Genomic DNA, 114,748 nt, shown 5'->3' with positions numbered 1-114,748 from the left:
CCTGCCCGAGCTGGCCGTGGCGCGAACGGTCGCGGCCTACGTCTCCATCGGCTCCGAGCCCGGCACCCGCGAACTGCTCGACGCGCTGCGGGCCGCCGGGAAGGACGTGCTGCTGCCCGTCCTGCTGCCCGACAACGACCTCGACTGGGCGGCGTACGGGGGCCCGGACACCCTGGCCGGGGTGGCCCACCCGGGGAAGATGCGGCTCCTGGAGCCCGCCGGTCCGCGGCTGGGCCCGGACGCGGTGACCGGCGCCGACGCCGTACTGCTGCCAGGACTCGCGGTGGACCGGCGCGGGATGCGGCTCGGCCGGGGCGGGGGCTCGTACGACCGGGTGCTGGAGCGGCTGGAGCGCGCCGGGGCGCATCCCGCGCTCGTCGTGCTCCTCTACGACGACGAGGTGGTCGCGCGGGTCCCGGAGGAGCCGCACGACCACCCCGTGCGGGCGGTGGCCACCCCGTCGGGGGTGGTGCGCTTCAGCTCATGAACCCTCGGGCTTGAGGGTCAGGGTGTCGACCGTGGCCTTGTCCACGGCGTCCTTGCCGAAGGGCCAGTCCAGCAGTTCGCCCTTGGCCCACATCGTCGTCTGGTCCGTGTAGTGGTCGTGGTACGCGTGCCCCGAGGCGCCCGTCAGGTTGATCCAGCGGGACTTGTCGAGGTCGTTGAGGTTCACGACCATCCGCATCGACGGCACCCAGGTGACCTCGTACCCGCTGGAGGCGTTCCAGCCGGTCGCGTTGACGGTGGCCTCGCCGCCGCCCAGGTTCCACGGGCCGCGGTTGAGGAGCCACTGCAGGTAGCCCGGGCCCTCGGTGCCGATCGTCTGGTTCTTCAGGATCAGCTGGTGCAGCCGGCCCCAGCTCCAGGTCGACTGGTCCTTGCCGAGCTTGGCGGTCAGCTCCCAGCGCGCGTCCTTCATGGCCCGCGCGAAGAGCTGGTCGCGGGTGGTGGTGGCAGCCTCTCCGCGGCGGGCGGCGGGCGCCTGCCACCATGCGGACTTCTCGTCCTTGACCAGGCGGCGGACCACCTCGAACCAGCGGTCGCCGCCGTCGGGCTGCGCCGAGTCGGAACCGCGCGTACCGCACTCGCGGACCATCTTGGCGAGGTCGTCGGCCGGTCCGGTCGTCTGCTCGGGGACGTTCATGCAGCTGCCCTCGACGCGCAGCTCCTTGGGCATCTTGTCGCCGAAGGCCAGCTTGAGGATGTTGCGCCAGACCGCGTTGAAGTAGGCGGCGGCGGCCGAGTCGGGCTCCTGGGTGTAGTTCCAGCCCTCCAGCAGCTTCTGCGCGGCGCGCACGTCCGGGTCCGAGACCTCGATCTTGGCCAGCATCGGGGTCAGCAGCGCGGCGATCTCGCTGCTGTTGTCCATCTGCATGGTGCGCATGTCGTCGGTGGAGATCTTCCCGCTGTCCTTGATCTTCGCCTCGATGAGGTCGTTGATCCGCTGGCTGCGGGCGCCGTAGCCCCAGTCGGTGGTCAGCAGGTACGGGTACTTGCCGGTGTTGGTGCCGGTGCCGCTCTCGGTCACGGCCTGGTTCGCGGTCACGATGAAGCCGCGGGCCGGGTTGAGCTCGTACGGCATCTCGTCCTGCGGGACGTAGCCCGCGGTGCCGTCCTTGCCGCCCTTCCAGGCGTACTTCGAGTCCCAGCCGGGGGCCGGCATGCGGCCGTCGCCGGTGGTGCGGATCGGGATCCGGCCCGGGGCCTGGTAGCCGATGTTGCCGTTCGCGCCCTTGTTGTCGGCGTAGATCAGGTTCTGCGAGGGGACCTCGAAGTCGCGGGCCGCGGCGCGGAACTCGGTGAAGTTCTTGGCCCGGTCCAGCTTGAAGACGGCGTCCATCGACTTGCCGGGGTCCAGCGCGGTCCAGCGCAGGGAGACTCCGTAGCCGTTGCCGCGGTCGGGCGCGGAGCTGGCGACGGGGGCGCGGGCGCCGACGGCCGTGATCTCGCTGCTGCGGTCGGAGATCAGCGGGCCGTTGTTGGTGCTCCGGACCGTGATCTTCTTCTCACCGCCGCCGGCGATCTTGATGACCTCTTCGCGGGTGGTGAAGGGGAGCACCTTGTTGTCGTAGACGTAGCCCTCGGGCCTGACCTGCTCCAGGTAGAGGTCGGTGACGTCGGCGCCGAGGTTGGTCATGCCCCAGGCGATGTCGGCGTTGTGGCCGATGACCACGCCCGGCATGCCGGAGAAGGTGAAGCCGGCCACGTCGTACTGGCACGCGGCCGAGGCCGCCCGGCAGTGCAGGCCCATCTGGTACCAGACCGAGGGCAGCTGCGGGGCGAGGTGCGGGTCGTTCGCGAGCAGCGGCTTGCCGGTGGTCGTGTACTGGCCCGAGACGACCCAGGAGTTCGAGCCGATGCCGCTGCCGGCGGGGCCGAGGATCGCGGGGATCTCGTCGAGGGTGTCGGCCAGCGCGCTGAGCTGCGTGCGCAGGCCCACGGTGGCGCCCTGGGCGGTGGCGTTCCCGGCCAGCCCGGTCTGGGTGTCGGCCGCGCCACCGGTCTGCGCGGAGACCTGGGAGCCGGTGGTGCTGCCCTGGCCCCCGGGGCCCACGGCGCTGCCGGAGCCGGGACCGGCGGCGGGGGTGTACTTCCCGCCCTTGACGGAGCCGGCGTCGACGATCGGCCGGTTCCGGTCGAAGGGGTACGGCGGGTAGAGGTCGTCGATCTGCGCCTGCGAGAGCTTGCCCGTCATCAGCGCGCGGTCGATCTCTTCCTGCATGTTGCCGCGCAGGTCCCACGCCATCGCCTTGAGCCAGGCCACCGAGTCGACCGGGGTCCACTGCTCGGGCCGGTAGTCGTCGCTGAGCTTGAGGGCGGCGTGCTCGACGGAGAGGTCCTTGCCGGACTTCCCCTTCAGGTACGCGTTGACCCCGTCGGCGTAGGCCTGCAGGTACTTCTTGGTGTCCGGCGACAGCTTGGTGTCGTACTCCTGCTGCGCGACCTGGCGCCAGCCGAGCGTGCGCAGGAACGCGTCGGTCTCGACCTGGCCGGCGCCGAACATCTCGGAGAGCCGCCCGGAGGTCATGTGCCGGCGTACGTCCATCTCCCAGAACCGATCCTGCGCGTGCACGAAGCCCTGGGCGCGGAAGAGGTCCTCGTCGGTGTCGGCGTACAGCTGGGGAATGCCGTTGGCATCGCGCTTGACGTCCACGGGCGCGGAGAGGCCGGGCACCTTCAGGGAGCCCGTGGCCTGCGGGAAGGAGCCCCGCACGCTGTCCAGGCTCCAGTACGCCCCGTACCCGAGGCCAGCGAAGAGCGCCAGTACCAGGACGAGCACGATCAGACGGGCGCGTCGTCCCTTCTTCTTGACGGAAGGGGCGGTTTCGTTGGCGGGCATCGCTGTCCTTAGAGGGGCAGGGTGGTCCTGGGAGTGCTGGGAGCAACCATAGGCGCAGGACCGGGTTCGTTGATCCGCCAGGGGTCGGGCTCGTGACGACAGGTCATGAGGACAGAGCCCCGCAGGCGTTTCACAATGTGGTTGTCGAGTAAAGGGCGCGTCAAAGATTAGGTAAGGTAACGAAGTACTTGCCGTCCGTGCCCGCGCCGGAACGATCCGTCAGTCCGACGAGGACCGTTCCGTCATCGCCAGGCACGTCGAGGAAAGGGCCGCCCGCTGACTGTCCACACGCTCAATGAGCTCCTGCTGGTCTGCTCGCTCGTGCTGCTCGTCGCCGTCGCGGCGGTACGCGTCTCCTCACGCAGCGGTCTCCCCAGCCTGCTCATCTACCTCGGCATAGGCATCGCGATAGGCCAGGACGGCATCGGCAACGTCGTCTTCGACAACGCCGAGCTGACGCAGGTCATCGGCTATGCCGCGCTCGTCGTGATCCTCGCCGAGGGCGGTCTGGGCACCAAGTGGAAAGAGATCAAGCCGGCCCTGCCGGCCGCGATCGTGCTCTCGCTGGTCGGCGTCGCCGTCAGCGTGGGCGTGACCGCCGCCGGAGCGCACTACCTGGTCGGCCTCGAATGGCGCCAGGCCCTGCTGATCGGGGCGGTCGTCTCCTCGACCGACGCGGCGGCCGTCTTCTCCGTGCTGCGCAAGGTCCCGCTGCCCTCCCGGGTGACGGGCGTGCTGGAGGCCGAGTCCGGCTTCAACGACGCCCCCGTGGTCATCCTGGTGGTGGCCTTCGCGACGGTGGGCCCGGTCGACGAGTGGTACGTCCTCATAGGCAAGATCGCCCTGGAGCTGACGATCGGCGCCGCCATCGGACTGGCGGTGGGCTTCCTGGGCTCGTACGGACTGCGGCACGTGGCGCTGCCCGCCTCCGGCCTCTACCCGATCGCCGTGATGGCCATCGCCATCACCGCGTACGCGGCCGGCGCGATGGCGCACGGCTCCGGCTTCCTCGCCGTGTACCTGGCGGCGATGGTGCTCGGGAACGCGAAGCTCCCCCACTGGCCCGCCACCCGGGGGTTCGCGGACGGGCTCGGCTGGATCGCCCAGATCGGCATGTTCGTACTGCTCGGCCTGCTGGTGACCCCGCACGAGCTGGGGCACGACTTCTGGCCGGCCGTCATCATCGGGCTGGTGCTGACGATGGTGGCGCGGCCCCTGGAGGTCTTCGTCTCGCTGCTGCCGTTCCGGCTGCCCTGGCAGGAGCAGGCCCTGATGTCGTGGGCCGGCCTGCGCGGCGCCGTGCCCATCATCCTGGCGACCATCCCGATGGTGTCCGGGATCGAGGGCAGCGAGCGGGTCTTCAACATCGTCTTCGTCCTGGTCGTCGTCTACACCCTGGTGCAGGGCCCGACCCTGCCCTGGCTCGCGCGCCAGCTGAAGCTCCGCGACAACGACGAGGCGGCCTCCGACCTGGGGATCGAGTCGGCTCCGCTGGAGAAGCTGCGCGGTCACCTGCTGTCCTTCGCGATCCCGCCCGCCTCGCGGATGCACGGCGTCGAGGTGAGCGAGCTGCGGCTGCCGCCGGGGGCGTCCGTCACGCTGGTCGTGCGGGACGCGAAGAGCTTCGTACCGGCGCCGTCGACCGTGCTGCGGCGCGGGGACGAGCTGCTGGTGGTGGCCACGGATCCGGTGCGCGACGCGGCGGAGGCGCGGCTGCGGGCGGTGGCCCGGGGCGGCAAGCTGGCGGGGTGGCTCGGGACGGGCGGCCCGGAGCGGCGGGGCTAGGCGGCCGGGGCCGCAGCGGCAGGGTTAGAGCGGCAGGGTTAGAGCGGCGCTCTAATTCGACATTTTCAAGGGTCTATGCCCGTATTCACCCGGGTTTGGGTGGTACCTGAATGCGAAGTTCCAGTTAATCGCAGGTGAAGACACGCCTTGTAGCCCTAATCACAGGGCGTATCGGGCGATCTGCCTGTACGATAAAGGAACAACACATCGAACCAACTCTGCCTGACGCAGAGCTGGCGCGACCGCAAAGCGGCCGTGGCTCCCTCCCGCAGTGGGTGCCCAGGTATCACTCGGTTCGGCGCAAGAGGACAGCTCTCGGGGCTCCCACATGTACGGGTGCGACTGCTCACAAGGCGGCGCATCGTCCGCAGACGGGGAGTTCTACCAGGCAGCGGAAAGGCCAGGCCGTGACATCCGCGGTCACGACCGACAAGTCCGCCCGCCCCGGTTACGGGCAGCTCCTGCGCACGCCCGGCGCCCTCGGCTTCGTTCTCCCGGGATTCGCCGCGCGACTCCCCTTCGGCATGCTGACCATCAGCATCCTGCTGCTCGTCCAGCACACCACCGGTTCCTACGGCAGCGCCGGCATCGTCGCCGCCTTCACCGGCATTTCCATGGCCGTGTTCGCCCCGGTCATGGGCAAGCTCATCGACCGCCACGGCCAGAGTGCCGTGCTGGTCCCGGTGGCCCTCGCGCACGCCACCGCCGTCAGCTCCCTGGTGGCGTTCGCGCTGCTGGGCGCGCCCGTCTGGGCGCTCGCACTGGCGGCCGTCCCCGCCGGTGCATCCGTCCCGCAGGTCGGGCCCATGGTCCGGTCCCGCTGGGCGGCCAAGCTCGAGGGCTCCCCGCTGCTGCCCACCGCCGCCGCGTTCGAGTCCGTCACCGACGAGTTCACCTTCGTCGTCGGCCCGGTGCTCGCCACCGCGCTGTGCACCGGCATCAACCCGGCGGCCGGTCTGGTCACCGAGGCCGCGCTGACCCTGATCGGCGGCCTGCTCTTCGCCGCGCAGCGCGCCACGCAGCCCAAGCCCGTCGCCCGTCCGGCCCACGGTGAGAAGCACGCCCCGGCCCTGTCGTTCCACGGCCTGCGCGTCCTGATCGTCGCCTTCATCGGCATCGGCGCCGTCTTCGGCGGCATGCAGGTCTCGCTGGCGGCCTTCTCCGAGGAGATCGGCAACCCCGGCGCCAACGGTCTGCTCTACGGCGTCTTCGCCGCGGGCAACATGATCGCCGGCATCGCCTGCGGCGCCATCGCCTGGAAGATCGGCCCGCGCCGCCGCCTGCTCCTCGGCTACATCGGCCTGACCGCCGCCGCCTCGGTCCTGTGGGCCGCGGACTCGATGATCCTGCTCGGCGCGCTCGGCCTGGTCGTCGGTCTGTGCATCGCCCCCGCGCTGATCACCGGCTACACCATGATCGAGCAGCTGATCCCGGCCGCCTCGCGCACCGAGGCCTTCACCTGGCTCACCGGAGCGGTCGCCTTCGGGCAGGCCGGCGCCGTGACCCTGGCCGGCCGTCTGACGGACGCGCACGGGTCCTCGTACGGCTTCCTCGTGCCGCTGGTGGCCACCGCCCTCGCGCTGGCCATCCTCCTGGCGCTGCGTGCGAAGCTGGCTCCGAAGGCCCCGAGCCGGATCGTCAGCTCGTCCAAGCCGGCCACCTCGGCCACCTCCGCGGCGCCCGCCGCGGGTGTGAACGAGCGTGGTCTGGGTCACCGCGTGCCGGTGACGGTGGACTGATCCGCCGGAATACGTCACCATGGAGCGTCGTTAGCACTCATTGAGTGAGAGTGCCAGGAGGAAATTCGTGCCGACCTACCAGTACCAGTGCACCGAGTGCGGTGAGGGCCTTGAGGCCGTGCAGAAGTTCACCGATGACGCGCTGACCGTGTGCCCGAGCTGTGACGGACGCCTGAAGAAGGTGTTCTCCGCGGTCGGCATCGTCTTCAAGGGATCCGGTTTCTACCGGAACGACAGCCGCGGCGCTTCGTCGAGCAGCACCCCTGCCTCGAAGCCGGCGTCGACGCCCGCCGCCACCCCGGCCGCGTCGTCCTCGTCGACGGCTTCGTCTTCGACCTCGACCTCCTCGTCGTCGTCGAGCTCCTCGGCCGCCTGACCCGCTCCGCGGCTCCACCCGATCCACCCGAGGCCCTGCCCGTCCGTACGGACAGCGGGGCCTTCGGCATGCCCCGTTAGGGTGGGACGCATGGCGAATGCAGAGATCGGTGTCATCGGCGGATCGGGCTTCTACTCCTTCCTGGAGAACGTCTCCGAGGTCCAGGTGGAGACTCCCTACGGGCCCCCCAGCGACTCCCTGTACCTGGGCGAGCTCGCGGGCCGGACGGTGGCGTTCCTCCCCCGGCACGGCCGCAGCCACACCGTCCCCCCGCACAAGATCAACTACCGGGCCAACCTGTGGGCGCTGCGCTCCGTCGGCGTCCGCCAGGTGCTGGGCCCCTGCGCGGTCGGCGGTCTGCGCTCCGAGTACGGCCCGGGCACCCTGCTCGTCCCCGACCAGCTGGTCGACCGTACGAAGTCCCGCGCGCAGACCTTCTTCGACGGCGAGCCCCTCCCGGACGGCTCGGTCCCGAACGTCGTGCACACCACCTTCGCCGACCCGTACTGCCCGGTGGGCCGGTCGGTGGCCCTGGCGGCCGCGCGCGGCCGGGAGTGGGAGCCGGTGGACGGCGGCACCATGGTCGTCATCGAGGGCCCGCGCTTCTCCACGCGCGCCGAATCGCGGTGGCACGCGGCGGCCGGCTGGTCGGTGGTCGGCATGACGGGCCACCCCGAGGCGGTCCTCGCGCGCGAGCTGGGGCTCTGCTACACCTCGATGGCCCTGGTCACGGACCTGGACGCGGGCGCCGAGACGGGTGAGGGCGTGTCCCACACCGAGGTCCTGAAGGTCTTCGGGGAGAACGTCGGACGTCTGCGCGAGGTCCTCTTCGACGCCGTGGCCGCCCTGCCCCCGACGGAATCCCGCGCCTGCCTCTGCACCCACGCCCACGACGGCTGGGACCTGGGCATCGAGCTGCCGTAGACGTCCTCGGACGCCGTACGAGACCTCCCGCCCCGTCCGGCGCCTTCGCGGTGCCGGACGGGGCGGGGGTCGTTCGGGGGTCGTTCGGGGTCGGGTTCGGAGGTCGCTCCGGGGGCTACCTCACGGTGAAGCCCATCTGGATCACCTTGCCGTTCGCCAGCACCTCGGAGGCCATGATCGAGGTCGTGGCCGGATCCTTCACGGTGAAGTTCAGCGCGAACGTCCCGTCCAGCCCGATCACCCGCGTGACGCAGGAGTCGGAGGTCTTCGTGCCGTCCGCCCTCCGCCCGGTCACGGCCACCGTCGCCACCGGGGCGAAGCTGCGCCCGGTGACCTGGACCACCGTCCCCACGGGGCCGCGGTCGGGAGAGAGCGCGTACGTGGGCGCGGGCGGCGGCGGGGTGCCGCCGACGGTGAAGCGGGCCACGGCGGTCTTCCCGTTCACGAGCCACTCGTGCGCCTGCAGGGCCACGGTCGCCGGATCGTTGACGGTGAAGGTCTGCGAGAAGCTGCCGTCGAGGCCGACCACCTTGGTCTTGTAACCGTCCGAGCCCTTCGAGCCGTTCGCCCTCAGCCCGTCGATCTGGACGGTGCTCACCGGGGCGAACCCCTGGCCCACGACGGTGACCTTGGTGCCGGCCGGGCCGGTGGACGGGGAGAGCGTGATGAAGGTCTTCGCCACCGTGAGCGGGGCGGTGACGTGCAGACCGCCCGCGGTGACCTGGACCTGGTAGGCCGCTTCGGTCGCCGAGGAGGCGAGGGTGACCGTGCCGGACAGCACCCCGGCGGCGTTGACGGTCAGGTTCGTCGCGGAGAGCCTGGCGAGGGCGCAGCCGGTGCCGTCGGCCGCGCACAGGGCGGCGGTCAGGGCGGCGTTGCCGGGCCAGCCGGTGCCGGAGAGGGAGACCGTCGCGCCCGGTTTCACCGTGGCCGCGCCCGTGGCGAGGGTGACGGGGTTGGTGGTGACGGTGAAGGGGGTGTTGGTCTCGGTGCCCTCCACGGCGCCCTCGTCGGTGTGGATGAAGGCGATGGCCGGGTCACTGATGGTGAACTCGGTGCTGAAGGTGCCGTCCGTGGTGGTGTTCGGGTAGACGGCGGTGTCGTCGAGCGTGTTGCCCGCGGCGTCCAGGGCCACCACGTTGAGCTGCTGGTCCTGGTGGTAGTTCCTGCCGGAGACCGTGATCACCGTGCCCACCGGGCCGTGATCGGGGCCGGCCGTCAACTCGTACGGGCCCGCCGGGACGTACGCCTTCACCTCCAGCGGAGCCTTCGCCTGCTTCGTGCCGTCGCTGACCTGGACGGAGTACGAACCGTCCGCGAGCGTCCAGGAACTGGCGAGGGTGATGCTGCCGCTCAGGCCGCCCGAGGCGTCGATGGCCAGCGTGCTCGACGCGATCTTCGCCGCGTCGCAGTTGCCGCCCGCCGCGTCGCAGAGGGTCGGGGTCGCCGTGGCGCCCGGGGTCCAGCCGCCGCCGGCCAGGGCTACGGACGTGCTCGGCTTCACCGAGCCGGTCGGCGCGGTCACCGAGGCCTCCGTGCTCCCGCCGCCCTGCGCGGTCACCGTCGCCACGGTCCCGCCGCCGGCGGTGACATCGCAGGGGGTCTGGTAGGTGCCGCCGAAGACCACGGTGGTGGTCCGGGTCCGCAGGGGGGTCAGGTTGACCGCGCCGGAGGCGGTGGCCGGGAGGAAGAAGTCGCCTTCGAAGGGCGGCAGGACGACGGCCTGGCCGCTGGTGTAGTCGAGGTTGACCGTCGGCCCCTGGATGGTGACGGTGCCGGTGGCCCCGCCGGACAGGGCCAGGTCGATGGCCGGGGTGGTCGGGATGTTGCTGAGGTTGGTGGTGCTCTTCGCCGGGCTGACGCCGAGGGTGATCTTGGCGTGGACCTTGCCTCCCGGCGGAGCGCTCGTGGTGGTCAGGTCGACCGTCATGCTCTGCGGACCGGTGGCCTCGCCCTGCCCGGCGGGCAGGGAGCAGTGCACGGTGGGGGTGACGGTGCCGGCCTGGGCCGCGGGTGCCAGGGCGAGGGCGCCGGCGGCCAGGATCAGGGCGAGGCCGCCCGAGGCCAGCGGCGTGCGCCGGGGCAGCAGTCTTCGGTACGAGAGCATCCGGTCTCCCTTTGTCGGTGGAGGGGGGGTGGGTGGGTGTTGGTTGCACGGGGGTTGGGCTGGGCTGGCTTGGGTTGGAGCGGGCCGGGGCGGGCCGGGGTCCTTGCGCGGTTCGCGCGGGGCCCCGGCCCGGTGGTGCGGGTTCCTGGTGCGGTGCGGGTTCCTGGTGCGGTTACTGGCGTGGTGCGGCCACTGCTCCGGTGTGGATCAGGACAGCGAGAGCGTGAGCGTCGCCGCGTAGTTCCCGCCGGGGATGACCGCCGGGGTGTGCAGGTTCAGCCCGGCGGAGGCGTCGAAGACTCCGCCGACCACCTGGCCGCCGCCGGACGGGAGCTCGCACAGCCCCGCCGGGGTCGCGCCGAGTGCTCCGGGCGCTCCCGCGTTCGGAGTTCCGACGGCGTCGGCGTGCGCCGAGCAGGACGGGGTCCAGCTCACGGCCCCGGCCGGGATCACTCCGGCGGCGCCGCCCGCCGCGGTGAAGTCGCTGAGCGTGCCGGTCAGGGACCAGCCGGCGGCGGAGCCCCGGGCGTCCGAGACCTGGATCGGGTTGAGGGTGCCGGGGACGTCGTGGCTCGTGCCGTCGAGCTGGACGGTCCCGAAGTTCACTTCCGCGCCGGACTGGCTCATCGACAGCGGGCCGGGGGTCACGGAGACGGTGAACTTCTGGGTGCCGGTGCCGCCCCCGCCGGTGGTGACGGTGAAGGGGACCTTCGTCTCGGTCCCCTCCAGGCCTCCCTCGTCGGTGTGGATGAAGGCGATGGCCGGGTCACTGATGGTGAACTCGGTGCTGAAGGTGCCGTCCGTGGTGGTGTTCGGGTAGACGGCGGTGTCGTCGAGCGTGTTGCCCGCGGCGTCCAGGGCCACCACGTTGAGCTGCTGGTCCTGGTGGTAGTTCTTGCCGGAGACCGTGATCACCGTGCCCACCGCGGCCCTGTTCGGGCTGGCCGTCAGCTCATACGGGCCCGCCGGCACGTACGCCTTCACCTCCAGCGGAGCCTTCGCCTGCTTCGTGCCGTCGCTGACCTGGACGGAATACGAACCATCGGCGACGGTCCAGGAGTTGGCCAGCGTCACGCTCCCAATGAGTGCGCCCGAGGCATCGATGACCAGCGAACTGGCGGTCAGCTTCGTCGCGTCGCACCCGGCGCCGCCCGCGTCGCACAGGCTCGCCGTCGCCGCGGCGCCGGCGGTCCAGCCGCCTCCGGCCAGGGGTACGGAGGTGCTCGGCTTGACCGGACCGGTCGGCGCCGACACCGTCGCCTCCGCGCCGCCGCCGCCCTGCGCGGTGACCGTACCGACCACTCCGCCGCCGCTGACGACGTCGCAGGGGGTGTTGTAGTTGCCGCCGAAGACCACGGTGGCCGTGTTCATCTTGACGGGGGTGAACTGGATCGGCCCGGAGGCGCTGGCCGGGACGAAGAAGTCCCCCTCGTAGGGCGGGATCACGATCGGCGCCGGCTGCATGGGGACGTCCACCGGGACCGTCGGCCCCTGCACGGTCACCTTGCCCGTGGCGCCCCCCGACATCACGAGGTCGATGGAGGGGGTGGACGGCACGTCGTCGAGCTTCATCGGGCTGACCGCCGGGCCGGGGCCGAGGGTGATCTTGGCGTGCACCTTGCCGCCGGGCGCCACCGTGGCCGGGGACAGCTCGACCGTGACGTCCTGCGGGCCGGAGGGATCGCCCTGACCGGCCGGCAGTACGCAGTGCACGGTGGGGCGGATCGTTCCCGCTTGCGCCACGGGCGCCAGCACCGCGCCCGCCAGGGCGAGTGCGGCGGTCAGCCCTCCCCCCACCATCACCGATCTCCGGGCGACCGGACTTCGCTGGAAGAACACCTGATCTCCTCATTCGAGAGTAGGAGTTCCGGCCCGCTCGTGGGTGAGTCGGCGCCGGCGGTTCGAGCGACCGACTGCGGACGGATTCCCTTTCGGTCAATTTCTGTACCCATCGCGCCGAATGCCCACGACGCATCGAAATGGACAGAAGAATCGCCTGCGACAAGCGCACTCGGCTCGCGACTCTGTAACGCCCGACCTCTCTTTGATACATCCGCCCGACTGCCGCTCTGACCTGATCAAACGCATACAACCCGGAGTGGGCGGATTGACCCTCCGCACCACCCGGAGCGCACAGCGTGGCGCAGCCGGGTACAGAAGGGAATAGCCAAGTTGACGGTACGTCAGACGCCCTTTACGACCCCGCCTACAAAGTCAACCGAGGGGCTCCGGGCCTCCTTCGCTTTACACTGCCGACTCACCTCCGTAATCGAAAAGAATTACCGGGAAAGACTTGACTCCCACCCGAAAGCGCGGCTTCACTGCAATTCGGGATACTGGATCCAGCCACACCTGGGCCCCGACGAAACGGGCACAGCCGAGCCCCCGGAGGTCCGGCCCGGGAATTCCCGTCACCACGCGGCGCACTGCCGGTACGGCAAGCCCGCGGCTCCTGCGACACCCCTCATGTCCGCAAGGTTCTCGAAGGGAGCACCACCATGTCCCGCCTCAAGATCGCCACCATCGCAGCCGCAGGCGCGGCCGCGATAACGGCCTCGATCGCACTGTCGACCAGTGCCTACGCGGTCGCCCCGGCCACCACGACCGCGAGCTTCAACTGCGGTACCTGGGGAAGCGGCAGCGTGACCCTCACGGCCACCGACTCGGGCGGCGTCAAGAAGCTCAAGCTCGCGTCGACCGCGATCAAGGTCCCCGCGGGCACGGCCCCGATCGGGGCCAACACCATCGCGACCGTCATCAAGGTCACGAAGAACGGCGTCGCCGGAACCACGCAGTTCTCCGGGACCATCAACCCGCCGATGGTCGCGGGCGGTTCGGTCACGGTCGGCCCGCTCCCGCTCACCACGGGCACGCTGGCCACGGGCGACACGACCAACGTCGCGGCACTGGCCGGGGCTCCGGGCGCGGCCAACTTCACGGTGTCGATCACCCCGCCGGGGGTCGCCAGCATCTACTGCACCGCGACCAGCGCACAGGCGTCGAACTTCACCTGGTAGCACGGGGGCAGCGGCCGGCGGCCCCGCCTCCCGCTGCCCAACACCACCGATAACACCGGCAACACGAGCACACGAGCACACGAGCACCACAGGCGCACCACATGCACCACCCCGGCTGCAAGGGCCAGAGGGTGGCTGGTCGGGCCACCGACCCGCCACCTGCCCGCGCGGCCACTCGGGCTTGCCCGCTTCCGGGCTCCCGCCGGACCCCGGGCGAGCAGCCGCCCCGGAGACTGGTGGGGTGAACAACGCTGCCGATCACCGGACCATCGTGGCCCTCGACTTCGCCGACCGCACCGAGGCCGAGGCCCTCGTGGCGCGCCTGGGCGACGCCTGCGGCTCCTACAAGATCGGCCTGGAACTCCTCACCGCCGCCGGACCCGGCCTCGTACGCGAGCTCGTGGGGCAGGGCCGCGAGGTCTTCCTAGACCTCAAGCTCTTCGAGATCCCGAACTCCGTGGCCGGCGCCGTCCGCGCCGCCGGAGCCCTGGGCGCGTCCATGGTGACCGTGCACTCCATGGGCGGTACGGGGATCATGGCGGCGGCGGTCGGGGCGGCGCGGGAGTTCCCCCGGCTGAAGGTGCTCGCGCTGACCGTGGTCACGAGCATGACCGGCGGCGACCTCGCCGACATCGGCATCGCCGCGAGCACCGACGAGCAGGTGCTGCGGCTGGCCCGGCTCGCGGCGGAGGCCGGATGCGACGGGGTCACCGCCGCTCCCGGGGAAGCGGGGGCGCTACGGGCCCTGCTGGGGCCGGAGCGGCTGATCGTCACGCCGGGGGTGACGCTGCCGGGCGGGGAGAGCGGCGGCCATGCCCGGGCCGGCACCCCGTGGGCCGCGTTCGCGGCGGGGGCCTCGCACGTCGTGGTGGGCCGGTCGGTGACGCGGGCCGCGGATCCGGTGGCCGCGCTGCGGCGGATCGCGGCCGGTGGGTAACGCGCGCGGGTAACTCACGCGGGTGACGGGGCTGTCCACAGGCTGGGGATGGTCCACAGGGCCCGGCGGGATCCGGCGGGGCGGTGGATCGTGAGGGGTGTCCGGACGTCGGGTCCGGGCACCGGATCTCACTCCGTCAGGTGGTGGCCGTCATGACCGCGAAGTCCCGCGTCTCCTCTTCCTCTCGCCCTTCCACTTCTGCTCCCTCCCCTGCCGTCTCCCCCTCCCCGTTCTCCCTGACCTCCCCGTCCTCGTCGCCCTCCCACGTCCACACCCCCGCGCGCCCCGTTCCCTCCTTCCCCCCGCTCCGCGTGGGGCGGGCCGGGGACCGCCTGCGCAGGGCCGTGCGCCGCCGGCGGCGCAGCGCCGCGGCCGGGCTGGCAGTGGTGGCGGCCGCGCTGGTGGTGGGCGGCACCGAGGCCGAGGCCTCGCGGGGGGCCGCGCCGCCCGAACCGAAGCCGCCGCCGGCGGTCGTGCGGATGGTGTCGGCGCCCGTGCGCATCGCGGACGCGGCGACGGTGCGTCTGCTGCGGCCCGGTGACCGGGTGGACGTGGTCGCGGCGGAGCGCGGCGGCTCTCCCCGGGTGGTGGCGGCCGGGGCCAGAGTCGCCGAAGTGCCCCTTCCCGAGGAGGAGGTTGGGGACGACGGGGCACTGGTGGTCCTGTCCGTCCCCCGGGAAACCGCGCGGGCTCTCGTGGGGGCGGGCACCCTGTCCCGGCTGGCGGTGACACTGTGTTGAATCGAACAAGCGCACAGTCAAGTCACCGTGAGATGGGCGCCGATTGGACACGCCGGGCCCGGACTGCCGTAGCTTTCGGAACCGTTGGCTCCATGTTCAGCAGATGCGAAGAAAGGCTCATTGGTGAGCGAGAAGAAGAAGGTGAGCGTGCTGGCAGGCTTCAAGGCCTTCCTGATGCGCGGCAACGTGGTCGACCTGGCGGTGGCCGTGGTCATCGGTGCCGCGTTCACGAACATCGTGAACTCGGTCGTGAAGGGCCTGATCAGCCCGGTGATCGGCCTCGTCGGCACCCAGAGTCTGGATGCCTACAAGAGCTGCATCAAGGACACCTGCGGGGTCGGCCCGGACGGCAAGGCGACGGGTGTGGAGCTCCTCTGGGGCTCGGTGCTCAACGCCGCGCTGACCTTCCTGATCACCGCCGCGGTCGTGTACTTCCTCATGGTTCTGCCGATGTCGAAGTACCTCGCCCGGCAGGAGGCGCGCCGCAAGGCCAAGGAAGGCGTGCAGGAGACCATGGAGATCACCGAGTTGGAGGTCCTCAAGGAGATCCGGGACGCACTGGTCGCCCAGCGGGGCGCGAACGGCGGGGGCGGCCTGGCGCCGGGTTCGCGCGACGGCTTCTGACCGCCCCGGCGGCTCAGACGTGGTGCGGCGGCTTCTCGTCGAGGAAGCGGGCCAGGTCGGCCGCACTTCCCCCGGCGGGCGGCCGCTCGCCCCAGCCCCGGTCGGTGTCGTCCGCGGACTGCTGGTCGAGCGGGTCGTCGAAGACCAGCCGCGGCTTCGGCCCGGGCTTCGCCGCGGGCGCGGTCTTCCCGGGAACCGGCTCGGAGACCTCGGCGGTCTGCGGGTCCTGCGGGTCGGTGGCGGAGGCGTTGCTCATGCCTCCAGGGTACGGCCGCCCCCGCCACCGGCCCCGCTCAGCTGGGAGCCTCGGCGCCCTTGCGGGCGTAGAACCACCAGCACACCACCAGGCACGTGGCATAGAAGCCGATGAAGATCCACAGTGCGTTGGTGACGGCCATCGCCGCGAACATCGCGGGGATGAAGAAGAAGCCGTAGGCGGCGATGGCGGAGGAGAAGCCGGTGACGGCTCCCGACTCCATCTCCGACTGCTTCAGCGCGGCGGCCTGCGCCTCGGGACCCTTGCCCGCGGCCTCCCTCATGTGCTGGTCGCGGAAGATCACCGGGATCTGCCTGAAGGTCGAGCCGTTGCCCAGGCCGGAGAAGGCGAAGGCCACCAGGAAGCCGATGTAGAAGGGCCAGAAGTCGCCCTCCTGCCCTCCGGACGGCAGCGCGAAGATGACCACGACCAGCGCCGCGGCCATGCCCACGAAGGACAGGATGGTGACCCTGGCTCCGCCGATCTTGTCCGAGAGCCAGCCGCCGCCCCAGCGCGTGAGCGCCCCGATGAACGGGCCGATCCAGGCGTAGGTGGTGGCCTGGTAGCCCTGGGCCTCGAAGTTGTTCTTGATCAGCAGGGGCAGGCCGGCGGCGAAGCCGATGAACGACCCGAAGGTGCCGACGTAGAGCCAGGTCATCAGCCAGTTGTGCTTGCGCTTGAAGATGATCTTCTGCTGGCTGAAGGGGGCCGCGGCCACCTTGAGGTCGTTCATCAGGAACCAGGCGGCCAGCGCCATGATGACCAGCAGCGGCACCCAGAGGAAGGCACCGTTCTGCAGCCAGATGTCGGTGTTCTTCTTCCCGTCGTGCTGGGGTCCACCCGCCGGGGCGCCCAGGACGGCCGCGGTGACCACCAGCGGGGCGACCAGCTGGACCACGCTCACGCCGAGGTTGCCGAGACCGCCGTTGAGACCGTTGGCGCTGCCCTTCTCCCGCTTGGGGAAGAAGAAGCCGATGTTCGCCATCGAGGAGGCGAAGTTCGCGCCGCCGATACCGCAGACGGCCGCGATCAGCGCCAGCTCCCAGTAGGGGGTGCCGGAGTCCTGGAGCGCGAAGCCCAGCCACAGCATCGGCGCCACCAGGATGAGCGTGCTGAAGGCGGTGAACTTCCGCTCACCGAACATCGGCCCGATGAAGGTGTACAGGATCCGGAAGGTGCCTCCGGTGACGCCGGGGATGGCGGTCAGCCAGAACAGCTGCGATTTGGAGAAGCCGAAGCCGACGTCGTTCAGCTTGACCACGGTCACCGACCAGACCTGCCAGACCACGAAGCCGAGCATCAGGGCGGGGATCGAGACCCAGAGGTTGCGCTGGGCGACCCGGTGGCCGGTGGACTGCCAGAAGCCTTCGTCCTCGGGCCTCCAGTCGGCGATCGTGGCCCCCGGCTTGTAGCTCTCCACCCGGTGGCTGTGGGGCACCGACGGGGTTGGCGTGGGTATCGACATGGTCATCGGTCCTTCGGGTCGAGGAGCCACAGTCCGATCACGACGAGGAAGGACAGGATCAGGAACCCCGCCCCCCACCAGGCCGTGCCGGTGTTTCCCTTCATCCACTCGTTGACGGTCACGGTGAGCGCCCAGAGCTGCCCGATCACGACCGTGAGGGCCAGTGCCAGACGCGCGTTGAGCTTCGAGGAGCGTTCGGGCTCCTGCTCGGAGCCGGCGCCCGGGCCAGGGCCCGTGTGCCGGACCCGGGGGTCCCCGTACCCGCTGGTGGAGCGGATCTGGGGGTACCGCTCGCGCACCGGCCGGTTGAGCCTGGGATCGGCGCTGCCCGGGTGGTACTCCGGGCGGGGAGGCAGCGGGGTCTCGCTCACGTGGGCCTCCTCTCGGTGGTGGCCGCCCGGGCCGTCCCGGGGCAGCCCAGGCGGGCGGACTCCACCGGGTGGGAATCACCGAACTGCCGGCAGAGCGCTTCCTTGGCCGGCTCTTCCGACCGGGCGACGGCGACGGCCCAGACGCTGCCGTCGGTCTGCTCGATCAGGAAGACCTTCGGCAGGGGGCGGGGCGGCGGACCGGCCGTGACCGCGCCGGTGCGCGCGTCGAAGACGCCCTCGTGGCACGGGCAGTACAGCTCGCCGTCGGGACCCCGCTCCTTGCGCCACAGCACCCCGCAGGCCAGGTGGGTGCAGACGGCGGAGTAGCCCACGAGGGAGCCGTCCGCCAGCCGCACGGCCAGTGCCCGGTCCTCCTCGCCGGGGAAGCGGAAGGCCACGGACTTCCCGGGGGCGAGATGGTCACTGACCTTCTTGGGCGCGGGCAGGCCCTCGCTGTCGCCGTGCCGGTGCAGGATGCCGGCGGCGACGCCGACACCCCCGATGGCCAGGCCGCCCGAGACCGTGGCGACGATCCGCAGGTAGTCGCGGCGGGTGGTCAGGGAGTCGGCGCTGATCCGGTCGCGCAGCTGCTCGATCGCGGCGTCGGCGGCCGCGCCGTCGTCCGGGGCCGGCCCCGGGTGCGGAGGGGGCTGTTCGGTGACGCTCATCGCACGTCCACTCCGTTCACCTCTACGACGGGCAGGCCGCCGGGGACGGGCCACTGGACCTTCTCGGCGGGGACGACCATGGCCACGCCGGTCTGGACGACGACGTCGCCGAAGACGAAGGAATCGGCGACCTGGACCCCGGGACGCTCCGCCTGGAGCTCTTCGAGGGTTCCGTAGAAGAGGGCGCCGGTCGGGCAGACGGTCGCGCACATGGGGGCGAGGCCGTATGCGGTGCGGTCGTAGCAGAGGTTGCACTTCATCTGCAGCTTCGCCTGGAGGTCGATCTTCGGAATGCCGAAGGGGCAGGCGTTGACGCAGTTGGAGCAGCCGATGCAGCGGGTGGTGTCGGCCTGCTGGACCACGCCGTCGGCGGTCACCAGGATCGCGTCGGCGGGACAGACCTCGGCGCAGGGTGCGACCGGGTCCTCGCAGTGCATGCAGACGCTCGGGAGGGAGGCGACGGACATGCCGGGTTCGGTGTAGTCCAGGTGGATCATCGATTTGCCGCGGTGCGAATCGCACTCACGGCAAGCCGATACGCAGGCCTGGCAGCCGATGCAGCGGCCCGGGTCGATGAAGATCGTGCGGCCCATCATGGCGGGTCAGCTCCTCTCGGCCGTGCCACGGCCCTGCGGGGACGTGGGGGGCAGCGGGTCGGTACGGGAGACCTGGGCCTCCGGATACGCCTCGTGGCCCGGTGCGGTGGGCGGCGCGGGCACCTCGTCGACCCGCTCCGCGGCCTCGATCCGGGCGGCGCAGACCTTGTACTCGGGGATCTTCGAGCGGGGGTCCAGGGCGTCGATGGTCAGGGCGTTCGCAGCCGTCGGGACGGGCCAGTGGTAGGGGATGAAGACGGTGTCGGGGCGGATGGCCTCGGTGACCAGCGCCGGGAACACCTCGCTGCCCCGGCGGGTGATCACCCGTACCGGGTCGCCGTTGCGGAAGCCGTGCGAGGGGTGGACCTCCACCCAGGGGCGGGGGGTCTGCTCGACGAGGGCGCCCAGGCGGCGGGTCTGGTTGCCGGAGAGGAAGTGCGCGACGGTGCGGCCGGTGGTGAGGGAGAGGGGGAACTCCTCGGTGTAGGCGTCCATGGGCGGATGCCATTCCACGACCTGCATGTGGATCTTGCCGTCGGCGTGGTAGGTCCGGCCGTCCTCGAACAGCCGGGGGGTGCCGGGGTGCTCGGTGGAGGGGCAGGGCCAGACGATCCCGCCGGTCTCGTCGAGGCGCTCGTAGGTGATGCCGTAGTAGTCGTTGACCGTGCCCGCGGAGGCGACGCGCAGCTCCTCGAAGACCTCGCGGGAGCCCGGGAAGTCGAAGTGCTTGCCGGCACCGAGCCGCCTGGCGAGCTCGCAGATGACCCAGGTGTCGGTGCGCACCCCGGCGGGGGGTTCCTGGGCCTTGTTGTGCTTGACGACGCGGGCCTCGGCGTTGGCCATCACGCCCTCGTCCTCGGCCCAGGTGGTGACGGGGAAGACGACGTGGGCGTTGGACGCGGTCTCGGAGAGGAAGAAGTCGAACTGGGCGTGGAACTCGGCGGTGTCGTAGCCGTCCTTGACCACCGCGTAGTTGGGGAGGGAGACGAAGGGGTTGTTGCAGATCCCGATGAGACCGCGGATCTCCTTGCGCTGCATCTGCCAGACCATCTCCATCATGGAGGTGCCCGCGCCGGGGAGTTCGGATTCCTCGATGCCCCAGATCCGGCAGATCTGCTTGCGGTGCTCCGGGTTGGTGATGGAGCGGCCGCCGGGCAGGAGGTCGGACTTCTGGCCGTGTTCGCGGCCGCCCTGGCCGTTGCCCTGACCGGTGATGGTGCCGTAGCCGGCTCCGGGCTTGCCGATGTGTCCGGTGGCCACGCACAGGTTGATGACGGACAGGCAGTTCTCGACGCCCTGGGAGTGGTGCTCGATGCCCCGTGCGTGCCAGGCCATGGCCTTGTCCGCACCGGCGAAGACGCGCGCCACCTGGACGATCTGCGAGGCCGGGACCCCGCAGATCTCCGCGGACCGGGAGGGCGGGTACTCGGCGACGGTCTTCTTGACCTCGTCCCAGCCGGTGGTGTTCGCGGCGATGTAGGCCTCGTCGGTGAGCCCCTCGGCGATGACCACGTTCAGCACGGCGTTGAAGAAGGCGGAGTCGGTGCCGGGCTTGAGCGCGACGTGGATGTCGGCGGTGCGGGCGATGGCCGTCTCGCGCGGGTCGATCACGATCAGCGAGGCACCGCGGTCCCGCGCGCCCCACAGGTACTGGGTCATCACGGGGAAGCACTCCCCCACGTTCGACCCGGCGATGAGCAGGCAGTCGGTGAGGAGGATGTCGGAGAAGGGGTTGCCGGCCCGGTCGATGCCGAAGGCGAGCTTGTTGGCCCCGGCGGCGCTGACCATGCACAGCCGACCGTTGTAGTCCACGTGCTTGGTCTTCAGTGCGACTCGGGCGAACTTGCCGACCAGGTAGGTCTTCTCGGAGAACAGGCTGGCTCCGCCGAGCAGCCCGAAGGCGTCGTTGCCGTGCGCCTCCTGGATGCGGCGGACCTCGGCGACGGTGTGGTCGAGGGCCTCGTCCCAGGAGACCTCCTTGAACTCCTCGTCCCGTGAGCGCCGCATCAGCGGCGCGGTCAGCCGGTCGGGGTGGTTGACCTGCTGGTAGGCGTTGATGCCCTTGGGGCACAGCCGCATCCGGTTGATGTCGTGGTTGCGGGGCTCGACGCCGAAGACCTTGCCGCCCTTGTCGACGCGCAGGTACATCCCGCACTGCACGCCGCAGAAGCAGCAGTGGGTGGGGACGAGGGTCTCGCCGTTCTGGTCGGCGTGCCACTTGTCGGCGGGGATGCCTCCGGCGTCGCGGAAGTTGCGGGTGCCGGGTGGGGCGATGGAGGGGTCGATGGAGACGGGTACGGGCCGGGACGCGGCCTTGATGGGGTCCGTCGCGGTCACTTGAAACCCTTCTTGACTTGGGTCAGGTAGGCGTTGCCGCGCAGGACCCGCTTGCAGCGCGGGCAGTACTCGGCCCAGGCGTCGAAGTCGAGCTTCAGGTCCTTCATCGTGCCGCGCAGGTTCTCCACGTACGGGGCGGTGTCGATGGGCTCCTCGCAGCGCTTGCACAGGAAGATCTGCTCGTCCTGGCGGGCCGTGTACTTGAAGAGCTGCATGCCGACGGCGGCCGGGCGCTGGACGATGTGGAAGAACTTCCCGAACGGGATGTAGATGAGGGTGAACACCACCGACACCATGTGCAGGATCGCGAGGAACTCGTATCCGCCGCCGTGCAGGAAGATCGACGAGAAGGTCAGCAGCAGACCGGTCACGGAGATCACGATCAGGCAGATCAGCGGCAGCAGGTCGTAGGCGAAGCGCTGGCCGGTCATGGCCCCGCGGTCCTTCATCCGCCGGTACAGGAAGTACGAGGCTCCGGGGATGACGAGGACGGCGGCGATGTCCAGGCCGTGGAACATCAGCCAGCCCAGGATGTTCAGGGAGTTGAAGCCGAGGACCTTGATGCCCCAGATCCGCATCTCGTATCCGGGGCCCGTCGCGCTGTCCCCGGTGAAGGTGAACCAGCCCCAGGTCAGCGGGAAGGTGATCGCCGCGGCGAGCAGGCAGCCCCAGAACATGAGCTGGTGGGCGATCCAGCGGCCCCGGGAGCGGGCGCCGAGGAACTTCTGGAAGCCGAGGTAGGTCGCGATCATCTTCGGCAGGGCGGTGGGCGCCTTGCGGAAGTTCGCGGCCGAGAAGAAGCTGCCGAAGCCCTTCTTGAAGAGGCGGCGGGCGCCGGGGGCCGAGACCCAGACCGTGTACCGGTAGGCCACGCCGAAGGCCAGGAAGACGGTGGCGACGGCGTACGGCAGCAGGGCCGAGTCGAAGTCCCGCAGCAGCCGGCTGCCGAGCACGATCGCGACGATGAGCAGGAGCGAGACGACGGCGCCGGCCAGGGTGGCCCGTGCGGTGACGGACCGCCCGGCCGGCGGCGGGGTCTCGGGCACCGGTGGAGGCGGCGCGGCGTCGATGACATCTGAGGGCTCGGACACAGCACTACGCTAGGTGGTCTGTACCGATTCAGCCCGTTATGCGGAGTCTGTGGGTAGGCCGTACGGGTGACGCTCTCGGAGGCTGGGACCGCGGCGGATCGCCTTCGGGCCGACTTCGGGCCACCTTCGGATCGCCTTCGGACGGCGTTGAGATCGCCGTCAGATCGCGTTCAGACCCCGCGCGGCGAAGATCGCCTTCGCCTCGGTGACCTGCCCGACCGTCGGCGACGGTGTGTCGTGGAGGGTGAACTTCAAGTCGAGCGCCTCCCATTTGCTCTCGCCGAGCTTGTGGAAGGGCAGTACGTCGACCCGCGAGACGTTCCCCAGGGTGCCGGCGAAGGCGGCGACGCCCTCGATGTTCTCCCGGGCGTCGGTCAGCCCCGGCACCAGCACGAACCGCAGGTGCACCTCCTTGCCGAGGTCGGCGAGGCGGCGGGCGAAGTCCAGGGTCGGCTCCAGGGGGCGGCCGGTGACCCGCTTGTACGTCTCCCGGTCCCAGGACTTGATGTCCAGCAGGACCAGGTCCACGTCGCGCAGCAGCGCGTCCGTGGCGCGGGCGCCGAGGAAGCCCGAGGTGTCCAGGGCCGTGTGCAGCCCGAGGTCGTTCTTCATCCGGTGCAGCAGCTCGCCGGCGAAGACGGGCTGGAGCAGCGGCTCGCCGCCGGAGATGGTGGCGCCGCCGCCGCCGGAGGCCGAGATGAACTTGGTGTACTTGCGGGCCTCGGCGATGACGTCGTCGGCCGAGGTGCGCTTGCCGTTGCGCATCCGCATGGTGTCGGGGTTGTGGCAGTACAGACAGGTCAGCGGGCAGCCGGACAGGAAGGTCACGAACCGGGTCCCGGGTCCGTCGACCCCGGTGGACAGGTCCCAGGAGTGCACCGTGCCCTCGCTCGGCCGCTGGGTCGCGGCGGCGGCGGGCGTCTGGCCGGCGCTCACGCTGATCGCGTTGGCGTGGCCGACGGGAAGGCTCGTACCGAAGAGGACGGTCATGGCAGGTGCTCCAGCTTCCAGATTCCGTGGGCTGATCTGGTGACGCGCGGTCCCGGGGCCGGGTGAGGGCCGGCCCCGGGCCGCGCGGTTCGTGGGTCTCCCGTGGGGGTCAGAGAGAGCCGTGGAAGGTGCGGTTCAGCACGTCGAGCTGCTGAGCGCGCGTGAGGCGGACGAAGTTCACCGCGTAACCGCTGACGCGGATGGTCAGCTGCGGGTAGTTCTCCGGGTGCTCCATGGCGTCCATGAGCGTGTCGCGGTTGAGCACGTTCACGTTCATGTGGAAGCCGTCGACCGCCATGTAGCCGTCGAGGACGCCCGCCAGGTTCTTGATCCGCTCCTCGGGGGTGCGGCCCAGGCCGTCGGGGGTGACGGTGTTGGTCAGCGAGATGCCGTCCTCGGCGTCCTCGTAGGGCAGCTTCGCGACCGACAGCGCCGAGGTGACGTAGCCGTGGGTGTCGCGGCCGTTCATCGGGTTGGCGCCCGGGGAGAACGGCTCGCCGGCGCGGCGTCCGTCCGGCGTGTTGCCGGTCTTCTTGCCGTAGACGACGTTCGAGGTGATGGTCAGCACGGACTGCGTGTGCTCGGCGTCGCGGTAGGTCGGGTGCTTGCGCACCTTCTTCATGAACTCCTCGACGAGCCAGACGGCGATCGAGTCGACGCGGTCGTCGTTGTTGCCGTACGCCGGGTAGTCGCCCTCGATGGTGTAGTCGGTGGCGAGGCCGGTCTCGTCGCGCAGGGCGGTGACCTTGGCGAACTTGATGGCGGCCAGCGAGTCGGCGGCGACCGAGAGGCCCGCGATGCCGCAGGCCATGGTGCGGCGCACGTCGCGGTCGTGGAGCGCCATCTCGATGCGCTCGTACGCGTACTTGTCGTGCATGTAGTGGATGACGTTCAGGGCGTGGACGTAGGTGTCGGCGAGCCACTCCATCTGCTCGTCGAACTTCGCCATGACCTCGTCGTAGTCCAGTACCTCGGAGGTGAGCGCGCCGGTGGACGGACCGACCTGGGCGCCGGACTTCTCGTCACGGCCGCCGTTGATCGCGTAGAGCAGGGTCTTGGCGAGGTTCACGCGGGCGCCGAAGAACTGCATCTGCTTGCCGACCGGCATGGCCGAGACGCAGCAGGCGATGGCGGTGTCGTCGCCGAACCGCGGGCGCATCAGCTCGTCGGACTCGTACTGCACCGAGGAGGTGTCGATGGAGACCCGGGCGCAGAACTCCTTGAAGCCCTGCGGCAGCTGGGGCGACCAGAAGACCGTCATGTTCGGCTCGGGGGCCGGGCCGAGGTTGTAGAGGGTGTGGAGGTAGCGGAACGAGGTCTTGGTGACCAGCGGACGGCCGTCCTCACCCATGCCCCCGATCGACTCGGTGACCCAGGTGGGGTCGCCCGAGAAGAGCTCGTCGTACTCCGGGGTGCGCAGGAAGCGGACGATGCGGAGCTTGATGATGAAGTCGTCGACCAGCTCCTGGGCCTGCTCCTCGGTGAGGAGACCGGCCTCGATGTCGCGCTGGAGGTAGACGTCGATGAAGGTGGAGGTGCGGCCGAGCGACATGGCCGCGCCGTTCTGCTCCTTCACGGCGGCCAGGTAGGCGAAGTACAGCCACTGGATGGCCTCGCGGCCGGTCTCGGCCGGGCCGGAGATGTCATACCCGTAGGAGGCGGCCATCGCCTTGAGCTCGGCGAGGGCGCGGACCTGCTCGGAGAGCTCCTCGCGCAGGCGGATCGTCTCCTCCAGCGAACGGTTGCCCGCGGGGAGGGAGTTGATCTCCTCCTTCTCCTCCTTCTTGAAGGAGATGAGGCGGTCGACGCCGTAGAGGGCCACGCGGCGGTAGTCGCCGATGATGCGGCCTCGGCCGTACGCGTCCGGCAGGCCTGTCACGATGCCGGCCTTGCGGGCGGCGCGGATGTCGGGGGTGTACGCGTCGAAGACACCGGCGTTGTGGGTCTTGCGGTACTCCGTGAAGACCTTCTCCAGGTCGTCGGAGACGGGGTAGCCGTAGGTCTCCAGCGCGCCGGCCACCATGCGCCAGCCGCCGTAGGGCATGATCGCGCGCTTGAGCGGGGCGTCCGTCTGGAGGCCGACGATCAGGTCCTTGTCGCGGTCGATGTAACCGGGGGCGTGCGCGGTGATCGTCGACGGGATGTCGTGCGCGACGTCGTAGACGCCCTTCTCGCGCTCCTCGGGGAACTTGTCCGTGATCGCCTTCCACACGGCGGTGGTGCGCTCGGTGGGGCCGGCGAGGAAGGTGTCGTCGCCCTCGTACGGCGTGTAGTTCTGCTGGATGAAGTCGCGGACGTCGATGGCGTCACGCCACAGACCGCCCTTGAAGCCCTCCCAGGCCTCGCCGTTCTTCGTGGTTTCCGCAGGGGTGGCAGTCATCGCCCGCACCTTCCGAGTCGCCTCATTGCTTGTATCCATTGCACGCCTTTTGATCGATCATTTGGCGCCGCGTTGGTCCTGAGCTGGGGCCCGAAAGTCCCCTGATCCCCGCCACCAAGGGTCTCCCATCCCCGCTGACCTGGCACTTTGAGCAGGTCAAAGGTCCATCGTGCGCTTGTGAAAACTTTCACAAGATTCCCGAAAAGGCTGCCTCGGAGGCTTGACCGGTCAGACAATCTGAACCAGGGCGAAGCCTGTGGATACCGCGACGCACGTCGTGATCAGGCCCGGCAACATGAAGGAGTGGTTGACGACGAAGCGGCCGACACGGGTGGTGCCGGTCCTGTCGAAGTTGATCGCCGCGATGAAGGTGCCGTAGGTGGGGAGGAGGAAGTAGCCGTTCACGGCGGGCCACATCGCGATGAGGAGGGGGGCCGGGATACCGAGGGCGAGCCCGAGGGGCATCAGCGCCTTGGTGGTCGTGGCCTGACTGAACAGCAGCGCGGAGAGGAGCAGCAGCATGATGGCGAAGAACCAGGGGTGGTCCTGCGCGACCCCGCCGAGCGCACCGGTGATCCGGGCCTCGTTGGCACCGATGAAGGACAGTCCCAGCCACGACAGCCCGAAGACGCCGATGACGGCGACGAGCCCGGACTTGGCCACGTCCGTGCCCGGTATCCGCTTGGCGTCGACCTTGCACAGCAGGAGGATCAGCGCGGCCACGGCCATCATCAGGATCTCGATGGTGGCGGGCATCGAGAGCGGCCCCTTGGCCGTCTCGGGGCGCAGCGCCGGGAAGAGGCCGCTGAGGACGACGGCGACGGTCCCGCCGAGGAAGAGGTACGCCGACCAGCGCGCCCGCGGCCGCAGTGGCGGGGCGGCCTCGGCCGGGGCGGGGGTCTCGATCTCTCCGGCGGCCAGCCGGCGCAGGTACTCGGCGTCCTGCCCGAGCTCCTTGCCGATCCGGGACTGCACGGTGGCCGCGACGAGCACGCCGAGCAGGGTGGCCGGCACGGCGACGGCCATGATCCGGGGCAGGTTCCAGCCGTCCCCGTCGAACATCACGATCATGGCGGCCATGGCGGCGGAGACGGGGGACGCGGTGATACCGAAGGTGGCCGCGATGGAGGAGACGGCGATGGGCCGCTCCGGGCGGACACCGCCTTCACGGGCCACATCGTGGATCACCGGGAGCAGGGGGTAGAAGACGTGGGCGGTGCCGGCGCCCAGGGTGAAGGCCCATGAGACGAGGGGTGCCACGTAGACGACGCGGCTGGGCTTGCGCCGGATCGCCTTCTCGGCGAGCCCCACGAGGAAGTCGATGCCCCCGGCGGCCTCCATCGCCGCGGCAGCCATGATCACCGCGAGGATGATCAGCATGACGTCGACGATGCCCGAGGTGTCGGCTGGGGTGACCCCGAAGAACGTGGCGAGCACGAACACCCCGACGGCCCCCCAGAGCCCCATGGCCACCCCGCCCTTCCGGGACCCGAGTGCGATGGCCGCCACCATGACGGCGAGCTGCAGGAACATGCCGAGCACTGGCGTGGCCTTTCAGTCTGTGGGGTGCCCGACGCCGGGCAATTCCAGCCCCTCCGGCGTTTGAGGAGCGGCGGTCCGGGGGCGCTGGCCCCCGGGAACGGCGCCGCAGGAGGGGACGGCCGGCGCCCAAATCCAGCCCCTCCGGCGTTTGAGGAGCGGGGGTCCGGGGGCTGGCCCCCGGCAACGGCGCCGCGGGCGGGCACGGCCGGCGCCCACGGCCGGGTCTGGGGCGCAGCCCCGGGGAGCCCGGGCGGGTGCGGGTTCCGCTCGCGCAGCGGCCCCGCATCCACCCGGGCCGGCAAGGCCACGACTCCCGACTAGCTGGGAGCCTCCGCACCCTTGCGGGCGTAGAACCACCAGGCCACCACGACACAGCTGGCGTAGAACGCGACGAAGCCCCACATCGCGCTGGTCACGGCGAAGTTGGCGAACATCGCCGGGATGAAGAAGAAGCCGTAGGCGGCGATGGCCGCGGTGAACCCGGTCACCGCGCCCGACTCGATCTCGGCCTGCTTGAGCGCCTTCGCGTACTGCGGGGTGCCCTCCGTCAGGCCCGCGAGGTGCTGGCCGCGGAAGATGACCGGGATCTGGCGGAAGGTCGAGCCGTTGCCGATGCCGGAGAAGAAGAACGCCGACAGGAAGCAGAAGAAGAAGCCGTAGAAGGAGCCGGTGTCGGAGCCCGCCGGCAGGAAGGTGATCACGCCGATGATCGACGCGCCCATGCCCACGAAGGACAGGATCGTCACCCGCGCGCCGCCGAACTTGTCGGCGATCCAGCCGCCGGCCCAGCGGGCCAGCGCGCCGAGCGCCGGGCCCATCCAGGCGTAGGTGGCCACGGAGTACGCCGGGAAGGTGGTCTTGATGAGCAGCGGGAGCGCCGCCGCGAAACCGATGAAGGAGCCGAAGGTGCCGACGTAGAGCCAGGTCATCAGCCAGTTGTGCTTGCGCTTGAAGATGATCTTCTGCTGATTGAAGGGGGTGGAGGCGACCTTCAGGTCGTTCTGGCCGAACCAGGCGATGGCCGCGAGGACGATCAGGACCGGGACCCAGACGAACGCGGCGTTCTGGAGGTAGATCTCCGAGCCGTTCGCCTTCTTCTGGCCCGCGCCGATCGCCAGGACCGAGGAGGTGATCAGGATCGGGGTGAGCAGCTGGACCACGGAGACGCCCAGGTTGCCCAGGCCGCCGTTGATGCCGGTCGCGTTGCCCTTCTCCTGCTTCGGGTAGAAGAAGCCGATGTTGGCCAGCGAGGAGGAGAAGTTGGCGCCGCCGATGCCGCAGAGCGCGGCGATGGCGACCATCGTGCCGTAGGACGTGTCGGGGTTCTGCACCGCGAAGCCCAGCCACAGCAGCGGCACGATCAGCACGACGGTGGAGACCGCCGTGAAGCGGCGCTGGCCGATCATCGGGCCGATGAAGGTGTAGAGGATGCGGGCGGTACCGCCCGTGATGCCGGGGACGGCCGTCAGCCAGAACAGCTGCGACTGGGAGAAGCCGAAGCCGACGTCCTTGAGGTTGGTCGCCGTGATGCTCCAGACCTGCCAGACCACGAAGGCCACCAGCAGGGCCGGCACCGCGATCCACAGGTTGCGCGTGGCGACCTTCTTGCCGGTGGACTGCCAGAAGGACGGATCCTCCGGCGTCCAGTCCGTGATCGTGCGACCGGGGCGGTACTGCGCCGGATCGGGCGCAGTGACTCGGCTGGTTGCCGACCGCACGTCCTGCTTGGCGGAACTCATGGCATGTCCTGAACGTTCGGAGGAGTTGAGAAGATGAAAAGAGGAGTCCTGACCTTCTTAGGGTCCGACGCCGGGGGCGCCCAGCGTCAGGGGAGAACGTCGTGTGGGCGACAGGACAAGGTCCCATCGCCCACAGTGCGTTGGTACGGCGCCCGCAGAGCCTTAGGGCTTGAGGTCCACCAGCGGCAGGGACACTTCGGGGTCGTCCAGGCAGACGCCGGTCCGCAGGTCGAAGACCTGCTTGTGCATCGGCGAGGCCACGACGGGCACCCCGTCGCGCGAGCCCATGATGCCGTTGGCGATCACGTCGGCGCCCGAGAAGGGGTCCCGGTTGCCCACCGCGTAGACCTCGCCCGCACGGTCCTTGAACACCGCGGCCTCCGTGCCGTCCGGCAGTACCGCCGTGCGGCCGCGGCCCGGCTCCAGGGACTCAGCCGCCGACGCGCCCGCGGCCGCCCCGAAGTCCACGCTCCCGAAGCGCTCCAGCGCCGCGGGGTCCTCCAGGACCGAGGACCACTCGTCCTCGTACGCGCTCACGTGGCGCTCCATCTGCGCCTCCAGCTCCGCGCAGATGCCCAGCGAGTCCTCGATCAGGACGGCCTTGAGGTGGTCCAGGCCCACCGTGCTGCCGCCGAGCCGCTCGATCCAGGCGGCCGTCCGCTCCAGTCGCTCGCCGGTGCGGATGTAGTACATGAGGAACCGGTCGATCAGCGCGAAGAGTTCGGCGGTGTCCAGGTCCGAGGCCAGCAGGTCGGCGTGGCGCGGGGTCGCTCCGCCGTTCCCGCTGACGTACAGGTTCCAGCCGTTGGCGGTGGCGATGACGCCGATGTCCTTGCCCCGCGCCTCCGCGCACTCGCGCAGGCAGCCCGAGACGCCGCCCTTGAACTTGTGCGGGGTGCGCAGACCGCGGTAGCGCAGCTCCAGGTCGATCGCGAGCTGGATGGAGTCGCCCTGCCCGAAGCGGCAGAAGCGCGCGCCCACGCACGACTTGACCGCGCGCAGGGACTTCCCGTAGGCCTGCCCGGACTCGAAGCCGGCGCCGCCGAGCCGCCGCCAGATGTCGGGCAGCTGCTCCTTGCGGACGCCGAAGAGGCCGATCCGCTGGGCGCCGGTGATCTTCGTGTAGAGGCCGTAGTCCCGGGCCACCTCGCCCAGGGCGATGACCTGCTCGGCCGTGATCTCGCCGCCGGCGACGCGCGGGACGACCGAGTAGGTGCCGTCCTTCTGGAGGTTGGCGAGGAAGAGGTCGTTGGAGTCCTGCAGGGCCGCCTGCTCGCCCGCCAGGATGTGCCCGATGCCCAGGTCGGGGGCGAGGGTGCCGAGCACGTTCGCGACGACCGGCTTGCAGACGGCGCAGCCCTCGCCGCCCTCGCCACAGGTCTCCAGCAACTCGCTGAAGCTGCGGATGCGCTCGGTGCGGATCTTCTCGTAGATCTCCGCCCGGGTCAGGGTGAAGTGCTCGCACAGGCCTCGGGGCTTCTCTATGCCCGCCGCTTCCAGTTCGGCGTCCAGGACCGCCTGCAGCGTGCCGATGCAGCCGCCGCAGCCAGTGCCCGCCTTGGTGCACTTCTTGATGCCGCCGATGTCGGTGAGGGACTCCGTGACCACCGCCTCGCGCACCCGCCCCTTGGTGATGTTGTGGCAGCTGCACACCACCGCGTCATCGGGCAGCGCGTCCGCGCCGGGCAGTGCCACGCCCTCGGTCGACGGCAGGATGAAGGCCTCCGCCGGGGCCGGCAGCTGCCGGCCGGCGTGCGGCTTCAGCGAGCCGTAGGCCTCCGCGTCGCCGACCAGGATGCCGCCGAGCAGCGCCCCGTCGGGGCCGAGCAGCAGCTTCTTGTAGACGCCCTCGCGGGCGTCGGAGAAGACCACCGAGACGGCGCCGTCGCGGCCCTCGCGGGCGAAGGGGTCACCGAAGGAGGCGACGTCGGCGCCCATCAGCTTGAGCTTGGTGGAGGTGTCGGCCCCGGTGAAGGTCAGCTCGCCGGCGCCCGCGAGGGCCTCGGCGACGGTCTCGGCCATCTGGTAGCCGGGCGCGACCAGCCCGTACACCTTGCCGTCGACGGTCTGCGCGCACTCGCCGACCGCGTAGACGTACGGGTCGCTGGTGCGGCAGTGGGCGTCCACGACGACCCCGCCGCGGTCGCCGACGGCCAGGCCGCACTCGCGGGCCAGCCGGTCGCGCGGGCGCACACCGGCCGAGAAGACGACGATGTCGGAGCCGATCTCCTCGCCGCTGGTCAGCCGCAGCGCCTGCGCCCGCCCGTCTGGGTGGATCTGCACCCCGGCCGCGCCGACGCCCGTGTGCACGGCGACGCCCATGGATTCGATGGTGGCCCGCAGGGCGGCCGCGCCGCCGTCGTCCACCTGCAGCGGCATCAGCCGGGGTGCGAACTCCACGACGTGCGTGGCCAGTCCGAGCGTGCGCAGCGCGCCGGCCGCCTCCAGACCGAGGAGCCCGCCGCCGATGACGACACCGGTACGGACTTCGGCGTCCGCGGCGTACGCCGACATCGCCGCGACGTCGTCGAGCGTGCGGTACGTGAAGCAGCCCTCGGCGTCGGCGCCGGCGATCGGCGGGACGAAGGGGTAGGAGCCGGTCGCCAGTACCAGGGCGTCGTAACCGAGCACCTCGCCGGAGCGGGCGGTGACCGTACGGGCGGTGGTGTCGATCAGTTCGGCCGGGTCACCGAGGCGCAGGTCGATGCCGTGCTTCTCCAGGAAGCCGGGCTCGACCAGGGACAGCTCCTCGCCGGTGGAGCCGGTGAAGGCCGCGGACAGGTGCACGCGGTCGTAGGCCGGGCGCTGCTCCTCCGCGAGGACGGTGACCTGCCAGCCGCCGCGCTCGGGGCGGGTCGGGTCGGCGAGCGCGTCGCGCTCGGCGAGCGCCTCCAGCAGGCGGTGCCCCACCATGCCGTGGCCGATGACAACCAGCGTCTGCCCCATGGATCTCACTCCGTGTGTCCCTGTGCCGCCCGGTCCGGGGGCGGTGGAGACAGCCGGGCCAAAACGTCACGCGTGCATGTATTCCGACCCTTCGACGGTAGGTCTGCCCACCGGCCCGCGACGACCGAAAAGGGCCCCTGGGGGCGGGGAGACGGACCCTTTCCACACAGGACCTCCGGCCTGCGGAGAAGGCCCTTGGCCGGGCTCCCGCGGGTCCCCGCCGGGCCTAGCGTGGAAGGGGGACGCGGGGGCGGATCAGGGAAGCAGGCCACATGCTCGTCATCGCCGTCCACGGCAGCGCGGTCCCGGAGGCCGCCGCGACCATCGAGCGGCTCACCGCCGCCGTCGAGGCCCTCAGCGGGGTCCGCGCGCTGGTCGGCCACCTCGACGTGCAGCGCCCCTCGCTCGCCGACGTCGTACGGGAGCATCCGGACTCCGTGGTGGTCCCGCTGCTCCTCGGCGACGGGTTCCACCGCAGCGTCGACATGCCCGCCGTCCTGGAGGGCACCGGCTGCGTGCTCACCGAGGGGCTCAGCGGGGAGCGCGACATCGCCCGCGCCCTGTACAGCCGCCTGCGCGACGCCGAGCGCCGCCGCGGCCCGTACACCCGGGCCGACGCGGTGGTGGTGGCCGGGGCCGGCTCCTCCCGCCCCGGCGGCAATGCCGGTACCCGCGCCTGCGCGGCCCAGCTGGCGGCCCTGCTGGAGTACGACGGCGGCGCCGACCCCGTTCCGGTGGTCCCCGCGTACCTCACCTCCGCCGGGCCGGCCGTTCCCGAAGCCCTGGCATCGCTCCGGGCCGCCGGGTACCGCCGGATCGCGGTGGCGGCGCACCTGCTGGCCCCGGGCCGCTTCTCGCGCGCCCTGAACGGCTCGGGCGCCTGGACGGTCTCGGAGCCGCTGGCCGACCATCCGCGGCTGGCCCGGCTCGTCCTGCGCAGGTACGAGTCCGCCCGGGGCACGCGGGCGCTGAGGGCCGCGCGCCTCGCCTGCTGAACCCCGTAGGGCTGATGTCCTGGGCGGTATGGCTCTGGCTTACGTACCCATGACCGCCCGCAGCCGGGACGAGGGCCACCGCGCCGCGACCCCGCTGGAGCTCTTCTTCGACCTCTGCTTCGTGGTCGCCGTGGCGCAGGCCGGGGCGCGACTGGTGCACGCCCTGGCCGAGGGGCACCCCGGCACCGGTGTGATCGGCTACTGCTTCGTCTTCTTCGGCGTGTGGTGGGCGTGGATGAACTTCACGTGGTTCGCCTCCGCGTACGACTGCGACGACGTGCCGTACCGGATCGCGACGCTCGTGCAGATCGCCGGCGTGCTCGTCTACGCGGCGGGCGTGGGCCGGGCGTTCGACCAGAACGACTGGACGGTGGCCGTCATCGGCTACCTGATCATGCGGGTCGGGCTCACCGCCCAGTGGCTGCGGGCCGCCTCCGGCGAGAGCGGCACGGCCCGGACCGCGGCCCTGAAGTACGCGGCCGGGCTGGTCATCTGCCAGGCCGGCTGGGTGGCGCTGCTGTTCGCCCCGGAGGCCGGCAAGCGCTGGCTGTTCCTGATCATGGTCGTCGCGGAGCTGCTGGTCCCGGTGCTGGCCGAGCGCGGTCACCAGACCCCGTGGCACTCCCACCACATCGTGGAGCGGTACGGACTGTTCACCATCATCGTGCTGGGCGAGACGATCGCGGCGAGCACGGTGGCCGTGAAGTCGGCGCTCGACGAGCACGACGCCCTGGGCGAGCTGCTGCCCATCGCCGCGGGCGGGCTGCTGATCGTCTTCGCCGCCTGGTGGATCTACTTCGCGGTGCCGATGCACGAGCGGCTGACCTCCAACCGGGAGGCGATCCCCTGGGGTTACGGGCACGTGCTGATCTTCGGCTCCGGCGCGGCGATCGGCGCCGGTATCGAGGTCGCGGTCGAGCACGCGGTCGGGAAGGCCCACATCTCGCAGCTCGCCGCGAACGCGGCCGTCACCGTCCCGACCGCGGTCTTCCTGCTGATGGTCTGGCTGCTGCACTCCCGCCACTTCAAGCGGGGCCTCGCCCAGCAGCTGACCCTGCCGGTCTCCGCCCTCGTGGTGCTGGCCTGCTCGTGGGCGGGCGCGTACGCCGTGCTGTACGCGGGCCTGGTCGCGACGGCCACGGTGGTGGTCGGCATGACCCTCGCCGTACGCGGTGCCCCCGCCTCCTGATCCCGCCCGGGCGGGCCGTTTCAGCGCCGCCGGCGATCGCGATGCGGGGTCCGGGGCGGAGCCCCGGCGACGGCGCCACGCCGGACCCGTCACCCCCGCGCCTCCGCCACCGTTCTCCACCGCAGGACGACGCGCAGCAACTGGAGGCACGGCCATGACGCTCCCCGCACAACGACCCGGCCAGGATCCCGGCAGGGAACTGGCCGACCCGGCATTCTGGCAGGCGCCCCCGGCCCACCGCCTGGCCGCCTTCGCCCGGCTGCGGGCCCTGGATTCCCCCGTGTTCGTCCCCGAAGGGACCGGGCACTGGGCCCTCGTACGCCACGCGGACGTGCAGGAGGCGAGCCGGCTCCCCAGGGTCTTCGCCAGCGCGCCCGGGGTGACGACGCCGGAGCCGGCCCGTTGGGTGCGGTCGCTGTTCGGGGACTCGATGGTCAACCTGGACGGCGCCGACCACGCGCAGCTGCGCAAGATCGTGCAGCGGGCCTTCACGCCCCGGCTGCTGGCGGCGGCCGAGGAGGACATCCACGCGGTGGCGGCCCGCATCGTGGACGACGTACTGGAGCAGCGCCCGGACGAGTTCGTCTCGGCGGTGGCCTCCCGGCTGCCCCTGGAGGTCATCTGCAACATGATGGGCATCCCGGAGCGCTACCGCGCCGAGATCGCCGACCGGGTCAACCACGCCTCCGAGAACATCGGCGTGGAGCGCGGCCTGGCATCCCGGCTGCGGATGCCCGGACGCGGGCTGCGGGCGCTGGCCCGGATGCAGCGGATGGTGGCGGGGATCGGGCGGGAGCGGCGCAAGAACCCGGCGGACGACCTGATCTCGGCGCTGGTGTGCGCCAACGTCGACGGCCAGGCGCTCGGTGCCCGCCAACTCGGCGCGTTCTTCTCGCTGCTGATGGTGGCCGGGGTGGAGACCACGCGCAACGCCATCACGCACGGACTGACCCTGCTGACCGATCACCCGGACCAACGCGACCTGCTCCTCGCGGACTTCGAGAAGCACGCGGACGGCGCCGTGGACGAGATGATCCGCCACTCCACGCCGATCATCCAGTTCCGCCGGACGGTCGCCGCCGAACACACCCTGAGCGGCCACGCGTTCGCCCCCGGCGACAAGGTGGTCCTGTACTACGCCTCCGCCAACCGCGACGAGGCCGTCTTCCCCGACCCCGACGCCTTCGACATCACCCGCTCCCCCAACCCCCACCTGGGCTTCGGCGGCGGCGGACCGCACTTCTGCCTGGGCGCGCACCTGGCGCGGGTGGAGATGAAGGCGCTCTTCCGCGAGCTCCTGACCCGCCCCGTGGGGCTGCGCGCGGTCGGCCATCCGGACCTGGCCGGGTCCAGCTTCGACAACCGGGTGCGCTCGCTGCACTTCGCCTTCGAGCAGCCGCAGCCGCGCGCACAGGCACAGCACCAGCCGTAGCCGCAGCCGGAAACGACGGACCGGCCACCGGGCAGGCTGGGAGCCCGGCGGCCGGAGCAGTGGCCGTGGCGTGCGTACGTAAGTGCGTGCGTGTGCGGGCCGACTAGCGCTGCAGGCGCCGCACCGCGAGGACGGCGTGGGCGCTGTGGTTGAGCACCTCGGTGTCACCCGCGAACGCCTGCAGGGTCTCCGCCTCGACCGGCCGGCCGGGGACCGCCTCGGGCCAGGCGCGCGTGGCGAAGAGGAAGTACGCCTGCCCGCTGTCGTCCGCCGCCTTGACCCACTCCGGCGGGGCGGTGCACCTCGCGTTCATGCCCGGCAGGGTCAGCGCGATCTGGTTGCCCTCGAGCAGGATCTGCACCGGGAAGGCCGCCGGGTTGCGCACGCCGTCCATCACCACGTCGCCGATCGGCAGCCCGATCTCCTCCAGCAGCCCGCGGGCGGCCGCCTCGCTCGCCTCCGGTCCGTCGGGGCCGTCCCCGAGGATGTAGGCGAGCAGGTAGGGAATGTCGTGGGCCTCGTCGGGGTCGCCGATCCAGGCGAGCACCGAAAGGGTGCCGAGCTTGGAGCGGTCGAGTTCGGCTTGGGTAGAAGTCATGCGCCGCACCTTAGTGGTCTGCGACCCGGCCCTTTGACGCCGTTTCACCCGACCGGGCTAGACCGCCCAGAATCCACCTCCGGAATTCGCCTGCACGTTCGCGTCCTGGTACTGGAGCCGCACAATGCGCGCGTTTTCCGGGATTTCGAACACCACCCATCCTTCGGCCCGCTCACCGACCGCGAGGGAATCGAAGACGAGCGGTTTGCCGGTCGTGAGTTCCCCCGTGGGCACCACCGGGTGGCGCTGCCCCGCGCTGTCGAGCGCCCACATGCGCCCGAGGGCCCCGTACGAGGCCCCGCCGACGTTGACGAACGACATCGACGCGGCCACCCACCGCTTGCCGGCCGCCGGGGCGAAGTTCTTCTCGACGCTGACCGCCGGGTCCACGTAGGCACCGAGTACCACCTGGAGGTGACGGCCGACCTCCCGCCCGTTGACCCGTACGGAGTCACCCACATGGGCATCCTTCGAAGCCGCCCGCGCCGCGCCCTCCCGCTCGGCTCCGGGGTCGTCCCCCACACCCGGCGCACCGTCGTCGACCGGTACGGCGGGCACCGCGGCGGGGGCGAGCGCGGCCCCTTCGGGGGCGCCGGAACAGGCCGTGGCGCCGAACAGCAGGATCGGGAGGAGGGCGGTGGCGGCGAGCACGGAAGAGGGAACGGAGCGACGCATGCGGGATCCCTTCGGGGATCTTCGGGGATGTATTCCGGCCAGTCTCACGCGCCAGAGCGGGAAATTGCACACACCGACACGAGCACACGGAACGCGTTGACCTCCATATGCCAGCACAATGCGTTCCGGCGGAATTCCGCAACCCCTTGCAACCCTCGCCCAACAGGAGGAACGATGGCCGTGTCCGGCCCCCGCATGGCTCTGGCCGCACTCGCCGCTCTCGGCGCGGCGGCGGTATTCACCGCCCCGGCGAATGCCGCGCACTACGGAAATGGCATTTACGTATCACCTGATGCCCACATCGCCGAGGACGGCACGATCCACCTTTTCGGGTCCTACCACTGCACCGCGCCGTCACCCTCGGGAGCGGTTCAGATCAAGGCGACCGTCCACCAGAAGGACGTCCGCCTGAGCATCGGCGGCGGTGACGCGCGGTGCGACGGCGCCGAGCACGACTGGGCGGCGCACGGCACGCTCCGGTTCACCCCGGGCGTGCACGCCGGCGAGGCGCTGGCCAAGGCCGAGCTCCAGGAGATCCGCTTCGGCGGCGGCCTGCTGCCGCGGTCGGTCGACACGGTCGCCGAGGACACCCACCCCGTCACGGTGTTCGACCACCGGGACCGCTAGCCCCGCCGCGTGCGCGAGGACGCCCCGTCCGGTAGCCGCCGCTGCCGCGACCCGGGCGTCAGCGGCACCACCGGCTGCACCGCTGCCACCGGCTTGACCGCCGCCACCGCCTTGACCGCTGTCACCGCCGTCACCGCCGTCACCGGCACTCGGGCGCGACGTCCGTCATCGACATGAAGGCCACCGTCTGGCACCCCGGGTCCGAGTGCGGGCGCCCGGTCGTCCAGTCCACCACCTTCGGCACCCCGGCCGCGAGCAGCAGCACCGCCAGGGCGCCGGTCACCGCACGCCTGTTCAGGCGGCGCACTGCGGAATCCGCGAAATCCGTTCCATGGCCGCATCATCACGCCGCCCCACGGGCCCCACAACTCGGCGTGAGCAGCCGGTCACGGTGCGCTCCGGGCCGCGCTGCCCGCCGCGTCGAACTCGCACCACACGGCCTTGCCGTCGCCCCGGGACTCCACCCCCCAGTGCGTGGCCAGCGCGTCCACCAGCAGCAGCCCGCGCCCCGTGGTCGCCGACTCCCCCGGGGTCCGCCGCCGCGGCCACACGCTGGAGCGGTCCTTGACCCAGAGCCGGATCCGCCGGACCGGCTCCGGCAGCACCTCCATGGTCAGCACCGCTCCGCCGTCAGTGTGCAGCAGGGCGTTGACCAGCAGCTCTCCCGCCGCCAGCTCCACGTCGTCGGCGAGCTCCGGCATGCCCCAGTCGCGCAGCGCGTGCCGCAGGGCGTAGCGGGCCTCCGAGAGGCCTTCCGGGTCCGCCTGGTGGACGTACTGGTGGATGCGCGGAGCCCGGTGGGTGCCCGGGTCCGGGGCCCTGCGCAGGACGAGGAGGGCCACGTCGTCGCCGGAGCCCCAGCGCTCCCAGAGCCGGTCCGAGAGGTGGTCGGCGAGCGCCCCGGCCTCCTGCGGGCCGGTGCGGACGGCGTGGGCGAGCGCCTCCATGCCCTGGGTGATCTCGGTGCCGGGCTCCTCCACGAGACCGTCGGTGCACAGCACCAGGGTTTCACCGGGGACCAGGTCGAGCCGGGTCTCGGGGAACTCCTCCTGCTCGAAGACCGTGGCCAGCCCGAGCGGCAGGCCTCCGCGCACCTTGGGCCAGCCCGTTCGCCCGTCCGTGTGCCGGATCAGCGGTCCGAGGTGGCCCGCGCGGACCGCCCGTACCCCGCCGGTCTCCAGGTCCACCTGCGCGTACATGCAGGTCGCGAACCGTTCGGTGTCCAGCTCGGCCAGGAAGCGCGAGGCGCGGGCCAGCACGGTGGACGGGGGATGGCCCTCGCCCGCGTACGCCCGCAACGCGATGCGGAGCTGGCCCATGATGGCGGCGGCGTGCGTGTCGTGGCCCTGTACGTCGCCCACGACGATGCCGACGCGGTCGCGGGGCAGCGCGATCACGTCGTACCAGTCCCCGCCGACCTCGCGCCCGCTCCAGGCCGAGTGGTAGCGCACGGCGATCTCCCCGCCGGTGATCTCGGGGATCCGGCGCGGCAGCATGGCGGCCTGGAGCATGGTGGCGAACTCGCGCTCCTGGTCGAAGAGGAGCGCCCGCTGGAGCGACTGGGCGACGATGCCGGCCAGGCCCAGGCAGAGGTTGCGCTCCTCGGGGCTGAAGCCGGTGCGGCGGCGGTAGAACATCACCAGGCCGCCGATGGCCTCGGCCTGCGCGATGAGCGGCAGGTAGGCGGCCGCGTCGTACTGGATGCGGCCCATGTAGTCGGAGAGCAGCGGGAACTCCTGCGCCAGCTCCGCCAGCGAGGTGGCGAAACGTGCCTTCCTGCTGAGCACCGCCCGCGACAGCGGAAGCGAGCCGTCGAGCCGGGTGAACTTGCGCTCGCTGAGGATCTCCAGGGACTCCCCGCTCAGCGCGATGATCTTGATGTGGCCGCCCTCGACCAGCCCCAGCGCCAGCCCGTCCGCGCCGAGCCGTTCCAGGGCGCCCGCGCCCGTCAGCGTGGCCGTCACGTCGTCCACCGTCACCGCCCGCGACAGGGCCTCCGTGGTGCGCTGCACGATGGTCGCCTGCTGGGCGCGCGCCGATTCCAGCTTGCGCAGCACCGTGAGGTGGGCGAGCTCGGCCGTCGCGTCCCGGACGATGCCGAGGATCCGCACCGGGGTGCCCTCCGCGTCCCGGACGACCCGGCCCTGGGTGTGCGTCCACTGGTCGCGGCCGTCGCGCCGCTGCACCGTGAAGTACTGGCCGTACGTCTCCTCCCCGTCCTCCAGGGCGCCCTGGACGGTGTCCTGCAGCCGCGCCGCGTCATCGGCCGGAATCCGCAGCCCGAGGCCCTCGGGGGTGCTGTCGAACACCTCCGGGTCCAGGTCGAAGACCGTCATCCCGGCCTCGTCCAGCGCCATGGTCCCGGCGGCGAGGTCCCACTCGAAGCTGCCCATGCCGTTGAGCGCGAGCCGCTCACCCGGCCCGGTGAGGGGGCCACCGGGGCTCTCCGGCCTCTTGTCGCGTCGCTCCGCCGCTGCCACGAGACTCACACCACCTAACGGCCGGGCCAGCACGGCTGGGAAATGAGCCGCTCCCACTCCTCGTCAGGATGCCCCGGAAGGGTGCGTCCGGCCTCCTGCCAGCGCCTGACGAGGGAGAGGTAGATCGTCGAGGGGTCGTACGCGGCCTGCGGATACGGGGCCTGGGGGTACGCGGCCTGCGGATACGGGGCACTCCCGTACTGGGCCTGCGGGTACGGGCCGCTCGCGTACGGGGCCTGCGGGTGCCGGGGAGCCGCCCTCGCCGTGGCGGGCTGTTCGCTCCGGCTGGCGGGAATCCTCACCCAGCCGCGGCCCTGTGCTCGCTCAGCGCCCATCGCGACACCTCTCACCTCGTGTGGCTGGCTCTCACGCTCTGTGCCCGGCCGCCGGAGCCCGGTCGCTCCGGGTCGCACCGGTGGAACCCGTCAGCGGGCTCCGGGCCCCCAGACGCTTGCGGACTCCTGACACCAGTCTCCCTGCCGTGAAGCCGGCACCGTGCACGAATCGCATGGAAGGGCCGAATGAGGGAGCCGTCAGCAGCCCCGCGAAGAACAGCCCCGGCCACGAGGACTCGAACCCGGCACTCAGCTCCGGCGTCCCGCTCTCCCCTACGGTGACCAGCGCGGCCCGCAGCCCCGCGTCGAGCAGCTCCAGCCGGGCCAGATCCGGGTGGAAGCCGGTCGCGGCGATCACGTGCGCGGTGTCCAGCACGACGGACTCCCCGGCGGCGGTGGACAGCCCGAGCCGGGTCCGCCCGCCCACCGGGACCGCCCGGTGCAGCCGGTGCCCGAGCAGCGCCGGGACCCGCCGCTCGAAGCGCTCCCGCAGCCACCAGGCTCCGGCCGGACCCAGCGCGGTCGCCGCGATCCGCTCCCGGGTGGGCGCGGGCAGCAGCCGCACGGCCCCGGGCAGCTCCGACCAGGCCCAGCTGCGCCATCCCGTGCCGAGGCCGCTGTGCGGATCGCGCAGGGCACGCAGCGGGGTGCGCCGCAGCGGCTGCGGCACCGTGTTCCAGTTCAGCCGGGGGCGCCGGGCGACGAGGCAGGGCCGGGCCCCGATCTCCGCGAGCAGGGCGGCGGTCTCCAGGGCCGCCTGCCCGGCTCCGAGCACGGCGACCTCGCGGCCGGCGAAGCGGGTCAGGTCGCGGTGGCCGCTGCTGTGCGAGTAGTGCTCCGCGGGCAGGTCCCGCAGCGCGTCGGGGTACCGGACGAAGGGCATCACGCCCACGGCCAGCGCGACGGTCCGGGCGAGCAGGGGCGGCCCCTCGGCGGTGCGGATCCGGAAACCCTCGCCTTGCGGGGTGATTTCGGTGACGGTCGCCTCCTCCACCGGGGGTGCGGCATGCCGGGCGAACCAGAGCCCGTACGCGCTGAACGTCCCGATGGGCAGCGGAGTTCCGTGTTCGGCCGCGATCCCGCGGCCCGCGCAGTACTCGGCCAGCGTGTAACGCCCGCCGGGCGCCGACAGGTTGGAAGACCACGGCTCCGACTTCAGGTACATGCCCTGGGGCATGTGGTCGCGCCAGGAAGCCATGGGCCGGCCGAGCACCCGCACCCCGAGCCCCGCACCGGCCGCGTGCGCGGCGATCGAGAGCCCGTAGGGACCCGCCCCGACCACCACGAGGTCGTCCATCCGTGTCACCCCAGTCACTCCAGCCTCATCATTCAACCGGGTCATTTGGTTCATCTGGTTCGTCCGGTACGCCCGGTCCGGGTCGCCGGCTTCAGCACCTCACCGGGTCACCGGGGCACCGGCTCACCGGCTCACCGGGCCACCGGGCCACCGGCTCACCCGCTCACCGGGTCACCAGCTCGTCCGGTTCCGCCGGGGCCTCCGGCGGGGCCGGCCGGGAGGCCGGTCCGCCCGACGCTGCGGGCGGACCCTGCTCCCGGCCGCGCTGGCGCGGGGTGCGGACCACCGCCCGGGCCGTGCGGCGCCCGTGCGCGGGAACCCCGCGCAGCACCCGCCCGGCCTTGTCCGCGCCCCGCCCCAGGAAGGCGCCGAGCATCGCCAGGAACGGCATCAGGTCGTCGGCGGCGAACCACGCGGCCTCCACCCGCCCGCGCTCCACCCGCCCCCGCTCCCCGCGCGGAGCCGTCCGTACGGACCGGTCCGCCTCCGCTCCCGCGCCCGCTCCCGGGGCCGGAGCCGGGGCCGCGGCGCGGCGCGGGACCGAGCGGCCGCGTACCGCCGCGAGCAGGGCGTAGTTCTCCGCCACGAAGACCCGGCCCGGGCCGCCGGACGGCTCCGGGACCCGCTGGCCCGTCAGGTCCAGGTACATCGCCTGGACCACGTCCAGGCCGCTCGCGTCCGTGAAGAGCCTGAACTGCGCTCCGGGACGGGGGTTGAAGTCCACCAGCCGGAAGACGCCCCGCTCGTCCCGGCGGAAGTCCAGGTCCAGGATCCCCTGGTAGCCGAGCCGTTCGGCCAGGCGCAGCCCCGCCTCCTCCACCGCCGGATCCGGCAGCCACCGCCCGACCGCCGTCAGTCCCGTCCGCACCGGCCAGGACAGCTCCTTGCGCCCGGACCCGGTGATCAGCGGGTGCCCGTCGCGGGCGAACGCGCCGTGGAAGAACCAGTCGGTGTCCGGCCCGGCCGGCAGGAACCGCTGGAGCAGCAGCCTGCTGCCCGCCTCCGCCGACCGCTCGTAGAGCCGCCGCGCCTCGGCGGCCGCGTGGACCAGGGTGGTGCTGCGCAGGTCCCCGCCCGGCGGCAGCAGCCACGGCCGGCTCCACTTGGCGATCACCGGCAGCCCCAGCCGCCAGGCGGCCTCCGCCGCCTCGGACCCGCTCGCCGGGATCACGGTCTCCGGGTGCGGTACGTCCCACCGGGCGCACAGCCGCGACAGCTCGGCCTTGTCCGCGACCCGGGCGGGCAGGTCGTCGGGCTGATGGGGGATCCGGAAACGGTCCGTCAGCATCGGTGCGATCCGGGAGACCGCGATCGCGCTCAGATCGTCCATGGCGATGAGCACGGCCGGGCGGCCGATCCGCTCGGAGACCCCGGTCAGGCACTCCAGCAGCGCCTCGGGCGCCTCCGGGTCCACGCCGCCCGAGGGCCCGGGATGCACGGCACGCAGGTAGCGCGAACGCCCCATGGGACCTCCCCCGGCCTCGACGACGGCATGGACCTCCACGCCCACGCGCCCAAGGGATCTGACGGCGCCGAGGGTTCCGTGGTGGAACGGATTCCGATCGAGTCTGAGCAGAACTGCGGGCAGTTGGCTGGGATGCGCGTGCATGGGAACGGTGTCTTTCACCTAGTCGGACCAAGCGAGGGGGATGCGCAGGTGCGAATGGCCTACGCGAGTGTCACCGGACAGGCCATTCGTCAGATGTGATGCCTAACGTCTTTGGTAAGCACACCGATTCAGGAAAGCTCGGGAGACGCCATGCCCAGACCACGTCGCCGACTGGCGAGTACCTGCATCGGCACGGTCACGGCCGGACTGCTCGCCACCGGGGCCGCCCTCGCGGCCCCCGCGGACCAGGGCGGGGGCTCCGACATCGCCATGGGCGCCTACCTCGACTACGGGCCTCCGGGAGTCGCACGGATCCCGTACCTGTCGCGCTGGCTGGGCGGCAAGGAGATCCGGGTCGGGCACACCTATCTGCCCGGTGACCAGTGGGCCGGCATCGAGGGCAACGTCGATTTCCTCGAGGACTGGGCCGAGTGGCGCCAGGAGCGGGACGACCGGATGTTCGTCCTCAACGTGCCCATGCAGGAGCGCAACGAGGCCCGGGTCCCCGACTACCAGGTGGCCCAGCTGATCCGGGCGGGCGCGGAGGGCCAGTACGACCGGCACTTCAAGAAGCTCGCCGAACGGCTGGTGGCGCTGGGCGTCCCGGACACGGTGATCGTCCTGGGCTGGGAGATGAACGGGGACACGTACACCCACCGCTGCGGGCCCGATCCGGAGAACTGGAAGGCCTACTGGAAGCGCGTCGTCAACACGATGCGCTCCGTGCCCGGCCAGAAGTTCAAGTTCGATTTCACCCCGAACCGCGGCACCGACGCGATCGGCTGGACCAAGTGCTACCCGGGTGACGACGTGGTCGACGTCGTCGGCATGGATTCGTACGACCAGGGTCCCGGCCGGACCTTCGACGACCAGATCAGCCAGCCGTACGGGCTCCAGCAGCACGTCGACTTCGCGAAGGCACACGGCAAGGAGATCTCGTACCCGGAGTGGGGGCTGTTCCGCAACGGGGACAACCCGGAGTACGTGCGGCGCATGCTCCAGTGGATCGAGAAGCAGAAGCCGCTCTACCACACCATCACCGACTACTGTCCGCACGGCGTCTGGCAGTGCAAGCAGAACCCGGCCTCGGCGAAGGCCTTCCGCGACGCGCTGACGCCGCAGAAGCCCGGCCCGGTGATCCCGACGCCGGTCGTCCCGACACCCCCCGTGGTGCCCACTCCCGTGATCCCCACGCCCGTGATCCCGACCCCGCCGATCCCCACACCGGAGATCCCGACGCCGGTGGTACCCGTGGTGCCCCCGATCCCGCCGATCCCGCCGATCCCGATCCCGGAGGTACCCAGCCCCGAGGTCCCGGTGGCACCGATCCCGGAGGTCCCCGTCGCACCGAGCCCAGCGGTCCCGGTCGCACCCACCCCCGAGGTCCCGGTCGCACCCACCCCCGAAGTCCCCGTCGCACCGAGCCCGGAGGTCCCGGTCGCGCCCACCCCGGAGGTCCCGGTCGCGCCCACCCCGGAGGTCCCGGTCGCGCCCACCCCGGAGGTCCCGGTCGCGCCGAGCCCGGAGGTCCCGGTCGCGCCGAGCCCCGGGGTCAGCCCGGTCAGCCCGGTCGTCCCGAAGCCGACGCCCGAGCCGACCCCGCCGCCCCAGCCGACCCCGCCGATCACACCGCCCGTCAACAGCAAGGAGTGGTGCATCCCGCTCAACTTCGGCGAGTGGCTCTCCAAGCTGGTCGGCAAGCAGGCGGTCTGCGTCAAGGTCGACTGGGGCCAGGACTCCGGCTTCTGGCCCTTCTAGCCAGTCCAGCCAGTCCAGCCCGTCCAACCCGTCCAGCACGTCAGAACGCGTCATCGCACTCGCAGTTCGTTGAGCCGCGCCCGCCAGTCCCTGGCGGCCGGCAACGCCTCCCGCAGTACGTCCACCGCCCGCCCGCGCCCCGTCACCTGCGACTCGTGCAGTCGCAGCAGGGGCGCGAGCGCGGCCGTGGCCATCAGGAGGCGCTGGTTGACGACCGTCTCCGGCCGCCAGTGGTTCTTGTACGGTTCGCTGCCGCGCAGGAAGCTCACCACCGGGCGGCCTTCGGCGAGCGCCCGGGTGGTCTCGTAGCGCAGCAGCAGCGTGGCCACGTCCACCTTCCGCTCGCGCAGGTCCGGATCGGCGCCGTAGAGGTAGCCGCCGCTGAGCGCGCCCGACAGCAGCGTGAGGTTGGCCGCCACCACCTTCCCGTCGAGCCGGAACTCCGCGAGCCGTCCCTCACCCGCCCGCACCATCCGCCGGGTGGCCCGGGTCAGGTGCTCGGCGAAGCGCGGCTTGAGGTGTTCGGGGGTCACCCCGCGCCCGCGCCACTGCTTCTCGTGCAGCCGCAGCAGCGTCCGTACCGCCCGCGGCACTTCCTGCTCGGTGACCTCGTGCTCCTCGATCCCGGCCGCGTCGGTCTTGCGGAGCTTGGCCCGCACCCGCTGCGCGCCGGAGGCCGGCATCCGCTTGACCAGCTCGTCGAAGGGCATGGCCGGCAGCTCCATGCAGGTGGAGTCGGCCAGCTTGCTGCCGATGCCGGGCCAGGCCGCGTACACCGCCTCGGCGGCGGCCCCCGGCCGGACCTCGCGCAGGTCGACGACCGCGCCCCGGGCGGCCCGGTGCAGGCCGTTGGCCAGTGCCGGGACGACCTGGTCGGCGTACTCCCCGGCCACGAGCACGTCGAAGTAGTCGGTGATGCCCCCGCCGAGCGGCACGAGCAGCGGCAGCGGCCGGTGTACGAGCATCAGCGCGGCCGCGCCGACCAGTTCCTCCCCGCGCCGCACGAGGACGATCCGGAGCCGGCCGTCCTTGCCGTACGACAGCCACCAGGAGTGCAGCCAGGCGTGGCTCTGGAACGGGGTTGCGGTGGGACAGCCGCGGACGAGCCGGTTCCACGGCTCCTCCAGCGCGGCGAACTGCCGGGGATCGCGGCACAGCGTCACCGACAGGGCCCCGGCGGAGCCCGACGTCATCGAACGGACTCCTTCTCCTTGGTCTCGCTGTGGTCACCCTGCGCGGGCAGCGAGGCGAACTCCGGTGCGGCGACGGCCCCGGAGTCCACCGTCTGCCCGTCCGGCTCGCCCCGGCGGCGCGCCGCGGGCCGCGCCAGCATCCACAGCCCGCCCAGCAGCCCGCCGGCGCACAGGCCGACCGCTCCGCTGAGGGGGGCGGACGCCGAGGCGGGGGCGGTGGGCGCGACGGCCTGGTTGAAGAGGAGCAGCTGCACTCCGGTGTTCTTGGCGGCCTGGTTGCTGCTGAGCGACAGGGCGTCGGCGACGGCGTTCGCGATGTCGGCGGCCTCGCCCGCGCTCTTCGCGGTCCCGGTGATGGCGATCATCGGGGATTCGGGGGAGGTCTCGGCACGGACCTGCGTGCGCAGCTGCGCCACGGCGATGCCCGCCCGGGGCTGGGCGTACGCGAGGGTCGAACTGCTGGTGGCGATGCGGGCGTAGGCCTGGGCGAAGCCCAGCGCGGTGGCCGGCTCGGTGGTGTCGTCGGGAACGGCGACGACGTAGCTGGTGGCGGCGTACTCGGGCGCCTTGAGCACCCCGTACGCCCCACCCGCGGCCAGCCCCAGCACCGCGGCGGCGGGCAACGGCCACCACGCGGGGGGCGGCAGCAGCCGTACCCGGCGGCGGTGGGTGGACTTCTTCTTCTGATCGGCGGTGTCAGCCATGTGCGTGCCTCTATCTCTGTGACGGGTGATTGGTTCAGGCCCCTGCACGGGGACCCGAGGGGGTCGGATCAGCGGGCGTCCGGGACGCAGCCCCGGAATCCAGCCCCACCGGCGATTGAGCCGCCGGCGTCCGGGGCCCGGCCCCGGAATCCAGCCCCGCCGGCGATTGAGCCGCCGGGGTCCGGGACGCAGCCCCGGAATCCAGCCCCGCCGGCGTTTGAGGCGCGGGGGTCCGGGGGCCGGCCCCCGGCGACGGCGCCGCACCCTGGCGACCCGACCCGGAGCGGGACCCCGCCGGGGCGGGGACGGCACCCCGGGCGCGGGCCGGAGCGCTGGCCATCGCGAGGTCGTAGACGGAGAGCAGCTGCGCCGCACTCCGCGCGATGTCGTAGCGCCGCACGACCGCCGGCGGCGGCAGCCGCGTGGCGCCCGCCTCCATGTGCCCGCGCACCGCCGCGACCAGCTCCTCCGTGCCCGGGCCGATCCGCCGCGCCCCGGGGGCCTGGGCCGCCGGGAGGTCGTCGATCGCGGGGCACGTGACGTGCAGCACCGGCAGCCCGGCCGCCAGCGCTTCGACCACCGCCAGCCCGAACGCCTCCTCCCGCGAAGGGGACACGAAGACGTCCATCGCGGCGAGCAGCGCCGGGATCCCGGGCGTGCGCCCGTCCGCGCTGTCACCCAGCGGGTCCCGCTCCCCGAGCAGGTGGATCCGGCTCTGTGCGCCCAGCTCGGCGGCCAGCCGGCGCAGCGCGGCGCGCTCCGGTCCGTCCCCGGCCAGCAGCAGGTGCGCGCCCGGCAGCGCGGCCACCGCACGCACCAGTACGTCGAAGCGCTTGCCCGGCACCAGCCGGCCGACCCCGCCGACCACGAAGGCCCGCTCGGGCAGTCCGGTCCGGGCCCGCGTGGCCCGCCGTACGCCCTCGTCGAAGCGGAACCGCACGGCCTCGATCCCGTTCGGCACCACGTGCACCCGCCCGGCCGGCACGCCCCAGGCCTCCAGCCGGGCCGCCACGGTGTCCGACACCGCCACGGTCGCGGCTCCCAGCCGTTCGCTCGCCAGGTACAGGGCGCGTACCCCGCCCGACAGCGGCCGGCCCTCGATCTCGCCCTCCCCCAGGGAGTGTTCGGTGGCCACGCTGGTCCGTACGCCGGCGAGCCGGGCCGCGAGCCGCCCGTACACGCAGGCCCGGTACAGGTGCGTGTGGACCAGGTCGTACCCGCCGCGCCGGATGAACCGGGCCAGCTTCGGGAGCGCGCCCAGGTCGCGGTTGCCGTGCATCCCGAGGTGGACGACCCGGACCCCGTCCGCGCGCAGTCCCTCGGCGACCGGGCCGGGGTTGGTCAGCGTCAGGACGTCGCAACGCATCGGCATGTGCCGCAGCAGCAGCCGCAGTTGCTGCTCCGCGCCGCCGACGCCCAGGCCGGTGATGATGTGCAGCACCTTGTCCGCGGTCACAGCAGCACCGCCCGCCGCAGCTCGCGCACCTGGTGGCGTGCCTGCTTGATCCACAGGCGCGGTCCGCCGTCGGCCTGGCTGATGTGCGTACGGGGCATCGCGTGCGGTCCGGCGAGTCGCCCGGGGGCGATGGCGCAGGCGTAGCCGTAGCCGGCGTTCCGGGTCGCGGCGACGACCCGGGCGTCGAGGTGCCCGTACGGGTAGCAGAATCCGGCGGGCAGTGTCCCGGTCAGCTCCCGGATCAGCTCCCGGCTGCCCCGCAGCTCCTGCTGGAGCACGTCGTCGGGGGCCACGGTGAGGTCCTGGTGGAGCAGCCCGTGCGAGCCGATCTCCTGTCCTGCCGCGGCGACTTCGCGGATGCCCTCGGCGGTGAGGAGGGGCTTGCGGGGGCCGAGCGGGTCCCAGACGTTGTCCACGCCGAGCCGCCCGGGCAGGACGAAGAGGGTGGCGGTGCAGCCGTAGCGGCGCAGCAGCGGCAGCGCGCGGGTCAGGAAGTCGGTGTAGCCGTCGTCGAAGGTCAGGCCGACCAGCCCGGCCCCGCGCCCGGCGGCGCGGGCCCGCAGCAGTTCGCCGACGGACACCCCGCGCAGTCCCCGGGAGCGCAGCCACAGCAGCTGGGCCTCCAGCGCGTGCGGGGTGACGGTGATGCCGTACGGGTCCTCGGCGGGATCGGTGAACTCGACGACGGAGTGGTACATCAGGACCCACGGCGACGTGCCGCGGCGGGTGGGAACCACCGCGGCGGCGGGCGCCGTTTCGGTGTCAGCGGACATTGCGGAACCTCTGGGTGAGCTGGGAGGTGAGGTGAGCGGTGAGCTGGGCGAGCTGGCCCGGCAGGGCGGTGACCTCCAGGGCCCGTATGGCCATGCCGGTGGCCCCGAACATGGCCGGGACGAGCAGGCAGCCGAGTACGGCGCTGACCAGCGGGTCGGGGATCATCGGCCCGGCGATCCAGCCCGTGGCGCAGGCGGCGACGGCCGCGACGGAGAGCCGGCCGATGCTGACGGCGACCCGCCGGACCTGGATGGCGATGATCCGCGAGCCGAGCCCGGTGAGCAGAAGCACGGCGGTGGTGGAGATGCCGGCGGCGTTGGCGGCGGCGATCCCGTAGGTGCCCCACCAGCCGACGGCGAAGGCCCCGGCGACGATGTTGACGAGGAGCCCGGCGCCCATCGCGAGCGCCGGGAACCAGGTGGGCCGGGCCGTGGAGAAGAAGGGCCGCGACAGCGCCCCGACGAGGCAGTGGCCGAGCAGGCCGAGGCCGTAGACCCGCATGACGGAGGCGGTGGCCTCGGTGTCGGCGTGGGTGAACGCCCCGCGTTCGAAGAGGACCTGGATGATCTGGGGTGCGTAGCCGATGACGAGCGCGGTGCCCATGAGGACGGCGAGCGAGGCCAGCGCGAGGTCCTGTTCGACCCGCCGCCGGGCCTTCTCCCGCTCCCCACCGGCCATGGCCTGGGCGACGACGGGGAAGGTGACGGTGCAGATCATCAGGGAGAGCACCATCGGCATCTGCGCGACTTTTTGGGCGTAGTTGAGGTGCGAGATGGCGCCGGGCGGCAGCGAGGCGGCGAGGAACCGTTCGACCAGGACCTGGGACTGCCGGAAGACGGCGAAGAAGATCACCGGGGCGATGACCCCGAAGGCGATCAGGGTCGGCCGGTCCCGGTCGCGCTGGCTGCGCGGTGCGCCCTTGGCGCGGGTCGGGCCGAAGCCGACGTTGCGGATGAAGGCGGGCAGCTGGACCAGTGCCATCAGCACCCCGCCGACGGCGACCCCGGCCGCGGCGGCGCGCACCCCCCACAGGGCGTGCAGGGCGACCATCGTCCCGATGATGCCCACGTTGTACGACACGTAGATGGCGGCGGGGGGCACGAAGGAGCGGTGTGCCCTGAGGGCGGCGCTGAAGTACCCGGCGACCCCGAAGGACAGCACGGTCAGTGCGGTCATCCGGGTGCATTCGATGGCGAGTCCGGGATCCGGCAGCCCGGGGGCGAGCACGCCCACGACGAGCGGCGCGGCGACGATGAGTACGGAGGCCACGGCGGCCAGCAGCACGGCCAGCCGGGGCAGCGTCGCCCCGACGAGGAGCCGTACGGGGTCCTGGGCGCGGGCCTCCTTGCGGGTGAGCCCGGCGCGGCTGGCGGCCCGGCGGGCCAGGGCGTGGCTGAACGCGGGCACCATCAGCAGGGCCATGGCGTCCTCGATGAGCAGCGTCGAGGCCATCTCGGGGACGGTCCAGGAGATGAGGAAGGCGTCGCTGTCGTGCCCGGCGCCGAAGAGGTGCGCGATGGTCTGGTCCCGGACCAGCCCGAACACCGCCCCGGCGGCGGTCAGCCCGGCGGTCACGGCGGCCGCCTTGGCCAGGGCGCTGCCCGTGCCGCCGCTCGCCGGAGCCTGCGCGGGACCCGGGCCCGGCGGCCTCTTGCCCCGGCCGGGGCCGCCCGCCACGGCGACCCGGCTCCGGCCCCGGGCCGGTCCGCGTCCCTCCGGCTCCCGGTACGCACCGCGGCCCGGCCGGTGATCCGCCCCGGGAAGCACCCCGGTCTGGGACCCGGCCTGAGGAACGCTGCGCCCGGCGCCGGCGGGCACGGGAACGGTGGCGCCGGCAGGTTGAGGCACGGCGGAGCCGGCGGGCACGGGCACGGGCACGGCGGAACCAGCGGGTACGGGCACGGCGGAGCCGGCAGGTAGGGGCACGGCGGAGTCGGCGGACACGGGCGCGGCGAAGCCGGCAGCCCCGGGCCCGGCGGTGCCCGTCCTGAGGACGTCCCGGCCGCCGGCCGCCACGAACCCCGGGCCCCCGGCCGCACCGGGCCCGGTGGGCCCGGCGGCCTCGGGTACGCCCGTGTACCCGGTGCCCGGCGTGCCCGCGCGGCCCGGACCCGTACCGGACCCCGGACCGGGACCGGACCCCGGACCGGGACCGGGAGTGGCGCCGCCCCCGGCCGCACCGGACCCCACGGCGAAGGCCTGGTCCCCGGCGGAGCCCGGCGCGACGGGGCGCGCGGCGGGTGCGCCCGCGCCGGGCGCCGCGGGGCCGTCGGCCGGATGCGGCGGGCGGCCCGCAGCCGCGGCGACCTCGGTCGCCGCGGCTGCGGGCCGCCGCCAGGGCGTCGTGTCCGTCACCGGCCGGCCGCACCCTCAGGGGCCACTGCCCCGGCAACGGGGCCCGGCCCGTGCCCCGGGGCGGCCGCCCCGGCCGGCCCGGGCCCACCCGGACCACCGCCGGAGGCACCCGCACCGGGCCCTCGGTCCGAAGCAGCCGCCCCGGCCCGGGCGAGCCCGACCGGTCCACCGCCGGAGGCACCCGCACCCGCACCCGCGCGGCCCGCGGAGGGCAGCGCCCACCAGGCCGCCAGGCCGATGATCACTCCGGTCAGGACGGTCGAAGGGCCGCCGATGTCGGCGTAGAGGAAGTCGGTCAGCTGCCATACGAACAGGCCGGTCGCGACCAGTCCGCAGTCCCGCAGCGCCGGCCCTCCGGCCAGGCACCTGCGCAGGCCCGCGACCAGCAGCGCCAGCCAGCCGCCCGCCAGGGCGACCAGACCGGTCAGCCCCTGCTCGCTGAGCACCAGCAGGTACATGTTGTGCGGGGACAGCAGCGGCTGGCGGATGTACGCCTGCCCCGCGCCCGCGGTGTCGCTGCCCGAGGACAGCGCCAGTCCGGAGTGCGAGTCCCGGTTGGCCGGGAAGCCCTTCAGCCCCACCCCCACCACCGGTCGCTCGCGCCACATCGATTCGGCCGCGGCCCACATCGTGTAGCGGTCGGTCACCGACTGGTCGGGGGCGTCGGACACCTGCGTGATCGAGGTCAGCCGCTCCGCGACCATCTCGGAGCCGACGCCCAGTCCGCCCACGAGCACCACGCCCGTGGCGGCCAGCGCGAGCAGTACCTTCAGGGCCCGCCGGATCCCGGCCATGGCCATGACCAGCCCGGCCGCGGCGAAGGTCGCGATCCACGCGCCCCGGCTGAACGACAGCACCAGCGGGATCACCAGCAGCAGGGCGGCCGCCCCCGCCGCCCGCCGCACCCGCGCCGGAAGTCCCGGCGCGAGCGCGGCGGCCGTCGCGACGACCAGGCCGTAGGCGACCACCGTGGCCATGCCCATGACGTCACCGGGGCCGAAGGTGCCCACGGCGCGGATGTCCTCGCCCTGGTACGAGGCTCCGGTGTGGGTGGCGAACTGCACCACGCCCACCGCGCCCTGGACCAGTGCCAGCACCACGAAGCAGCCGGCGGCCAGCCGGAACTCCGAGGCGTCGCGCACCAGCAGCACGATCGCCGCCGGGACCAGCACGAACACCTGGAGGTAGCGCACGAACCCGGGCAGGGCCGCGTACGGGTCCCCCGCGGTCACCGTCGAGACGGCGAGCCCGACGGCGGGCAGGCCCAGGACGAACGCCCCGAGCGGGGTCAGCGTCCGCACCCGGCCCCGCAGGGCCTGGATCCCGCAGACGAGGACGAGCAGCAGCGAGGCGGCGTCGGCCGGGCCGACCTTCCCGGAGGCGGTCGCGTCACCCGCCGGCAGCGGGGCCAGCAGGGCCAGTACGGTCGCGGCGAGCGGAAGCAGCGGCCAGTGCCGGCTCAGCAGATCGGCGGTGTCCGGGCGTGCCCAGGACGTCGGTGCGGCAAGGCTCATGCTCAGCTGCCCCCAAGCCGGAAGCGGAAGAAGGAGGCCGCGGTGCGGGCCAGGATCCACAGGTCCTGCCACAGCGACCAGGTGTCGATGTAGTGGTTGTCGAAGCGGGCCCGGTCCTCGATGGAGGTGTCCCCGCGCAGGCCGTTGATCTGGGCGAGTCCGGTGATGCCGACCGGCATCCGGTGGCGGGCCTCGTACCCGGGGTGGACGCTGCTGAACTTGGCGACGAAGAAGGGCCGTTCGGGACGCGGGCCGACCAGGCTCATGTCACCCCGGACGACGTTCCACAGCTGCGGCAGCTCGTCCAGCGAGGACTTGCGCAGGAAGGAGCCGACCGGGCTCATCCGGCAGTCGCCGGCCACCGTCCACCGGGTCGCGGACTCGTGCGCGTCGGCGCGCAGGGTACGGAACTTCAGCAGGGTGAAGGGGCGCCCGTAGAGGCCGACCCGCTCCTGCCGGAAGATCACCCCCGGCCCGTCGGAGACCCGTACGGCGAGCGCGCAGACGCCCATCACGGGCGCGGCGGCGAGCAGCGCGGCCGAGGCGAGCAGGGAGTCGATGGCGCGCTTCGCGTAGCGCTCCAGCGGGCGGGCCGGGCGCGGCAGCAGCGGCTGGACGGCGTAGCCCCACAGCTGGTCGGCGGGCTCGGCGACGCGCATCCCGGTGACCTTGGCGGTGCCCGCCGCGTCGGCGAGCCAGAGCCGGCAGCCGTGGTCGTGGAAGAGCCGGACCAGGGAGGCGGTGCGCTCGTCGGCCTCGGGCGGGCGGGTGAAGACGGCGTGGCGGACGGAGTTCTGGATGACGGCGCGCCGGATGTCCTCGTGGGTGGCGAGTACGGGCACCCCCCCGGCCCCGTCCGCGACGGCTCCGGTATCGGCGAGCCCGACGGGCAGCAGCCCGTACTCGGGCCGCCCGTGCAGGGCGGCGGCCACCGCGCTCGCCCCGGCGCCGGGGCCGACGACCAGGGCCGAAGCCGGGCGGCGGGTGCGGGTGCGACGGCGGAGCTGGTTGACCAAGCCCCGTCCCGCGCAGGCCAGTACGACCTGGAGGCAGACGGCGCCGAGCAGCGCGCCCCAGCTCAGGGCCTCGCCCGGGGCGGCGGCGGCCAGCACGGCGGCGACGGCGCACCACAGCACGGCACCCCGTCCCGCGAGGGCGGGCAGCTCCAGGAGCGCGGAGGGGGCGAGCCGGGGCCGGTACAGCCCGGCCCGCGCGTGCAGCCCGGCCAGCACCGCGGCCAGCGGCAGGGCCGCCTCGACCGGCAGTTCCAGTCCGGGCACCGCTGCGGCCGTCACGACCACGGCCAGCGCGTCGGCGGTCAGCAGCGGGGTGACCCCGTCGCGGCGCCGGACCCGTTTGGGCCGGACGGCGGAGCGGGCCTGGTCGGCCTTGGGCCCGCGCGGCGGGTGGATGGCGGTCACGGAGCGGCGGACGGCGGTGGTGCCGCCGGCGCCGATGCCGGCGGCGCCGGCGGTACTCGTACTGGTGGTGCCGGTGCCTGCGGCGGGCCCCGTGCCGCCCTGCCCGGTGTGCCGGGCGGGTGCGCTGTCCATCGTCATCGGCTGATGCGCTCCTGGTTCAAGGGCCGGGGCCTGCCCAGCAGTTCGTGATACAGACCGGTGACCGCGTCCGTGGTGCGCCGCACGTCGAATTCCATCCGCGCGTGCCGCCCTGCCTGCTCCCCGAGTTCGGCGAGCAGCCGCGGCTCGGCGAGCAGCCCGCCGAGGGCCTTGGCCAGCGCCGTCGGGTCCTCCGGTTCCACCAGGCACAGCCGCCCCTGACCGGGCGGGAGGCTCTCCCGGGCACCACTGACGTCGGAGACCAGCACCGGCCGGCCACAGGCCATCGCTTCGAGCGGGGCGAGCGCCATTCCTTCCCACCGCGACGGCAGTACAACGAGATCGGCGGCCCGAAGCCACGGTCGGATGTCGAAGGCGGCCCCCGCGAAGTGGACTCCGGGCGGGGCCGCACGGCGCAGCCGCTCCGTATCGGGGCCGTCACCGACCAGCACGAGGCGGGCTCCGGGTACGGCGCCGAGCAGCTCCGACCAGGCCCGCAGCAGGATGTCCTGGCCCTTCTGCTGGCAGAGCCGGCCGACGCAGACGGCGAGCGGCCCGTCGCCCTGGAAGGCGGCGGGCAGGGGCAGTTCGGCGCGCGCCCGGGCCTTGTCCTTGACGGGGTCCGGGTCGGCGGGGCGGAAGTGACCGAGGTCGACTCCGTTGCGGATCACCGACCAGCGGGCGTCGATGCCCTCGGACTCGCCGGTGCGGCGTTCGGCCTCGCTGACGCAGAGCACCCGGTCGGCCCAACGCGCCCCGAACCGCTCCCAGCGCAGGGCGAGCGCGGCGGTGGCCCCGCCCACGGCGTCGAAGGACCAGGCGTGCGGCTGGAAGACGGTCGGGATGGTTCCGCGCACGGCGAGCCGTCCGGCGAGACCGGCCTTGGCGCTGTGGGCGTGCAGGACGTCGGGGCGGACCCGTCCGATCAGGCGGCGCGCGCCGAGGACTTCGGCGGCCAGGCCCGGTCCGGGGGCCCGTCCGGCACGCCAGGTGAGCACCTCGGCCCCGGCCTCCCGGGCGGCCGCCGCGAGCTGTCCGCCGCGCGGGCAGCCGACGACGGTGCGCAGTCCGGCGGCGGACTGGGCGCGGACGAGGTCGACGACGACGCGGGCGACCCCGCCGTCGACCGGCTGGACGAGGTGGAGGACCACCGGTGCCCGGCCGGGCACCGGTGAGGAGGGCCCGGAGGGGGAAGGCCCGGAAGGTGAAGGAGAGGGAGGAGAAGTAGGTTGTGTCGGCACGTGGAGTGGTCTCCTGCGTTCAGCGGCGCGCGTCTGTCTGAACGAAGAGCACACCGAGGAAATGACCCTGGCTTTCGCCTGTGAACCTGAAGGTCAGACTGTGGGCACCACCGGACAGTGCGGGGCTCAGATCGAACACATCCGCGTCATATCCGAGGTTATTCATATGTTCGGGCTGTCGCACGAACGGGGGATGCCCGAATTCCGTGATCGTGGAATTCATAACATCATTAAAAGGATTTTCTCCGTCACTGAGATCGATCCGGCGCCCGCTGTCGGCGGTCACCGTGAGTGAGTCCCCGAGCGTCCCGCGGTCCCCGTCGTACCCGACCACCCCGGCCCGCCCCTGGGCCCCGGGCGCCGCGTCCAGACCGGCGATCTCCACCGTCTCGCCCGCCGCCTCGCCGGCTCCCGCCGCCAGGCCCTCGAACCCGTCCCAGATCGAGACCCTGCGCACCGGCTCCTGCGGGTGCTCGTAGGCCACCACCAGCGTCCAGCCGCCCCAGGCCCCCGTGGCCGAGTGCCCCATGGCGATGTTCAGCTGGGCCACCGTCCACATGCCGGCGCCGCCCTTGCGGACCAGCGGGGTGACGTCGGCGGAGGCCTGGTAGGCATCGCTGCCCGCGTCGCTGCGGTGCCCGACCACCGTGTCGGCCAGCACTTCCTTGTACGCGCCGCCCGGCTCGGCGAGGAGCACCCGGCCGTTGTCCTCCGGCGGCTTCTGCTCGCCGACCCGCAGGTTCCCGCCCCAGTACAGCCGGGCGTACGAGACCTTCGCGCCCTGCGGGACCTTGAGCTCGGCCCGGGTGGAGTTGTAGGTGTCCGGGTCCTTGTCGACCTCGTCGTAGAACATCTCGTAGTCGCCGTTGGTGCCCGCCGCACCCTTGTTGACCTCGGCGCACGGCTCGGCCTGCTCGGCCTCCTGTGCGCGGCAGCCGATGGACGAGTTCGAGGCCCGGACCAGGCCGCCGTGCTGCACGGCCTGATAACGCTGGGTGAAGGGAACCCTGGGGGCTTCCCTGATCAGCGGAGCGCCCAGGCCCGGTGGGGCCGCCGCGCCCGCCACGGGCACGTTCACCGAAAGCGTGAGGCAGGACAGCAGGCCGAGCGTGCCGAGGATTCTGCGGGAGGAACCCATGACCCCGTCTCCATTTTTCGATCAAGGGGACAAAACAGGAGTGAACTTTGTCAGAAATCAGGGGGGAAATCACGCCGGACTCGCTCATACGGCCTTTTGGGCGATAGCACGCACCCTCGGACCGGGCGGGTCGTTATGCGGGTGCACCATTGTTCGAACGGAAAGGAAAAACGGAGATGAAGAAGAGGCTGGTGCGCGGCACCACCATGGCGGTCGCGGGCGCCGCGATGCTGCTGGGCGGCGCGGGCCTCGCCTCCGCGCACGGCGGTGACGGCGCGACGGCGAACGGCTTCACCGGCGAGTCCCCCGGCGTCCTGAGCGGCAACCTGCTCCAGGTCCCGGTCGACGTCCCGGTCAACGTCTGCGGCAACACTGTGAACGTGATCGCCCTGCTGAACCCGGTGTTCGGCAACACCTGCGTCAACGCCTGACGTCAACCGTGCCGCCCGAAACTTCGGCATCCGAGTGAAGACACGCAACCCAAACCACGGTTGCGCCGTTGATCCGAGTGCTTGAGTACCGGGCAATCCTGCAAAAAAGGGACCATCATGATCAAGAAGTTTGCGGCCGGCGCAGCGGTTGCCGCCTCGTTCGTCGGCCTGGGTGCCGCCATGGCCCCGCAGGCCATGGCCATCGGCAACGACGCCGGCATCAACACCGTGAACGGCAACGGCGCCTCGCAGATCTACGGCAACCAGGCCACCTACGGCAACATGAGCCCGCAGATGGCGCTGATCCAGGGCTCGTTCAACAAGCCCTGCATCGCCCTGCCGGCCAAGGCCAACGTCCAGTCCGTCCTGGCCCTGGTCAACGTCGGCGTCCAGGACATCCCGGTCCTGTCCAGCCCGCAGAACCAGCAGTGCACCGAGAACTCCACCCAGGCCAAGGGCGACGAGGCTCTCTCGCACATCCTCAGCAACATCCCGGTTCTGTCCGGCAACGGCTCCGCCGGCAGCTGACAGCACCCGCGCACCGCGCCAGTGGGGCCGTCGCACCTTCGGGTCGCGGCGGCCCCGCCGCATGTCGGGACTCGAATTGGGGGCCGGGCGAATCCGGTCAGAATTCAGGACGCGCAGGCATCTGAGTGAATTGCCGACACGCCCGCCAAAATCCCCGGTTTCTTTTCCCGGACCCACTCGTTGTTATTTCTGCAGCGGATAGACCTCTGCGGGAAGGAATCGAAAACAAATGACGTACAAGAAGGCAGTGGTCCTGGCCGCCGGCATTCTCATGGCTGCCGGTGCCGCCTCCCCCGCCATGGCCGACGCGGCCGCCGAGGGCCAGGCCGTGGGCTCCCCCGGCGTCCTGTCCGGCAACGTGCTCCAGGTCCCGGTCCACATCCCGATCAACGTCTGCGGCAACACCGTCAACGTGGTCGCGCTGCTGAACCCGGCCTTCGGCAACACCTGCGTCAACGCCTGACGAAGCGCCTGCGCCCGCAAGGGCAGGCCTCCTCGGGGTGGCCTCGGAGTGCACGGCGGTGCACTCCGAGGCCACCTTCGATTCAGCACCGGCCGCCAGTGCCGGTAGACAGGGAAGGACCCATGCGACAGGTACTGAGCCGACAGGTACTGGGCAAGGGGGTGCTCACCGCGGCCGCTGCGTCCAGTCTGCTGTCGATCGCGACCGGCGCGGCGTACGCGCAACCCGGAGCGATGGCCGAGGCCTCCCATTCACCGGGTGTGCTGGCCGGCAACAGCGTCTCGGTACCGATCACCTTCTCGCCGAACGTGTGCGGCAACACCGTGGACGCCGGAGCGGGCCTCAACCCCGCGATGGGCAACAACTGCGCCACCACGACCGGCTCCGACGCCGGGTACGACTACGAGCGCTACCTCAGCCCGGAGCAGGCGGAGAAGTTCGGGCGCTACCTCGACGAGCGCGACGAACGCCGCGAGCGTCACGAGCGCGAGGACCGCGAGGACCGTGGCGGCTACGGCGAGCGCGGGCCCGAGGACCGCGGTGGCTACGGCGAGCGCGGGCCCGAGGACCAGCCCGAGCACCAGTACCAGCCCCAGCACCGGGGCGGCCACGGCGACGACCGCGGCCCCGGGCAGCACGGCGGCTACGGAGACTCGGGCGGCGGGAACTCCGGGAGCGGCGAGGAGGAGTGCGACGACCACCCCGCTCCGGAGCGGCCCGCGCCGAGGCCGCAGCACCCGCCGAAGCCGCACGCCGAACACCCGCCGGCCCCCGCTCCGCACCACGCGCCGCCCGCGCCGAAGCCCAGGCCGAGGCCCCTGCCGAAGCCCGAGGCGGAGCACCCGGCGCCCGCACCGGCGCCCGCGCCCGTAGAGGAGGCTCCCGCGCCGCAGCCGGTCCCGGCTCCCGCGCCGGCACCCGTACCGCTGCCCGCCCCGGCACCGGCGCCCGCGCCCGCGCCCGTACAGGAGGCCCCCAAGCCGCTCCCGGCGCCCGCCCCCGTGGCGGAGGAGGCCCCGCACACGCTCCCCGCCCCGGCCCCCGTCGAGCAGGAGGCTCCCGCGCCGATGCCGCCGCACGGCAGCCAGTTCGTGGAGCACCCCGCACCGGCCCCCGCGCCTGCCCCGGCGCCCGCGCCCGCCCCGGCGCCCGAGGCCGTCCGGCCGGCCGACCAGCCCCCGGCGGCCCCGGCCGGTGACCTTCCCGTCCACCTGCCGCCGGCTCCGCAGCCCGCACCGGCACCGGCACCGGCACCGGCTCCCGCACCGGCTCCCGCCCCCGCGCCGATGACCGTCCCCGCCCCGGCACCGGCTCCCGCCACCGCGCGGGCGACCGCGCCGGAGCTGGCCGCGACCGGCGCCGGGCAGACCGGCGCGGCGGCGGCCCTCGCCGCGGCGCTGATCCTGGGCGGCGCCATTCTGTACCGCAGGTCCAGTATCGCCTGACGGCAATACTGGTAATCGGAAGAAATATCGGCCGGAGAATCCCTTGTCGGATTCTCCGGCCGTTGCCGTGTTCGGTTCCGCGTTTCCGCAGCGGCGGGGAATCGTTAGCCAGGTCGAAAGTGGCGCGACGGTCGCCACTGACACCCCTGAAAAAGGATTCGATAATGAAGCTCTCGAAGGTCGCCGCAGTCGTCGTCGGCTCCGTCGCCGCCCTCGGCGCCGCCTCCCCCGCCTTCGCCACCGAGGCACCGGCCGTCCCCATGAGCCTGACGAGTGGATTCACGGAGGTCACCAACGCCGTCAACCCCGTCTCGGAAGCGCTGCCGCAGACCGTGGGCAACGGGCTGGCCGAGCAGGGCGAGAGCGTCGAGAAGGTCGTGACCACCGTCCAGAAGGTCAACGAGGTCCGCAACAACGCGCCCGGCGAGGTGATGCACCTCGCGAACGGGGCCACCCAGGCGTCCCCGCTGCTCGGCGGCGTGAAGCTCAACGGCGGCGCGAACCACTGACGGACCCGTTCCGTTCTCCTGCCGACATGACTGTGGGCGCCACCGGCGAGGCCGGGGCGCCCACAGTCGTTTGGTGCGTCTGACGTCAGTCGTTGACGCAGGTGTTGCCGAACGCCGGGTTCAGCGCGCCGATCACGTTCACGGAGTTGCCGCAGACGTTGACCGGAACGTGGACCGGGACCTGAGCCAGGTTGCCCGAGAGGACACCGGGGGAACCCACGGCCGCGCCCTCGGCCGACGAGTCGGCCATGGCGGAGCCGGCGGCACCGGCCGCAGCGAGACCAGCGGTGGCCAGGACCAGGGCGGCCTTCTTGGCAGTGTTCATGGGAAGTGCACCTTCTCTTCGATGTTCTGCCCCGATTCCGGGGCTCACATCGAGCGAAACGGTCCAGCTTCCCAGACGACACGGTTCCGCACGCGATCAGACCTGTTCAGCCCAATAGTCGTAACCGCGTGCGGGTCCGTTCGAGGGTCCGGCCGCCTACGGGAGGAAGTCGGGGAGGTCCGGGACGATGTCCAGCGGCGGCAGGGCCGGCACCGCGGGCGTCACCCCGGGTACCGCCGGAACCGCCGGGATCGCAGGGATCGCCGGCACTGCTGGGATCGCCGGTACTGCCGGTACTGCCGGAGCCGCGGGTACCGCCGGTGCCGCCGGTGCCGCCGGAGCCGCCGGAGCTACCGGAGCTACCGGAGCCACGGGAACCGCGACCGGGAGCGCCGGGATCTCCGGGATCTTGGGGATGTCCGGGATCGAGGGGAGCGGCAGCTTGGGGATGTCCGGGATCCCCGGCAGGGCCGGGAGCTTGGGCAGCTGGATCGCGGGGATCTTGACCCCCGGGAGCAGGTTGCCCAGGCTCGAGGTCAGGTCCGTCAGGATCTTGGAGATCGACGCGAGGAGGTCGTCGAGGGGACCCGCCGCCGCCACCCTCTCGTCGATCTTCTCCTGGGCTGCCGCCACCCGGTTCGCGGCGGCACCGGCACCCTCGGCGGCGACCGCGGGGGCGACCGCGCCTGCGAGTATGACGACTGCCAGGGCCGACGGGACGAGGACGCGGACGCGGGAGGCCTTGGTGCGGTGCATGGATGATCCTTCTGGTGGTCGCTCAGGAGCGGACCCGAGCGATCCGCTTCCTTACCCACCGTGCGAACGTGTTCTACGGACCGCAACAGGAAGACGGGGGCTCCGCTGCCGCTGCGGGGTGCGTACGGGCTTCGCGCAGGCGTCCGGGGGCGGCTCACCCCACCCGGGGAAAACCTGCCCGCCGGCAGGCCGTTTGAGTGAAGCAGCGGAACCAACCCCCCGGCAGGACAGTTGATCAGGGCGCTCCACTAGCGGGCACTCGTGCGACAAAAGGATCAAGATGCTCAAGAAGATCATGACTGCTGCCGCGGTCACCGCCGCCGCCGTCGGCGCGGGCGCTGCTGTTGCGGCCCCGGCCATGGCCATCGGCAACGACAACGGGATCAACACCGTCAACGGCAACGGCGCCTCGCAGATCTACGGCAACCAGAAGACGACTGGCGACATGAGCCCGCAGCTCGGCGTCATCCAGGGCACGCTGAACAAGCCCTGCATCGGCCTGCCGGCCAAGGTCAACGCGCAGTCCCTCATCGCCCTGGTCAACGTCGGCGTCCAGGACATCAACGTCCTGTCCAACCCGCAGAACCAGCAGTGCACCGAGAACTCCACCCAGGCCAAGGGCGACGAGCCGCTCTCGCACATCCTGGACAACATCCCGGTCCTGTCGGGCAACGGCTCCGTCGGCAGCTGATCTCCGCTCCCCTTTGTGGTCCGGGCACCTGGAGCCCGTGGAGCGATGCAGTGATGTAGCGACGCGTTGACGTGACGAGGGCCCCGGCAGCCTCCAGCTGCCGGGGCCCTCGTGTGCCGTCGGGCCCTTTCGCCGACGGGCCCGGTCAGCCGGTCCAGAACTCCCACCACCGGGTCAGGATCAGCATCCCGATCACACCGGTGTGCAGGGCGGGCGGGGCCCAGCCGAATTCGGCGAAGAAGCCTCGCACCGGCGCCGGTGCGGGCAGGATCCCCGTACTCACGGTGTGCGCCGTGACCGCCCAGAACATCAGCAGGGTGGCCACCCAGGTCAGGCAGCACCACAGGCAGAGCGCGTTGATCTCGTAGAGCGACTGGGCCATGAGCCAGGAGCAGAATCCGACGCCGAAGAGCATTCCGGCGTTGAGTCCCAGCCAGAACCAGCCCCGGTGGCGGGCGCCGGCCAGCAGCCCCGCGCCCACGCACACGACCGCCCCGTAGGCGACCAGGCCCAGCAGGGGGTTCGGGAAGCCGAAGGCCGCCGCCTGCTCGCTCTTCATCACGCTGCCGCAGGACACGACGGGGTTGAGGCTGCAGGCGGGCTTGAAGTCCGGATCCTCCAGCAGCAGGAACTTGTCCAGGGTGATGACCCAGGCGGCCAGCACCCCGGCGGCCCCGGTGAGCAGCAGCAGCCAGGCGAGCGCGCGGGAGGCCGCCTGCGGTTCTGCGTCTTCGCGTTGGTGGGGCCGGCCCTGCTGGCGGGGGACGCCCACGGTATTCGTTGCCATACGGTCATGGTCCCGCTCTTGCCGCCGCGATCGCGTCCAACCATGCTCATCCCCGGGGAGGTTGACCTGAAGGGGTGGCGGGAACCCCCGATGCTTCCCGGACGTTTTACCGAACCCCGGACGTGATGTCAGACCCAGGGGCTACGTTGTGCTTCCGTGAAGTGACGAGCTGCGACGGCCTGGAGACCCACCTTGAGCGATCCGTACGAGACAACCGAGGCGCACCTCGAGCGACTCCTGGGCCGCGCCCTGAACTCCTTCGACCTGCCGGACCGGTTGGTCGAGCGCCTCGGGACGGCGCTCGCCCACAGCTCCTCGCTCCACACCACCCGCCACAGTCCGGCGGCGGGATCTTGGCGGGAGATCCGCCGGCACGTGTACCTGCTGTCCGACGGTGAGTCAGTGACCCTGTGGGAGCTGGCGCACCGCAGGGAAAGCGGCCTCTCCATACGGTTCGAGGTCTTCGCCAGCAAGGCGGAGACCTGCCTCGCGGTGGCCCGGCTGTTCGGCGAGGCCCCCTCGCAAGTGGCCCGGGACCTCACGGAGGTGAGGGCCGAGGCGGAGCCGGAGAGCGACATCGCGGTGCTGAGCGCGCTGTTCACCAACCCGACCCCGGCCCAGCGGCACCGCGAGTACGCGGTGGAGGAGTCCGCGGACCACGCCCGCCGGGTACTGCGCCGCGCGGAGAACCCGGACCGGCCGGGCGAGAGCGTGGCACTGCTCCTGCGCTCGGCGTACGCGCACCGGATCACGCAGGCGTTCGGGACCCGGCAGTGCCTGCTCGACGGGCGGGACGCCGGCTTCAGCCTGTACGAGCACGCCTTCGTGCTGCTGGACGGCGGCGAGTTCAGCCTGTGGGAGGTCGAGCACACGGCGACGCCCGACGGGCGGCACATGTGCGAGGTCTACGAGACCGAAGCGGCCGCGCGCGGAGCCATGGAGCTCCGCGCGCGGGTGAGGTGACGGCCGGCCCGGTGAGGTGACGGCCGGTCCGGGTGGGACGACCGCCGGGCCTAGGCCGCGACGGTGACCTTCGCGGGCTCGGCCGTGGCTGCCGGGGCGGCATCCGCGTCCTGGGCCGGCGGGGCCGCGTCCTGTTTGCGCATGCCCTTCAGGAGGATGACCAGACCGGCGGTGGTGGCCGTACCGGCGGCGATGGCGATCAGGTAGAGCAACGGGTTGCCGATCAGCGGGATCACGAAGATGCCTCCGTGCGGGGCCCGCAGGGTGCACTCGAAGGCCATCGAGAGCGCCCCGGTGACCGCCCCGCCGGCCATGGCGGCGGGGATCACGCGCAGCGGGTCGGCCGCGGCGAAGGGGATGGCGCCCTCGCTGATGAAGGAGGCGCCGAGGAACCAGGCGGCCTTGCCGTTCTCGCGTTCGGTCCTGGAGAAGAGCCGGCCGCGGACGGTGGTGGCCAGCGCCATCGCGAGCGGCGGCACCATGCCGGCCGCCATCACGGCGGCCATGACCTTGAGGCTGCCCTCGTTGGGGGTGGCGAGGCCGCCGATGGCGAAGGCGTAGGCGACCTTGTTGAGCGGGCCGCCGAGGTCGAAGCACATCATCAGGCCGAGGATGACGCCGAGGATGATCGCGTTGGCGCCGGAGAGGCCGGACAGCCAGTCGGTGAGGGCCTGCTGGAGCGAGGCCACGGGCTTGCCGACGACCAGGAACATCAGGAACGCGGTGACGGCCGAGCCGATGAGCGGCAGCACGACGACGGGCATGATCCCGCGCAGGGCGGCGGGGATCCTCAGCCTCTGGACGGCGAGGACGGTGGCGCCCGCGATGAGGCCGGCGATCAGGCCGCCGAGGAAGCCGGCGTTGATGGTGAGGGCCACGGCGCCGCCGACGAAGCCGGGTACCAGACCGGGGCGGTCGGCCATGCCGTAGGCGATGTAGCCGGCGAGGACGGGGACGAGGAAGCCGAAGGCGAGGCCGCCGGTCTGGAACAGGAGCGCGGCCCAGCTCGCGGCCTCGGTCCAGACGAAGTGCTCGGCGACCGAGGGGGCGGTGTTGATCTCGTACCCGCCGATGGCGAAGGCGAGCGCGATCAGGAGCCCGCCGGCGGCGACGAAGGGGACCATGTAGCTGACGCCGGACATCAGCCAGGTACGGAGCTTCGCGCCGTAGCCGTCGGCTTCCTCGCCCTGCTGGTCGACCGGAGCCTGCCGGGCGGTGACCTCGCCGCGCTCCGCCTTTTCGCGGGCCTCCGCGAGGAGTTCGGCCGGGCGGTTGATGCCGGCCTTGACGCCCACGTCGACGGTGGGCTTGCCGGCGAAGCGGGCCCTTTCCCTGACCGGGACGTCGTGGGCGAAGACGACCGCGTCGGCGGTGGCGATGGCTTCGGGGGTGAGCTTGGTGAAGCCGGCGGAGCCCTGGGTTTCGACCTGCATGTCGATTCCGGCCTCGGCGGCGGCCTGCTGAAGGGCCTCGGCGGCCATGTAGGTGTGGGCGATGCCGGTGGGGCAGGAGGTGACGGCCACGATGCGGAACGGGCGCCCTGCGGGGCTCTCCCCCACCTCGCCCCTTCCCGAAACCGGGGCTCCGCCCCCGGGCCCCAGCTCCTCAACCGCCGGCGGGGCCGGATTGACCAATGCTGCTGCTTCCGCCGGGGTCTTCGCCTCGCGCAGGGCCTCGACGAACTCCGGGCGCATCAGGCGGCGGGCCAGGGAGGAGAGGATCGACAGGTGGGCGTCGTCCGCGCCCGCCGGGGCCGCGATCAGGAAGATCAGGTCCGCCGGGCCGTCCGGAGCCCCGAAGTCCACCCCGGAGGGGGCCCGGCCGAAGGCCAGGGTGGGGACCGAGACGTGCGCGCTGCGGCAGTGCGGGATGCCTATCCCGCCCTCCAGACCGGTCGGCATCTGGGCCTCGCGCGCCGCCACGTCCGCCAGGAAGCCGTCCAGGTCGGTGACCCGGCCCAGCGCCACCATCCGTTCGGCGAGGGCACGTGCCGCCCCCTCCTTGGAATCGGCGGACAGGTCGAGGTCGACCAGTTCGGCCGGCAGAGGGCACTGCATCATCTCGCTCATCGCTCCTCGCTCATTTCGGACAGGGGGAGATCCAGGGGCAGGTCCTGGGTGACGTGGACCGCGTCGGGCCGCAGGTCCGAGGGGGCCGGCATGACGCTGCCGGGCAGCTGGACCGCGGCCGCCCCGTGGGCCAGGGCGGAGGCGAGGGCCGCGGGCCCCGTACCGCCCGCGATCAGGAAACCGGCGAGGGAGGCGTCGCCCGCGCCGACGTTGCTGCGGACCGAGGAGACGGCGGCCGTGCCGTAGTACGTGCCCTCCCCGGAGACCAGGAGCTGGCCGTCCGCGCCCAGGGAGGCGAGGACCGCGGCCGCGCCCAGCGAGCGCAGCTCCTCCGCGGCCTTGACCACGTCGCCGAGGGTGGCCAGCGGCCGTCCCACCGCCGCCGCCAGCTCCGAGGCGTTCGGCTTGATGACGTCCGGGCGGGCTGGCAGCGCCGCGAGCAGTGCCGGGCCGGAGGTGTCCAGGGCGATGCGGGCGCCCGCCGCGTGGGCGCGGGCCACGATGTCGGCGTACCACTCGGGCCGCAGGCCGCGCGGGAGGCTGCCGCAGCAGGCGATCCAGGCGGCGCCGCCCGAGAAGGTGCGGACCGTCTCCAGGAGGAGGGCCGATTCCTCGGGCGTCAGTTCCGGTCCGGCCGCGTTGATCTTGGTGAGAGTGCCGTCCGGTTCGGCGACCGAGATGTTGGAACGGGTCTGGCCGGCGATGGAGACCGCCGTGACGTCCACGCCCTGGGCGCCGAGGAGTTCGGCGATCAGCGCGCCCGGCGCGCCGCCGAGCGGCAGGACCGCGGTCGTACGGACGCCCGCGGCGGCCACCGCGCGGGAGACGTTCACGCCCTTGCCGCCGGGGTCCACCCGGTCGCCGGTGGCGCGCAGTACCTCACCGCGGTCCAGCGAAGGGACTTCGTAGGTCCGATCGAGGGAGGGGTTGGGGGTGACGGTGAGGATCATACGAGCACAACTTCCGTACCGGCGGACTCGATCGCCGTCTTGTGGGCGGGGGCGAGCCTCGTGTCCGTGATGAGGAGGTCCACGTCCGCGAAGGAGCCGAAGCACGCGAAGTGCTCCTGGCCCGCCTTGGCGGAGTCGGCGAGGAGGACGACGCGGCGGGCGGCGGTCATCGCGGCCCGCTTGACGGCCGCCTCGGCGAGGTCGGGGGTGGTCAGGCCGCCGTCCGCCGTGAAGCCGTTGGTGGCGATGAAGGCGACGTCGGCGCGGATCTCGGAGTACGCGCGCAGCGCCCACGCGTCCACGGCGGCCCGGGTGCGGTGCCGGACCCGGCCGCCGACGAGGTGGAGGTCGATGCCGGTGTGGTCGGCGAGCCTGGCGGCGACGGGCAGCGCGTGGGTGACCACGGTGAGCGCGATGTCCACGGGGATAACGGCCGCGAGGCGGGCCACGGTGCTGCCGGCGTCGAGGACGACGCTGCCGCCGTCGGGCAGCTCGGCCAGGGCGGCGGCGGCGATGCGGTCCTTCTGGTCGGCGGCGGTGGCCTCGCGCTCGGTGAGGTCCGGCTCGAAGTCGAGGCGGCCGGCCGGTATGGCGCCGCCGTGCACCCGGCGGAGGAGACCGGCCCGGTCCAGGGCCTTCAGGTCGCGGCGCACGGTCTCGGCCGTGACCTGGAACTGCTCGGCCAGGGACAGGACGTCGACCCGGCCGGCCTCGCGGGCGAGGCGGAGGATCTCCTGCTGGCGCTCCGGTGCGTACATGTGGTTTCAGATCCGTTCGATGCCCGACTCTGTGGGTTCCCTTGTACCGTACGCCCGCTTGCAGCCAAAAACAAAACATACGGGCATGTCCGCCAACAGAAGCGGACATGCCCGTATGTGGTGCGCAGGTGCGCGGGGTAAGTCTGGAGTGCCTGGTGCGCCTGGTGCGCCTGGTGTCAAGCGGCCGGGACCTTCTCCGCGGACGGCTCGCCCGCGTGCTCCGAACCGCCCTCGCGCTGCTCCATCGGGATCGCCTTGCGCGGCAGCATGAACATCACGGCGAAGATCACGACCAGGACGGCCACGACCCACCACAGCGCGTTGCGGAAGGCCTCGACGTACGGCGGCCCGAAGACCAGGTCGTTGTCGATGACCCCGAAGAAGACCACGGAGGTCAGGCCGAGGCCCAGCGCGTTGCCCATCTGGCCGGTGGTGTTGATCAGGCCGGACGCCGAGCCCGCGTGCTCGCGCGGCACCTCGGACAGCACGGTGTCGGTCAGCGGGGCGATGATCAGGCCCATGCCCGCGCCCATGATGATCAGCGGGGCGGCCATCTGCCAGGAGGCGATGTCCATCCCGTAGCGGTCCGACTCCCAGATGTAGAGGAGTACGCCCGAGGCCATGACCAGCGCGCCGGCCTGGAGCACCTTGCGCCCGAAGCGCGGTACGAGCTTCTGTACGGACATGCCCGCGGCGGCCGAGACGGCCAGGGAGAACGGGATGCCGGTGGTGCCGGCCTTCAGGGCGCTCCAGCCGAGGCCCATCTGCATGTAGAGCGTCCAGACCAGGAAGAAGATGCCGGTCGCGATGCCGAAGGTCAGCTGGACGGCGACGCCGCCCGCGAAGCTCTTGACCTTGAAGAGGGAGAGCTCGACCAGCGGGGAGCCGTCCTTGCGGATCTTGAACTTCTCGTAGGCGATGAAGGCGCCGAAGACCAAGGGCGAGGCGATCATGCAGACGAAGCCCCACACCGGCCAGTCGTTCTCACGGCCGTGGGTGAGCGGGAAGATCAGCATGACCAGGGCGAGGGTCGCGAGCACGACGCCCACCAGGTCCAGCCGCAGCGCCTTGGGCGCCTTGGACTCGGAGATGAACTTGCGGCCCAGGATCACGCCGGCGATGCCGACGGGCAGGTTGATCAGGAAGATCGGGCGCCATTCGAGACCGAGGATGTTCCACTCGGTGAGCAGCGCGCCGAGCATCGGGCCCGAGACGGCGCCGAGGCCGACGATCGCGCCGAACATGCCGAAGACCTTGCCGCGCTCCTGCGGCGGGAAGGTGACATGGATGATCGCGAGCACCTGCGGGACCATCATGGCGGCCATGCCGCCCTGGAGGATGCGGGAGGCGACGAGCACGTCGGGGCTGGGCGCGATGCCGCAGAGCAGCGAAGCGGTGGTGAAGCCGGCTATGCCGATGAGGAAGAGGCGCTTGCGGCCGTAGATGTCACCGAGACGGCCGCCGGTGATCAGGCCGGCGGCGAAGGCGAGCGCGTAGCCGGCGGTGATCCACTGGATGGCGCTGGTGGAGGCGCCGAGGTCCTCGCGCATGCGGGGGATCGCGATGTTGACGATCGTGACGTCGACCAGGTCCATGAAGGCGGCGGTCATCACGATGGCGAGCGCGAGCCAGCGGCGGCGGTCACCGGCGGAGGTGCCGGTCTCCGCCGTCGGGGCATCGCTGGTGGAGCGGGTCTCTGCGGGGGGATCGGTCCGCTCTTCTTGTACGGGCCCGTTCTTTCCTTCGGGCGATGACTGGGTCGTCTCGGTGCTCATGAGGAGAAACCTAGACGGCATGTAGGTCAGGTGGTGTCCTATTTGGCTGGCAACCTGGAATCCATGACCGATACCCCGGCCCGGCTCCTCACCCTGCTCTCCCTGCTGCAGACCCCGCGCGAGTGGCCCGGCAGCGAGCTGGCGGAGCGGCTGCGGGTGAGCGCCCGCACGATCCGGCGCGACATCGACCGGTTGCGGGAGCTGGGGTACCCGGTGGAGGCCACGCTCGGCTCGGAGGGCGGCTACCGGCTGGTGGCGGGGGCGGCGATGCCGCCGCTGGTACTGGACGACGAAGAGGCCGTCGCGATCGCGGTGGGGCTGCGGGCGGGGGCCGGGCACGCGATCGAGGGGGTCGAGGAGGCGTCCGTACGGGCCCTCGCGAAGCTGGAACAGGTCCTGCCGGGCCGGCTGCGGCGCCGGGTGAGCGCACTGCAGTCGGCGACGGTCGCGCTGACCCGGGGGGACGGGGCGAGCGTGGATCCGCGGACGCTGACGGTGATCGCGTCGGCGGTGGCGGGTCCGGAGCGGCTGCGGTTCGCGTACCGCGCGCGGGACGGGGTGGCCTCGCGGCGGCTGGTGGAGCCGTACCGGCTGGTCAGCACCGGGAGCCGGTGGTACCTCGTGGCCTACGACATGGAGCGCGAGGACTGGCGGACCTTCAGGGTGGACCGGGTGGGCGAGCCGTGCGCGACGGGGGCGAGGTTCGTGGGGCGGGAGCTGCCGATGGAGGCGGTGGAGTTCGTCCGGCGGGGGCTGCGGGGCGGGGAGACGTACCGGGTCGACGTGACCTTCGCGGGGGCCCTCGGGGAGCTGCCGGGATGGGTACGGGAGCTCGCGGGGGTGGGGAGCCCCGGCGCGGGGGGCGGGGTCCGGGTGGCGTTCGAGTCGGCGGACTCGCCGGAGTGGCTGGTGGCGCGGCTGGGGCTGGTGGGGGTGCCGTTCACGGTGCACGGGCCGGGCTTCCTGGCGGAGGCGGCGGGGGCGCTCGGCGCCCGGCTCACGGGGGCGGCGGGCCCGTAGCGGGCGCAGGCGGGTACGGGTGCAGGATCCTCGGCCCGTACCGCGACGGGGTGGGCGGGGCGGGGTGGGAAAAGGGGGAGCCCCCGGCACCTGGGGGGGGTTAGGTGCCGGGGGCTCGTTCCGGGGGTCAGGCCGCTGCGTCGAAGCCCGTGTCCCGGGCCATCCGCTTCAGTTCGAGGAGCGCGTGCTTCTCGATCTGGCGGATCCGCTCGCGGGTCAGGCCGTGCTGCTTGCCCACCTCTGTCAGGGTACGCTCCCGGCCGTCCTCGATGCCGTAACGCATCTTGATGATCGACGCCGTCCGCTGGTCCAGCTTGCCCAGCAGGTCCTCCAGCTCCTCGCTGCGCAGGAGCGACAGGACCGACTGCTCCGGGGAGATCGCGGAGGTGTCCTCGAGGAGGTCGCCGAACTGCGTGTCGCCGTCCTCGTCCACGCCCATGTTCAAGCTGACCGGGTCGCGCGCCCAGTCCAGCACGTCACCGACCCGCTTCTCCGTGGTGTCCAGCTCGGCGGCGATCTCCGCGTGCTCCGGGTCACGGCCGTTCTCGCGGTTGAACTCGCGCTGGACCCGGCGGATCCGGCCGAGCTCCTCCACCAGGTGGACGGGGAGGCGGATGGTGCGGGACTGGTCCGCGATGGAACGGGTGATGGCCTGGCGGATCCACCACGTGGCGTACGTGGAGAACTTGAAGCCCTTCGCGTAGTCGAACTTCTCGACCGCGCGCACCAGGCCGGCGTTGCCCTCCTGGATGAGGTCGAGGAGGGGCAGGCCGCTGCGCGGATAGCGGCGGGCGACGGCGACCACCAGCCGGAGGTTGGAGCGGATGAAGACTTCCTTCGCGCGCTCACCCTCGGCGGCCAGGACCTCGAGCTCCTCCTGGGAGGGCTTCTTGCCCTTGCGCTCTATCGCGCCGTCGAGGATCTGCTGGGCGTAGACGCCCGCCTCGATGATCTGCGAGAGCTCCACTTCCTTGGCGGCGTCGAGCAGCGGAGTGCGTGCGATCTCGTCCAGGTACATGCCCACCAGGTCGCGGTCTGCGATCTCCCCGCCCGCAGCGCGAGCGCTGCTCGTGGACTGACGACGGGCGACGGCGCGGGTTGCCATGCGTGCTCCCTTGCGATGAGTTCGGTCGCGGTGCTGCGGCTGCCAGGACACTCTCCCGAGTGCCCGCTTCCGAAGGAAACAACGACTGGAATCGGGACAGAATTCCCACGTTGCTCCCTCTTTTTCGAGATCTTGCAGTATCCTGCCCCGCCACCCCCCGACACGAGAGGTTCCGCGATGCCCCCAGAGCCCGAAGAGGTGCAGGTCAGGGCGGGAGTGGAGGCCGACCTCGAGGCCCTCACGGACCTGTACAACCACTACGTCCGTGAGACGGCCGTCACATTCGACACGGCCGCTTTCACCCCGGAACAGCGCCGCCCGTGGCTGCACTCCCACCCCGTAGACGGCCCGCACCGGCTTCTGGTTGCCTGGATCGGCGATCGAATCGCCGGATACGCCACAAGCAGCCAATTTCGCCCCAAAGCGGCCTATGACACCTCGGTGGAGGTCAGCGTCTACCTCGCCCCGCACGCGGTGGGCCGGGGCATCGGCGGTCTGCTGTACGAATCCCTCTTCGCGGCGCTCGCCACGGAGCCGGTCCACCGGGCCTTCGCCGGCATCACCGTCCCCAACATGCCCTCGATCCGGCTGCACGAACGCTTCGGCTTCCGGCAGGTCGGGGAGTTCTCGGAGGCTGGCCGGAAGTTCGACCGGTACTGGGACGTGCGGTGGTACGAGAAGGATCTGCACCACCCCTCCGAGTGAAGGATCGGCATGGTCCTCCGGCACGTGCAGCCGGTGCTCGACCAAGTCGTCTCCCCGGGCAGCGACGACATCACCCGCGACCGGACGCGCAAGCGGCGCGAGTACGCCCGTGCGGGCATCCCCGTATACGCCCTGATCGACGACCTCGGCGACGGCGGCACCGTCACCGTGCTGACCTCGCCCGACCCTGAGAAGGCCGCCTACGAGGACGAAGTGCGGGCCCGCTACGGGACCCCCGTCGCGATCCCGGCCGGTCCGGCCAAGGGCTTCGCCATCGGGGAGGACGTCACCGGTCCGGGCCGGAGCGGCGGGTAGCGACCCCCGGGCAGGCCTGGCAGGCCGGTGGGCCCGACTGGGTCCACCACTTGCAGGACGGGCGGAGGTGGCAGGCGGGGAGGGGGGTCGCCGGTGGCGGCGGGGCGGCCGTCAGGCGGGCGGCCAGGGTGCAGGTGTCGCCCGCGCGGTTGAGGCAGTACGGGACGCAGTGCGAGGCCAGCCGCAGCAGGCGGCGCGGTTCGGTGCCGGGCGGGAGTCCGGCCAGGGCTTCGGCGGCCGGGCGCGGGGCGGGGAGGTAGGCCGGGGGTCCGTCGAGGCCTTCGCGGACCGCCAGGACCACCGACTCCGCCGCGTACGCCGAGCCGCTGGGGCACCAGAGCGGGCCGCCCGCGGCCGCGGCGCGGCCGGCGCTGCGGCCGGAGGGGGCCACCCGGTCCGCGGCGCGGCCGGTGCTGCGGCCGGAGGGGTTCACCGGGGCATGGCGGCGGCTAGCCGAACTGCAGGGAGCGCTTCGAGAGGCCCATCCAGAAGCCCGAGACCGGGGTGGCGGCCGTGGCGAGCTCGGCTTCGGCGGCGCCCAGGGTGACGAACAGCGGGGCGAAGTGCTCCGTGCGCGGGTGGGCGAGGCGGCCCGCCGGGGACTTGGCCTCGAAGTCCAGCAGGGCGTCGACGTCGCAGGCGGCCAGCGCCTCCCGGCCCCACGCATCGAACTCCGCCGACCAGCCGGGGACCCCCGGGCCGGTGTGGCGAAGCGCGGCCAGGTTGTGGGTGAAGAAGCCGCTGCCCACGATGAGGACGCCCTCGTCGCGCAGCGGGGCCAGCTTGCGGCCGATGTCCATCAGGCGGCGCGGGTCCAGCGTCGGCATGGATATCTGGAGCACCGGTATGTCGGCCGCCGGGAACATCTCCACCAGGGGGACGTACGCGCCGTGGTCCAGGCCCCGGTCGGGGACGTCCTGGACCGGGGTGCCGGGGGCCTTGAGCAGTCCCCGTACCGCCGCGGCCAGCTCGGGGGCGCCGGGGGCCCCGTACCGGACCTGGTAGTAGTGCTCGGGGAAGCCCCAGAAGTCGTAGACCAGCGGGACCGGCTCCGTGGCGCCGAGGGCGAGCGGGGCCTCCTCCCAGTGGGCGGAGACCATCAGGATCGCCCGGGGGCGGGGCAGGTCGGCGGACCAGGCGGCCAGTTCGCCGGGCCAGACCGGGTCGTCCGCCAGGGGCGGGGCTCCGTGGCTCAGGTACAGCGCCGGCATCCGGCCGGTTTCGGGCGTCGTGACTTCGGAGGTCGTCATCAGGGGCTCCAGGAATCGTCAAGGCGGGCCGCCGGACAAAGACTAACCCCGCATCGTTCAAATTTGAACGATGCGGGGTCTTCAGTCATTCCCGCAACCCCGGCCGGGGCCCGGACCGGGTCAGTGGGCGATCACCGGGACCTTCACGTCGGCGTCGGAGTCCACGCCCTCGGCAACCGGGCCGCCGGCGCCCGGACGGCCCGTGGTGATGAGGGTCAGGGCGATGAGCGAGCTGGCCACCAGGATGCCGACGGCCCACCAGATCGCGGAGGAGTAGCCCTCCACCATGGCCTGGGCCTGGATCAGCTTGGCCGCGGAGCCGCCCGCCGCGGCCTGGGCCGCGTGGTCGGTCAGGTACGCGGTCGTCGCGGAGGCGGCGATCGTGTTCAGCAGGGCGGTGCCGATCGCGCCGCCCACCTGCTGCGAGGTGTTGACCATCGCGGAGGCGACACCGGCGTCGGCCGGGTTCACCCCGTACGTGGCCAGGGACATGGCGGGCATGAACGCCGTACCCATGCCGAGGCCCAGCAGCAGCTGCGCCGGAAGGATCAGCGCCGGGTACGAGGAGCCGACCTCCAGCTGCGTCAGCAGCAGCATGCCGCTGGCGGCGATCATGAAGCCGGGGCCCATCAGCAGGCGCGGCGGAACCCGCGTCATGAGGCGGGCGCCGATCTGCGTGGAGCCGGTGATCATGCCCGCGATCATCGGGAGGAAGGCGAAGCCGGTCTTGACGGGCGAGAAGCCCTTCACGACCTGCAGGTAGTAGGTGAGGAAGAGGAACAGGCCGAACATCGCGATGACGGCGAGGCCCAGCGAGAGGTACACGCCGCCGCGGTTGCGCTCCAGCAGGACGCGCAGCGGGAGCAGCGGGTGGGTCGTGCGGGACTCGACGAAGACGAACGAGGCGAGCAGGACCACGGAGGCCACGAACATGCCCACGGTCAGCGCGTCCGACCAGCCGGCCGACTCGGCGCGGGTGAAGCCGTAGACGAGGGCGACCAGGCCGCTCGTGGACAGCAGCACGCCGGGGATGTCGAGCGGTGCGCGGTTACGGCCGCCGGCCGGCTCACGGATGATCATCCAGGCGCCGGCGGCGGCGATGATCGCGAACGGGATGTTGACGAAGAACGTCCAGCGCCAGTTCAGGTACTCGGTGAGGAAGCCGCCGAGGATCAGGCCCACGGCGCCACCGCCACCGGCGATCGCACCGTAGATGCCGAAGGCCTTGGCGCGCTCCTTGGCGTCGGTGAACATGACGGCCAGCAGCGAGAGCGCGGCCGGTGCGAGCAGTGCGCCGAAGGCGCCCTGCAGGGCGCGGGCGCCCAGCATCATCGCCTCGCCCTGGGCGGCGCCGCCCAGCGCGGAGGCCAGGGCGAAGCCGGCGAGGCCGGTGATGAAGGCGTTCTTGCGGCCCCACTTGTCGGCGATGCGGCCGCCGAAGAGGAGCAGTCCGCCGAAGGCCAGCGCGTACGCGGTGATGACCCACTGGCGGTTTCCGTCGGAGATGCCGAGGTCGGCCTGGGCGGAGGGGAGGGCGATGTTCACGATGGTGGCGTCGAGGACGACCATCAGCTGCGCCAGGGCTATGAAGACCAGGGCCTTCCAGCGGCTGGGGTCGGCGGCAGCCAGCGGCGGGTTCGCGGCTGTTTTGGACATGGGGGTACCCACTTCATGGTGCGAGACGACTGAAAAGGAAGGTTCTATGCCGGTTTAGGGCGAGTTCACGACGCTAACGGGCGCGACCCGGGGCGTCACATGGTTTTCCGCCTCAGGTCCGCCAGCGTGGTCGCCGAGCCCGGCAGTTCGGAGCGGGCCGGGGCCCTCAACCCGTCGAGGAACAGCTGCAGATGGCGGTGGACGAAGATGTCCGCGTCGAAGCAGGCCGTACCCGGGAGGGGGCGGCTGAGCTGGGACAGCGCGATCATCAGGTCGCCGACGCCGACGTCCGTGCGCACCAGCCCGGAGGTCCGGCAGGCGCCCAGCAGGGCCTCGACGGCCTCCTCCAAGGCCTCGCGGGAGGCCAGGAGTTCGGGGTGGTCGTGGTCGAAGTCGCTGGAGAGCATGGGGCACAGGGCGCCGATCCGCTCGTCCGCCGCCGCGTGCGTGAAGCGGCACAGGGCGGCGAAGGCGTCCGGCTCCCCGGCCAGCGAGTCGAGGGCCAGTCCGGTCACCCGGTCCATGCCGAACAGCACGACGTGGTGGACCAGGGTCGGCCGGTCGGGGAAGTGCCGGTAGAGCGTGGCGTTGCCGACGCCGGCCCGGCGGGCGATCTCGTCGAGGGGGGCCGCGGGGCCGAACTCCACGAGGACGTCACGGGCGGCGGTCAGGATGCGCTCGCGGTTGCGGACGGCGTCGGCGCGCGGACGCGGCACCCTGCCGTCCGCGGCGGCGGCCGCGGGCCCGGTGGGCGCGTTGGCCACGGTGGGCGCGGTGGGCGCGGCCGCGCGGGCGACCTTGCCCTTGGCCGTACTGCCGCCCGCACCCGCACCCGCGCCCAGGCCCGTCACGGCCCCCGGCGCCGCGAGGTCGAGGGCAGCCTCCGGGTCCGGTACGGGCAGGGCCGCCGGATCGGTGGTGGCGGGGCTCTTCATCCGGGACTCCCTGGCAGGTGGGTCGTGGGTCCGCTCGAAACGGGGAGCGGCTCCCCGGTTCATGGGGACTCTGGTTCAAACGGGGAAGAGGTCCCCGCTTATTTCACCCTCCCGTGTGACCTGGGTCACACCACTCCGGGCCGCTTGCTCCCGTTTGGCCGCTCCCGGCGCGCGGGCCCGCCCCCGCCGTCGGAGGGTGAGCCCACAGAGCGCAGTCCGGACCCGGCCGGCTGCCGCGGACCCGAAGGCCGATCTCCATGCCGCAGACGCGCCACCGGATACGCAAGCCAAGCCGCACCAGCGCCTACATCGGCATCACCGCGCTGGCCCTCGGCGTCACGGCGACCGCGAGCGCGGGCATATCCAGCCGCAACCACTCGGCGGCCGGGCCGGTGGCCGCGACCACCGTCGAGTCGATGCTCGCGCCCTGCCGGATCGCGGGCGCGATGGGCGTGCAGATGTCCGAGGGGCTGCCGACCGCACCGGGGTACGCGCGCTCGACCGGTGAGGTCCGGGCGCTGAACCTGATGATCGACTTCCCCGACGCCAAGGGCGAGGGCACGGCGGCCGACCGGCTGGCGGAGTTCTTCCCGAAGACCTCCGACTGGTTCCGCACCAGCTCCTACGGGCGGCTGACCTACCGGGCCGAGGCGCCGATAAAGAACTGGCTGCGGATGCCGATGCCGTTCGCGTCGTACGGGATCGAGCGGGGTTCCGCGTACGACCCGGGCTACCGCCAGCTCGTCGAACACATCATCAAGGCCGCCGACGCCGAGGTCGATTTCTCCCGGTATGACCTGATAAATATCCTGGTCACGCCGAACGCGGGGCCCTCCGCCCTCGACACCGTCCTCTCCGTCACCTTCTCCGGCAACGGCGAGGCCCCGATGGCCGACGGTGTCCCGCTCGCCAACACCTCCTTCGTCTTCAGCCGCCAGGACGACGGCTCGGGCTCCTACCAGGAGACGGGCTACCGGGTGCTCCCCCACGAGAACGGGCACATCTTCGGACTGCCCGACCTCTACACCGCCGACGGCGGCGGCACGGTGGGCCACTGGGACGTCATGAGCGAGGACTGGGGCGCCAACAACGACCTGCTGGGATGGCACAAGTGGAAGCTGGGCTGGCTCGACAGCGCCCAGATCAGCTGCGCCGGGAAATCCGGGGTCAGCGACCACGTGCTGAGCCCGCTGGCCGTCGGGGGCGGCACCAAGCTGGCGTTCATCCCCGTCTCGGAGAGCGCCGGATACGCCGTGGAGGTGCGCACCCGGGCCGGGAACGACGACGCCGTCTGCAAGCCCGGGGTCCTCATCTACAAGGTGGACTCCGAGGTGGACACCGGCCGCGGGCCCGTCACCGTCTCCGACAGCTCCGGCGCGAGCGGCGGCTGCACCCGGCGGCCCAACGTGCACGCGGAGCTCTCGGACGCGCCGTTCCGCCCGGGCGAGACCTTCACCGACGAGAAGGCGGGCATCAGCGTCTCGGTCGTGGGCGAACTGCGCAACGGCAGCTACCAGGTCCGGGTCACCCGCCCCTGAGCCCCACCGGGCTCGGGGACGGGCCGAGCAGCGGCCCGAAGTGACGAGCAGCGGCCCGAAGTACTGACGACCGGCCCGCCGGATAGCGACCTACGGCCCCCCGCCGGACCGCGTCCGTACGGCGAGGGTTGAAGGCCAAGCCGTGTGACGACGTAGTAAGGAGACTCGTGAAGGCCTTCGCGCTGCGCCGGACCGGCGAGCCGCCCGCCGTGATGGACCGGCCCGTCCCCGAGCCCGGGCCGGGCGAGGTCCTCGTGCGCACCACGGCCGCGCTCATCTGCGCCTGGGACGGGCACCTCGCCGCCGGGGCGCCCACCGGGCTCGGCCACGAGGCCGTCGGCGTCGTCGAGGGCATCGGCCCCGGGGTCTGCCCGTCCTACGTCGGCCGGCGGGTCGGCGTGGAGGGCCACGGGCGGCTCGCCGAGTTCTTCCGCGCCCCGGCGGCCGGGGCCGGGCTGGTCCCGCTCCCCCGCGCCATCTCCGACCACCAGGCCCTCTACGCGGCCGGCGCGCTCCCCACCGGCTTCGCCGCCGCCGAGGAGTCGGGGCCGCCGCCGGGCGCGAGCGTCGTCGTCTTCGGCCAGGGCGCCGTCGGGCTCGGCGCCACCATCGCCGCCGGCCGGCTGCGCGGGGCGCGCGTGATCGCGGTCGAACCGGAGATGAAGCGCCAGCGCCTCGCCCTGCGGTTCGGGGCGGACGTGGTGATCGACCCGGCCTACGAGGACACCACCGAGCGGATCCTGGAGCTCACCGGGGGCGCCGGCGCCGACCGCGCGATCATGGCGACGGCCGCGCCCGCCGCCGCGACGGCCGCCCGCGCGGGACTCTCCGGCGGCGGGCGGATCACGTACGCCCGCTGCCGGCCGCCCCGCAGCAGCGGCGCGCGGCTCGCGCGGGCCCTGCGGCTGATCGGCGAGGGGCTGGTGGACCCGACGGTGATCACCACCCACGAGTTCCCCTTCGACCGCGTCGACGAGGCCTTCACCCGGCTCGCCGCCCGGGAACCGGGCATGATCAAGCCGGTCATCGTCTTCCCGCGGCACTAGGGCGGGAGGGCGCGATCGGGAGCGCGGCGGGGCCGCGTGGCAGGGTGGGGCCGGACACCGGATCGAGCGGGGGGACCCCATCCATGAACCGCCACATCGAGTTCGAGCGGCTGCACAACTTCCGCGATCTCGGGGGCTACCGCACGGACGACGGCTCCACCGTCGCCTGGGGCGCCCTCTACCGCGCGGACTCGCTCGGCAAGCTCGACGGAGCCGACTGGGACCGCTTCCTGGAACTCGGCGTCCGCACGGTCATCGACCTGCGCTACCCGTGGGAGATCGAGGCCAAGGGCCGGATACCGGAGCCCGAGCGGTTCACGTACGCCAACCTCAGCATCGAGCACCGGCCCTACGACCAGGCGGAGATCGACCCGGACACCGATCCGTGGCGCTTCCTCGCGGACCGGTTCGCCGAGGTCGCCGAGGACGGCGTGGCGGAGATCCGGGCCGCGATCGAGCTGCTCGCCGAAGGCCCGGGCCCGGCGGTGTTCCACTGCACCTCGGGCAAGGACCGCACCGGCCTGATCGCGGCGCTCGTCCTGACCCTCCTCGGCGTCGACGAGGAGCAGATCCTTGTCGACTTCGCCCTGACGGAGCTGGCCACCGCCCGCCTGACGGCCGACTGGCACACCGCCAACCCCGGCCGCACCATGCGCTGGCCCTCGTACGGCCGCGCCCCCGCCGAGATCCTGCGCCTGACCCTGGCCGACCTCGCCGCCCGCCACGGCTCGGTCCGGGCCTACCTCACGGACCGGGTCGGCATCACCCCGGCCACGACGGAGCGGCTGCGCACCCGCTTCCTGACCGGCTGACGGGCTCCGTGGCCACGGACGCGCCGCAGACCTCCGCCCTCATCGCCCGGGCGGCCGCGCAGGACCCCGACATCCGTGCCGAGGTGTCGAGCGAGCTGCCCGGAGCACTGTCCGGCGAGGCGGGCGACCCCGTGCTGGCGGCCCTGGTCCGGCTGACCTCCGACGAGGAGGCGTACGTCCGCGAGCAGGCCACCTTCGCGCTGGGCCAGCTCGCCGAGGTGGACGGCCCGGACATCAGGGCGGCCCTGTGGCGGCGCGTCGACGACACGGACCCGGAGACCCGCGAGGAAGCCGTACGCGGCCTCGCCGTGCGGCGGGATCCCGGCTCCGTCGCGCTGCTCGCGGCACTGCTCGACGAACCGACGGCGTACGTCCAGACGTTCAACGCGGCGGCGGTGCTCGGCGATCCGGGGCTGCTGCCTTCGCTGAACAAGTACGACCCGGCGGATCCCGGTGTCGGCGAGGCCCTCGCGGCCTGCGACCCGGCCGCCCGGGAGCGCCGCGATGCCGCGGCGTGCGCGCTGCTGGAGGCGGTCTGCGCCCTGCTGCCCGAGGCCGGCGCGGCCCTGTACGCCTCGCGCTTCGAGGCGAACCTGACGCTGCTGCTCATCACCCCCGGACGCGGCGAGGTCACGTGGGACGCGGACGCCCTGCTGGTCCGCGCCGGCGGGGATGCCCGGCGGGCGGCGCAGCTGGCCGCCGGAGACCTCTGAGGGGGGTCCTGGAAAGGCCCCGTGCCCCCGCCCGGCGGAAACCGCCGGACGGGGGCACGGGGTGTGGCTCTCCGCGTCCTGGACTCAGCCGAGGAACTCCCGCAGGGCCTCGGTGTCTTGTAGAACGCCGTGGCCGACCGAGGAACGGATCGCCTCGATGAGCGCTCGCCGCTCGCCGGGCCGGATCGCCGTGAGCCCGACCTCGACCTCGGGTTCTCCCTCCTGCCCGAAGTGGGCCGCGTACACCTGGCGCCGGCCTTTGGGGTGTTCCACCCGGACGGCCCGCAGGTCGGCGGTCCGCAGCCGCCTGGTCGACCAGCCCTTGCGGATGTCGATGTGCTCGGCGGTCACGGTGACGGCCAGGGCCCGGGAGAGAACGAAGGGGGACGCGATCACGACCGCGCCCAGGGCGAGCCACCAGAGCGACGACGCACCGAAGCCGCCCTGGAAGGCGCGCAGGAGCGTCAGCACTCCCAGGGGCACGGTGGGCAGGCAGAGCAGGCGCAGGTCGGGACGGACGGAAAGACTCTCGCCATCGGGGGCATCGGAGGACATGCTGGTGCCGGATTCCTTTGGTGGTTGAGGACGGTGGGGACGGGGAGGGGAGGACGGCGGGGTCCCTGGAACGGGGTCCGGGACCCCGCCGTCGGATCGGCTAGTCCAAACCGCAGATCTTCCGCATGTTGTTGACCGTCTGTTCCATCTTGACGGGCAGCAGACCACGGAACTTGGTGACGACTCCGGCCGTGCCGCCGGCCGCCGCGTCACCGATCGTGAAGGCCGTGGACTCCGCGCAGTCCCAGCCGGTTCCGTACTTGCACTTGTCGTAGTTGAGCGCGACCTGCGTCGTCATCATCACGGCGTAGCTCACCCAGAAGACCGCCGCGGCGACGGGCGCGCACGCTCCCGAGGTCAGCACCGTGCAGACCGTTCCCACCACTGCCGCGACAGCCGTGACGGCGGTCGCGATGGCGTTGATGTGCGAGATGACGGCCGCGTGCTTGTGGATGAACCCGCCGAGGCTCCACTGACCGCTCGGGTCGGTGAAGTTGAGCGGGTTGTTCACGCTGTACCCGTACGCGCTGAGCGTCTGCGACACGAGCGGGTCCACGCTCAGGAACTGAGCCGTGGACGGGTCGTAGTAGCGGGCGCGGAGGTAGAGCAGTCCGGTCTCCGTGTCGGTGTACTGGCCCGTGTACTGCAGGGCGGTCGATGCCGTTCCGGTGTGGCCGCTGACCGTGCCGAAGGGCGTGTAGCCGTACGTGCAGGTGACCGCGCCGGTGGTGTCGGTCAGTGCGCGGGTGGAGCCGATCTGGTCGTGGAAGTACCACTGGGTGCCGGCCGCGGAGATCTGCTCGACGGGAGCCTGCTCGGGACCGTAGAGGTAGCTCGTGGTCCCGTCGTAGAGCAGGTCGGGGTTCTCCTCTCCGTCCCAGGCGAAGGCGGTGGTGGTGCCCCCCGCCGTCTTGGAGGCGCGCAGGCCGTTGCCGTCGTAGCGGTAGGTCGCCGTGGCGCCGCCGGTGGTGGCCGTGGTCAGGCGGTCGGCCTGGTCGTAGCCGTACGAGGTGACCGCGCCGGCCCCGGTGGTGGCCTTGGTGCGGTTGCCCTGGGGGTCGTAGGTGTAGGTGGTGGCCCCGGAGGCCGGGGCGGCGCAGGCCGGGTTGACCGGTGCCGTGCCCGTGGTGGACCAGCACAGCCGGCCCGACGTGTCGAAGACCTGGTTGGCCGTCCCGACCTGGGTCGGATCGTCCGCGGCGTCGTAGCCGAATCCGGTGGTCGTGGACCCGGCCGTGGCGGTCTTCAGCTGGTCGCGCGCCGTGTACCCGAAGGTCTGGGCGCTGCCCGGTACGCCGGTGGGCGTCTCGCCGTTGAGCTGGCCGGCGAGATCACGGGTGTAGGTGAGAGCGGCGAGGGTCGTCGTGCCCTTCTTGAGGGTGTCGGACGAGAGGCGCCCGGCGTCGTCCCATCCGCTGGTGGCGACGGTTCCGTTGGGGTAGGTGGTGGAGTTCCAGTGGCTGTCGGCGTCGTAGCCGAAGCCGGTGGTCCTGGTGTTCCAGTCCTGCAGTCCGGTCAGCCGGTTGTCCTTGTCGAAGGTGCGGGTGACGGTGCGGCCCGTGCCTCCCGGGTAGACGAGGGAGGTCTGGTTGCCCCCCGCGTCGTAGCCGAAGGTGGTGGCGGCGCCCGCGCCGTTGGTCTGCGAGGTCAGCTCGCCGAAGACGTCGTAGGCCCAGGTCGTGGTGCCCGTGCCGTCGGTCATGGCCGTACGGAGCCCGGCCGGGTTGTAGCCGATCGCCGTGACGTTCGGGGTGGTGCCGTCGGAGTACGTGACCGAGACCGGCTTTCCGGCAGGGTCGTAGGCGTACGTCGTGACCCGGTTCTGCGGGTCGGTGGTGGTCAGCAGGTTGCCCGCGGTGTCGTAGGCGGCGGCCGTCACCCGGCCTCCCGGGTCGGTCCGGCTGGTCTGCCGCCTCTGGGCGTCGTAGCCGTAGAGGGTCGCGACGCCCGCGGCGTCGATCGTCCTGGCGACGGTGCCGTCGCCGTTGTAGACGGTCTGCGTCCTCGTGGTGTCCGGGCGGGTGACGGTGGTCTTCTGGTCGACGGCGTCGTAGCCGTTGACCGTGGTGTGGTTGTTGGCGTCCGTCGAGGAGATCTGGTTGCCGTTGGCGTCGTAGACCGCCGAGGTCGTGCGGCCCAACGGGTCCACGGTCCTGGTCTGGTGACCCCAGGCGTCGTACGAGAAGGAGGTGCAGCCCTTGGCGGGCGGGGTGCACCCCGGCGTGGTGCCCGCCGCCGTGCCGGCCGGCGAGACGGACGAGGTCATCAGACTCCGGTCGGCGTCGAAGCCGTACAGGGTCTTGTTGCCTTCGGGGTCGGTGCTGCCGGCGAGGTTGCCCTTCGCGTCATAGGTGATCAGGGTGGTGTTTCCCCGGGCGTCGACGCTCCGGGTGAGGTCCGCCGGATGGGCCGCGTCCTCGTAGTACGTGCCGCTCACCCGGGCGGGCGCGCTGCCGTCGGCCGGCTGCGTCGTGGTGCTGGTGAGCAGACCGAATCCGCTGCCCGGCGCGGTGATGTGCCCGCTCTCGTCGTAGCCGCGGTCGGTGCGCAGGCCGGCGGGGTCGACGGTGGTGATCAGCTGGTCACTGTCGTCGTAGACGTAGCTGGTGGTGAACCCGCGGGCGTCGCTCTTGGAGATCTGGTTGCCGTGGTCGTCGTAGGCGAACGTCTCGAGGTTGCCGTTGGGGTCGCTGGAGGAGGTCATGCCCATGCTGATCGGGTCGTAGGTGTACGTCCAGGTCCCGGCCTCGGCGGTGCCGGACCCGCGGGTCTCGGAGGTCAGCATGCCGCTCTGGTAGGTGTAGAGCGTCTTGTGGCCCACCGGGTCGGTGACCCGGGTCTGCCCGGCCGTCAGGCCCGTGCCGTCCGGACCGTACTCGAAGACGGTGACGCCGCCCAGCGGGTCGGTCTGCTTGGTGACGCGCTCGGAGGCGTCGTACACGTTGCCGGTGACCGGGGTGGGGGTGGCCGTGGAGCCGAACTGCGCGGGCTTGCGCATCGAGGTCATCAGGTGGGCGGCGTCGTAGCCGAAGGTGGCGTGGTCGTCGTCCTTGAGCACCGGGGTGCGCGTGGTGCCCGCGCCGTAGACGTCGGTGAGGTTGCCGCCGGCGTCGTAGCCGTAGGTGACCTTGCGGCCGGCCGTGTCGGACAGGCCCGTGATGTGGGTTCCGGTCCAGGTCAGCGTGTACGCGCGACCGCCCGGGTCGGTGATCGTGGACAGCTGGCCGGAGCCGTTGTACGCCATCGTCGTGGCGTAGGGCGGGGTGGCCTTGGCGCCGGCCGGGTCGGTCGCCGAGAGCAGGTGCCCGGTGGCGGTGTCGAAGGTGAAGACCTCCTTCGACTTGCGGGTGAAGGTGTAGGTCGAACCGCTCTTGGTCAGCGTCGCGTTGTAGCGCGGCGCGGACGGCGCGTAGCTGCCGGCCGTGTTGACGAAGGTGACCTGGGAGCCGTCCTCCTGCTTGACCGTGACGTTCCCGGTCGGGCCGTCGGTGGCGGCGGCGAGGTTGTAGGAGTACGTCCAGCCCCAGCCGAAGGGGCCGTTGACGGCCAGGGCCGCGTTCGGGCCCGCCGGGCTGGCCAGCGCGGAGGCGTAGGTGCGCGAGAAGTTCAGCGCCGCGCCGCGTCCGGGGGTCGTCAGGTCGGTGACGGTCTCGCCGAAGTAGCCGGTGCTGGTGTCCACCGGGTCACCGGCGGTACGGCGCACGCAGCCGCACTGCACCCAGGACGGGTTGCTGCCCTTGGGCGCGTCCTTGACGCCGGGGGGCCCGCCGATCGGCTGACCGGGGGTGCCGCCCATCGGGATGAAGGCGACGGAGTCGTACGCGACGTCGAAGTCCGCGTAGTTGATGTTGCCGGAGCCGGTGATGTCACTCTTGTTGGTGAGTTTGACGTTGCCGCCGTTCTGCATGGCGAACGTGCCGATGGTGACCCACTGTTCGGATCCCCAGTCCTGGTTCACCCGGATCTTCCACGGGCTCACCCCGCCACCCGGGTTGATCGTGTAGACCACGTTGGTCGCGGAGGCGGACGTCGCCGGGAAGTGCAGCTTGATCTTGTAGTACTGGAGCTTGGGCAGGTTGGGCGTCCAGGTACCGGTGTTGATCTCGTCCGGGTTGGAGCCGTCCTCCGTGTGCGTGAACAGCACGTGCCCGCCGAAGCCGACGCCCAGCTGGTGGGTGTCCAGGGCGCCGATCGGATCGCCCGCGGCGTTCGTTCCGTAGGAGTACGTGAACGTGCCGCCCTGCGACCAGTTGGACGATCCGCAGCCCGCCCGGTTCAGCGGTGGCTGACTCTGCGATTCGTCGACGATGATCGGCGCGCCGTAGCCCGCGTTCCCCACCTTGGCCGAATCCAGCGAGCAGGTCGGCGGGTGCGGGTGCGGGGCCACCATGGCCGGTTCGGTCGATCCGGCCGCCGCCGTGTACGCGCTGGTCGCACAGGTGGTGGCGCAGTCGGGGATGAAGGTCACCGGCGAGTGCCACCAGCACTGGAGGCTGGCCAGGGTGCAGTTCTTCGGGTTCTGCGCGCCCGTCGGGTCGCACTTGTTGTCGGTCGTGCAGAAGGAGCCGACCGGCGGGATCTGCAGCCAGGTCTTGCCGCCGTGGTAGTCGGGCCTGGCGTACCCCAGCTCGGTGAAGCGCAGGATGGGCTGGCCCATCCAGCCCATGATGCGTTCCTGGTACGGCCAGCTCGCCGGGTGCGAGGCGTCCGCGTAGGAGGAGCGCAGGTAGGGGGCGCGGACCGGCGGGTAGTCGGGGTTGGCCGGGTTGTTGGCCCAGCCCAGGCCCCAGGTGCCGTCGGCTCCGACGCAGGTGGGGCTGGGAACGCAGCCCGTCGTGTTGCCGAAGGCCGCGGTGGGCTGGACGCCGGAGTTGTACGCCCAGGCGGCCAGGTACCAGTTCTCCAGGTAGCGCGGGTTGCCGCCGTTGACGGTGATGCCCGCGTCGTAGAGCTGGTTCCAGGTCTTCTCCAGGATCTGCAGACCCGCGGAGACGTTCTCCTGGTAGTCGACCGCGATCTTCGTCTGGCCGTTCACCGAGTACGTGGTGTCGCCCTTGGACATGCCGCTGGTGACCTGACCGAGGCCGTAGCCGCAGTCGCCCTTCGCGTAGTCCATGTGCGTGATCGAGCCGCCGGCACCGTAGTAGTCGCCCACCAGGGCGCCGCCGGCGATACCGGGCAGGGCGTGCCAGGAAGCCTGGCTGAAGTTGCTCTCCTGCGCGACGATCGCCTGGTAGAGGGAGCGGGGCACCGAGTCGAAGGTGTCCCCCGCCGGGTGCTTGAGCACGATCCGGCCGAAGTCACCGTTCGGGGCGTACGCCGCCAGGCCCAGGTTCGCGTAACCGGCCGGGCGGGTGTAGGCCGAGCCCGTCAGCAGGCCCTGCTCGGCCATCTGGACGGCCCAGGAGACCTGCGCCGTACCCGGCTGCATGACCTGGCGGTTCTCCGCGAGCCGGTCCACCGCGCACTTGGGGGTGGTCTGCGCGGCAGCCACCGCCATCGGGGTGGCCGCGGGAGCGGACTCCTTCATCCACTGGATGCCGGACCCCGCACCGGGCGCGGCACCGGCGGAGGCACCGGCGGAGGCGGCGGCAGCGGCGGAGGCAGCGGCGGGCTTCGCTCCTTGCGGGGGCGGGATGACCGGCAGGGTCAGCGGGGCCGGCAGGGTGGTGACCGCGCTCCTGGACGGCTTCGCCGCCGGGCGGTTCAGCAGCCGGGCGTCCTTGGTGGCCAGGACCAGGGGCGCGTCCGGGGTGGTGTCCTGGCCGTCGCCGATCAGGGCGCCGCCGTCGAGGGAAGCCGCGGAGACGCCGTTCGGCAGCCCCTTGGACTGGGCCTCGGTGATCCCGGAGCCGGAGACGACCTCACTGGCGCCGACCGCGATGGAGTGGCCGGAGCGGCCCTGCATCAGACGCAGCGACTCTTTGGGACCCTGCCCCAGGGACGACACCTTCCCGGAGCGCAGCCGCATCAGCTTCGACGGCTCGGCACGCTCGGACTGGACCGCGAAGTCCACCGTCCCGCCGGCCCCGGGCCGCAGGTCGTACGCGTCACCATCGACCTTCGCGAGCACCTTCGGGGTCACGGGGCCCGACACGGGCGAGGGAATCCGTACGAGATCAGCACCCATCACGCCGACCGGGCCCTCGGAGGTGGGGACCACGGAGGTCACCTGCCCCTGCACGGTCACCGTGCTGCGGATCCTGCCGGTCGTCAGATCCACCGACAGGACCTGCGTACTGCGCTGGTTCTCACCCGGGTTGACCACGAACGTCGCATCCGCGCCCAGACCGCAGCCCGGCGAGTGGTACTTCATCGCCACACCGCTGGCCACCGGCTTGACCGCGCCGCTCTTCAGATCGACCGAGTACGCGAACGCACCGTGGTCACGGGCCTCGGCCCGGTTGACGGCGGACGACGGCAGAACCGTCACCGCCGCGAAACGCCCGTCACCGGACACACACTGATACCCCGTCCACGAGGCGTCGTCGATGCCCCCCGGCCGTACGACCGCCAGCTCGCGCCACGCGTAACCACCGGCGCCGGTACCCACCGACAGGTGGTAACCGGCACTGTCACCCCACCCGTTGACCAGCACATCGGCCGCCGGACCCGCCGACTCGGCGGGCGACGCCTGCGCGCCGGACGCCTTCGCACCCACCGCCGGGCCGGAGGCCGCGGAGGCCGGGGCCGGCGTGACCGCCAGCAGGGACATGGCCAGGAGCGCCGTCCCCGGTATGCCCAGCTTTGGCCATCTATATCGCAACACGAAAACTCCCCGAATTCGGGGTGCGCACAGTGCGCACCCCACGCACCGCGCTGGATCCACCAGCACGGCGAATCCCGGCCTGCTCCGAACCGGGACACCGGCCGGACGGCGGGAACCTGTGAACGGCCACGAGGCCGGTACGAAGGGGACGTGCGCTGCGGCGGGGGCGAGACGGGGTGCGTTGGGGACGGGGACGGGGGGTGGAGAGGGGCTCCGGGGGGGGCTCCGGGGGGGGGCTCCGGGGGCCGCGACCCCCAGATCATTAGAGCACCCGGGACTTGTGGCAATTGGGGCGTATGAGATTTGTCGAACGGTAAAGATCTCCCGCAAGTTCGGGCAAGCGTCGACCAACTCCCGCCCGCCCCAACGGTCTTCACCACCCCGACGGCCGGGAAGCACCCCGACAGGACACCCTCCCGCCAAGCCGTACCGACTACCCGCCGCTCATCCCTGGGACTGGCGGAGAACGATCTCCCGCACGTCCGCCAGCCATTGACGCAGCCGCACACCTTGCGGCGGAAGAACACCGAGCCCCAGCGTCGACGCCGACTCCTTGAGCGACCGGTCCGATTCGTTGATCGTCAGAAAGTCGTGGATCTCGTCGGCCACGCTCCGGATCTCGTCTTCCGAAGTGTCCGAAACGTAGTCGTCCAGAGCCTCCCTGTGCGAGGAATACTCCAGCGAAAAATCTTGATGGAAGTACGCCGCCAACAGGTTTCGGAGTCCGGGGAAGCGCTCTCTCCATTCCCATGCGGTTTGCGGGGGCGACTGAGAGGGAGTCTCCGGCTCCGCGAGGAACTGGCGGAGGTGCCCGCCGATGACGGCGAGACAGCTCTCCACCGTCTTCCCGTGGGGCGGGTTGATGTGAGGCAAGAGGTCGACGTCATCCGCGATCTCTTCGTTGAACAGGCCTGTCCCGAGGAGGTCGTCGACCTCTGCTGCCGCCTCGGCTGCACGCGCGGGATCGAACGCGACCTGCCTTAGGTAGGCACTGAGCGCAACCCCACGCCGGCCCTCCGTGTCATCGAAGATGAAGCCGGTCACTTCATAAGAGCGCAGCAGCTGGCGCAGCTCACGAAAACGATCGGTCGACGGTGTCACCTGTTCACGCCTTACTCTCGGGCTATGCAATGGGATACGAAGTGAGGATGCGGTAGCCGCTCGCCGCAGACGGGTCGCGTTTCAGGACCACTTGCACTCCGTTCACCCACTGTGCGGCGGTTCCGCGCTTGAAGTTCTCCCGGGTCAGACTCATCCCGGTGGCCTCGTCGTCTTCACCACCCAGCACGGCGGGCTGGCTCCTGAGTCCCTCGAGCGCTACACCTACAAGGACTGCCAGCACGACCTCTACGTCGTCGAAGGCCGCGTATGCGAGCGCCGGCTGAACGACGACGGCACCGTCACCCTCCACACGCCGCTACCCGTCGAGGAGCTCGAGTACAGGAAGGGCAAGAGGGTCCGCTTCTACCACCGCGTGACCATCAACTGCCCCCGCAGGATCCACACCGAGCGCATCCGGGTCGACGAGACCGATGAGGACCGGCAGATCGATCCGTCAACAAGCCGGCAGAAGTTCAACCGGACCGAACACCTGCGACAGGTCCCACCGGACACCCACGCCGGCCGCCGCCTCAAGGGCTTCCGCCAGGACAGTGAGTCCCAGCACTCACGCTTCGACCAGGCGTACCCCCACAAGCGGGTCCCGGCCTACGGAGCGAACGCCGCTCTGCTGATCTACATCGGCTCCGCCTGGCTCAGCAACTCCGTCACCCGAGCCATGAACGCCATCGCCCTCGCGGCCTGACGCTCCTGCCCCCTACCTCCACCGCCTGGGAACGCGTGGAGCCGTCTATCTCGAATGCGGATCATGCACCACCCGCTACACTGACCGCGGTGGCCCAGCCTCACAGCCTGGCCTCCGCATGCTGCCGGTAAGCCCGTCTGGATCATCGTGTCTACCTGGACCGACTTTTAGACACGTTTTCCGACAGATCCCCGCCTTCGTAGCTCAGGGGATAGAGCACCGCTCTCCTAAAGCGGGTGTCGCAGGTTCGAATCCTGCCGAGGGCACGACACGCAAGTCGCTGACCTGGGATTTCTTCCAGGAGGGCGCTCTATTCGGCCCCGGACTCCGCGTCCGGGGCCGTTTGCGTGAGCGGACGTGCCAGCGGGCTCCGGGATTCCCGCCGAAGCCTGCGACCCCGAGCTGTCCGCCACGGCCCTCCGAGGCCTCGCAGTGCAGTGCGTCGACCTCGGCTACCGAGCGGAGGCTGTACAGCTCGGCGAAGCCTGCGTGGACTACGGCCGCAACCTCGACAGCCCGCGCGCCGTCGCCTGCTACGAAGCCACCCTCGCCAACGCCGCCGAAGAACACCTCCACCACGCCCTGGACATGCGGGTCCGGCTGCGCCGGTACAGCGGAAGCCCCGAGGCCCAAGAGCTCCGCGAGCGGGCAGCCCGCGTCGCGGGCTGACGAGCTGCTACAAGGCGCGGAAACTCAGCGGCCGGCCGCCACGACCCTCCTGGCGCGCCTCCGGCACTCGCATCCGCGAAGCCGGGCCTCGAAAGCCTGTGACACCGCGGCGAAGGGGACGTCACCGAGGACCTGCGTCCGCCCCGGACGGTCAACTACCGCTATCTCCGCAGCACAGACCGGGTACAGATGGTCGCCCGGCCTTCTCAGCGAATGCGCCGGCGTCCGGAGCGACGCCCGCGCATGTCCAGGTAGACCAGGGCCGCCACGAAGAGCAGGATCAAGAAGACCGCTCGCCCAGGCGGGCGGAATCCGTCAGCACCTCCGGCACCCGTTCTCTCCACTCGGCTTCGGGGCCGGCCGGCCGGCCGGTGATGACAGCACCGCCGGTGACCACGGTCAGGGACATCTGGTTGCTCTGCCCGGACTCCATCAGGGCGGCGACGTTCAAGAGCAGCTCGTCAGGCTTCGACATGGAAGGCAATTCCATTCTCCACCGCGCCCCGGCGGGCAAAGCCTCCGGTCTACGCGGACCCTACGAGCCCGCGTGTCACTCATCCGCAAGGCCTGCTGGGGCGGCCGCCGTCGGGCCTCCGAACAGCCAGTGGCGCCGGTGGTCGAGCCCCTCCCGAGGCGCGTTCGTTGCCGCACAGGGCTTCGTCACCGCGAGGACCGCTCCAACGGTCCGCCACGTCCGAACCTGTCCCCAACACGCCTCCAACCAGCCGACTTCGCTGCCACCTCCTGCAGCCGGTGGCAAACAACCAAAAAACGCTGCGGTCGGGGTGAGTAAATATCTGTCACCGCGAACCAAGGATTTAACGGATCCAGCGGGGAGGGTTTCTACCGCAACACGGCGGCCGGAATATTCAACACACACAGGCTGCTGCAGCGTGCTACTGTCGATCTCGGTTGCAGTTTTGGTACCCAAGAACTTCAAGCGCCTCCAGACCGGAATTCATTCCACTGGAAGCGCTTTGTATTTCCCGGTCTTTTACCGGGCGGGGCATCATCGCGGCGACACGGCGTCCGCACAGTGCTGTCGCTGGTGTATTGCCCCAAAGGAGATATGACATGGCTGCTGGTACCGTGAAGTGGTTCAACGCGGAAAAGGGTTTTGGCTTCATCGAGCAGGACGGTGGCGGCGCTGACGTGTTCGCCCACTACTCGAACATCGCCGCCCAGGGCTTCCGCGAGCTGAACGAGGGCCAGAAGGTCACCTTCGACATCGCGCAGGGCCAGAAGGGCCCGACCGCCGAGAACATCGTTCCCGCCTAAGCGCTGACACGCGTTCTGCAGCTGGGGCCCGCATCCCTCGGGGTGCGGGCCCCAGCTGCACGCATTTCCCGCGGTGAGTTCACCCGCGGTATCGAGCATGGAGACACTCGGCCGACCGGCTCTTTCGAAGCCGAACCCGAGTGGATTGTTTTGGTTGTTGCGCCCATATGGCGCCACCTTTTTTCAGCGTCTGATCCCGTACAGATTCCCTGTCCGCAAGATCCGCTTTCGCATTCCATTCGGCCCGTTCTCGCAATTCCCTGCGCCGCTCCTACGCTGCGGAACCTTCCTTGATACGTGCCGCATCAAGGAAGGTTCCGCATGAACCCCACCCGTACGAACGAGCGCTCCTCCCGCACCCGCAGCCGCACCGGCGGCCCCGCTTTCGGCTCCGGCGCCGGCTCCGGTTCGAGCCGGGGCAGTCGCTTCGGCTCTTCGGCCCCGAGCCGCTCCGGTGGTCCGAGCCGCTCCGGTGGTCCGAGCCGCTCGGGCGGCTATGGTCGTCGGCCCGCTGCGATCCAGGGTGAGTTCGCACCGCCGAAGACGATCACCCCGGCGCTGCCCGCCGTGGAGGCGTTCGCCGACCTCGCCATGCCTGCCCAGCTGCTCACCACGCTCACCCGCGAGGGCATGGCCACGCCGTTCCCGATCCAGGCCGCCACGCTGCCCAACACCCTCGCGGGCCGGGACGTCCTGGGCCGCGGCCGCACCGGCTCCGGCAAGACCCTGGCCTTCGGCCTCGCCCTGCTGGCCCGTACCGCCGGCCAGAGCGCCGAGTCGGGTCAGCCGCTCGCGCTGATCCTCGTACCCACGCGTGAGCTCGCCCAGCAGGTCACGGCAGCCCTCACCCCCTACGCCCGGGCGGTCAAGCTGCGCATGGCCACCGTCGTCGGCGGCATGCCCATCTACCGGCAGGCACAGGCGCTGCGCGGCGGAGCGGAAGTGGTCGTCGCCACCCCGGGACGTCTGAAGGACCTCATCGACCGCGGGGACTGCCGGTTGAACCAGGTGGCCATCACCGTCCTGGACGAGGCCGACCAGATGGCCGACATGGGCTTCATGCCCCAGGTCACCGCGCTGCTCGACCAGGTGCGCCCCGAGGGCCAGCGGATGCTGTTCTCCGCCACGCTGGACCGCAACGTCGACCTGCTGGTCCGCCGCTACCTGACCGACCCCGTCGTGCACTCCGTCGACCCCTCGCAGGGCGCGGTCACCACGATGGAACACCACGTCCTGCACGTGCAGAGCTTCGACAAGCAGGCCGCCACGACCGAGATCGCCGCCCGCGAAGGCCGCGTGATCATGTTCCTGGACACCAAGCACGCCGTGGACAGGCTGACCGAGCACCTGCTCAGCAGCGGGGTCCGCGCCGCGGCCCTGCACGGCGGCAAGTCCCAGCCCCAGCGCACCCGGACCCTCGCGCAGTTCAAGACGGGGCACGTGAGCGTGCTGGTCGCCACGAACGTCGCGGCCCGCGGCATCCACGTCGACAACCTCGACCTCGTCGTCAACGTGGACCCGCCGACCGACCCCAAGGACTACCTCCACCGCGGCGGCCGCACCGCCCGCGCCGGCGAGTCCGGCAGCGTCGTCACCCTGGTCACCCCCAACCAGCGCCGCGACATGACCCGCCTCATGCAGGCCGCCGGGATCAGCCCGCAGATCGCACAGGTCCGCTCCGGCGACGAAGCTCTGACCCGGATCACCGGCGCGCAGGTACCCTCCGGCATCCCGGTCACCATCACCGCACCGGTGTCCGAGCGGCCCAAGCGCAGCACGACCTCCCGCGGCCGGCGCGGGCCCGCCTCGGCTGCCCGGCGCGCGAGCGCGCGGCAGTCCGCCTTTGATGCGGCGGCCTGAGAACAACTTGATCAGGAAACTGACCCATCCCTGCAGGAGGCAGATTTTGACGCTGGTCCAGATGCAGCCCCGCTCCGCGCACGCCGACCTCGTCCGCAGGACGGTGGACGATGCCATGGAGGCGGCCGGTCCTCAGGTCTGTGACGACATGACCGTCGAGGTGGCCCTGGCCGTCACGGCCAGTTCCCGCACGGATCATCTGCTCGTCTGCGACGAGGACGGCCTCTGCACCGGGCTGATCACGCGGGAGCGGCTCAGCGCCATCCGCGACAGCGCCGCGTACACCGACCGGCTCCGGCTGCGCGATGTCCTCGGTGACCGCGGGCCGTTCACCTCACCCATGACCGCGATGGCCGAGGCCGAGCACGCGATGCGCTATCGCAAGCTCGCCGCCCTGCCTGTCGTCGATGAACAAGGCAGCGCTCTGGGCGTCCTCGCCCTCGCCCGCTGACCCACCTCACCGTGGCCGGACCGTTCCCCTCTTCTCGCTGTGAGGCATCATGCGCTGTGTCATCGCCCGCTTCCCGTTCGACCTGACCAAGACGGGCGTCCTGGAGTCCATGAAGGGCATCAAGCCCGAGCAGGTCATCGCCGAGTCCGTGATCATCGGCCGCCGCACCTACCCCGTCAAGCAGGTCGGCCAGGTCATCACCCGCCAGGACCGCCGCGACTTCAGCGTCGGCGAAGTCCTCCGCGCCATGACCCAGCTCGGCTTCACCTGCCGCGGAAGCCTCCCCCGGACCGCCGTGGCCACACGCGTACTCAGCCCTCCAGCGGGCCTCCGCGATGCTCGGCACCCCCGTCACCGCCTGACCGGTGGGCCGGCGCACGCCGCCACCCGCACAGCGAAGAGGGCCCGACCGGCACGCACCGGTCGGGCCCTTCCGCATAGCCACAGGGAAGCGCATTCGGGTGGACCGCACCCCGGGCGGCCGGAGCGCCAGAACTCCGCGCGGAGAGGCCCTGGATCGGCTGGCCGACCGCAGGCTCGCGCCTATCCGCCGGTCCGGCGGGGCAGGAGGGCTCGTACGGTTTTCCCGCCTTCGGGCGTGGGCGTGACGATGGTGGCGTGGGCGAGGTCGTTGACCATGTGCCAGCCGAACCCGCCGGTGCCGTCGACGAGGTCGGGGGTACGCATGCACGGCGCGTGGGGACTGGAGTCCTCGACGGAGACCTCGATGTGGTCGGAGTGCACGGCCAGCCGGAGCGTGTAGGCGCCGCCGCCGTGACGCAGGGCATTGGTGACGAGCTCGGAGACGACCAGGATCACGGTGTCGGCACAATCCCGATCGATCCCCCACGGCCCAAGGGCTCCGAGGATTGTCCGGGTCGCCTGGCGCGCCTCGGCGACGGCGGACGGTGAAGCAAGGGCTGTGCACTCGGCGCTCATCGTGGTCATCGCGCGCTCCGGGTCTGTTGTCGGTGTCCCGCCTTGCCTGGACGGTCGTTGTTCCCTGACCCACGACTGTTCAACCTGACGGGACCCGATTACCTCTGTGGTGCGCGCTCATAAATCTATCGCGGCTGGAGTAGACATTGACCGGTGGCGTGGTTATGGTTTCTCTCGTAGCCAGCAAGACAGCAGGGCCTGGCAGAGACGAACTGCCGGCAGTAGTACACGCAGTACCCGCAGTTGCAGTGCGCAGGACGGTGCGGTGGTGGAGTTCCGAAGCCAGGGCTGGTGCAGGACGGCGACGGGACTGACGACCGGACCGGGTGGCCCGCAGTCATCAGGGGCCACCACGAGCAGTACCGCAGTAGCAGTGCCAGTAGGTGCAGTACCCAGCAGTGAAGTCAGTGAGCAGCACCTCGGTGAAGGCGTCGGCTGCGGGCGCGCGCACCGGGAAGTTCGGCAGTGGGGTTCCAAGCCAGAGCAGACGCAGGACGGGCGACGGGGCTGGCTGCCGAAGCGTGGCGCTAGGGCAGGTCACGAGCAGTACGAGCGGTTCGCAGTACGCATCACCCGCATTACGAAGTACCCCACTTGGTAAGCAGTTGATCGCCGAGGGAAGAACGGAGGAGCTTTTCCGCCATCAGGATCGCCCGGGCCGGCAGGTTGAAGCCCGGGTACCGCAGGACATCGATAGTGAGGTGGTCTCCGGTCGAGCAACCGCGATCCCCGCACCCCGATCACGTATGACTCGGGCCTGCGGACAGAGAAGGCCGGCGCAGTCTCAAGGCCGGCAGATGGTGTAGCAGTTCCTTCGGGGCCCTGGTGCCATAGGCACCAGGGCCCCTCCACGCGTTCGAGCCGGCGCATCTTCGGCTCCATCGACCTCGGCCTGAGGTGATCGTGCCACCCCCCTTGCCGCCACCCTCCGGCGCCGCAGCCCCGGACCCGCAGGCCTCGCCGCGCCCGCCGCACGGGCCCAGCGACCGACGTTCGCACCACACCACCGCGGCCTCGTCGTCCCACTCGCCGCAGTGCGAACCCTGGGACGGAGATGTACTCGGGTCCAGAGGCCTCTGCGAGGTCCGCCCTGGAGTGCCCGCCCGGATTCCTCCGCGGACTCGGTTGCGCGGCAGACACCGGGGCATGTGGTCGGGCAGACGCGAACCAGTGGTGCACCGAGCCACCACGCCCAGTCGCCGAGGACGAGGAGACGGTCTGTGAGCGGAGTGTGGATGTACGCGCAGGACAGCGACTACACATCCGGGCAGTCACTGGTGGGATTCACCGTGGAAGCCGCTGACGGGGTCATCGGACACGTAGACCGACAGCAGGACCAGCCGGGCATGCAGCACCTGGTCGTTGACACCGGCGTGTGGGTGTTCGGCAGGAGCGTCCTGATCCCGGCAGGCGCCATCACCCACATCGATACGGCGGCGCAGGCGGTGAAGGTCTCGGCCACGCAGGAGGACATCAAAGCCGCGCCCCGGTTCACCACCGACAGCGAAACCGCCGACCACGCCTACCTGTCCGCGGTCGGCGACTACTACGTCTCCCTCCGCCGCCCGCCCGCACCCTGACCCGAAGGTGGTCGGCAACTCACCGGCCCCCACAAAATGGGCCGGGAAGCATCGACACGTAGTCGCGCTCAGTAGGCCGCGAGGAGGACGGCAACGTGGGTTCGACCGCCTCTTGGCTGCGGTCCTGGCAGTCTTCCGCCAACTGGGGCTGTGGAACTCGTGTAATCCGGCGGGCCAGGGGAACGATCTGGGCTTCCGAACGGGCCTGTCCGCTCTCCTACGTCCAAGGACCGCCGATGCTTCCCGAGTTCCGCTCCCACGCGTCCGCCCCCCTCTCCCATCAGCTGGAACAGCGGCTGGGGCTGGATCCCCGCCTCGAAGCCGGCCGCATCGACGTGGAGCGCGTCGCGGACATCGCCGTCGTCGCATCGGCACACTCCGACGGCTACGCGGCCACCGCACACCTTCTCGGCCTGCTGGCCGCACTCCCCGCCCCCACCGAGTCCGGAGAGCACTTCTGGTCGGACCTGTGGAGGTCCTCGGGATCCCTCTACCTGCTGCCCGCCAACATCAAAGCTTGCGTGCTGAGTTCACTGGCGGGAGAAGGCACCGGCCTGGCCGGGCAGATCCTCTCGGCCTTCGACGAGATGACCCCGCCCCAGCGCATCGCGGCCGGAGAGGTCATCGGCCAGGCACTCGCCGAGTCCGACCACCTACCCGACCTCAAAACACAGGTCATCGGAGAGCTGTGGCTCCGCGACCTCGAACTCACCGCCTGGCGCGTCCTGCACGCGGACCACAAATCAGCCGATCCATCCAGGCGGGAAGCCTTCTTCGACGCATGGACGAGCGTCTGATCTGCCACGTCATCCGTGCGTGCACCGCCGGATGCGTGCGCGATGCGTGAGCGGACGACTCTCCGTCCAACGCTCCCCCGCCCGGCCTCGCTGACCACCGGGTGGGGCTGGGCGCCCTGTGGCCAGGCAGTCCGCTCCGGGCATTCGCCCGGGTGGGGCAATGCAGATGGCGCAGAGTGTCGCCAACCCCCAATCTGATGGAGTGCGAGGCTGGAAGAAAGTCGCGATCAGTGCTGCGATCACCGCCGTGATCGGAGGCATCGTGACCATCATCGTGTCCTACATCACGAATTCGCCGCCATCGAACGATCACAGGAGCGACGTGCCATCCGCATTCGTCGGGAAGTGGCAAGGCGGCACTACAGAGCGCAGTGGAAGCACCGCGACGTACCGCACGACCTTGACGTTGCGGGATGGCACGAAGGGCTCCGAGGTAGGGGAGACGGAGTACGAAGTCTCCGATGGGCCTTGCCGGGGAACAGTCCGCCTCTCGTCTGTGAGTGGCAACACCGTGCGTCTGGACGAGCGCATTGACCGTGGCCGATGCATCCCGACGGGCTCTATTCTGGTCACGCTTGAAGGCCCGGAAACACTCCGATTCAGTTACTCGGGCACCGGCAAAGACGGGACTCGTCAGACGGTTGAGGGTGTCCTCGGCAAGATCGGCTGAGCCGCCGTGCGTCCCAGCCGAGTCGGGGACGCAGCTGCAGTACGGAGCTGGCCCCCGGCACACTCGCCGTCCTTCCCGAGGGACCGTCTGCCTACTCCCGCCCATGACGCGGCATCACTCCGGGTCCGACTGCTGCGAGCCCGGGACGAGGCACGTCATGGAGCCGGCCCTCGTCAGGGGGAGCGCCGTGGGAGGGTCAGGCGGGCCTGGGCGCCGCCTGTTGGGGGGTTGGTGAAGGTGAGGGTCGCGCCCAGGGTGCGGGACTGGCCCGTGGCGATGGTCAGGCCCAGGCCGTGGCCCTTCTTCGTGCCCTCCGTGCGGAAGCGCTGCGGGCCGCTCGCGAGGAGGTACTCCGGGTAGCCCGGGCCCGCGTCCGTCACCGTCAGGGTCGGGCCGTCCACCGTCACCGTGACCGGGGCCGCGCCGTGCTCGTGGGCGTTCTCGATCAGGTTGCCGAGGACGCGTTCCAGGCGCCGGCGGTCCGTCTCCAGGCGCAGGGCGGAGCGTACGACCAGGGTGGCGGGCTTGGCCGACGCGCGGATCGCGCGGGCCGCCAGGTCGGACAGGTCGTACGGGTCCAGCTCCGGGCGCTCGCTGCGCGTGTCCAGCCGGGAGATCTCCAGCAGGTCCTCCGTCAGCGAGCACATCGCGCGCACCCGGTCCCGTACGAGCTCGGCCGGGCGGCCCGGCGGAAGGAGCCCGGCGGCCGCGTTCAGGCCGGTCAGGGGGGTGCGCAGTTCGTGGGCCACGTCCGCCGTGAAGCGCTGTTCGGTTTCGAGCCTGCGCTGGAGGGAGGAGACCATGGTGTCCAGGGCGTTCGAGACCGCCGCGACCTCGTCCTTGGCGCGCGGGGAGTCCCCCACGCGCGCGTCGAGGTCGCCCGCGCTGATCCGGCGGGCCACCTGCGCCGTCCGGTGCAGGCGGCGGGTGATCCGGGTGACGCCGAACCCGCCGATCAGCAGCGTGCCGCCGATGGCCAGTACCGAGGAGCCGATGATGGCCCGGTCCAGACCGGCGATGGCCTCCTCGCTACGGCTGAAGTCCACGGCGGCAGTGAGCACCCCGCCCCCGGCGGCGGGGCCCGCGGCCCACATCGCGGACTTGCCGCGGTGCTCGCCGACGGCCGTGCCGCGTCCGCCGCCCGCCGCCAGCTCCCTCAGGTCCGCCGGCAGTCCGTCGGGGTGCAGGCCCTCGCCGCGCGGCAGGTCCGAACCGGTCCCGTGGAGGGCGGTGACGCGGTCGAGCTTGGCCAGCGCGCGCTCGCGCGCGATGCCGACGGTCTGGCGGCTCATCGCGTCGTGGACGAGCGCGCCGAGCAGTGCCGCGAGGCCGCAGCACATGAGGGTGATGAAGACCGCCGCCTTGCAGGTGAGGGTGGCGGTCCAGGCCGGGAGGCGTACGGAGGCCGGCCTGCGGCGCCTCACGCCACCAGGTCGGCGTAGAGAATGACGTTGTTGGTGCGGTGGCCGTCCTTCAGCTCGCCGCCGCAGGTGAGCAGGCGCAGCTCGGGACGGTTCGTGTCCCCGTAGACCTTGTCGGTCGGGAAGTCCTTCTTGTTCACGTCCTCGATCTCGCGGATCTTGAACTTCGCCGTCTTCCCGTCCTCGCGCGCCACCTCGATCAGGTCGCCGAGCTTGATCTTCTTGACGTTCTTCATGACCGCGGGCCCGTACTTCGTGTCGAAGTGCGCGACGAGGACGGACGCGCCCTTCTCCCCCGGAGTGACGCCCTCGGTCCACCACCCGGGGTTGTCGGCGTCGGTGTCGGCGTTCGGCACGCCGAGCTCACCGGTCGCCGGGTCCACCTTGAGGTCGACCATCTTCTTCGCGTTCACGCCCGCCGCGTCGATCTTCATGCCGGTCGGCTTCGACCTCGGGAGCGCGGGCGCGCCGACACCCGCGGGGGCGGGGGCCGCCGTGCTGCCCACCTTCGGGTCCGGGGGCAGCTTGGCGCCGCCGCCTCCGCCGCCGCACGCGGTGAGGAGGGTGGCGGCCGTGAGGGCGGTGAGGGCGGTGAGCGATACGGCGAGGGGGCGGGGGCGGGTCATGGCGTACTCCGGGCAGCGGGGCGGCAGGGGGGTGAGGCGGCGGGGTGGCAGCGGCGGGACCGGGCCCGCCGGGCGGACCCGGAGTCGGCGTCCGTCCGGCGGGCCGGGGAAGGGAGGGGGTGCTGTGGGTCAGCCCTCGGTGCGGTGGCGGCGGAGCATCGTGAAGCCGAGGCCCGCGGCGCCCGTGGCCGCCAGACCGGCGCCGCCCGCGAGCAGGAGGGTGCCGTCGCCGGAGCTCTCCACGCCCTCGGCGCCGGCCCGTACGCCGCCCTTCGGGGTGACCTTCTTGTCCTGCTTGACCTCGGGCTTCACCGACGGCTTCACCGACGGCTTGGTCTCGGGCTTCGCCGACGGCTTGGCGCCCTCGGTCCAGCCCTTCATCGTGCCGTCCGGGTTCAGGAGGAAGTACGCGCCGTTGTGCTGCGCGCTGTCGGCCCTCTTGCCGTCCGTCTTCATGGTGTGCCAGACCGACGTGCCGTTCAGCAGGTCGGCCTCGTAGCCGCCCTTGGTCTTGTAGACGCGGGCGTCGAAGCCGGAGCCGCCGAGGTTCCGGTGCTCCTTGACGAAGGTGCGGCCCTCCTGGCCCTTGCCCTCGGTCATGCCCTTCGCCGTCAGCCCGCCGTTGAAGTCCAGGGTGAAGACGACCCCGCCGATGGTCCGGGTGGTGGTCGTGGACCCGCCCTTGCCGTCGTGGGCCTTCAGCGTGCCCTGGACCTTGCCGCCCTTCATGACGTCGGCCTCGTAGCCGAGCGTCGCCGTCTTCTTGCCGCCCTCGTACTGCGCCAGCTCGTAGACCGTGCCGCTCCAGCCCTGCTCCAGGTGCACCGTGCGCAGCGCCTCGCGCTTGGTCTCCTTGGCGGGCGCCGTCGGCGCGGTCGGGGCGGAGGGGGAGGCGGACGCGGAGGGGGAGGCGGATGCGGAGGGGGAGGCCTCGGAGGGGGAGGCCGCGGGGGCGTCCGACGCGAAGGCGTGGGCGGTCGGCAGGGCCAGTGCGGTGACGGCACCGGCGGCGACGGCGGCGGTACGGAAGGTGGCGCGCATGGAGTGGTTCCCCTCGGGTCGGCGTCGCCGGTGGTCTCGGTCCGGGCTGCCCACCCCTTTCGGGTGGTTTGCCCTGGCGACAAGCAAGACGCTACGAGGGTCATGTTTTGGTAATGCGTAGGCAACGTAACAGCTGACCGGACAGCGGCCCACGAAGGCGTAAAGACCCTCACCCGGCACCAGAACTGGGACCAAAGTCCCAGGTCAAGGGCAGACGAAAGCCCTCCCGGTCGAACCGGGAGGGCAATTCACGACGATGTCCGGGACCGGGCGCCGCCCTTCAGCTGAGCCCTCTGCTGCGCTCGCCGATGCGGTCGCCCTGCGGGGTCCCCGCCCGCTTGAGTTCCGCCTTCGTGTGCGCTCCGCCCTTGACCTTGCTCCGGACCGGACCCTCGAACCCGTGCGCCTGCTGCACGGCGCGTGGGAGGTGGGTCACCTCCACGGCCTTCGCGACAGCCGCCTGGAAGTCCTGCTTCTGCTCTTTGCTCATCCCGTCGTCACTCCCTAAAGACTCGGGGCACCCAATCGGACTACTGGGATCGTATGCATATAAAGGGGCCAACGCACCCGGACCGGACGTAAAGAATGTTGGATCAAGAAGGGTGCGCCGAGCGGATCAAGCCTTCGGCGGAACCTGACGCTCCGGCGTCCCCAGCACCTCGTAGACCAGTTCCTCCGGACACGGCGTCCCCCGCGGCAGCTGGTACTTCGCCGCCAGCCTGTACTCCCCCGGTGCCGGGGCCAGCAGCTCGGTCCACACGTCCCCGGTGGCGTCCGGGGGCGCCTTGAACAGGCATCCGGCCGTGTTCGCGTAGACCTTCGGCTTCGCCTTCTCCTTCGGCCCGGTGGAGGCTCCCGTCTCCTTGTCCTTGTCCTTCTCCTTGTCCTTCTCCTTGCCGGCCGCCTTCGAGGCCTCCGTCTCCTGCGGCGGCTCCACCGGCTTGCCCGCGCCGTCCACCAGGCCCAGCCACGGCGAGTGCGGGATCCGCACCAGCACCCGTCCGGCCTCTTTCACGTCGATGACCAGCTGGTCGGCGCTCGCCCGGACGACGGTCGCGGGGCCCGCGACCAGGTCGGTCGGGTCCACGACCTTGAAGAGCTGCCAGTTCTCGTCGCCCCACACCTGCTGGAGGTACGGGAGCCCCTCGCGCACCAGCTTCGCCTCGGCCTTGCCGCCCTCATCGGGTTTGTCTGCGGGCAGCACCACGTAGTGCACGGCCCAGCGCTCCAGCCAGTCGCGGTAGGTGCCGGCCGTGAGGGTGTCGTCGTAGAAGACCGGGTTCCGCTCGAGGTCGGCCTGGCGGTTCCAGCCGCGCGCGAGGTTGACGTACGCGGGGAAGGCGGAGGACTCGCGATGGCTGCTGGCCGGGACCACCTCGACGCGGCCGCGGTCGGCGCCCGCCTTCTGGAGCTGGTCCACCAGGGGGGCCAGCTCCCGGCTCCAGGAGGCCAGCGGGGTGGTGCGGACGATGTCGGTGACGCTGTTGACGGTGATCCACGCGGTCAGCCCGGTGAGGGCGAGGACCAGCCCGTACCAGCGGCGCGTGCGCCCACCGCCCCCGCCGCCGGCCCCGGCCCCCGTCCCGGTCCCTGCCTCCTTGCGGGCGGACTCGTACGGCAGCGCCGCCAGCAGCGCCGCCCCGCCGAAGAGCATCGCCAGCCGGGTCACGTTCGAGCCGACCTGGGAGTCGACCGCCCAGGTCAGCGCCACCCCGAGGGCGTATATCGCGGACGCGGTCCGGACCGTCTTCCAGCCCTTCGGTACGAGGAACAGCGCGGCCAGCGCGCACCCGAAGGGCAGCGCCGCCGAGACCAGCTTCATCGGCTGGGTCCCGGAGAACGGGAACAGCCACGCCGACAGCCCGACCACCGCCGCCGGCGCCAGGCCCAGTGCGTACGCCCCCGGGCGTCGCATGTTCAGGAACAGCGCGGCCGCGATCACCCCGAGGAAGAGCCCGGCGACCGGGCTGGAGGCGGTGGCGACGGCCGCGAGCGGAGCCGCGACGGCGGCCTTCGCCCAGCGCCGCTCGGCCCATTTGCGGGGCCAGCAGAACACGGCGGCGACGGCCCCGAGCGCGAACATCACGCCGAGGCCGAAGGTGACGCGGCCCGACAGGGCGTTGCACAGCAGCCCGTACACCCCGGCCAGCGCGGGCCACAGCGGCTCCCGCACCGCGCCGCGGCAGCGGGTCAGGATCAGCGCGAGCAGTCCGGCCGAGACCGTACCGGCGATCATCATCGTGGTCCGGACGCCGAGCACGTGCATCACGTACGGCGAGACCACGCTGTACGAGACCGGGTGCATGCCGCCGTACCAGGCGAGGTTGTACGCCGTGTCGGGATGGCGGCCCACGAACTCGGCCCAGGCGTCCTGCGCGGCGAGGTCGCCGCCGCTGTTGGCCACGGCGAGGAACCAGATCACGTGCAGCAGCGCGGCCAGCGCGGTGGCCACCGCCACGGGGTGCTGGCGCGCCAGGTCGAGGGCACGGCGGACCGGACCGGCGGGGGCCGGCAACTCGCCGGGCCCGGCCTGCGGCCCTCGGCCGCCATGGCCCCGGCCCCGGTCCCGGTCCTTTTCCTGTAGCTCAGCGATGGTCACGCCGGCGTACTCCCCAACACGATGAGTCTCCGCTCCCTCGGTGCGTCCTCGGCCCGCCCTCGGTCCATAGACGCGGTCCGGCGCCCCGGGGTTGCCCCGGGGTGCCGGACCGCTCCACTCGCGGGCGGCGTCGGCCGACGCGCGTCAGCCGACGCGCGTCAGCTTCTGGCCGATGCCGGGCGCGGTGAGGTCGCTCTGCAGTGCCACCGGCACCTTGACCTGGCTCGCGCCCTCGCCGACGGTCAGCACGCCGATCTCCGAGCCCGCCTTGGCGGTCTGCGGGAGCTTGCCCGTGCCGTCACCCAGCTTGACGGCGACGGTGAGGGCCGGCCAGCCTACGGCGTCGACGTCACCGGTGGCCACGACCGGCACGCGGCCGCCGAGTCCGTCGTCCACGTAGCCGACGACATCGCCCTTCTTGACGACGGCCGCGGCCGTGAGCGCCTTCTGGGTGGCGATCATGACGTCCTTGCTCGCCGCGATCGCGGTGTCGAGGATCGGCACGCCGTGCTGGCCGAGGACCGCGCCGACGATCAGCTGGTTGGTCTTGCCGACCTTCTTCTCGGCGGCGAAGAGCAGGTTGCCGCCGGCCTTCGTGGTGGAGCCGGTTTTGATGCCGAGCGAGTTGTTGGCCGGAATGAGGGTGTTGTAGTTCCGCCACTTCTTGCCCGAGGGGTCGTACCACTCGCCCATCTTGGTGATCGCGATCAGCTCCGGCATCTCGACGATCTTGAGCCCGAGCTTGACCTGGTCCTCGGCGGTGGAGACCGTCGTCGCGTCCAGACCCGAGGGGTCCGTGTACGTCGTGTTGGTCATGCCGAGTTCCCGGGCGGTGTCGTTCATCTTCTTGACGAACGCCTCCTGCCCGCCGTCCCAGCGCGCGAGCAGCCGCGCGACGTTGTTGGCGGACGGGATCATGATCGCGGCGAGGGCGTCGTACTGCGAGAGCTTGTCGCCCTCCTTCAGCGTGTTGACCGTGGACTCGCCCTCGCTCTCCTTCTTGCCGTCCTCGACCGCCGTCTTGTCGACGGGGATCAGCTGGCCCTTCTCCCCCTTCTTCATGGGGAAGTCCTTGAGGATGACGTAGGCCGTCATGGCCTTGGCGACGCTGCCGATCGCGACGGGCTTCTGGTCACCGAAGCTCCCCACGGGGCCGAGGCCGGCCGCGGCCACGTAGGCCTGGCCCTCCTTCGGCCACGGCAGGGACGGGGCCGAGCCGTCGAAGGTGTACGAGGTCTTCGCGGTCATCCGCAGCGTCGGCTCGGGCAGCGGGCGCACCAGCTGGACTACGGCGAGCACCACCGCGAGCAGCACCAGGATCGGGGCGTAGATCTTGAACCGCCGCACGGCGGTGCGGGCCGCGCTCGGGGGCGGGGGCGGGTTGTTGGTCAGGTCCGCCAGCATGTCGAGCGGCGGCTTGGGCGGCAGCGGCTGCTGCGTGGTCCGCTCGGGCGACTCCCGCGTGACGGCGGGGGCGGGCGGCGGCACCGGGGTCGGCGCCGCGGCCGGGGCGGGCGCGGGGGCCTTCGGGGCCGGAGCCTTCGGGGCGGGAGCAGGGACGGCGGCCGGGGTCTTCGGGGTGCCGGGTCGGGCGGGCGCCGTGGCCGGCGCCGGTCCGGCGGCGGGCCGCCCGGTCGTGTCATCGGTCCGCAGCGGTACGAAGGTGCTCGAGCGCTCCCCGCCGACGGCGTGCGGCGGCACCGGCCTGGAGGCGGGGGTACCGGATCCGGGGGTGGCGGTGCCGGGCTTGGCGGAGCCGGGGGCGGCGGAGCCGGGCCTGATGGCACGGAACACGGCGGTGCGCTCGCTGTCGGCCGGCTCGTCATCGGCCGGAGCGGCCGGAGCGGCCGGAGCCGGAGGCTTCACGGCACGGAACACGGCGGTGCGCTCGCTGTCGGCCGGCTCACCGGCCGCGGGAGTGGCGGAAGGCTTTCCGGCAGCCGGAGCAGCCGAGGGCTTGTCACCCGAGCCCGAACCCGAGCCCTCGGAGCCACCCGCCGGACCGGAACCGGAACCCGTGGGCTTGGCCGCGGCAGCCGGCGGCTTCACCGCACGGAACACGGCGGTGCGCTCGCTGTCGGCCGGCTCACCGGCCGCGGGAGCCTCGGAGCGCTTGCCCGCACCCGGAGCAGCCGGAGCGGCCGGAGGCTTGTCTCCCGACCCCTCGGAGCCCCGCACCGGAGTGCCACCCACGCCGGAACCGGAACCGGAACCCGCGGGCTTCCCGGTGGCAGCCGGCGGCGTCACGGCACGGAACACGGCGGTGCGCTCACTGTCGGCCGGCTCACCGGCCGCGGGAGCCTCGGAGCGCTTGCCCGCACCCGGAGCAGCACCGGAACCCGTGGCCGGAGGCGTCACCGTACGGAACACGGCCGTGCGGTCGTCGGCAGCCGGCTCGGCGGTCGACCCGGCGGACGCCGCGGGCTTCTCCGAGGATCCGGACCCGGACGGTGTCGCGGCCGGACGACCCGCACGATCCGAAGCGGAATCAGAAGGAGCAGGCTTGTCGGCGACGACCGGGGGCGTCACGGCGCGGAACACGGCGGTGCGCTCGCTGTCGGCCGGCTCGGCGGCCGGAGCGGGCGCAGGCTTGACGTTCGACTCGGCGACCGGCTCGGCGGGCGCCGCCGCAGGCTTGCCCGAGGACCCGGACCGGCCCTCCGGAACGCTCCCCGCACCCGCCGAAGCGGAACCGGGCGAAGCGGAACCGGGCGAAGCGGAACCGGGCGAAGCGGAACCGGCAGCGGCGGAACCGGCAGCGGCGGGCTCGTCACCGGCGGCCGGCGGCGTCACGGCACGGAACACGGCCGTGCGCTCGCTGTCGACCGGCCCGGCAGCCGGAGCGGCCGACTCGGCAGACCCGGCCGACTTCGCCGCCGGCTCCGCATCCGAAGCATCCGAACCCTCGGCGGCCGAAGCCGCACCGGAAGCACCCGCACCCGCACCCGCACCCGGCGGAACCTCATCCGGCTCGTCCCCGGAGGCTGGGGTCTCCGCCGTGGCGACCCACGCGGCCACCGCTTCCCTCAGCGGATCGCGCGCCCCGGACCGCTCACCGAGCCGGTCAGCGGACCGGTCAGCGGACTCGCCGGACCGCTCCTCCGGGTCCCTCGGCCGGAACACCGAAGCCCTCGGGTCACGCGCTTCGGACGACTCCGTCGCCCCCGACGCTCCTTCATCAACCGACTTGTCGGGGGACTCGCCCGCCACCAGTTCCTCCTCGATCGCCATCACGTCCGGCTGTCCGAATGTCTAACAGTGTCCCGTCTAGGGGGCATCGCCCCCGTGCCAGACGAGAACGACATAGCTGACGGTTCCCGCGCAAAGCGGTCAGGCGCTCTCGACAGATGAATGTGAGAGGCGTCACCCTGTCACTCATCCACGCGGGGAGGCATGGATGGGCAGGAGCCGCAGAACAATTCCGGAGGAGCTTCTGCTGCTCGCTTTGGACCCGGCCACGGGTACCACGGCGCAGCCGCAGTCGCTCGACCTCGGCCTGGCCGGGGCACAGCTAGTGGAGCTGGCTCTGGCAGGACGGATAGCCCCTGATGGGGATCGTATCGCCGTGGTGATGCCACGGCCGACAGGAGATCCGACTCTGGACTCCGCACTGGAACTGCTGCGCAGGCGCGGCAGCCCGGTTCGGGCGGTCCACTGGATCGGCGGACCCCGCCTGGGGCTCCGCCAGATTTACCTCGCTCACCTGGAGCGTTGCGGCATGGTCCATGCCGTCGCGGGCCAGATGTGCGGGGTGCTGCCGACGACTCGCTACCAAGCGACCGACACAGCGATCAGCCGGGAGATCCGAGGCCGGCTGGACAGTGCGATCCGCACCGGTGTACCGCCGGACCCGCGGACCGCGGCGCTTGCCGCACTGGCCCACGCGGTCGGACTCGGCAAGCACCTGTACCCCGGCAACGAGGGGCGGTCGTCCAGGTCCCGGCTGCGGGACCTGATCCGGCACGACCCGATGGGCGGACTGGTGGCTCACGCCGTCATGGACGTCCAGAACGGTGTGGCCGCACAGCCGCGCCGTGACCGGGCACCGGCCGCACAGCCCGTCCGGGCCACTGCGGCAGCCGTACCGCTGCAGCCGCGCCGGACCGGTGCGATGGCCCGCGCGGCCGCGCACTGATCCCACCGGCAGGAAACGCAGGGCAGCAGCACAGCAGGACCGCACCGCACGCACCACAAGCACCACAAGCACCAAAGCCAGCACACGCACACGCACCACGCGCAGCACACGCAACGCCACCGCCGTGACCGGCGTCCCCAGGACCCGGTCCGGGAGCCGCCAGCGCGCGGGGTGGCGAGGCCGGTATCCCGGCCCCGCCGCCCCGCGCGTTTGCTTTCCGGAGCGGATCCGGGCCCGATCCACACCCGATCCACACCCGATCCGCACCCGATCCGGGCCGTTCCCCAGCGGGCCCACGTGCTTCGGTGGCAGTCTGCTCACCATCAGACACGCAGAGAGACAGCAACAGAAGAAGGCGGAGGTGCCGTTCACGTGGCGTCCAATGTCAATCCCACCGTCCGACGCCGCCGACTGGGCATGGAGTTGCGCAAACTGCGCGAGGACAAAGGCATGACCGCCGAACAGGTCGCGGAGCGCCTGCTCGTTTCCCAGTCGAAGATCAGCCGGCTGGAGAACGGCCGCCGTTCCATCAGCCAGCGCGACGTCCGCGACCTGTGCGACGTTTACGAGGTCGAGGACCGGCGACTCGTCGACTCCCTCATGCAGATGGCCAAGGACTCCCGCCAGCAGGGCTGGTGGCACGCCTTCGGCGACATCCCGTATAGCGTCTACATCGGCCTGGAGACGGACGCCGCCAGCCTGCGCACCTACGAGCCCCTGGTGATCCCGGGGCTGCTCCAGACCCCGGAGTACGCCCAGTCGCTCGTCCGCGGCGCGTGGCCGGAAACGGCTCCGGTCGACGTGGAGAAGCGCGTCCAGGTCCGGATGCACCGCCAGAAGCGGCTCTCCGAGACCGAGAACAGCAATCCCGAGATCGGGCCGCTGCGCCTGTGGGCGGTCATCGACGAGGCGGCCCTGCGGCGCCACGTGGGCGATCCGCAGCTCATGATCCGGCAGCTGGAGTTCCTGATAGAACAATCGGAGAAGCCGCACGTCACCGTCCAGGTGATGCCCTTCTCGATGGGGGCCCACCCGGGCGTCAACGGCCAGTACGCCATTCTGGAATTCCCGGATGCTTCCGACTCCACGGTCGTCTACATCGAAGGCGTGACGAGCGACTTGTACCTGGAGAAGGCCAACGACGTTCAGAAATACAGCGTGATGTACGAACATCTGCGTGCACAGGCACACAATGTGGACCAGACCAGGCAGTTCATCTCGCAGATCATCGAGGACTTCGCGGGCAAGGGGAAGTGAGGTTCGACGAAAAGGCCGGTACGGTACACCGTCGATCCCCGGCCGCAGAAGGCCTGAATGGAATATGCCACTCGGTCGGGTGAACGCCCCCTTCGCACAACCGGAGCTGCGGGTAGCGTCGATCACGTCAGCCGGAGCAATGGCCGACATGACACCGGAACCACTCGCTGAACCGGAGAGAAACATGGCTATTCGTCAAGGTGCAACGGAAAACTGGACCAAGTCCTCGTACTCCGCAAACGGCGCCTGCGTCGAAGTCAAGTCCCCCGTCATGGAGGCCATCGCGGTCCGTGACTCGAAGGTGCAGAACGGCCCGTCCCTCACTTTCGCGCCCGGTACCTGGACCTCGTTCGTCGCCGACGTGACCGAGGGCCGGCTGGGACGCCTCGCCTGAACATCGAGGCGAGCATCCCAACCACCGTCATACGAACAGCGCCATACGCACTACCCGCACCACCCGCACCACTGACTGGAGCCCTCTCGACCGGCCCGCCGTCCTGGCCGAGGGGGCTCGGCCATGTCCGCGGGCCGCTCCGGCACTACGGAGCTACGGAGCTACGGAGCTACGGAGCTACGGAGCTACCGCAGCTGGTCGACGTACCGGTCCGTCCCCGGCACCGTCGGGATGAACGGCGCCACCAGCTCCACCCGCCCCAGCCCCGTCTCCGCCACCTCGGCGTCCAGCCCCTGGAACCGGTCCCAGCAGGTGCGCGGGTCGGCCTCCAGGAACCACAGCAGGGTCAGCCGGGTGTCGACGCCCTCCACCTGCTTCACGTAGGTCATCCGGTCCCCGGGCAGCGGCGTCGGCCGGAAGACGGTGACCATCGCGGCCGGTGAGCCGGCCAGCCGCTTGGGCAGGGCTCGCGAGCGCAGCCACTCCAGCAGTTCGGCCCGCTGCCCGGGCCCCTCCGCGTCGACGACCTGGACGACGAGCCCGCCGTAGGGGTGGTCGAGGGCGTGGAAGTCGCGGGGACCGGCGGCGCCGTCGCGGTAGACGGTGGCCTCGTGGTCCTGGAACGCGGTGAAGACGTGGGTGCGGTCCTGGTAGACCCGGCCGTCGCGGTTGAGGCGCTTGTTGATGCCGACGGTCCACTTCATGTGCTCGTCGTAGCGGCCCTCGGTGACCCAGTACGTGGATATGTAGCACCCGGCGGTGACGGGCTGGGCGACGGCCGACTTCTCCGGGTAGCGCAGCTCCTGGAGCTCGCGGGTCGCGACCCAGCGGCGGCCGGCGTACATCCAGGGCATGGCCATGGCGCCGGCATAGTAGTGGTCGTCCTCGTACCAGCGGTTGTACGCGAACTCGTGGCCCGGGTGCGGTTCGACCATGGTGATCAGGGCGTGGCCGGGGTGGACCCCGTAGGGGCCGACCGAGGCGAGCTCGGCGTAGTCGTCGGCCCGGGTGTCGGCCTGGATGTTCCGCTCGTCTGCTGTCATGGGAAACGGTCTAGCTGATAGAGCGTCAGATGGGGAGCCCTCGGGGCCGGTTCAGCATCCGATACATAGGTGCCGTCTACACATTCATGCGGCTACGATGCGCGCACCCGCCTCCCGAAGGAGCCCCCGTGCCCGCCTCCGCGCCCGCCTCCGCACCCGGCCCCGCCACCCCTTCCACGGGTGCCGCCACGGATGCCGCCGCTCCACCCGCTCCCGCCCCGGCCGCCCCGGCCGTCGCCGCCCCGGCCGTCGCGCCGCCGCCCTTCGCCGCCCGGATGCGTACGACCGCGCTCTCCGCCGTCCGCGCGATCCTGGCCGTCACCGCGCAGCCCGGCATGATCTCCTTCGCCGGCGGTCTGCCCGCGCCCGAGCTCTTCGACGCCGAGGGCCTGCGGGCCGCGTACGACAGCGCCTTCGCGCACTCCGCCCGCCGCGCACTCCAGTACTCGACCACCGAGGGCGCCCCCGAGCTGCGCGCGGCGGTGGCGGCGCGGCTCGACGGGCGGGGGCTGGCGACCGCCGCGGACGACGTACTGATCACCACCGGCTCCCAGCAGGGGCTCAGCCTGCTCACGACCGCGCTGATCGAGCCGGGCGACGCGGTCCTGGTCGAGAACCCCACCTACCTGGCCGCGCTCCAGGGGTTCGCGCTCGCCGGCGCCCGGGTGGTGCCCGTACCGTGCGACGGCGAGGGCATGCTCCCGGACGCGCTGGCCGAGCTCGTCGCCCGCGAGCGCCCCAAGCTCCTCTACACGATCCCCACCTTCCAGAACCCGACCGGCCGCACCCTCCCCGCCGCCCGCCGGGCCGAGGTCGCGGCGGTCGCGGCCCGGCTCGGACTGTGGCTGCTGGAGGACGACCCGTACGGTGACCTGCGCTACGAGGGCCACGACCTGCCGTGGCTCGCCGCGCACCCGGGGGCGGAGGACCGCACCGCGCTGCTCGGGAGCTTCTCCAAGGTGATGGCGCCGGGGCTCCGGCTCGGCTGGCTGCGCGCACCGGCCGCGCTGCTGCGCGGGGCGGCGCTCGCGAAGCAGGCGGCCGATCTGCACACCTCGACGGTGGACCAGCTGGCGGCGGCGGAGTACCTGCGGACGGCGGACCTGGACGCGCACGTGGCCAAGGTCCGCGGGGCCTACCGGATCCGGCGCGACGCCCTCCTGGCCGGGCTGCCCTCGGCCCTCCCGCCGGGCTCCACGTGGAACCGGCCGGAGGGCGGCATGTTCGTCTGGGCCCGCCTCCCGGAGGGCCACGACGCGACGGCCCTGCTCCGTGCGGCGGCCGCCCGCGGGGTCGCCTTCGTCCCCGGCGCCCCCTTCTTCGCCGAGTCCCCGGACCCCCGGACCCTGCGGCTGTCGTTCACGACGCACACGGCCCCCGAAATCGAGGAGGGCCTCCACCGCCTGGCGGGGCCCTGCCGGGAGCTGACTGGGAGGTAACCCCTGCCGGGGGGCGAGGCCACCCCTGCCGGGAGCTGACGGGAAGGCCACCCCCGGCAGGGGGCTGGCGGGTAGGCAACCCCCGGCCGGGGCGCGACGGCGGGCGCCCGCCGAGGGCGCGGGCACGCCCCGGGACCGCCGGGGACCGCCGGGGACCGCCGGGGACCGCCGGGGACCGCCGGGGACCGCCGGGGACCGCCGGGGACCGCCGGGGACCGCCGGGGACCGCCGGGGACCGCCGCAGGCGGCTCACCTGGGGCTCCGCCCCAGACCCCGCTCCTCAAACGCCGGAGGGGCTGGATTTTCCAGACCGCGGACGTGCACGCGCAGCCGGCTCCGGCCAACTCCAGCCCCGCCGGCGCTTGAGCCTCCGCCGGACGCAAATAGAGCCTCGCCGGCGCTTGAGGAGCCGCCGGAGGCAATGGAACCCCGCCCGCGATCGAGGCACCGCCGGAGGCAGCCCAGCCCCGCCGGCGTTTGAGGCGCCGCCGGAGGCAATGGAACCCCGCCGGCGTTCAAGGCACCGCGGGAGGCAATCCAGCCCCTCCGGCGATTGAGGAGCCGCCGGAGGCAAATCGAGCCCCTCCGGCGATTGAGGAGCGGGGGCCCGGGGCCCGGCCTCGGTGGCGGGAGCACAGGGGGTGCGGGACTCAGTCCCGTAAGCGGCGGGAGCGCAGGGGCCCGGAGCTGAGTCCCGTAGGCGGGAGCGCATGGAACCCGGAGCTGAGTCCCGTAAGCGGGAGCGCATGGAACCCGGGGCTGAGTCCCGTAGGCGGGAGCGCAGGGGGTACGGGACCCGTCGCGGGGGTTCCCTCGCTGCGCCGCGCGCCGTAGCCTGACGGCCCGTCAGATACAGGTCCGCGTCCCAGGAGGCCCGCACCATGTCGCCGCTGCTGCTGCAAGGCAAGACCGTCATCGTCTCGGGAGTGGGGGCCGGGCTCGGCCATCAGGTGGCCGCCACCGTCGTCCGCGACGGCGGCAACGCCGTGCTCGGCGCGCGGACCGAGGCGAACCTCGCCAAGTCCGCCGCCGAGATCGACCCCGACGGCGCGCACACCGCGTACCTGCCGACCGACATCTCCGACGAGCGCCAGTGCGAGGCCCTCGCCGCCCTCGCCCAGGAGCGCTTCGGCGGTGTCGACGCCGTCGTCCACGTCGCCGCCTGGGACTCGTACTTCGGCGGCCTCCAGGACGCCGACTTCGGCACCTGGCAGCAGATCCTCGACGTGAACCTGCTCGGCACCCTGCGCATGACCCGCGCCTGCCTGCCCGCGCTCAAGCGCACCGGCGGCTCCGTCGTCATCATCGGCACCCAGTCCGCCATCGCCTCCCCCAACGAGGTGCAGCAGGCCGCCTACGCCGCCTCCAAGGGTGCGCTGACCTCCGCCATGTACTCCATGGCCCGCGAGCTCGGCCCGCACCGCATCCGCGTGAACACCGTGCTCCCCGGCTGGATGTGGGGCCCGCCGGTCCAGGCCTTCGTCACCTTCACCGCGCACACCGAGGGCGTACCCGAGGCCGAGGTGCACGCACGGCTCACCGACCGCATGGCCCTGCCGGATCTTGCCACCGACGGGGACGTCGCCGACGCCGCCGCCTTCCTCGCCTCCGACCGGGCGCGGGCGATAACCGGCCAGTCCCTGCTGGTCAACGCCGGTGAGCTGATGCGATGAGGCACTCCGCCCCGGAGCGAGCGGATCGTATGCTCGGCCCATGACCACTCCGAGTGACGCTCCGACCGAGAACTCGATGCGCCGCGCGCTCCGCCGCGCCCGCGACGGCGTCGCGCTCGACGCGACCGAGGCGGCCGTACTCCTGCAGGCGCGCGGCGAGGCCCTGAAGGACCTCGCCGCCTCCGCCGCCCGAGTACGGGACTCCGGGCTCGAAGCCGCCGGCCGGCCCGGCGTCATCACGTACTCGCGCAAGGTCTTCATCCCCCTCACCCGCCTGTGCCGCGACAAGTGCCACTACTGCACCTTCGTCACCGTGCCGGGCAAGCTGCGCCGCGACGGCCACGGCATGTACCTGTCCCCCGACGAGGTCCTCGACATAGCCCGCCAGGGTGCGGCCATGGGCTGCAAGGAAGCCCTGTTCACGCTCGGCGACCGGCCCGAAGACCGCTGGCCCGAGGCCCGCGAGTGGCTCGACGCGCACGGCTACGACGACACCCTGGCCTACGTGCGCGCCATGGCCATCCGCGTCCTGGAGGAGACCGGCCTCCTCCCCCACCTCAACCCCGGCGTGCTGTCCTGGTCGGACCTCCAGCGCCTCAAGCCGGTGGCCCCGTCGATGGGCATGATGCTGGAGACCACCGCCACCCGCCTGTGGTCCGAGCCCGGCGGCCCGCACCACGGCTCCCCCGACAAGGACCCGGCCGTGCGGCTGCGCGTCCTGGAGGACGCGGGCCGCTCCAACGTCCCGTTCACCACCGGGGTCCTCATCGGCATCGGCGAGTCCTACGAGGAGCGCGCGGACGCCTTCTTCGAGCTCCGCCGGATCCAGCGCAGCTACCACGGCATCCAGGAAGTCATCGTCCAGAACTTCCGGGCCAAGCCCGGCACGGTCATGCGCGCCATGCCCGACGCGGAGCTGGAGGAGCTCGCCGCGGCCATCGCCGTGGCCCGCCACATCCTCGGCCCGGGCGCCCGCATCCAGGCCCCGCCGAACCTGGTCGACTCCGAGTACGCGCTGCTCATCGGAGCCGGCATCGACGACTGGGGCGGCGTCTCGCCGCTCACCCCCGACCACGTGAACCCCGAACGCCCCTGGCCGCACATCGAGGAGCTGGCCGAGCGCACCGCGGCCGCCGGCTTCGAGCTGCGCGAACGGCTCACCATCTACCCGGAGTTCCTGCAGCGCGGCGAACCCTGGCTGGACCCCCGGCTGCTGCCGCACGTGCGCGCGCTGGCCGACGCGCAGACCGGTCTGGCGGACGAGTCCGCGACCGTCGAGGGCCGCCCGTGGCAGGAGCCGGATG

Annotated in this window: 97 protein-coding genes, 1 tRNA gene and 2 pseudogenes (2 of these 100 running past the window's edge); 44 read left to right on the top strand and 56 right to left on the bottom strand. The window is 71.8% G+C overall.

Translation table 11 applies throughout. From position 1 onward, the window contains the following. A protein-coding gene (locus tag OG904_RS17630) for a 5-formyltetrahydrofolate cyclo-ligase (protein WP_405492016.1) crosses the window boundary here: on the top strand, positions 1-487 show its 3' portion. The gene continues 125 nt to the left of window position 1, outside the view; the window shows 487 of its 612 coding nt (coding positions 126-612); its start codon lies off the left edge, out of view; it ends in the stop codon at positions 485-487. Here OG904_RS17630 and OG904_RS17625 read toward each other — a convergent pair. Continuing rightward, positions 482-3,340: a penicillin acylase family protein gene (locus OG904_RS17625; RefSeq protein ID WP_405492014.1), complete on the bottom strand. Its 2,859-nt coding sequence runs from the start codon at positions 3,338-3,340 to the stop codon at positions 482-484. The two genes, OG904_RS17630 and OG904_RS17625, sit on opposite strands and share 6 nt — an antisense overlap. 276 nt (positions 3,341-3,616) lie before the next feature. Here OG904_RS17625 and OG904_RS17620 point away from each other — a divergent pair, with 276 nt between their 5' ends. From OG904_RS17620 to OG904_RS17605, 4 genes are all read left to right on the top strand, one after another. Continuing rightward, complete coding sequence (locus OG904_RS17620; RefSeq protein ID WP_405498082.1) at positions 3,617-5,125, top strand: potassium/proton antiporter; 1,509 nt, start codon at positions 3,617-3,619, stop codon at positions 5,123-5,125. 407 nt (positions 5,126-5,532) lie between these two features. Next, entirely contained in the window at positions 5,533-6,864 is a 1,332-nt protein-coding gene (locus tag OG904_RS17615; protein ID WP_405492012.1) for an MFS transporter, read from the top strand. A 67-nt stretch (positions 6,865-6,931) separates the two neighbouring features. Next, complete coding sequence (locus tag OG904_RS17610; RefSeq protein WP_405492010.1) at positions 6,932-7,240, top strand: FmdB family zinc ribbon protein; 309 nt, start codon at positions 6,932-6,934, stop codon at positions 7,238-7,240. 90 nt (positions 7,241-7,330) lie between these two features. Further along, positions 7,331-8,164 carry an S-methyl-5'-thioadenosine phosphorylase gene (locus OG904_RS17605; protein WP_405492008.1) on the top strand — a complete coding sequence of 278 codons (834 nt, stop codon included), beginning with the start codon at positions 7,331-7,333 and terminating at the stop codon, positions 8,162-8,164. 115 nt (positions 8,165-8,279) lie between these two features. On the opposite strand, the gene OG904_RS17600 is transcribed toward OG904_RS17605, so the two are convergent. Together OG904_RS17600 and OG904_RS17595 are read right to left on the bottom strand one after the other, a co-directional pair. Further along, positions 8,280-10,271: a hypothetical protein gene (locus OG904_RS17600; protein ID WP_405492006.1), complete on the bottom strand. Its 1,992-nt coding sequence runs from the start codon at positions 10,269-10,271 to the stop codon at positions 8,280-8,282. Between the two features lie 207 nt (positions 10,272-10,478). Further along, positions 10,479-12,110 carry a hypothetical protein gene (locus OG904_RS17595; protein WP_405492004.1) on the bottom strand — a complete coding sequence of 544 codons (1,632 nt, stop codon included), beginning with the start codon at positions 12,108-12,110 and terminating at the stop codon, positions 10,479-10,481. A 659-nt stretch (positions 12,111-12,769) separates the two neighbouring features. On the opposite strand from OG904_RS17595, the gene OG904_RS17590 reads away from it, so the two are divergent. The 4 genes from OG904_RS17590 to mscL all read left to right on the top strand — a co-directional run bounded on the left by OG904_RS17590 (position 12,770) and on the right by mscL (position 15,589). Continuing rightward, positions 12,770-13,288: a hypothetical protein gene (locus OG904_RS17590; RefSeq protein ID WP_405492002.1), complete on the top strand. Its 519-nt coding sequence runs from the start codon at positions 12,770-12,772 to the stop codon at positions 13,286-13,288. A gap of 241 nt (positions 13,289-13,529) precedes the next feature. Further along, complete coding sequence (gene pyrF, locus OG904_RS17585) at positions 13,530-14,225, top strand: orotidine-5'-phosphate decarboxylase (protein WP_405492000.1); 696 nt, start codon at positions 13,530-13,532, stop codon at positions 14,223-14,225. Between the two features lie 152 nt (positions 14,226-14,377). Beyond that, complete coding sequence (locus OG904_RS17580; protein ID WP_405491998.1) at positions 14,378-14,965, top strand: hypothetical protein; 588 nt, start codon at positions 14,378-14,380, stop codon at positions 14,963-14,965. Positions 14,966-15,085: 120 nt separating this feature from the next. Then, positions 15,086-15,589, top strand: coding sequence for a large conductance mechanosensitive channel protein MscL (gene mscL / locus OG904_RS17575; protein ID WP_405491996.1), 504 nt, complete (start codon positions 15,086-15,088; stop codon positions 15,587-15,589). 13 nt (positions 15,590-15,602) lie between these two features. On the opposite strand, the gene OG904_RS17570 is transcribed toward mscL, so the two are convergent. The 12 genes from OG904_RS17570 to nirB form a co-directional block, all read right to left on the bottom strand. Beyond that, entirely contained in the window at positions 15,603-15,845 is a 243-nt protein-coding gene (locus OG904_RS17570) for a hypothetical protein (protein ID WP_405491994.1), read from the bottom strand. Between the two features lie 37 nt (positions 15,846-15,882). Then, positions 15,883-17,310 carry a NarK family nitrate/nitrite MFS transporter gene (locus tag OG904_RS17565; protein ID WP_405491992.1) on the bottom strand — a complete coding sequence of 476 codons (1,428 nt, stop codon included), beginning with the start codon at positions 17,308-17,310 and terminating at the stop codon, positions 15,883-15,885. 2 nt (positions 17,311-17,312) lie between these two features. Beyond that, positions 17,313-17,681, bottom strand: coding sequence for a hypothetical protein (locus OG904_RS17560; protein WP_405491990.1), 369 nt, complete (start codon positions 17,679-17,681; stop codon positions 17,313-17,315). After that, a complete protein-coding gene (locus OG904_RS17555; protein WP_405491988.1) occupies positions 17,678-18,349 on the bottom strand; it encodes a ubiquinol-cytochrome c reductase iron-sulfur subunit in 672 nt (223 codons plus the stop codon). Before OG904_RS17555 ends, OG904_RS17560 begins: the two co-directional genes overlap by 4 nt. Continuing rightward, positions 18,346-18,945: a 4Fe-4S dicluster domain-containing protein gene (locus OG904_RS17550; protein WP_405491986.1), complete on the bottom strand. Its 600-nt coding sequence runs from the start codon at positions 18,943-18,945 to the stop codon at positions 18,346-18,348. Before OG904_RS17550 ends, OG904_RS17555 begins: the two co-directional genes overlap by 4 nt. A gap of 6 nt (positions 18,946-18,951) precedes the next feature. Next, positions 18,952-21,282, bottom strand: a complete 2,331-nt coding sequence (locus OG904_RS17545; RefSeq protein ID WP_405491984.1) for a molybdopterin oxidoreductase family protein — start codon at positions 21,280-21,282, stop codon at positions 18,952-18,954. Further along, complete coding sequence (locus OG904_RS17540) at positions 21,279-22,373, bottom strand: MFS transporter (RefSeq protein WP_405491982.1); 1,095 nt, start codon at positions 22,371-22,373, stop codon at positions 21,279-21,281. The genes OG904_RS17545 and OG904_RS17540 overlap by 4 nt, the downstream gene beginning before the upstream one ends. A 159-nt stretch (positions 22,374-22,532) precedes the next feature. Next, positions 22,533-23,363 (bottom strand): pyruvate formate-lyase-activating protein, encoded by an 831-nt coding sequence (gene pflA, locus OG904_RS17535; protein WP_405491980.1) that lies wholly within the window; start codon positions 23,361-23,363, stop codon positions 22,533-22,535. A gap of 109 nt (positions 23,364-23,472) precedes the next feature. Continuing rightward, positions 23,473-25,743, bottom strand: a complete 2,271-nt coding sequence (gene pflB / locus OG904_RS17530) for a formate C-acetyltransferase (RefSeq protein WP_405491978.1) — start codon at positions 25,741-25,743, stop codon at positions 23,473-23,475. 228 nt (positions 25,744-25,971) lie between these two features. Further along, on the bottom strand, positions 25,972-27,276 hold the full coding sequence (locus tag OG904_RS17525) for an anaerobic C4-dicarboxylate transporter family protein (RefSeq protein WP_405491976.1): 1,305 nt from the start codon (positions 27,274-27,276) through the stop codon (positions 25,972-25,974). A 326-nt stretch (positions 27,277-27,602) separates the two neighbouring features. Beyond that, on the bottom strand, positions 27,603-29,024 hold the full coding sequence (locus OG904_RS17520; protein WP_405491974.1) for an MFS transporter: 1,422 nt from the start codon (positions 29,022-29,024) through the stop codon (positions 27,603-27,605). A gap of 162 nt (positions 29,025-29,186) precedes the next feature. Then, complete coding sequence (nirB, locus tag OG904_RS17515; protein ID WP_405491972.1) at positions 29,187-31,970, bottom strand: nitrite reductase large subunit NirB; 2,784 nt, start codon at positions 31,968-31,970, stop codon at positions 29,187-29,189. Between the two features lie 272 nt (positions 31,971-32,242). On the opposite strand from nirB, the gene OG904_RS17510 reads away from it, so the two are divergent. From OG904_RS17510 to OG904_RS17500, 3 genes are all read left to right on the top strand, one after another. Further along, a complete protein-coding gene (locus OG904_RS17510) occupies positions 32,243-32,965 on the top strand; it encodes a sirohydrochlorin chelatase (RefSeq protein WP_405491970.1) in 723 nt (240 codons plus the stop codon). 28 nt (positions 32,966-32,993) lie between these two features. Continuing rightward, entirely contained in the window at positions 32,994-34,154 is a 1,161-nt protein-coding gene (locus tag OG904_RS17505; RefSeq protein WP_405491968.1) for a low temperature requirement protein A, read from the top strand. A gap of 154 nt (positions 34,155-34,308) precedes the next feature. Beyond that, the gene (locus OG904_RS17500; RefSeq protein WP_405491966.1) at positions 34,309-35,586 is read left to right on the top strand and encodes a cytochrome P450; all 1,278 of its coding nucleotides are present in this window, start codon (positions 34,309-34,311) and stop codon (positions 35,584-35,586) included. A gap of 103 nt (positions 35,587-35,689) precedes the next feature. On the opposite strand, the gene OG904_RS17495 is transcribed toward OG904_RS17500, so the two are convergent. Continuing rightward, positions 35,690-36,184: a DUF5949 family protein gene (locus OG904_RS17495; protein ID WP_405491964.1), complete on the bottom strand. Its 495-nt coding sequence runs from the start codon at positions 36,182-36,184 to the stop codon at positions 35,690-35,692. Positions 36,185-36,241: 57 nt separating this feature from the next. After that, positions 36,242-36,859, bottom strand: a complete 618-nt coding sequence (locus tag OG904_RS17490) for a DUF4352 domain-containing protein (protein WP_405491962.1) — start codon at positions 36,857-36,859, stop codon at positions 36,242-36,244. 174 nt (positions 36,860-37,033) lie between these two features. Here OG904_RS17490 and OG904_RS17485 point away from each other — a divergent pair, with 174 nt between their 5' ends. Beyond that, positions 37,034-37,486 (top strand): DUF6299 family protein, encoded by a 453-nt coding sequence (locus OG904_RS17485; protein ID WP_405491960.1) that lies wholly within the window; start codon positions 37,034-37,036, stop codon positions 37,484-37,486. 139 nt (positions 37,487-37,625) lie between these two features. Here the strand turns inward: OG904_RS17485 and OG904_RS17480 are convergent, their stop codons facing one another. The 5 genes from OG904_RS17480 to OG904_RS17460 all read right to left on the bottom strand — a co-directional run bounded on the left by OG904_RS17480 (position 37,626) and on the right by OG904_RS17460 (position 43,063). Next, on the bottom strand, positions 37,626-37,793 hold the full coding sequence (locus OG904_RS17480; protein ID WP_405491958.1) for a hypothetical protein: 168 nt from the start codon (positions 37,791-37,793) through the stop codon (positions 37,626-37,628). A gap of 79 nt (positions 37,794-37,872) precedes the next feature. Then, complete coding sequence (locus OG904_RS17475) at positions 37,873-39,966, bottom strand: SpoIIE family protein phosphatase (protein ID WP_405498080.1); 2,094 nt, start codon at positions 39,964-39,966, stop codon at positions 37,873-37,875. Between the two features lie 14 nt (positions 39,967-39,980). Continuing rightward, positions 39,981-40,301: a hypothetical protein gene (locus tag OG904_RS17470; protein WP_405491956.1), complete on the bottom strand. Its 321-nt coding sequence runs from the start codon at positions 40,299-40,301 to the stop codon at positions 39,981-39,983. Positions 40,302-40,332: 31 nt separating this feature from the next. After that, on the bottom strand, positions 40,333-41,598 hold the full coding sequence (locus OG904_RS17465; protein WP_405491954.1) for an NAD(P)-binding domain-containing protein: 1,266 nt from the start codon (positions 41,596-41,598) through the stop codon (positions 40,333-40,335). Positions 41,599-41,761: 163 nt separating this feature from the next. Continuing rightward, a complete protein-coding gene (locus tag OG904_RS17460; protein ID WP_405491952.1) occupies positions 41,762-43,063 on the bottom strand; it encodes an ATP-grasp domain-containing protein in 1,302 nt (433 codons plus the stop codon). A 294-nt stretch (positions 43,064-43,357) separates the two neighbouring features. Between OG904_RS17460 and OG904_RS17455 the strand changes: the two genes are divergently transcribed. Further along, positions 43,358-44,965 (top strand): glycosyl hydrolase, encoded by a 1,608-nt coding sequence (locus OG904_RS17455; RefSeq protein ID WP_405491950.1) that lies wholly within the window; start codon positions 43,358-43,360, stop codon positions 44,963-44,965. Positions 44,966-45,015: 50 nt separating this feature from the next. Here OG904_RS17455 and OG904_RS17450 read toward each other — a convergent pair whose 3' ends face one another. The 9 genes from OG904_RS17450 to OG904_RS17410 all read right to left on the bottom strand — a co-directional run bounded on the left by OG904_RS17450 (position 45,016) and on the right by OG904_RS17410 (position 56,899). Next, the gene (locus OG904_RS17450; RefSeq protein WP_405491948.1) at positions 45,016-46,158 is read right to left on the bottom strand and encodes a GNAT family N-acetyltransferase; all 1,143 of its coding nucleotides are present in this window, start codon (positions 46,156-46,158) and stop codon (positions 45,016-45,018) included. Continuing rightward, positions 46,155-46,862 (bottom strand): lipopolysaccharide biosynthesis protein, encoded by a 708-nt coding sequence (locus OG904_RS17445; protein ID WP_405491946.1) that lies wholly within the window; start codon positions 46,860-46,862, stop codon positions 46,155-46,157. The genes OG904_RS17450 and OG904_RS17445 overlap by 4 nt, the downstream gene beginning before the upstream one ends. Before the next feature lie 34 nt (positions 46,863-46,896). Beyond that, positions 46,897-48,318 carry a glycosyltransferase gene (locus OG904_RS17440; protein WP_405491944.1) on the bottom strand — a complete coding sequence of 474 codons (1,422 nt, stop codon included), beginning with the start codon at positions 48,316-48,318 and terminating at the stop codon, positions 46,897-46,899. Beyond that, a complete protein-coding gene (locus tag OG904_RS17435) occupies positions 48,315-49,091 on the bottom strand; it encodes a polysaccharide deacetylase family protein (RefSeq protein WP_405491942.1) in 777 nt (258 codons plus the stop codon). The genes OG904_RS17440 and OG904_RS17435 overlap by 4 nt, the downstream gene beginning before the upstream one ends. Next, complete coding sequence (gene murJ, locus OG904_RS17430; protein ID WP_405491940.1) at positions 49,081-51,447, bottom strand: murein biosynthesis integral membrane protein MurJ; 2,367 nt, start codon at positions 51,445-51,447, stop codon at positions 49,081-49,083. Before murJ ends, OG904_RS17435 begins: the two co-directional genes overlap by 11 nt. After that, positions 51,444-52,961 (bottom strand): O-antigen ligase family protein, encoded by a 1,518-nt coding sequence (locus OG904_RS17425; RefSeq protein WP_405491938.1) that lies wholly within the window; start codon positions 52,959-52,961, stop codon positions 51,444-51,446. Before OG904_RS17425 ends, murJ begins: the two co-directional genes overlap by 4 nt. 2 nt (positions 52,962-52,963) lie before the next feature. Next, a complete protein-coding gene (locus OG904_RS17420) occupies positions 52,964-54,520 on the bottom strand; it encodes an exopolysaccharide biosynthesis polyprenyl glycosylphosphotransferase (RefSeq protein ID WP_405491936.1) in 1,557 nt (518 codons plus the stop codon). Beyond that, a complete protein-coding gene (locus OG904_RS17415; RefSeq protein ID WP_405491934.1) occupies positions 54,517-55,689 on the bottom strand; it encodes a glycosyltransferase in 1,173 nt (390 codons plus the stop codon). Before OG904_RS17415 ends, OG904_RS17420 begins: the two co-directional genes overlap by 4 nt. A gap of 91 nt (positions 55,690-55,780) precedes the next feature. Beyond that, the gene (locus OG904_RS17410) at positions 55,781-56,899 is read right to left on the bottom strand and encodes a DUF3344 domain-containing protein (protein WP_405491932.1); all 1,119 of its coding nucleotides are present in this window, start codon (positions 56,897-56,899) and stop codon (positions 55,781-55,783) included. Between the two features lie 176 nt (positions 56,900-57,075). Here OG904_RS17410 and OG904_RS17405 point away from each other — a divergent pair, with 176 nt between their 5' ends. From OG904_RS17405 to OG904_RS17385, 5 genes are all read left to right on the top strand, one after another. Further along, positions 57,076-57,330 carry a chaplin gene (locus OG904_RS17405; RefSeq protein WP_405491930.1) on the top strand — a complete coding sequence of 85 codons (255 nt, stop codon included), beginning with the start codon at positions 57,076-57,078 and terminating at the stop codon, positions 57,328-57,330. 117 nt (positions 57,331-57,447) lie between these two features. Further along, entirely contained in the window at positions 57,448-57,858 is a 411-nt protein-coding gene (locus OG904_RS17400) for a rodlin (RefSeq protein ID WP_405491928.1), read from the top strand. Between the two features lie 229 nt (positions 57,859-58,087). Further along, the gene (locus tag OG904_RS17395; RefSeq protein ID WP_405491926.1) at positions 58,088-58,321 is read left to right on the top strand and encodes a chaplin; all 234 of its coding nucleotides are present in this window, start codon (positions 58,088-58,090) and stop codon (positions 58,319-58,321) included. 122 nt (positions 58,322-58,443) lie between these two features. Continuing rightward, positions 58,444-59,766 (top strand): chaplin, encoded by a 1,323-nt coding sequence (locus OG904_RS17390; protein WP_405491924.1) that lies wholly within the window; start codon positions 58,444-58,446, stop codon positions 59,764-59,766. 164 nt (positions 59,767-59,930) lie between these two features. Next, on the top strand, positions 59,931-60,275 hold the full coding sequence (locus tag OG904_RS17385; RefSeq protein ID WP_405491922.1) for a hypothetical protein: 345 nt from the start codon (positions 59,931-59,933) through the stop codon (positions 60,273-60,275). An 85-nt stretch (positions 60,276-60,360) separates the two neighbouring features. Here the strand turns inward: OG904_RS17385 and OG904_RS17380 are convergent, their stop codons facing one another. Continuing rightward, complete coding sequence (locus OG904_RS17380; protein WP_328299156.1) at positions 60,361-60,600, bottom strand: chaplin; 240 nt, start codon at positions 60,598-60,600, stop codon at positions 60,361-60,363. Positions 60,601-60,756: 156 nt separating this feature from the next. Continuing rightward, a complete protein-coding gene (locus OG904_RS17375) occupies positions 60,757-61,356 on the bottom strand; it encodes a hypothetical protein (protein ID WP_405491920.1) in 600 nt (199 codons plus the stop codon). A gap of 280 nt (positions 61,357-61,636) precedes the next feature. Between OG904_RS17375 and OG904_RS17370 the strand changes: the two genes are divergently transcribed. After that, positions 61,637-62,047 carry a rodlin gene (locus tag OG904_RS17370; RefSeq protein WP_405491918.1) on the top strand — a complete coding sequence of 137 codons (411 nt, stop codon included), beginning with the start codon at positions 61,637-61,639 and terminating at the stop codon, positions 62,045-62,047. A gap of 145 nt (positions 62,048-62,192) precedes the next feature. On the opposite strand, the gene OG904_RS17365 is transcribed toward OG904_RS17370, so the two are convergent. Next, positions 62,193-62,834, bottom strand: coding sequence for a vitamin K epoxide reductase family protein (locus tag OG904_RS17365; RefSeq protein WP_405491916.1), 642 nt, complete (start codon positions 62,832-62,834; stop codon positions 62,193-62,195). A 192-nt stretch (positions 62,835-63,026) separates the two neighbouring features. On the opposite strand from OG904_RS17365, the gene OG904_RS17360 reads away from it, so the two are divergent. After that, positions 63,027-63,797: a DUF6227 family protein gene (locus tag OG904_RS17360; RefSeq protein ID WP_405491914.1), complete on the top strand. Its 771-nt coding sequence runs from the start codon at positions 63,027-63,029 to the stop codon at positions 63,795-63,797. Positions 63,798-63,847: 50 nt separating this feature from the next. On the opposite strand, the gene OG904_RS17355 is transcribed toward OG904_RS17360, so the two are convergent. From OG904_RS17355 to OG904_RS17340, 4 genes are all read right to left on the bottom strand, one after another. Then, positions 63,848-65,866 (bottom strand): fructose-specific PTS transporter subunit EIIC, encoded by a 2,019-nt coding sequence (locus tag OG904_RS17355; RefSeq protein ID WP_405491912.1) that lies wholly within the window; start codon positions 65,864-65,866, stop codon positions 63,848-63,850. Further along, positions 65,863-66,816 (bottom strand): 1-phosphofructokinase, encoded by a 954-nt coding sequence (gene pfkB, locus OG904_RS17350; RefSeq protein WP_405491910.1) that lies wholly within the window; start codon positions 66,814-66,816, stop codon positions 65,863-65,865. Before pfkB ends, OG904_RS17355 begins: the two co-directional genes overlap by 4 nt. After that, positions 66,813-67,574 (bottom strand): DeoR/GlpR family DNA-binding transcription regulator, encoded by a 762-nt coding sequence (locus OG904_RS17345; RefSeq protein WP_405491908.1) that lies wholly within the window; start codon positions 67,572-67,574, stop codon positions 66,813-66,815. Before OG904_RS17345 ends, pfkB begins: the two co-directional genes overlap by 4 nt. 176 nt (positions 67,575-67,750) lie before the next feature. After that, on the bottom strand, positions 67,751-69,349 hold the full coding sequence (locus OG904_RS17340) for an MFS transporter (protein WP_405491906.1): 1,599 nt from the start codon (positions 69,347-69,349) through the stop codon (positions 67,751-67,753). 63 nt (positions 69,350-69,412) lie between these two features. Here OG904_RS17340 and OG904_RS17335 point away from each other — a divergent pair, with 63 nt between their 5' ends. Next, on the top strand, positions 69,413-70,369 hold the full coding sequence (locus OG904_RS17335) for a helix-turn-helix transcriptional regulator (RefSeq protein ID WP_405491904.1): 957 nt from the start codon (positions 69,413-69,415) through the stop codon (positions 70,367-70,369). A gap of 127 nt (positions 70,370-70,496) precedes the next feature. Here the strand turns inward: OG904_RS17335 and OG904_RS17330 are convergent, their stop codons facing one another. Further along, complete coding sequence (locus OG904_RS17330) at positions 70,497-71,474, bottom strand: RNA polymerase sigma factor RpoD/SigA (RefSeq protein ID WP_405491902.1); 978 nt, start codon at positions 71,472-71,474, stop codon at positions 70,497-70,499. Between the two features lie 177 nt (positions 71,475-71,651). Between OG904_RS17330 and OG904_RS17325 the strand changes: the two genes are divergently transcribed. Beyond that, positions 71,652-72,179, top strand: coding sequence for a GNAT family N-acetyltransferase (locus OG904_RS17325; protein WP_405491900.1), 528 nt, complete (start codon positions 71,652-71,654; stop codon positions 72,177-72,179). Positions 72,180-72,188: 9 nt separating this feature from the next. Further along, positions 72,189-72,494 carry a hypothetical protein gene (locus OG904_RS17320; RefSeq protein ID WP_405491898.1) on the top strand — a complete coding sequence of 102 codons (306 nt, stop codon included), beginning with the start codon at positions 72,189-72,191 and terminating at the stop codon, positions 72,492-72,494. On the opposite strand, the gene OG904_RS17315 is transcribed toward OG904_RS17320, so the two are convergent. The 4 genes from OG904_RS17315 to OG904_RS17300 form a co-directional block, all read right to left on the bottom strand. Continuing rightward, a complete protein-coding gene (locus OG904_RS17315) occupies positions 72,466-72,927 on the bottom strand; it encodes a hypothetical protein (RefSeq protein ID WP_405491896.1) in 462 nt (153 codons plus the stop codon). The genes OG904_RS17320 and OG904_RS17315 overlap by 29 nt on opposite strands. Before the next feature lie 16 nt (positions 72,928-72,943). Beyond that, positions 72,944-73,744: a dioxygenase gene (locus OG904_RS17310; RefSeq protein ID WP_405491894.1), complete on the bottom strand. Its 801-nt coding sequence runs from the start codon at positions 73,742-73,744 to the stop codon at positions 72,944-72,946. A gap of 120 nt (positions 73,745-73,864) precedes the next feature. Further along, positions 73,865-75,400 (bottom strand): MFS transporter, encoded by a 1,536-nt coding sequence (locus OG904_RS17305; protein ID WP_405491892.1) that lies wholly within the window; start codon positions 75,398-75,400, stop codon positions 73,865-73,867. Positions 75,401-75,495: 95 nt separating this feature from the next. Next, positions 75,496-76,164 (bottom strand): TetR/AcrR family transcriptional regulator, encoded by a 669-nt coding sequence (locus OG904_RS17300; protein WP_405498078.1) that lies wholly within the window; start codon positions 76,162-76,164, stop codon positions 75,496-75,498. A gap of 428 nt (positions 76,165-76,592) precedes the next feature. On the opposite strand from OG904_RS17300, the gene OG904_RS17295 reads away from it, so the two are divergent. The 4 genes from OG904_RS17295 (at position 76,593) to OG904_RS17280 (ending at position 80,444) form a co-directional block, all read left to right on the top strand. Then, complete coding sequence (locus OG904_RS17295; RefSeq protein WP_405491890.1) at positions 76,593-77,873, top strand: M6 family metalloprotease domain-containing protein; 1,281 nt, start codon at positions 76,593-76,595, stop codon at positions 77,871-77,873. Positions 77,874-78,040: 167 nt separating this feature from the next. Next, entirely contained in the window at positions 78,041-78,919 is an 879-nt protein-coding gene (locus tag OG904_RS17290; RefSeq protein ID WP_405491888.1) for a zinc-binding dehydrogenase, read from the top strand. An 83-nt stretch (positions 78,920-79,002) separates the two neighbouring features. Continuing rightward, entirely contained in the window at positions 79,003-79,731 is a 729-nt protein-coding gene (locus tag OG904_RS17285) for a tyrosine-protein phosphatase (protein ID WP_405491886.1), read from the top strand. An 8-nt stretch (positions 79,732-79,739) separates the two neighbouring features. Continuing rightward, the gene (locus OG904_RS17280) at positions 79,740-80,444 is read left to right on the top strand and encodes a HEAT repeat domain-containing protein (RefSeq protein ID WP_405491884.1); all 705 of its coding nucleotides are present in this window, start codon (positions 79,740-79,742) and stop codon (positions 80,442-80,444) included. 84 nt (positions 80,445-80,528) lie between these two features. Here the strand turns inward: OG904_RS17280 and OG904_RS17275 are convergent, their stop codons facing one another. The 4 genes from OG904_RS17275 to OG904_RS17260 all read right to left on the bottom strand — a co-directional run bounded on the left by OG904_RS17275 (position 80,529) and on the right by OG904_RS17260 (position 89,023). After that, the gene (locus tag OG904_RS17275) at positions 80,529-80,999 is read right to left on the bottom strand and encodes a hypothetical protein (protein ID WP_405491882.1); all 471 of its coding nucleotides are present in this window, start codon (positions 80,997-80,999) and stop codon (positions 80,529-80,531) included. Positions 81,000-81,099: 100 nt separating this feature from the next. Beyond that, entirely contained in the window at positions 81,100-87,714 is a 6,615-nt protein-coding gene (locus OG904_RS17270; protein ID WP_405491880.1) for an RHS repeat-associated core domain-containing protein, read from the bottom strand. Positions 87,715-88,212: 498 nt separating this feature from the next. Beyond that, the gene (locus tag OG904_RS17265; protein WP_405491878.1) at positions 88,213-88,869 is read right to left on the bottom strand and encodes a contact-dependent growth inhibition system immunity protein; all 657 of its coding nucleotides are present in this window, start codon (positions 88,867-88,869) and stop codon (positions 88,213-88,215) included. Positions 88,870-88,891: 22 nt separating this feature from the next. Continuing rightward, positions 88,892-89,023: a hypothetical protein gene (locus OG904_RS17260; protein WP_405491876.1), complete on the bottom strand. Its 132-nt coding sequence runs from the start codon at positions 89,021-89,023 to the stop codon at positions 88,892-88,894. Here OG904_RS17260 and OG904_RS17255 point away from each other — a divergent pair. The 3 genes from OG904_RS17255 to OG904_RS17245 all read left to right on the top strand — a co-directional run bounded on the left by OG904_RS17255 (position 88,961) and on the right by OG904_RS17245 (position 90,241). Further along, on the top strand, positions 88,961-89,572 hold the full coding sequence (locus OG904_RS17255) for a hypothetical protein (protein ID WP_405491874.1): 612 nt from the start codon (positions 88,961-88,963) through the stop codon (positions 89,570-89,572). The two genes, OG904_RS17260 and OG904_RS17255, sit on opposite strands and share 63 nt — an antisense overlap. Positions 89,573-89,765: 193 nt before the next feature. Beyond that, positions 89,766-89,838: transfer RNA gene (locus OG904_RS17250), tRNA-Arg, on the top strand. A gap of 91 nt (positions 89,839-89,929) precedes the next feature. Continuing rightward, positions 89,930-90,241 (top strand): hypothetical protein, encoded by a 312-nt coding sequence (locus OG904_RS17245; protein ID WP_405491872.1) that lies wholly within the window; start codon positions 89,930-89,932, stop codon positions 90,239-90,241. A 292-nt stretch (positions 90,242-90,533) separates the two neighbouring features. Here OG904_RS17245 and OG904_RS17240 read toward each other — a convergent pair. Continuing rightward, positions 90,534-90,716: pseudogene (locus OG904_RS17240) on the bottom strand (hypothetical protein); the annotation flags it as partial. Positions 90,717-91,315: 599 nt separating this feature from the next. Here OG904_RS17240 and OG904_RS17235 point away from each other — a divergent pair. The 4 genes and pseudogenes from OG904_RS17235 to OG904_RS17220 all read left to right on the top strand — a co-directional run bounded on the left by OG904_RS17235 (position 91,316) and on the right by OG904_RS17220 (position 94,192). After that, positions 91,316-91,519, top strand: coding sequence for a cold-shock protein (locus OG904_RS17235; RefSeq protein ID WP_008734853.1), 204 nt, complete (start codon positions 91,316-91,318; stop codon positions 91,517-91,519). Positions 91,520-91,840: 321 nt separating this feature from the next. Next, positions 91,841-93,379, top strand: a complete 1,539-nt coding sequence (locus tag OG904_RS17230) for a DEAD/DEAH box helicase (RefSeq protein ID WP_405491870.1) — start codon at positions 91,841-91,843, stop codon at positions 93,377-93,379. 46 nt (positions 93,380-93,425) lie between these two features. Beyond that, a complete protein-coding gene (locus OG904_RS17225) occupies positions 93,426-93,830 on the top strand; it encodes a CBS domain-containing protein (protein WP_405491868.1) in 405 nt (134 codons plus the stop codon). 49 nt (positions 93,831-93,879) lie between these two features. Then, positions 93,880-94,192, top strand: a pseudogene (locus OG904_RS17220) (SCO5918 family protein). Positions 94,193-94,373: 181 nt separating this feature from the next. Here the strand turns inward: OG904_RS17220 and OG904_RS17215 are convergent. Beyond that, complete coding sequence (locus tag OG904_RS17215) at positions 94,374-94,778, bottom strand: ATP-binding protein (protein ID WP_405491866.1); 405 nt, start codon at positions 94,776-94,778, stop codon at positions 94,374-94,376. 1,211 nt (positions 94,779-95,989) lie between these two features. Between OG904_RS17215 and OG904_RS17210 the strand changes: the two genes are divergently transcribed. From OG904_RS17210 to OG904_RS17200, 3 genes are all read left to right on the top strand, one after another. Continuing rightward, a complete protein-coding gene (locus OG904_RS17210; protein WP_405491864.1) occupies positions 95,990-96,349 on the top strand; it encodes a PRC-barrel domain containing protein in 360 nt (119 codons plus the stop codon). 236 nt (positions 96,350-96,585) lie between these two features. Continuing rightward, positions 96,586-97,146 carry a hypothetical protein gene (locus OG904_RS17205; protein WP_405491862.1) on the top strand — a complete coding sequence of 187 codons (561 nt, stop codon included), beginning with the start codon at positions 96,586-96,588 and terminating at the stop codon, positions 97,144-97,146. Positions 97,147-97,306: 160 nt separating this feature from the next. After that, positions 97,307-97,816, top strand: coding sequence for a hypothetical protein (locus tag OG904_RS17200; protein ID WP_405491860.1), 510 nt, complete (start codon positions 97,307-97,309; stop codon positions 97,814-97,816). 173 nt (positions 97,817-97,989) lie between these two features. Here OG904_RS17200 and OG904_RS17195 read toward each other — a convergent pair whose 3' ends face one another. From OG904_RS17195 to OG904_RS17170, 6 genes are all read right to left on the bottom strand, one after another. Next, the gene (locus OG904_RS17195; protein WP_405491858.1) at positions 97,990-99,240 is read right to left on the bottom strand and encodes an ATP-binding protein; all 1,251 of its coding nucleotides are present in this window, start codon (positions 99,238-99,240) and stop codon (positions 97,990-97,992) included. Further along, complete coding sequence (locus OG904_RS17190; protein WP_405491856.1) at positions 99,237-99,863, bottom strand: sortase domain-bontaining protein; 627 nt, start codon at positions 99,861-99,863, stop codon at positions 99,237-99,239. Before OG904_RS17190 ends, OG904_RS17195 begins: the two co-directional genes overlap by 4 nt. Before the next feature lie 129 nt (positions 99,864-99,992). After that, on the bottom strand, positions 99,993-100,904 hold the full coding sequence (locus tag OG904_RS17185; RefSeq protein WP_405491854.1) for a hypothetical protein: 912 nt from the start codon (positions 100,902-100,904) through the stop codon (positions 99,993-99,995). 280 nt (positions 100,905-101,184) lie between these two features. Continuing rightward, positions 101,185-101,394 carry a hypothetical protein gene (locus OG904_RS17180; RefSeq protein WP_405491852.1) on the bottom strand — a complete coding sequence of 70 codons (210 nt, stop codon included), beginning with the start codon at positions 101,392-101,394 and terminating at the stop codon, positions 101,185-101,187. 126 nt (positions 101,395-101,520) lie between these two features. Next, positions 101,521-103,503: an MFS transporter gene (locus OG904_RS17175; RefSeq protein WP_405491850.1), complete on the bottom strand. Its 1,983-nt coding sequence runs from the start codon at positions 103,501-103,503 to the stop codon at positions 101,521-101,523. Between the two features lie 144 nt (positions 103,504-103,647). Next, the gene (locus OG904_RS17170) at positions 103,648-106,734 is read right to left on the bottom strand and encodes a serine hydrolase (protein WP_405491848.1); all 3,087 of its coding nucleotides are present in this window, start codon (positions 106,732-106,734) and stop codon (positions 103,648-103,650) included. 166 nt (positions 106,735-106,900) lie between these two features. On the opposite strand from OG904_RS17170, the gene OG904_RS17165 reads away from it, so the two are divergent. The 3 genes from OG904_RS17165 to OG904_RS17155 all read left to right on the top strand — a co-directional run bounded on the left by OG904_RS17165 (position 106,901) and on the right by OG904_RS17155 (position 109,289). Continuing rightward, entirely contained in the window at positions 106,901-107,638 is a 738-nt protein-coding gene (locus tag OG904_RS17165) for a GPP34 family phosphoprotein (protein WP_405491846.1), read from the top strand. Between the two features lie 372 nt (positions 107,639-108,010). Continuing rightward, positions 108,011-108,895 (top strand): helix-turn-helix domain-containing protein, encoded by an 885-nt coding sequence (locus tag OG904_RS17160; RefSeq protein WP_405491844.1) that lies wholly within the window; start codon positions 108,011-108,013, stop codon positions 108,893-108,895. Between the two features lie 184 nt (positions 108,896-109,079). After that, positions 109,080-109,289 (top strand): DUF397 domain-containing protein, encoded by a 210-nt coding sequence (locus OG904_RS17155; protein WP_405491842.1) that lies wholly within the window; start codon positions 109,080-109,082, stop codon positions 109,287-109,289. A 185-nt stretch (positions 109,290-109,474) separates the two neighbouring features. On the opposite strand, the gene OG904_RS17150 is transcribed toward OG904_RS17155, so the two are convergent. After that, a complete protein-coding gene (locus tag OG904_RS17150) occupies positions 109,475-110,332 on the bottom strand; it encodes a hypothetical protein (protein ID WP_405491840.1) in 858 nt (285 codons plus the stop codon). Between the two features lie 275 nt (positions 110,333-110,607). Between OG904_RS17150 and OG904_RS17145 the strand changes: the two genes are divergently transcribed. From OG904_RS17145 to OG904_RS17135, 3 genes are all read left to right on the top strand, one after another. After that, a complete protein-coding gene (locus tag OG904_RS17145; RefSeq protein ID WP_405498076.1) occupies positions 110,608-111,771 on the top strand; it encodes a PLP-dependent aminotransferase family protein in 1,164 nt (387 codons plus the stop codon). 881 nt (positions 111,772-112,652) lie between these two features. Beyond that, positions 112,653-113,444 carry an SDR family oxidoreductase gene (locus OG904_RS17140; RefSeq protein ID WP_405491838.1) on the top strand — a complete coding sequence of 264 codons (792 nt, stop codon included), beginning with the start codon at positions 112,653-112,655 and terminating at the stop codon, positions 113,442-113,444. Positions 113,445-113,484: 40 nt separating this feature from the next. Continuing rightward, on the top strand, positions 113,485-114,748 hold the start of the coding sequence (locus OG904_RS17135; protein ID WP_405491836.1) for a bifunctional FO biosynthesis protein CofGH. Its footprint extends 1,313 nt past the window's final position; only the first 1,264 of its 2,577 coding nucleotides appear in the window; its start codon is at positions 113,485-113,487; its stop codon lies off the right edge, out of view.

The sequence above is a fragment of the Streptomyces sp. NBC_00096 genome, assembly GCF_045041305.1.
GTDB lineage: Bacteria > Actinomycetota > Actinomycetes > Streptomycetales > Streptomycetaceae > Streptomyces.
The sequence above is the reverse complement of the archived record's forward strand: the minus strand, read 5'-3'. Positions and strand labels throughout refer to the sequence as shown.

Bases quoted from the DNA above. Each gene is read 5' to 3' on its own strand.
- OG904_RS17270 (WP_405491880.1), bottom strand. From the start codon at position 87,714: ATGTCCCTGCTGGCGGTCACGCCGGCCCCGGCCTCCGCGGCCTCCGGC.
- OG904_RS17605 (WP_405492008.1), top strand. From the start codon at position 7,331: ATGGCGAATGCAGAGATCGGTGTCATCGGCGGATCGGGCTTCTACTCC.
- OG904_RS17190 (WP_405491856.1), bottom strand. From the start codon at position 99,863: ATGACCCGCCCCCGCCCCCTCGCCGTATCGCTCACCGCCCTCACCGCC.
- OG904_RS17505 (WP_405491968.1), top strand. From the start codon at position 32,994: ATGGCTCTGGCTTACGTACCCATGACCGCCCGCAGCCGGGACGAGGGC.
- OG904_RS17200 (WP_405491860.1), top strand. From the start codon at position 97,307: ATGCAGATGGCGCAGAGTGTCGCCAACCCCCAATCTGATGGAGTGCGA.
- OG904_RS17590 (WP_405492002.1), top strand. From the start codon at position 12,770: ATGTCCCGCCTCAAGATCGCCACCATCGCAGCCGCAGGCGCGGCCGCG.
- OG904_RS17500 (WP_405491966.1), top strand. From the start codon at position 34,309: ATGACGCTCCCCGCACAACGACCCGGCCAGGATCCCGGCAGGGAACTG.
- OG904_RS17140 (WP_405491838.1), top strand. From the start codon at position 112,653: ATGTCGCCGCTGCTGCTGCAAGGCAAGACCGTCATCGTCTCGGGAGTG.
- OG904_RS17420 (WP_405491936.1), bottom strand. From the start codon at position 54,520: ATGACGATGGACAGCGCACCCGCCCGGCACACCGGGCAGGGCGGCACG.
- OG904_RS17580 (WP_405491998.1), top strand. From the start codon at position 14,378: ATGACCGCGAAGTCCCGCGTCTCCTCTTCCTCTCGCCCTTCCACTTCT.
- OG904_RS17320 (WP_405491898.1), top strand. From the start codon at position 72,189: ATGGTCCTCCGGCACGTGCAGCCGGTGCTCGACCAAGTCGTCTCCCCG.
- OG904_RS17355 (WP_405491912.1), bottom strand. From the start codon at position 65,866: ATGAGCGAGATGATGCAGTGCCCTCTGCCGGCCGAACTGGTCGACCTC.
- OG904_RS17520 (WP_405491974.1), bottom strand. From the start codon at position 29,024: ATGAGTTCCGCCAAGCAGGACGTGCGGTCGGCAACCAGCCGAGTCACT.
- OG904_RS17485 (WP_405491960.1), top strand. From the start codon at position 37,034: ATGGCCGTGTCCGGCCCCCGCATGGCTCTGGCCGCACTCGCCGCTCTC.
- OG904_RS17375 (WP_405491920.1), bottom strand. From the start codon at position 61,356: ATGCACCGCACCAAGGCCTCCCGCGTCCGCGTCCTCGTCCCGTCGGCC.
- OG904_RS17185 (WP_405491854.1), bottom strand. From the start codon at position 100,904: ATGCGCGCCACCTTCCGTACCGCCGCCGTCGCCGCCGGTGCCGTCACC.
- OG904_RS17525 (WP_405491976.1), bottom strand. From the start codon at position 27,276: ATGTTCCTGCAGCTCGCCGTCATGGTGGCGGCCATCGCACTCGGGTCC.
- OG904_RS17365 (WP_405491916.1), bottom strand. From the start codon at position 62,834: ATGGCAACGAATACCGTGGGCGTCCCCCGCCAGCAGGGCCGGCCCCAC.
- pflB (WP_405491978.1), bottom strand. From the start codon at position 25,743: ATGACTGCCACCCCTGCGGAAACCACGAAGAACGGCGAGGCCTGGGAG.
- OG904_RS17385 (WP_405491922.1), top strand. From the start codon at position 59,931: ATGAAGCTCTCGAAGGTCGCCGCAGTCGTCGTCGGCTCCGTCGCCGCC.
- OG904_RS17625 (WP_405492014.1), bottom strand. From the start codon at position 3,340: ATGCCCGCCAACGAAACCGCCCCTTCCGTCAAGAAGAAGGGACGACGC.
- OG904_RS17460 (WP_405491952.1), bottom strand. From the start codon at position 43,063: ATGGGGCGTTCGCGCTACCTGCGTGCCGTGCATCCCGGGCCCTCGGGC.
- OG904_RS17490 (WP_405491962.1), bottom strand. From the start codon at position 36,859: ATGCGTCGCTCCGTTCCCTCTTCCGTGCTCGCCGCCACCGCCCTCCTC.
- OG904_RS17180 (WP_405491852.1), bottom strand. From the start codon at position 101,394: ATGAGCAAAGAGCAGAAGCAGGACTTCCAGGCGGCTGTCGCGAAGGCC.
- OG904_RS17215 (WP_405491866.1), bottom strand. From the start codon at position 94,778: ATGACCACGATGAGCGCCGAGTGCACAGCCCTTGCTTCACCGTCCGCC.
- OG904_RS17400 (WP_405491928.1), top strand. From the start codon at position 57,448: ATGATCAAGAAGTTTGCGGCCGGCGCAGCGGTTGCCGCCTCGTTCGTC.
- OG904_RS17455 (WP_405491950.1), top strand. From the start codon at position 43,358: ATGCCCAGACCACGTCGCCGACTGGCGAGTACCTGCATCGGCACGGTC.
- OG904_RS17345 (WP_405491908.1), bottom strand. From the start codon at position 67,574: ATGTACGCACCGGAGCGCCAGCAGGAGATCCTCCGCCTCGCCCGCGAG.
- OG904_RS17405 (WP_405491930.1), top strand. From the start codon at position 57,076: ATGAAGAAGAGGCTGGTGCGCGGCACCACCATGGCGGTCGCGGGCGCC.
- OG904_RS17165 (WP_405491846.1), top strand. From the start codon at position 106,901: ATGGGCAGGAGCCGCAGAACAATTCCGGAGGAGCTTCTGCTGCTCGCT.
- OG904_RS17330 (WP_405491902.1), bottom strand. From the start codon at position 71,474: ATGGCAACCCGCGCCGTCGCCCGTCGTCAGTCCACGAGCAGCGCTCGC.
- OG904_RS17145 (WP_405498076.1), top strand. From the start codon at position 110,608: ATGCGTACGACCGCGCTCTCCGCCGTCCGCGCGATCCTGGCCGTCACC.
- OG904_RS17285 (WP_405491886.1), top strand. From the start codon at position 79,003: ATGAACCGCCACATCGAGTTCGAGCGGCTGCACAACTTCCGCGATCTC.
- OG904_RS17275 (WP_405491882.1), bottom strand. From the start codon at position 80,999: ATGTCCTCCGATGCCCCCGATGGCGAGAGTCTTTCCGTCCGTCCCGAC.
- OG904_RS17410 (WP_405491932.1), bottom strand. From the start codon at position 56,899: ATGGGTTCCTCCCGCAGAATCCTCGGCACGCTCGGCCTGCTGTCCTGC.
- OG904_RS17425 (WP_405491938.1), bottom strand. From the start codon at position 52,961: ATGAGCCTTGCCGCACCGACGTCCTGGGCACGCCCGGACACCGCCGAT.
- OG904_RS17335 (WP_405491904.1), top strand. From the start codon at position 69,413: ATGACCGATACCCCGGCCCGGCTCCTCACCCTGCTCTCCCTGCTGCAG.
- OG904_RS17260 (WP_405491876.1), bottom strand. From the start codon at position 89,023: ATGAGTCTGACCCGGGAGAACTTCAAGCGCGGAACCGCCGCACAGTGG.
- OG904_RS17470 (WP_405491956.1), bottom strand. From the start codon at position 40,301: ATGGGCGCTGAGCGAGCACAGGGCCGCGGCTGGGTGAGGATTCCCGCC.
- nirB (WP_405491972.1), bottom strand. From the start codon at position 31,970: ATGGGGCAGACGCTGGTTGTCATCGGCCACGGCATGGTGGGGCACCGC.
- OG904_RS17390 (WP_405491924.1), top strand. From the start codon at position 58,444: ATGCGACAGGTACTGAGCCGACAGGTACTGGGCAAGGGGGTGCTCACC.
- OG904_RS17370 (WP_405491918.1), top strand. From the start codon at position 61,637: ATGCTCAAGAAGATCATGACTGCTGCCGCGGTCACCGCCGCCGCCGTC.
- OG904_RS17510 (WP_405491970.1), top strand. From the start codon at position 32,243: ATGCTCGTCATCGCCGTCCACGGCAGCGCGGTCCCGGAGGCCGCCGCG.
- OG904_RS17150 (WP_405491840.1), bottom strand. From the start codon at position 110,332: ATGACAGCAGACGAGCGGAACATCCAGGCCGACACCCGGGCCGACGAC.
- OG904_RS17570 (WP_405491994.1), bottom strand. From the start codon at position 15,845: ATGAGCAACGCCTCCGCCACCGACCCGCAGGACCCGCAGACCGCCGAG.
- OG904_RS17340 (WP_405491906.1), bottom strand. From the start codon at position 69,349: ATGAGCACCGAGACGACCCAGTCATCGCCCGAAGGAAAGAACGGGCCC.
- OG904_RS17380 (WP_328299156.1), bottom strand. From the start codon at position 60,600: ATGAACACTGCCAAGAAGGCCGCCCTGGTCCTGGCCACCGCTGGTCTC.
- OG904_RS17565 (WP_405491992.1), bottom strand. From the start codon at position 17,310: ATGTCGATACCCACGCCAACCCCGTCGGTGCCCCACAGCCACCGGGTG.
- pflA (WP_405491980.1), bottom strand. From the start codon at position 23,363: ATGACCGTCCTCTTCGGTACGAGCCTTCCCGTCGGCCACGCCAACGCG.
- OG904_RS17235 (WP_008734853.1), top strand. From the start codon at position 91,316: ATGGCTGCTGGTACCGTGAAGTGGTTCAACGCGGAAAAGGGTTTTGGC.
- OG904_RS17155 (WP_405491842.1), top strand. From the start codon at position 109,080: ATGGCTATTCGTCAAGGTGCAACGGAAAACTGGACCAAGTCCTCGTAC.
- OG904_RS17465 (WP_405491954.1), bottom strand. From the start codon at position 41,598: ATGGACGACCTCGTGGTGGTCGGGGCGGGTCCCTACGGGCTCTCGATC.
- OG904_RS17395 (WP_405491926.1), top strand. From the start codon at position 58,088: ATGACGTACAAGAAGGCAGTGGTCCTGGCCGCCGGCATTCTCATGGCT.
- pfkB (WP_405491910.1), bottom strand. From the start codon at position 66,816: ATGATCCTCACCGTCACCCCCAACCCCTCCCTCGATCGGACCTACGAA.
- OG904_RS17205 (WP_405491862.1), top strand. From the start codon at position 96,586: ATGCTTCCCGAGTTCCGCTCCCACGCGTCCGCCCCCCTCTCCCATCAG.
- OG904_RS17555 (WP_405491988.1), bottom strand. From the start codon at position 18,349: ATGAGCGTCACCGAACAGCCCCCTCCGCACCCGGGGCCGGCCCCGGAC.
- OG904_RS17450 (WP_405491948.1), bottom strand. From the start codon at position 46,158: ATGACGTCGGGCTCCGCCGGGGCCCTGTCGGTGACGCTGTGCCGCGAT.
- OG904_RS17495 (WP_405491964.1), bottom strand. From the start codon at position 36,184: ATGACTTCTACCCAAGCCGAACTCGACCGCTCCAAGCTCGGCACCCTT.
- OG904_RS17310 (WP_405491894.1), bottom strand. From the start codon at position 73,744: ATGACGACCTCCGAAGTCACGACGCCCGAAACCGGCCGGATGCCGGCG.
- OG904_RS17230 (WP_405491870.1), top strand. From the start codon at position 91,841: ATGAACCCCACCCGTACGAACGAGCGCTCCTCCCGCACCCGCAGCCGC.
- OG904_RS17305 (WP_405491892.1), bottom strand. From the start codon at position 75,400: ATGTCCAAAACAGCCGCGAACCCGCCGCTGGCTGCCGCCGACCCCAGC.
- OG904_RS17170 (WP_405491848.1), bottom strand. From the start codon at position 106,734: ATGGCGATCGAGGAGGAACTGGTGGCGGGCGAGTCCCCCGACAAGTCG.
- OG904_RS17445 (WP_405491946.1), bottom strand. From the start codon at position 46,862: ATGGCTGACACCGCCGATCAGAAGAAGAAGTCCACCCACCGCCGCCGG.
- OG904_RS17435 (WP_405491942.1), bottom strand. From the start codon at position 49,091: ATGTCCGCTGACACCGAAACGGCGCCCGCCGCCGCGGTGGTTCCCACC.
- OG904_RS17600 (WP_405492006.1), bottom strand. From the start codon at position 10,271: ATGCTCTCGTACCGAAGACTGCTGCCCCGGCGCACGCCGCTGGCCTCG.
- OG904_RS17550 (WP_405491986.1), bottom strand. From the start codon at position 18,945: ATGATGGGCCGCACGATCTTCATCGACCCGGGCCGCTGCATCGGCTGC.
- OG904_RS17325 (WP_405491900.1), top strand. From the start codon at position 71,652: ATGCCCCCAGAGCCCGAAGAGGTGCAGGTCAGGGCGGGAGTGGAGGCC.
- OG904_RS17295 (WP_405491890.1), top strand. From the start codon at position 76,593: ATGCCGCAGACGCGCCACCGGATACGCAAGCCAAGCCGCACCAGCGCC.